The 115,343-nt window shown below is 71.5% G+C and carries 91 protein-coding genes and 1 riboswitch (2 of these 92 running past the window's edge); of the genes, 40 read left to right on the top strand and 51 right to left on the bottom strand.

The features are described 5' to 3' along the window. Nucleotides 1–7,191 carry the 5' portion of a DNRLRE domain-containing protein gene (locus tag ACIPJI_RS07785; protein WP_402245777.1) on the bottom strand. It extends 969 nt beyond the left edge of the window, so the window shows 7,191 of its 8,160 coding nt (coding positions 1–7,191); its start codon is at nt 7,189–7,191; its stop codon lies off the left edge, out of view. A 1,347-nt stretch (nt 7,192–8,538) separates the two neighbouring features. On the opposite strand from ACIPJI_RS07785, the gene ACIPJI_RS07780 reads away from it, so the two are divergent. Beyond that, nucleotides 8,539–9,132, top strand: coding sequence for a hypothetical protein (locus tag ACIPJI_RS07780; RefSeq protein WP_356620643.1), 594 nt, complete (start codon nt 8,539–8,541; stop codon nt 9,130–9,132). A 43-nt stretch (nt 9,133–9,175) separates the two neighbouring features. After that, complete coding sequence (locus ACIPJI_RS07775; protein ID WP_402245036.1) at nt 9,176–10,786, top strand: N-acetylmuramoyl-L-alanine amidase; 1,611 nt, start codon at nt 9,176–9,178, stop codon at nt 10,784–10,786. An 86-nt stretch (nt 10,787–10,872) separates the two neighbouring features. Here the strand turns inward: ACIPJI_RS07775 and ACIPJI_RS07770 are convergent, their stop codons facing one another. Further along, complete coding sequence (locus ACIPJI_RS07770) at nt 10,873–11,439, bottom strand: hypothetical protein (RefSeq protein ID WP_402245034.1); 567 nt, start codon at nt 11,437–11,439, stop codon at nt 10,873–10,875. Between the two features lie 351 nt (nt 11,440–11,790). Beyond that, complete coding sequence (locus ACIPJI_RS07765) at nt 11,791–13,398, bottom strand: glycoside hydrolase family 20 protein (protein ID WP_402245032.1); 1,608 nt, start codon at nt 13,396–13,398, stop codon at nt 11,791–11,793. 194 nt (nt 13,399–13,592) lie between these two features. Between ACIPJI_RS07765 and ACIPJI_RS07760 the strand changes: the two genes are divergently transcribed. The 6 genes from ACIPJI_RS07760 to ACIPJI_RS07735 all read left to right on the top strand — a co-directional run bounded on the left by ACIPJI_RS07760 (nt 13,593) and on the right by ACIPJI_RS07735 (nt 18,475). Continuing rightward, on the top strand, nt 13,593–14,198 hold the full coding sequence (locus ACIPJI_RS07760; protein WP_402245775.1) for a 2-oxo-4-hydroxy-4-carboxy-5-ureidoimidazoline decarboxylase: 606 nt from the start codon (nt 13,593–13,595) through the stop codon (nt 14,196–14,198). Between the two features lie 169 nt (nt 14,199–14,367). Continuing rightward, the gene (sdhC, locus tag ACIPJI_RS07755; protein WP_005313117.1) at nt 14,368–14,748 is read left to right on the top strand and encodes a succinate dehydrogenase, cytochrome b556 subunit; all 381 of its coding nucleotides are present in this window, start codon (nt 14,368–14,370) and stop codon (nt 14,746–14,748) included. A gap of 8 nt (nt 14,749–14,756) precedes the next feature. Further along, nucleotides 14,757–15,233, top strand: coding sequence for a succinate dehydrogenase hydrophobic membrane anchor subunit (locus ACIPJI_RS07750; protein ID WP_307707902.1), 477 nt, complete (start codon nt 14,757–14,759; stop codon nt 15,231–15,233). A gap of 24 nt (nt 15,234–15,257) precedes the next feature. Beyond that, nucleotides 15,258–17,012, top strand: a complete 1,755-nt coding sequence (gene sdhA / locus ACIPJI_RS07745) for a succinate dehydrogenase flavoprotein subunit (RefSeq protein WP_307707901.1) — start codon at nt 15,258–15,260, stop codon at nt 17,010–17,012. Next, nucleotides 17,012–17,770 carry a succinate dehydrogenase iron-sulfur subunit gene (locus ACIPJI_RS07740; protein WP_005313123.1) on the top strand — a complete coding sequence of 253 codons (759 nt, stop codon included), beginning with the start codon at nt 17,012–17,014 and terminating at the stop codon, nt 17,768–17,770. Before sdhA ends, ACIPJI_RS07740 begins: the two co-directional genes overlap by 1 nt. Nucleotides 17,771–17,926: 156 nt before the next feature. Beyond that, nucleotides 17,927–18,475 carry a hypothetical protein gene (locus ACIPJI_RS07735; RefSeq protein ID WP_356620639.1) on the top strand — a complete coding sequence of 183 codons (549 nt, stop codon included), beginning with the start codon at nt 17,927–17,929 and terminating at the stop codon, nt 18,473–18,475. 20 nt (nt 18,476–18,495) lie between these two features. Here ACIPJI_RS07735 and ACIPJI_RS07730 read toward each other — a convergent pair whose 3' ends face one another. The 4 genes from ACIPJI_RS07730 to ACIPJI_RS07715 form a co-directional block, all read right to left on the bottom strand. Beyond that, a complete protein-coding gene (locus ACIPJI_RS07730; RefSeq protein WP_402245029.1) occupies nt 18,496–20,985 on the bottom strand; it encodes a DUF4132 domain-containing protein in 2,490 nt (829 codons plus the stop codon). Continuing rightward, on the bottom strand, nt 20,985–21,278 hold the full coding sequence (locus ACIPJI_RS07725) for a hypothetical protein (RefSeq protein ID WP_402245028.1): 294 nt from the start codon (nt 21,276–21,278) through the stop codon (nt 20,985–20,987). Before ACIPJI_RS07725 ends, ACIPJI_RS07730 begins: the two co-directional genes overlap by 1 nt. A 29-nt stretch (nt 21,279–21,307) precedes the next feature. Beyond that, nucleotides 21,308–21,763, bottom strand: a complete 456-nt coding sequence (locus ACIPJI_RS07720) for an Lrp/AsnC family transcriptional regulator (protein WP_356620636.1) — start codon at nt 21,761–21,763, stop codon at nt 21,308–21,310. A 176-nt stretch (nt 21,764–21,939) separates the two neighbouring features. Continuing rightward, nucleotides 21,940–22,770, bottom strand: coding sequence for an alpha/beta fold hydrolase (locus ACIPJI_RS07715; protein ID WP_402245026.1), 831 nt, complete (start codon nt 22,768–22,770; stop codon nt 21,940–21,942). A gap of 125 nt (nt 22,771–22,895) precedes the next feature. Here ACIPJI_RS07715 and ACIPJI_RS07710 point away from each other — a divergent pair, with 125 nt between their 5' ends. Genes ACIPJI_RS07710 through ACIPJI_RS07700 form a run of 3 tightly spaced genes read left to right on the top strand, consistent with a single transcriptional unit; the run spans nt 22,896 to nt 24,483 of the window. Next, complete coding sequence (locus ACIPJI_RS07710) at nt 22,896–23,339, top strand: hypothetical protein (RefSeq protein WP_189466667.1); 444 nt, start codon at nt 22,896–22,898, stop codon at nt 23,337–23,339. A 5-nt stretch (nt 23,340–23,344) separates the two neighbouring features. Next, nucleotides 23,345–23,749, top strand: a complete 405-nt coding sequence (locus ACIPJI_RS07705; RefSeq protein ID WP_356620634.1) for a DCC1-like thiol-disulfide oxidoreductase family protein — start codon at nt 23,345–23,347, stop codon at nt 23,747–23,749. A gap of 11 nt (nt 23,750–23,760) precedes the next feature. Next, entirely contained in the window at nt 23,761–24,483 is a 723-nt protein-coding gene (locus tag ACIPJI_RS07700; RefSeq protein ID WP_159688290.1) for a TetR/AcrR family transcriptional regulator, read from the top strand. 24 nt (nt 24,484–24,507) lie between these two features. Here ACIPJI_RS07700 and ACIPJI_RS07695 read toward each other — a convergent pair whose 3' ends face one another. Both ACIPJI_RS07695 and ACIPJI_RS07690 read right to left on the bottom strand, forming a co-directional pair. Next, nucleotides 24,508–26,001, bottom strand: coding sequence for a metallophosphoesterase (locus tag ACIPJI_RS07695; RefSeq protein ID WP_402245023.1), 1,494 nt, complete (start codon nt 25,999–26,001; stop codon nt 24,508–24,510). A 2-nt stretch (nt 26,002–26,003) separates the two neighbouring features. Continuing rightward, entirely contained in the window at nt 26,004–26,264 is a 261-nt protein-coding gene (locus ACIPJI_RS07690) for an SCO4848 family membrane protein (protein ID WP_307707893.1), read from the bottom strand. A gap of 190 nt (nt 26,265–26,454) precedes the next feature. On the opposite strand from ACIPJI_RS07690, the gene ACIPJI_RS07685 reads away from it, so the two are divergent. After that, complete coding sequence (locus ACIPJI_RS07685) at nt 26,455–27,645, top strand: D-alanyl-D-alanine carboxypeptidase (protein WP_402245774.1); 1,191 nt, start codon at nt 26,455–26,457, stop codon at nt 27,643–27,645. On the opposite strand, the gene ACIPJI_RS07680 is transcribed toward ACIPJI_RS07685, so the two are convergent. From ACIPJI_RS07680 to trpS, 3 genes are all read right to left on the bottom strand, one after another. After that, nucleotides 27,593–28,513: a YihY/virulence factor BrkB family protein gene (locus ACIPJI_RS07680; protein ID WP_307707891.1), complete on the bottom strand. Its 921-nt coding sequence runs from the start codon at nt 28,511–28,513 to the stop codon at nt 27,593–27,595. The two genes, ACIPJI_RS07685 and ACIPJI_RS07680, sit on opposite strands and share 53 nt — an antisense overlap. An 88-nt stretch (nt 28,514–28,601) precedes the next feature. Continuing rightward, the gene (locus ACIPJI_RS07675; protein WP_402245020.1) at nt 28,602–29,183 is read right to left on the bottom strand and encodes a 2'-5' RNA ligase family protein; all 582 of its coding nucleotides are present in this window, start codon (nt 29,181–29,183) and stop codon (nt 28,602–28,604) included. Between the two features lie 117 nt (nt 29,184–29,300). Next, the gene (trpS, locus tag ACIPJI_RS07670; protein WP_005313162.1) at nt 29,301–30,314 is read right to left on the bottom strand and encodes a tryptophan--tRNA ligase; all 1,014 of its coding nucleotides are present in this window, start codon (nt 30,312–30,314) and stop codon (nt 29,301–29,303) included. On the opposite strand from trpS, the gene ACIPJI_RS07665 reads away from it, so the two are divergent. From ACIPJI_RS07665 to ACIPJI_RS07655, 3 genes are all read left to right on the top strand, one after another. Beyond that, nucleotides 30,313–30,987, top strand: a complete 675-nt coding sequence (locus ACIPJI_RS07665; RefSeq protein WP_356620632.1) for a sigma-70 family RNA polymerase sigma factor — start codon at nt 30,313–30,315, stop codon at nt 30,985–30,987. The two genes, trpS and ACIPJI_RS07665, sit on opposite strands and share 2 nt — an antisense overlap. Then, nucleotides 30,980–31,981, top strand: a complete 1,002-nt coding sequence (locus tag ACIPJI_RS07660; RefSeq protein ID WP_402245018.1) for a hypothetical protein — start codon at nt 30,980–30,982, stop codon at nt 31,979–31,981. The genes ACIPJI_RS07665 and ACIPJI_RS07660 overlap by 8 nt, the downstream gene beginning before the upstream one ends. A gap of 266 nt (nt 31,982–32,247) precedes the next feature. Next, a complete protein-coding gene (locus ACIPJI_RS07655) occupies nt 32,248–32,916 on the top strand; it encodes a hypothetical protein (protein ID WP_402245016.1) in 669 nt (222 codons plus the stop codon). A 79-nt stretch (nt 32,917–32,995) separates the two neighbouring features. Here the strand turns inward: ACIPJI_RS07655 and glyA are convergent, their stop codons facing one another. Then, the gene (gene glyA, locus ACIPJI_RS07650) at nt 32,996–34,264 is read right to left on the bottom strand and encodes a serine hydroxymethyltransferase (RefSeq protein ID WP_402245014.1); all 1,269 of its coding nucleotides are present in this window, start codon (nt 34,262–34,264) and stop codon (nt 32,996–32,998) included. A gap of 265 nt (nt 34,265–34,529) precedes the next feature. Here glyA and rocD point away from each other — a divergent pair, with 265 nt between their 5' ends. After that, complete coding sequence (gene rocD, locus ACIPJI_RS07645) at nt 34,530–35,765, top strand: ornithine--oxo-acid transaminase (RefSeq protein WP_356620628.1); 1,236 nt, start codon at nt 34,530–34,532, stop codon at nt 35,763–35,765. Between the two features lie 112 nt (nt 35,766–35,877). Here the strand turns inward: rocD and ACIPJI_RS07640 are convergent, their stop codons facing one another. Next, nucleotides 35,878–37,284: a PLP-dependent aminotransferase family protein gene (locus ACIPJI_RS07640; RefSeq protein WP_356620627.1), complete on the bottom strand. Its 1,407-nt coding sequence runs from the start codon at nt 37,282–37,284 to the stop codon at nt 35,878–35,880. Nucleotides 37,285–37,331: 47 nt separating this feature from the next. On the opposite strand from ACIPJI_RS07640, the gene ACIPJI_RS07635 reads away from it, so the two are divergent. The 3 genes from ACIPJI_RS07635 to ACIPJI_RS07625 are packed head-to-tail and all read left to right on the top strand — an operon-like array spanning nt 37,332 to nt 38,966. After that, nucleotides 37,332–37,829, top strand: coding sequence for a carboxymuconolactone decarboxylase family protein (locus ACIPJI_RS07635; RefSeq protein ID WP_402245010.1), 498 nt, complete (start codon nt 37,332–37,334; stop codon nt 37,827–37,829). Nucleotides 37,830–37,839: 10 nt separating this feature from the next. Continuing rightward, nucleotides 37,840–38,583, top strand: a complete 744-nt coding sequence (locus ACIPJI_RS07630) for an isocitrate lyase/phosphoenolpyruvate mutase family protein (protein WP_402245008.1) — start codon at nt 37,840–37,842, stop codon at nt 38,581–38,583. 50 nt (nt 38,584–38,633) lie between these two features. Further along, nucleotides 38,634–38,966, top strand: coding sequence for a hypothetical protein (locus ACIPJI_RS07625; RefSeq protein ID WP_402245006.1), 333 nt, complete (start codon nt 38,634–38,636; stop codon nt 38,964–38,966). A gap of 78 nt (nt 38,967–39,044) precedes the next feature. Here ACIPJI_RS07625 and ACIPJI_RS07620 read toward each other — a convergent pair whose 3' ends face one another. The 5 genes from ACIPJI_RS07620 to ACIPJI_RS07600 all read right to left on the bottom strand — a co-directional run bounded on the left by ACIPJI_RS07620 (nt 39,045) and on the right by ACIPJI_RS07600 (nt 46,248). Beyond that, complete coding sequence (locus tag ACIPJI_RS07620) at nt 39,045–40,007, bottom strand: ABC transporter substrate-binding protein (protein WP_307707880.1); 963 nt, start codon at nt 40,005–40,007, stop codon at nt 39,045–39,047. Nucleotides 40,008–40,080: 73 nt separating this feature from the next. Continuing rightward, the gene (locus ACIPJI_RS07615; protein ID WP_402245004.1) at nt 40,081–42,111 is read right to left on the bottom strand and encodes an ABC transporter permease; all 2,031 of its coding nucleotides are present in this window, start codon (nt 42,109–42,111) and stop codon (nt 40,081–40,083) included. 52 nt (nt 42,112–42,163) lie between these two features. Beyond that, entirely contained in the window at nt 42,164–43,219 is a 1,056-nt protein-coding gene (locus ACIPJI_RS07610; RefSeq protein WP_307707879.1) for a glycine betaine/L-proline ABC transporter ATP-binding protein, read from the bottom strand. Then, nucleotides 43,219–44,745 carry a GMC family oxidoreductase gene (locus ACIPJI_RS07605; protein WP_402245002.1) on the bottom strand — a complete coding sequence of 509 codons (1,527 nt, stop codon included), beginning with the start codon at nt 44,743–44,745 and terminating at the stop codon, nt 43,219–43,221. Before ACIPJI_RS07605 ends, ACIPJI_RS07610 begins: the two co-directional genes overlap by 1 nt. Before the next feature lie 15 nt (nt 44,746–44,760). Beyond that, nucleotides 44,761–46,248, bottom strand: a complete 1,488-nt coding sequence (locus ACIPJI_RS07600) for an aldehyde dehydrogenase family protein (protein WP_307707877.1) — start codon at nt 46,246–46,248, stop codon at nt 44,761–44,763. A 254-nt stretch (nt 46,249–46,502) separates the two neighbouring features. Between ACIPJI_RS07600 and ACIPJI_RS07595 the strand changes: the two genes are divergently transcribed. The 3 genes from ACIPJI_RS07595 (at nt 46,503) to ACIPJI_RS07585 (ending at nt 49,114) form a co-directional block, all read left to right on the top strand. Beyond that, entirely contained in the window at nt 46,503–47,204 is a 702-nt protein-coding gene (locus ACIPJI_RS07595) for a DUF6882 domain-containing protein (RefSeq protein ID WP_402245000.1), read from the top strand. 52 nt (nt 47,205–47,256) lie between these two features. Continuing rightward, complete coding sequence (locus ACIPJI_RS07590; RefSeq protein WP_402244998.1) at nt 47,257–48,288, top strand: hypothetical protein; 1,032 nt, start codon at nt 47,257–47,259, stop codon at nt 48,286–48,288. Between the two features lie 160 nt (nt 48,289–48,448). Further along, entirely contained in the window at nt 48,449–49,114 is a 666-nt protein-coding gene (locus ACIPJI_RS07585) for a GPP34 family phosphoprotein (protein ID WP_356620619.1), read from the top strand. Nucleotides 49,115–49,424: 310 nt separating this feature from the next. Here ACIPJI_RS07585 and ACIPJI_RS07580 read toward each other — a convergent pair whose 3' ends face one another. The 7 genes from ACIPJI_RS07580 to ACIPJI_RS07550 form a co-directional block, all read right to left on the bottom strand. Beyond that, nucleotides 49,425–50,612, bottom strand: a complete 1,188-nt coding sequence (locus ACIPJI_RS07580) for a B12-binding domain-containing radical SAM protein (RefSeq protein WP_402244996.1) — start codon at nt 50,610–50,612, stop codon at nt 49,425–49,427. Continuing rightward, on the bottom strand, nt 50,567–50,797 hold the full coding sequence (locus ACIPJI_RS07575; RefSeq protein ID WP_402244995.1) for a hypothetical protein: 231 nt from the start codon (nt 50,795–50,797) through the stop codon (nt 50,567–50,569). The genes ACIPJI_RS07580 and ACIPJI_RS07575 overlap by 46 nt, the downstream gene beginning before the upstream one ends. 128 nt (nt 50,798–50,925) lie before the next feature. After that, nucleotides 50,926–51,915 carry a malate dehydrogenase gene (locus tag ACIPJI_RS07570; RefSeq protein ID WP_402244993.1) on the bottom strand — a complete coding sequence of 330 codons (990 nt, stop codon included), beginning with the start codon at nt 51,913–51,915 and terminating at the stop codon, nt 50,926–50,928. 181 nt (nt 51,916–52,096) lie between these two features. Then, on the bottom strand, nt 52,097–53,212 hold the full coding sequence (locus ACIPJI_RS07565) for a helix-turn-helix domain-containing protein (RefSeq protein ID WP_402244991.1): 1,116 nt from the start codon (nt 53,210–53,212) through the stop codon (nt 52,097–52,099). A gap of 289 nt (nt 53,213–53,501) precedes the next feature. Beyond that, complete coding sequence (locus tag ACIPJI_RS07560; RefSeq protein ID WP_307707869.1) at nt 53,502–54,731, bottom strand: NADP-dependent isocitrate dehydrogenase; 1,230 nt, start codon at nt 54,729–54,731, stop codon at nt 53,502–53,504. Between the two features lie 111 nt (nt 54,732–54,842). After that, the gene (locus tag ACIPJI_RS07555) at nt 54,843–55,505 is read right to left on the bottom strand and encodes a DUF3017 domain-containing protein (protein ID WP_402244989.1); all 663 of its coding nucleotides are present in this window, start codon (nt 55,503–55,505) and stop codon (nt 54,843–54,845) included. Between the two features lie 17 nt (nt 55,506–55,522). Next, nucleotides 55,523–56,392: a bifunctional methylenetetrahydrofolate dehydrogenase/methenyltetrahydrofolate cyclohydrolase gene (locus tag ACIPJI_RS07550; RefSeq protein ID WP_189466720.1), complete on the bottom strand. Its 870-nt coding sequence runs from the start codon at nt 56,390–56,392 to the stop codon at nt 55,523–55,525. Between the two features lie 245 nt (nt 56,393–56,637). On the opposite strand from ACIPJI_RS07550, the gene ACIPJI_RS07545 reads away from it, so the two are divergent. The 5 genes from ACIPJI_RS07545 (at nt 56,638) to ACIPJI_RS07525 (ending at nt 61,070) form a co-directional block, all read left to right on the top strand. Further along, nucleotides 56,638–57,177, top strand: coding sequence for a hypothetical protein (locus tag ACIPJI_RS07545; RefSeq protein ID WP_356620613.1), 540 nt, complete (start codon nt 56,638–56,640; stop codon nt 57,175–57,177). A 162-nt stretch (nt 57,178–57,339) separates the two neighbouring features. After that, on the top strand, nt 57,340–58,095 hold the full coding sequence (locus ACIPJI_RS07540; protein WP_402244986.1) for an FHA domain-containing protein: 756 nt from the start codon (nt 57,340–57,342) through the stop codon (nt 58,093–58,095). Next, complete coding sequence (locus ACIPJI_RS07535) at nt 58,092–59,501, top strand: serine/threonine-protein kinase (RefSeq protein WP_402244985.1); 1,410 nt, start codon at nt 58,092–58,094, stop codon at nt 59,499–59,501. Before ACIPJI_RS07540 ends, ACIPJI_RS07535 begins: the two co-directional genes overlap by 4 nt. A 97-nt stretch (nt 59,502–59,598) precedes the next feature. Then, nucleotides 59,599–60,540 carry a hypothetical protein gene (locus tag ACIPJI_RS07530; RefSeq protein WP_402244983.1) on the top strand — a complete coding sequence of 314 codons (942 nt, stop codon included), beginning with the start codon at nt 59,599–59,601 and terminating at the stop codon, nt 60,538–60,540. 56 nt (nt 60,541–60,596) lie between these two features. Next, nucleotides 60,597–61,070, top strand: a complete 474-nt coding sequence (locus ACIPJI_RS07525) for a hypothetical protein (protein ID WP_402244982.1) — start codon at nt 60,597–60,599, stop codon at nt 61,068–61,070. A 71-nt stretch (nt 61,071–61,141) separates the two neighbouring features. Here ACIPJI_RS07525 and purH read toward each other — a convergent pair whose 3' ends face one another. Beyond that, on the bottom strand, nt 61,142–62,704 hold the full coding sequence (gene purH / locus ACIPJI_RS07520; protein WP_307707862.1) for a bifunctional phosphoribosylaminoimidazolecarboxamide formyltransferase/IMP cyclohydrolase: 1,563 nt from the start codon (nt 62,702–62,704) through the stop codon (nt 61,142–61,144). Next, on the bottom strand, nt 62,701–63,315 hold the full coding sequence (gene purN, locus ACIPJI_RS07515; RefSeq protein WP_356620609.1) for a phosphoribosylglycinamide formyltransferase: 615 nt from the start codon (nt 63,313–63,315) through the stop codon (nt 62,701–62,703). Before purN ends, purH begins: the two co-directional genes overlap by 4 nt. A gap of 234 nt (nt 63,316–63,549) precedes the next feature. Here purN and ACIPJI_RS07510 point away from each other — a divergent pair, with 234 nt between their 5' ends. Further along, nucleotides 63,550–64,344, top strand: coding sequence for a hypothetical protein (locus tag ACIPJI_RS07510; protein ID WP_356620608.1), 795 nt, complete (start codon nt 63,550–63,552; stop codon nt 64,342–64,344). A gap of 32 nt (nt 64,345–64,376) precedes the next feature. Here the strand turns inward: ACIPJI_RS07510 and ACIPJI_RS07505 are convergent, their stop codons facing one another. After that, on the bottom strand, nt 64,377–66,146 hold the full coding sequence (locus tag ACIPJI_RS07505; protein WP_402244979.1) for a DUF6350 family protein: 1,770 nt from the start codon (nt 66,144–66,146) through the stop codon (nt 64,377–64,379). Between the two features lie 116 nt (nt 66,147–66,262). Here ACIPJI_RS07505 and ACIPJI_RS07500 point away from each other — a divergent pair, with 116 nt between their 5' ends. Next, nucleotides 66,263–67,585, top strand: coding sequence for a sigma factor-like helix-turn-helix DNA-binding protein (locus tag ACIPJI_RS07500; protein ID WP_402244977.1), 1,323 nt, complete (start codon nt 66,263–66,265; stop codon nt 67,583–67,585). Nucleotides 67,586–67,657: 72 nt separating this feature from the next. Here the strand turns inward: ACIPJI_RS07500 and sucD are convergent, their stop codons facing one another. The 8 genes from sucD to ACIPJI_RS07460 form a co-directional block, all read right to left on the bottom strand. Then, on the bottom strand, nt 67,658–68,542 hold the full coding sequence (gene sucD / locus ACIPJI_RS07495; protein ID WP_053557004.1) for a succinate--CoA ligase subunit alpha: 885 nt from the start codon (nt 68,540–68,542) through the stop codon (nt 67,658–67,660). A gap of 20 nt (nt 68,543–68,562) precedes the next feature. Beyond that, nucleotides 68,563–69,744: an ADP-forming succinate--CoA ligase subunit beta gene (sucC, locus tag ACIPJI_RS07490; RefSeq protein WP_159688374.1), complete on the bottom strand. Its 1,182-nt coding sequence runs from the start codon at nt 69,742–69,744 to the stop codon at nt 68,563–68,565. A 340-nt stretch (nt 69,745–70,084) separates the two neighbouring features. Continuing rightward, entirely contained in the window at nt 70,085–71,071 is a 987-nt protein-coding gene (locus ACIPJI_RS07485; RefSeq protein ID WP_402244974.1) for a hypothetical protein, read from the bottom strand. A 111-nt stretch (nt 71,072–71,182) separates the two neighbouring features. Continuing rightward, the gene (locus ACIPJI_RS07480) at nt 71,183–72,175 is read right to left on the bottom strand and encodes a hypothetical protein (RefSeq protein ID WP_402244973.1); all 993 of its coding nucleotides are present in this window, start codon (nt 72,173–72,175) and stop codon (nt 71,183–71,185) included. Between the two features lie 113 nt (nt 72,176–72,288). Continuing rightward, nucleotides 72,289–73,464 carry a VWA domain-containing protein gene (locus tag ACIPJI_RS07475; protein WP_307707855.1) on the bottom strand — a complete coding sequence of 392 codons (1,176 nt, stop codon included), beginning with the start codon at nt 73,462–73,464 and terminating at the stop codon, nt 72,289–72,291. Further along, nucleotides 73,461–75,794: a DUF5682 family protein gene (locus tag ACIPJI_RS07470; protein WP_402244971.1), complete on the bottom strand. Its 2,334-nt coding sequence runs from the start codon at nt 75,792–75,794 to the stop codon at nt 73,461–73,463. Before ACIPJI_RS07470 ends, ACIPJI_RS07475 begins: the two co-directional genes overlap by 4 nt. Next, nucleotides 75,791–76,903: an AAA family ATPase gene (locus ACIPJI_RS07465; protein ID WP_402244970.1), complete on the bottom strand. Its 1,113-nt coding sequence runs from the start codon at nt 76,901–76,903 to the stop codon at nt 75,791–75,793. Before ACIPJI_RS07465 ends, ACIPJI_RS07470 begins: the two co-directional genes overlap by 4 nt. A gap of 121 nt (nt 76,904–77,024) precedes the next feature. After that, on the bottom strand, nt 77,025–77,447 hold the full coding sequence (locus ACIPJI_RS07460) for an MmpS family transport accessory protein (protein ID WP_356620601.1): 423 nt from the start codon (nt 77,445–77,447) through the stop codon (nt 77,025–77,027). Nucleotides 77,448–77,581: 134 nt separating this feature from the next. Here ACIPJI_RS07460 and ACIPJI_RS07455 point away from each other — a divergent pair, with 134 nt between their 5' ends. Together ACIPJI_RS07455 and ACIPJI_RS07450 are read left to right on the top strand one after the other, a co-directional pair. Then, nucleotides 77,582–78,961 (top strand): SWIM zinc finger family protein, encoded by a 1,380-nt coding sequence (locus ACIPJI_RS07455; RefSeq protein ID WP_402244969.1) that lies wholly within the window; start codon nt 77,582–77,584, stop codon nt 78,959–78,961. A 15-nt stretch (nt 78,962–78,976) separates the two neighbouring features. Beyond that, nucleotides 78,977–80,599, top strand: a complete 1,623-nt coding sequence (locus ACIPJI_RS07450; protein ID WP_402244968.1) for a DUF5691 domain-containing protein — start codon at nt 78,977–78,979, stop codon at nt 80,597–80,599. 516 nt (nt 80,600–81,115) lie between these two features. Here the strand turns inward: ACIPJI_RS07450 and ACIPJI_RS07445 are convergent. Beyond that, complete coding sequence (locus tag ACIPJI_RS07445; RefSeq protein ID WP_005313282.1) at nt 81,116–81,529, bottom strand: cobalamin B12-binding domain-containing protein; 414 nt, start codon at nt 81,527–81,529, stop codon at nt 81,116–81,118. Nucleotides 81,530–81,895: 366 nt separating this feature from the next. Between ACIPJI_RS07445 and ACIPJI_RS07440 the strand changes: the two genes are divergently transcribed. Both ACIPJI_RS07440 and ACIPJI_RS07435 read left to right on the top strand, forming a co-directional pair. After that, nucleotides 81,896–82,750 carry an alpha/beta fold hydrolase gene (locus tag ACIPJI_RS07440; protein WP_356620598.1) on the top strand — a complete coding sequence of 285 codons (855 nt, stop codon included), beginning with the start codon at nt 81,896–81,898 and terminating at the stop codon, nt 82,748–82,750. A 233-nt stretch (nt 82,751–82,983) separates the two neighbouring features. Continuing rightward, entirely contained in the window at nt 82,984–84,540 is a 1,557-nt protein-coding gene (locus ACIPJI_RS07435) for a M23 family metallopeptidase (RefSeq protein ID WP_402244967.1), read from the top strand. Nucleotides 84,541–84,704: 164 nt separating this feature from the next. Here ACIPJI_RS07435 and pcrA read toward each other — a convergent pair whose 3' ends face one another. Continuing rightward, a complete protein-coding gene (pcrA, locus tag ACIPJI_RS07430) occupies nt 84,705–87,140 on the bottom strand; it encodes a DNA helicase PcrA (RefSeq protein ID WP_307707848.1) in 2,436 nt (811 codons plus the stop codon). A gap of 240 nt (nt 87,141–87,380) precedes the next feature. Then, nucleotides 87,381–87,543, top strand: a riboswitch (cyclic di-AMP (ydaO/yuaA leader). A gap of 1 nt (nt 87,544) precedes the next feature. On the opposite strand from pcrA, the gene ACIPJI_RS07425 reads away from it, so the two are divergent. Beyond that, a complete protein-coding gene (locus tag ACIPJI_RS07425) occupies nt 87,545–88,699 on the top strand; it encodes an NlpC/P60 family protein (RefSeq protein WP_402244966.1) in 1,155 nt (384 codons plus the stop codon). An 86-nt stretch (nt 88,700–88,785) separates the two neighbouring features. Here ACIPJI_RS07425 and ACIPJI_RS07420 read toward each other — a convergent pair whose 3' ends face one another. Beyond that, nucleotides 88,786–89,139: a hypothetical protein gene (locus ACIPJI_RS07420; RefSeq protein WP_402244964.1), complete on the bottom strand. Its 354-nt coding sequence runs from the start codon at nt 89,137–89,139 to the stop codon at nt 88,786–88,788. 344 nt (nt 89,140–89,483) lie between these two features. Between ACIPJI_RS07420 and ACIPJI_RS07415 the strand changes: the two genes are divergently transcribed. After that, nucleotides 89,484–90,542 carry an NlpC/P60 family protein gene (locus tag ACIPJI_RS07415; protein ID WP_402244963.1) on the top strand — a complete coding sequence of 353 codons (1,059 nt, stop codon included), beginning with the start codon at nt 89,484–89,486 and terminating at the stop codon, nt 90,540–90,542. Nucleotides 90,543–90,644: 102 nt separating this feature from the next. Continuing rightward, a complete protein-coding gene (locus tag ACIPJI_RS07410) occupies nt 90,645–91,397 on the top strand; it encodes a GNAT family N-acetyltransferase (protein ID WP_356620593.1) in 753 nt (250 codons plus the stop codon). Nucleotides 91,398–91,413: 16 nt separating this feature from the next. Here the strand turns inward: ACIPJI_RS07410 and ACIPJI_RS07405 are convergent, their stop codons facing one another. Both ACIPJI_RS07405 and ACIPJI_RS07400 read right to left on the bottom strand, forming a co-directional pair. Then, nucleotides 91,414–92,103 (bottom strand): response regulator transcription factor, encoded by a 690-nt coding sequence (locus ACIPJI_RS07405; RefSeq protein WP_356620592.1) that lies wholly within the window; start codon nt 92,101–92,103, stop codon nt 91,414–91,416. Next, nucleotides 92,100–93,389 (bottom strand): PspC domain-containing protein, encoded by a 1,290-nt coding sequence (locus tag ACIPJI_RS07400; protein ID WP_402244962.1) that lies wholly within the window; start codon nt 93,387–93,389, stop codon nt 92,100–92,102. The genes ACIPJI_RS07405 and ACIPJI_RS07400 overlap by 4 nt, the downstream gene beginning before the upstream one ends. 221 nt (nt 93,390–93,610) lie before the next feature. On the opposite strand from ACIPJI_RS07400, the gene ACIPJI_RS07395 reads away from it, so the two are divergent. After that, entirely contained in the window at nt 93,611–94,888 is a 1,278-nt protein-coding gene (locus tag ACIPJI_RS07395; protein WP_402244961.1) for a PspC domain-containing protein, read from the top strand. A 216-nt stretch (nt 94,889–95,104) separates the two neighbouring features. Here the strand turns inward: ACIPJI_RS07395 and ACIPJI_RS07390 are convergent, their stop codons facing one another. From ACIPJI_RS07390 to guaA, 3 genes are all read right to left on the bottom strand, one after another. Further along, nucleotides 95,105–95,623 carry a DoxX family membrane protein gene (locus tag ACIPJI_RS07390; RefSeq protein WP_356620589.1) on the bottom strand — a complete coding sequence of 173 codons (519 nt, stop codon included), beginning with the start codon at nt 95,621–95,623 and terminating at the stop codon, nt 95,105–95,107. Nucleotides 95,624–95,754: 131 nt separating this feature from the next. Then, nucleotides 95,755–97,020, bottom strand: coding sequence for a hypothetical protein (locus tag ACIPJI_RS07385; RefSeq protein WP_402244960.1), 1,266 nt, complete (start codon nt 97,018–97,020; stop codon nt 95,755–95,757). 211 nt (nt 97,021–97,231) lie between these two features. Continuing rightward, nucleotides 97,232–98,827, bottom strand: coding sequence for a glutamine-hydrolyzing GMP synthase (guaA, locus tag ACIPJI_RS07380; RefSeq protein WP_307707838.1), 1,596 nt, complete (start codon nt 98,825–98,827; stop codon nt 97,232–97,234). 311 nt (nt 98,828–99,138) lie between these two features. On the opposite strand from guaA, the gene ACIPJI_RS07375 reads away from it, so the two are divergent. Both ACIPJI_RS07375 and ACIPJI_RS07370 read left to right on the top strand, forming a co-directional pair. Continuing rightward, nucleotides 99,139–99,426: a chorismate mutase gene (locus ACIPJI_RS07375; protein WP_208545425.1), complete on the top strand. Its 288-nt coding sequence runs from the start codon at nt 99,139–99,141 to the stop codon at nt 99,424–99,426. Between the two features lie 817 nt (nt 99,427–100,243). After that, nucleotides 100,244–101,281 (top strand): LAETG motif-containing sortase-dependent surface protein, encoded by a 1,038-nt coding sequence (locus ACIPJI_RS07370; RefSeq protein WP_356620587.1) that lies wholly within the window; start codon nt 100,244–100,246, stop codon nt 101,279–101,281. 91 nt (nt 101,282–101,372) lie between these two features. Here ACIPJI_RS07370 and ACIPJI_RS07365 read toward each other — a convergent pair whose 3' ends face one another. The 6 genes from ACIPJI_RS07365 to ACIPJI_RS07340 all read right to left on the bottom strand — a co-directional run bounded on the left by ACIPJI_RS07365 (nt 101,373) and on the right by ACIPJI_RS07340 (nt 114,680). Then, the gene (locus ACIPJI_RS07365; RefSeq protein ID WP_402244958.1) at nt 101,373–103,295 is read right to left on the bottom strand and encodes a GMC oxidoreductase; all 1,923 of its coding nucleotides are present in this window, start codon (nt 103,293–103,295) and stop codon (nt 101,373–101,375) included. A gap of 43 nt (nt 103,296–103,338) precedes the next feature. Further along, nucleotides 103,339–104,955, bottom strand: coding sequence for a succinic semialdehyde dehydrogenase (locus ACIPJI_RS07360; RefSeq protein ID WP_307707834.1), 1,617 nt, complete (start codon nt 104,953–104,955; stop codon nt 103,339–103,341). A gap of 178 nt (nt 104,956–105,133) precedes the next feature. Continuing rightward, nucleotides 105,134–106,720, bottom strand: coding sequence for a serine/threonine-protein kinase (locus ACIPJI_RS07355; protein ID WP_402244956.1), 1,587 nt, complete (start codon nt 106,718–106,720; stop codon nt 105,134–105,136). A gap of 113 nt (nt 106,721–106,833) precedes the next feature. Continuing rightward, nucleotides 106,834–110,031: a protein kinase gene (locus ACIPJI_RS07350; RefSeq protein WP_402244954.1), complete on the bottom strand. Its 3,198-nt coding sequence runs from the start codon at nt 110,029–110,031 to the stop codon at nt 106,834–106,836. A 126-nt stretch (nt 110,032–110,157) separates the two neighbouring features. After that, entirely contained in the window at nt 110,158–112,677 is a 2,520-nt protein-coding gene (locus ACIPJI_RS07345; RefSeq protein ID WP_402244952.1) for a protein kinase, read from the bottom strand. A gap of 296 nt (nt 112,678–112,973) precedes the next feature. Continuing rightward, nucleotides 112,974–114,680: a glycerol-3-phosphate dehydrogenase/oxidase gene (locus ACIPJI_RS07340; protein ID WP_307707830.1), complete on the bottom strand. Its 1,707-nt coding sequence runs from the start codon at nt 114,678–114,680 to the stop codon at nt 112,974–112,976. Between the two features lie 271 nt (nt 114,681–114,951). On the opposite strand from ACIPJI_RS07340, the gene ACIPJI_RS07335 reads away from it, so the two are divergent. Further along, nucleotides 114,952–115,343, top strand: the 5' end (the start) of a protein-coding gene (locus ACIPJI_RS07335; protein WP_307707829.1) for a nucleotide sugar dehydrogenase. It continues 832 nt past the right edge of the window; the window shows 392 of its 1,224 coding nt (coding positions 1–392); it begins with the start codon at nt 114,952–114,954; the stop codon falls past the right edge of the window.

Raw genomic sequence — 115,343 nt, 5'->3', positions numbered from 1 at the left:
AGGCTTGGGCTTCGGGGCGTTCTTGCCGCCCTTCACCGCGTCCGCGGCCTTCGCGCCCTTCTTCGCGTACTTGGCCGCCGTCGCCGCCGCGCCGATGCCCGGGATCGCTGCCGCCATCGACAGGGCCGCGTCCGCGTAGTTGCCCTCGGCCGCGTACCAGATGCCGTTGGCGACGTCCGCGACCTCGCCGATCACCGGCACCATGCCCGCCACGTCCAGGGCTGCGTGGCCCACGTCCGAGAGCGAGACGTCGAAGCCGAAGAGGTGACCGTCGAGCTCCACGAAGGAGATCGGGTTGCCGCCGGCGAACGCGTACCGGTTGCCGGTGTACGGGTCGGTCGCCAGGCCCATGTCGTCCAGCGCGCCGCCGTACATGTCACGCGTCAGGAACCGGTTCAGGCCCGGGTCGTAGTTCCGGAAGCCCATGTCATAGGTGCCGGAGCCGTCGTCGTGACGTGCCGCGTTGTAGCGGTAGTCGTTGTACTGCTCCTTGTCCGGATTCGCAGCGTCCGGCTTGTCCGCGCCGGTGAACTGCTTCTCGTCGTCGGAGCCGTACGCCGAATAACCGTACGTGGCCCGGGTGTTGCCGTCGGCCTTGGTGATCGCCTCCACATCACCCTTCGGGTGGTAGAGGAACTGCGAGTACTCCTTTGTCGCATCGGTGTTGTGCTTGATCTGGGTCAGCTTCTGGCCCCACGGCGAGTACTGGTAGGACTTGGTCGCCTTGCCGGCGACCTCCTCCCGCAGCACCTTCGACTCCATGCCCAAGTACGTGAAGAGCGTGGTCTTCCCGCCCGTCCCGGACGTGGTCTCCTGCGCCGTACGGTCGAACGCGTCGTACACGTACGACGTCGTCTTCGCCGCCGCACCCGTACCCGCCGTGTGCTTGGCGATCCGGTCGAAGCCGTCGTACGTGTACTTCTCCTGCACCGACCCGTTCGAGGACACAGTGTCCAGGCGGCCCAGCGGGTCGTAGTTGTACGTGGCGGCCACACCGCCCCCAGCCGTCTTCAGCAGACGGTTGCGGTCGTACGTCGACGTCGACGTGACAGTGCCCACCGTCTGCTCGACGATGTTGGAGTTGCCGTCGTACGTGTACTTCTCCGTACCCGCCGCGTCACCGGTCTTGGTGACCGTGTCGATCCGGTCCTGCGGGTCGTAGACGAACGTCGAGACGGTGTCCAGGTAGTCCGCCGCGTTGTCGGCGTTCATGACCTTGGACGTGTCCTTGGAGCGGTTCCCGTTCGGGTCGTACTCCAGGTCGTGCGAGGCGACGACGGTGCCGGTGCTCTTCTTCTCCACCTGCGACTTGACCGCGCCGTTGAGCCAGTAGGCGTAGTCGACGGTGTTCCCGTTCGGCTTCGTCTGCTTCAGCGGCTGACCGCGGTCGGTGTAGGTGAACGTGCTGATCTGCTGGTTACCCGCCGTCGGCGAGTCCGCGTTCGTGATCTTGTTGATCATGTCGCGGACGTCGTACTCGGCCTTCGACCACGTCACGTCGTGCGTGGTCTCGACCGGGTTGCCGTTGACGTCGTAGGCCAGCGCGGTCGTGTTCTTGACCGTCGTGCCGAGCTTCTCCTCGACCTTCGTGAGCTGGTTGAGATCGTCGTAGGTCATCGCATACGCGTCGGCCTTCGCGCCCGGCGAGAGGTCCTTGACCTCGGCCAGCAGACCGTTGACGTCGTACCGGTAGGTGAAGTCCTTCTTCTCGTTGTCGGTCTCGCCCGTGTTGGAGCGGACGAGCTTGAGACCGTCGGCGACGACCGTGCCGTCGGCGTTGTCGGTCAGCGTGACCTTCTGGGTGCCGGACTCCGTGAAGGAGTACGAGCCCAGCGAGACCCACTCACCGGAACGGGTGGTCTGGTTCACCGGCTTGGTGACCTCACCGCCCGCGTGGGTGATCTTGAACGGGGCGTTGGTCGCCGCGCCGGTCACGGCACCGTGCCGGACGAAGACCTCGTACGTGCCGTTCTGCGGGATGTTCAGCTGCCAGGTGAACGAGTCCGTGCCAGTGCCCTTGGGGTGGGTGCGGACGTCGTAGCCCCACTGGCCCATGGCCTGCGACGCGCCCCAGCTGCCCTGCGCCGCTGTGTTGTGGACGTCGCTGGAGTCGACGACCACGACCTGGTTGCCGACCGGGATGCCGTCGTCGGAGCGCGACTTCTGGTTGCCCGACGGGTAGAAGTCCCACGTCATCGTGCGCTGCGACGAGCCGCCGGCCGAGGTCAGCGTGTTCTTGGTCTGCTGGCCGAGCGCGTTGTAGTCGTACGACGTGGTGATCTCGAACGGGTCCTTCGCGGACTTCGTCCACCCGTTGTCGTAGTAGGTGTACTCGGTGTCGTTGCGGACCGTCTGCCCCTGCGACGGCGGCGCGGAGACACGCTCCAGCTGACCGACCGTGTCGTAGAAGAAGAAGGTCTTGTCCGGGGTGGCGTACTTCGCGTTGTCCTTGTCGAAGGGGCGCAGCTGCTCCTTGACCCGGTTCAGCTCGTCGTACACCGTCTCCGATGTGAAGTCGGTCGCGTCGTCGGTGGTCTCGACGCCGCGCGGGCTGATCTCCTTCGTCTGGTTTCCGACCTCGTCGTACTCGAAGCGGGTCGTCCGGTACGTGATGACACCGGAGCCGTCCTTCGAGTACGGGACCTTGATCTCCTTGACCAGGCCGCGCCGGTCGAAGACCGTCTCGCTCGTGTTGCCCTCGGCGTCCGTCGCCTTCGGCGAGCGGCCGTCGAGGTCGTACTCGACCGTCGTGAACTTGCCGGCCGCGTCCGTCGTCTTCGTGACCCGGTGGTTCAGGTCATAGGTGTACGTGGTGGTGAAGTCGGCGGTGTCCGCTGTCGCGTTCTTCTTCGGGTCGATGACCGTGACCACGTTGCCGACGTTGTCGTACTCGCTGGAGACCTTGTCGCCCTTGGCATTGACCACCGAGACGGGCTGGTAGATCTCGTCGTACGTGTAGGTCGTGGTGTAGTCGCCGACCGTGGCCGTCAGGTTGCCCTTGGGCTCGGTGACGGTCTTGACGTTGCCGACCTTGTCGTACGTCGTGGTCGTACGCCGCTCGGGATCCGTCGTGACGTCCTTCGGCGCGAGCGAGTCGGTGACCTGGTCGGCCGCGTCGTACACCGAGGACGACTCGGCGCCGCTCGGCGTGAAGACCTTCAGCAGGTTGTTGTTGGCGTCGTACTCGGGCGCCGGGGTGGTGATGTAGACGCCTGCTGCCTGGTCCTTCGGCTGCTTCTGCTCCAGCGGGCGGCCGAAGTAGTCGTAGGACTGGGTGACCTTGGCGCCCTTGGCGTTGATGACCTCCTTGGTGTTGCCGCGCTCGTCGTAGACGAAGTTCGTGGAGTTGTTCAGCGCGTCCGTGATCTTCGTCGGGTAGCCGTGCGGGCCGAAGCCGAAGTACGTGGTGGCGTGGCCGTTCGCGTCGGTCTGCTTGGTGGGCTGGCCGTACGCGTCGTACTCGGTGGTGGCGGTGTAGTCACCGGCCGTCGCCGAGGCGACGCCCTCCGGGTCCGTCACGGACGTCTGGTTGCCGAACTGGTCGTATCCGAACTCCCAGATGTTGCCGAGCGGCGAGGTCTTGCGCCACAGGTCGGCGGAGTAGCCGTCGATCCGCGTCGTGTACTCGAACTTCGTCGCATTGGCCGGGTAGGAAGCCGGGTTGCAGTAGTCCGTCGGGTTGAACTGCGACCAGGACTTGGTGACCTCCGCGTCCCACGTCCGCAGCGGGTAGCCCGTCTTCGGGTCGTAGCAGGACGCGGTCTTGGCGCCGTTGGCCTGCTCCATGTAGACGACGTTGTTGTCCGCGTCCCAGCTCAGCTTGGTGGTCTGCGACTTGGCGTTCGTCATCTGCACCGGGCGCGCGAAGTCGTCCAGGACGTGGTCCGTGGCGCGCGACTCGGCGTCGGTGACCTTGGTGTCGGTGAACTTCGTGTTCAGGACATTGGGCTTGTACGCGAAGTTCGTGGCGAAGTTCCGGCGATCGGTGATCGTCTTGGTCCACCAGTGGTACTTCGGGTCGTCGCCCACCTGCGGTGCGTAGTAAGCGAGGGAGGTCGCGTTGCCCCGCGGGTCGGTCGCCTTGACCAGCTTGACGTTCTTGTTGCCTTGCGTGGCGTCGTAGGTGAACTTGAACACCTTCGGCTGCGACCAGGACTCACCGTCGATGATCTGACCGAGCAGACCCTTCGTGGTGTAGTAGAACGTGATCTTCCGGCCCGAGATGTCCGTCATGGACTTCACGTGGTCGTAGATCTTCGAATTGGTCAGGTTGGTGCCGGAGACCTTCGCGCCCGTGTCGTCGATGTACTGGTAGGACGCGTCACCCTTCTTGTAGTACTCGAGGGTGAGGGTCTGACGGCCGGCCGGGTCCGTGATGTACGTCAGGAACTTGGTCGGCTTGTTGTTGGACTTGCGCTCCTCGTACGTGAACGTCTGCGTGTTGCCGTCGTTGTCGACCGCGGACGTCATATAGCCGTCGCAGCCGAACAGGAACCGCGTGCCGTCGGGGCGCGTGAGCGTCCAGGCGTCCGGGACCGGGTCCGCGGTCGGCTTGCAGTCCAGGCCCGACTTCTTCGTGAGCTTGAAGTGGACGCCCGCAGGCGCCTTCCACACGCTGTTGACGCTGTCCCAGCGGAAGACGTGCGTGGTGCCGTCACCGTCGGGAAGCCGGACCTCGGTGGGGTTCGGATTCGGGTGGAAGTCCAGCGGCGCGCCGAGGCGCGTCGGGCCGGAGACCTGCGCCGACCAGCCGTGTCCGAGGACGGTGTCCGAGGTGTCCAGGGTGTTGTAGGCCAGACGCGCGAAGGTGTTGAGGCCGCGACCCGGGTTGTTGATGGCGTTGTACTGCCACACGCCGTTGCCGGACGCCAGGTTGTTCATGAAGCTCGAACCGGCGCCGGTGTTCTTGCCCGTGTAGCTGTAGAACTTCTCCAGACCCAGCGTGTTCGACGTCGGGTCCTCCACCGCCACGTTCTGCTTCAGCGAGGGAATGCCGCCGGTGCCGGCGGACAGCCAGGTGCCGTCGGCGATCTTGCGGACGTCCCAGCCGAGCACGTACTCGTTGCGCTTGTTGCCCGAGTCGGAGTTGATCGGGGTGGCGACCTTGGCCTGGATGGTGGCCGACTTGCCCGGCAGCAGGGCCGGGATCGGGGTCTCCAGCTGGTTGCCGCCGGTGGTCACGTCCGTGCCGTCGGGGAGCTTCCAGGTGTAGGAGAGCTCGCGCTCACCCGCGGCCCACGCCGAGGACGTGGTGTTGGTGACCGTGAACTCCACCGTGTAGGTGGTGTTCGGGGTCATCCGGGCCGGGGTGGTGGGCGCGTAGTACGTGTCCTCCGTGGTGGAGTCGACGTAGATCACGCGCAGCAGCGGGCGCAGCTGGGGGTCGGGCGCGGCGGAGGACAGGAAGATGGAGCGTTCCTGCGGGCCGGCCGTGGACTCGTCCTTCAGCTTGATCAGGGTGCCCTTGTTGCTGGTGGGCGTCTTGACCCAGCTCTGGGTGAGGGACGTGGCGTCCCACCAGTGACGGCCGAGGTCGGTGTTGAAGGCCGGCACGTAGTCGGAAACGACCGAGGAGTGGTCACCGCCCGCCGTGGTCCACGCGGTGGTGGAGTTGGCGTTGTTCCAGGTGGCCTGGGTCTCGGTGAAGTCCCGAGTCAGTCCGTGCAGGTTGTACTGGGCCTTGGTCGTGGTGGTGCGCTCGGTGAGCGTGGACCACAGGAAGACCCGGCTCTCGAGCACCGTCGCGGTGGTCGGGATCGTGGTGGTGGGCCACTTGATCACCGAACGGGTCTTGCCGTAGGTGCCCGAGTTGTTGCCGACCGTCAGCCAGTCCTGGCCGACCGTGCCCTGCTCGATGGTGTTCAGGTTGGTCGTCGGCTTGGCCGAGGACAGCGTGGTGTCGGTGACACCGGCGCCGGCCTGGATGAGCCGCATGGTGCGGCCGGCCTTGGGGACGCCGACCACGCGGGTCGGGGAGCCCAGCACCTGGCCGTCAGCCGTCTTGACCGCGATCTGGTAGTAGTACGACTTGCCGATCTCCGCGCTGCTGGAGTCCGGGGTCGGGACCGCGGTGGTGTCGGTGTAGGTGGTCGCCGTCTTGGCGATCGGCGCGACCAGCGTCGCGGCGGAGGGGGTGAACACTTGCTGCGTGGAGCGGTGCAGCTGGTACTCGACGATGTCGAGGTTGGTGTCACCGGTGGTGTTCTTGTACGCAGCCCAGGACAGCTCCGGACCGGTGCCGTGCACGACGGTCGGCGAGTCCAGCGAGGTGCCGACCTTGCCGAAGGTGACCGTCAGGCGCGGGATGGTGGACGTCTCGCCGCCGTAGTCGTAGTCCCCGGCCTCGTACTGCGGACCGCCGAGCGGCGCGGTGGAGGACTCGTCGACGGCCTTGATCACGAAGCCGTAGTTGGGCGAGGTGCCCGAGACCCACTTCTGGACGGTGTCGCCGACCCGGAAGTTGTGCCACTCGTTGTACTCGCCGATGTCCTTGCGGATCTGCGCCGGGTTGACCAGCCGGACCCCGTCGGCGATGGTCCGCTTCGTGGAGTCACCGGTGTCGCCGAGGACGATCTTGCCGGTGTTGCCCTTGGCGAAGTTGATCTGCGCGGTGCCGAGCTGACGCCAACCGGTCGTCCCGGTGGCCTGGTTGACCGTGAAGTTCGCGGCCGGCTCGGCCGACGTCACCGTGTACGGGGCGGCCGTCGCGCCGTCCGCCTGCACCGGGGTGTGGACCTCGACCTTGTAGTCGGCGGCCTCGGGGACCATCGGCTGCCAGGTGTACGACTCACCGGTCGCGGTGTTCTTGTTGTACGCGTAGTCGCTCGCGTGGCCGGTGCCGGTCACCCGCGGCCACTCACCGACCGCGGCCGTACCCGTGTCACCGTCGTCCATCAGGACCGTGGTCGCCGACTGCTCGCCGACGAACGTGCTGGTCTTCTCCCACGTCGCCGTGGTCTCGTCCCACGCGCCGGTCGCCCGGCGGACCTCCACGTCGACGTTCGTCGAACCGGAGGTGTGGACCTGGTCGAAGTACATCGACAGCTGCGCGGTGTCGATCTTCGAACCGGCCGGGATCTCGTCCAGCGGGAACTTGATCAGCGACCGGGCGATGCCCGTGCTGCTGGTCTTGCCCGCCGACATGTCCCATGTGCTGTTGAAGTTCGTCGTCGGCGCGTCCGAGCGGACCATGACGTCCTGCGACTGGGTCGGCGACGGCGCGATCGTGATCGTCGGGTCGATCACCACCGGGTACTGCCGATCCGGCGCCGCCAGCCACGTGGCATCGGGAGTGACGGTCAGCCGCCACTGCTTGCCGTGCCGGGACAGTTCCTGCGACACCTTCGCGCTGTAGGACGTGCCGTACGGGGACGCCTTGTCCTTCTTCGCATCCGTCATGAACGCCGGCGGAATCACCAGCACCGGGTTCGCCGGGTCCTCGCCGAACAGGGCGATCGAACCGTCGGCCCGCTCCTTCGGCTCCAGCTCGCCGGCGTCCAGCGTGAAGACGAACTTCACCGGCGTCTTCGGCGCTTCGGCCAGGGTGATGTTCTCCTTCACCCGGCCCGCACCCACCTGGTACGACACATCCGCACCGGACGCCAGGCCCTTGTAGGTGACCGTGTCACCCTTCGCGGACGGCGCGACACCCTTGGCCGCACCTTCCAGACCGAGCACGACCGCCTGGCCGGAGGCCGTCTCGAAACGCACCAGCTTCGAGGCGTCCGAACCGAACCAGCTGCGGCCGGTGTTCGTCGTGTTCGCGAAGTCGAAGCCCTTCGTGTCCGACGCGCGCACCGTCGTGTCGATCGGCTTCCACGACGAACCCGACCGGTACGACACGGGCTTCGCCGACAGCTCGGCCTCCACCCGCCCGTCCGACATCCGCCAGAACCGCGCCTGCGGCGTGCGCCGTTCCGTCAGCTCCTTGACCCGCTGCGCCGGCGGCAGCTTCTGGCCCTTCGGGAGCTTCTCCCGGCTCGGTATCTCGAGCTTTCCACCGACCGGAGGCTTCGGGTCCTCCTTCTCGTCCTCGTCCGAGAACCAGCCCGCTATGGTGTCGACAACGCCCTTGTCGTCGTCCTTTTCGGGCCCTGACGACGGGGCCGCATATGCGACCTGCGGCAGCAGCGTTCCCGCCACCGCCGACACCACCAAACAGGAGATATATCTCCTGAATGGAACTTTCACGTCATTACCTTTCCGCACTGCGGGCCGAATTCCCGCACGCGGAAGGGGTCCGCACACGGAAAAGCGGCACGCCGAGTAAGCCCCATCGGGGATTTCCGATGCAGCCTGAATCCGTGCCGCTCATCTGCATGTGAGTGAGGATCTGCCCAGCTCACGAGCGCGGCAGGGGATTATTGATCATCGGAGTGACGCCACGTCAAGCGCACGGACATTCAGGGCAACGCGCAGGATCGCCAGTCGCTTCGCCCCTTTTGACCGGTCGCTCGCGCGGCGTGCCGCCCATGGTGTATAACCGCCCGGTTCGACGTCATCCGATGCAGCCGACTAACCGAAAGCCGAGCCCCGCTCATGTCATCCAAGGAATCCACGGAAAGCGCAGAGCCGGAGGCCAAGTCCGACGAGACGCCGGTCACGGAAACCGCTGAAGCGGAGACGACCGGCGCGGAGACGACCGGCGCGGAAAAGGCTCACGCGGAAGCGAACACGGAGCGAACGCCGGACACCGGGACGGTGGACGAGAGCCCGAAGCAGGGCGCCGGCGGCGGCCGGGCCGGAGTGGCGATCGCAGCCGTCCTGCTGCTCGCCTGCGGCGGCCTCGTCGGCTACGGCGTGCTCGACACCGAGGAGAAGCCGAAGCCCCCGCCTGTGCCGACCGCCGCGGTGACGTACGAGGTCACGGGCGAGGGCCCGGTCGAGATCTCGTACCTCGCCCGCAGCGAGGACGGCACGGCGACCGTCGTCCGGGATGCCGAGCTTCCGTGGAAGAAGACCGTCCAGGTGCCCCTGGGCAAGCCGCCGACCATCGCCATCGTCCTCGGCGAGAAGGGCGGCCAGGCGTCCTGCACGCTCGCGATCCGCGGCAATCACGTCCAACGGGCCACGGCCATGGGCGAGTTCGGCCGTGCCACCTGCGCGGGCGAATTGCCCGCCGCCGACAACTGACCATCGCGCACACGATGCGCGTACGAGGTTTACGAGGATGGGCATGAATCCGAGAGGGACCCGCGCGCGGCGGGCGAGAAGAGCACCGCGCACCGTCTGGCTGGCAGCCGGGGCAGTGGTCCTGGCGGGCACGGGCGTGACGGCCGTGGCCGTCACCGGCGGCTCCGGGAACACCGGCGGCGACGACAACTCCCGCCCCGTGAAGGCCCACACGCTGGCGCTGGACGGCAAGGACCCGAAGAAGCGCGAACTCGGCCGCACGGAGACGCAGTTGTTCTCCCTGGTGGGCGTTTCCTGGGAGGACAGCCTCGACGACTTCGAGGGCACGGCCCAGATACGCACACGCGCCGCGGACGGCGGAGCCTGGTCCGAGTGGCGTGATCTCGAATTCGATGTCCGGGCACCGGAGACCGGTGAAGGCAGCGCGTCCGGCGTACGCGGCGCCTCCGAACCGTTGTGGGTCGGCGCCTCGGACGCCGTCGAGGCGCGGGTCGTGGCCGGCGGCGAGGAGACCGCGGTCCCCGACGCACTGCGGCTCGACATGATCGACCCTGGCGTGGCGGGCAAGGACGCCACGCAGACCGTCAAGCCGGGGCGCGGCGTGGTGCAGCCGCAGCGGACCACCACCCGCAAGCCGGCGCCGACGCCGACGCCGACGCCGGCGCCCTCGACCACTCCCGCCACCACCGAGCCCGGCACGCCCGCGGCGACCCCGACCGGCGGTTCCGGCGACACAAGCTCCCCGCCGCCCTCACCGAGCCTCGAGCCGACCCCGAGCTCACCGCCGGAGTCCAGCGATCCGTCGCTGCCCGGGCCGAGCACGGCCCCGACCACCGCCGAGCCCGGCGACTCGTCGCCGCCGGCGCCGTCCTTTGAACCGTCGACCCCTCCTCCGTCCCCGAGCGAGGACCCGGCCGTGCCGACGGCGAGCACGGAACCGACGCCCCCGCCGGCCGGCTCTCCCGAACCGTCGCCCACACAGACCTCCGTGGAGCCGAGCAGCGACCCGGAGCCCGGCACCAGCCCGAGTACCACCGCCACGACACCATCCGTGCCACCGATCGTCAGCCGCGCGGCCTGGGGCGCCGACGAGTCGCTCGTCGCCGACCCTCCCTCGTACCTGAGCAAGGTCGACGCGGTCTTCGTCCACCACACCGCCGGCACGAACAGCTACGACTGCGCCGAGTCGCCCGCCATCATCCGCGCGATCCTCACGTACCACGTGAAGACGAACGGCTGGAACGACATCGGCTACAACTTCTTCGTCGACAAGTGCGGAACGGTCTTCGAGGGCCGCGCGGGTGGCGTGGACAAGCCGGTGCGCGGAGCCCACACATACGGCTTCAACGGCTACTCGTCCGGCGTCTCGCTCCTCGGCGACTACGAGAACGGCGGTACGCCGACCCCCGCGGCCAAGCAGGCCATCGCCGACATCGCCGCGTGGAAGCTCGGCCTGCACGGAGTCGACCCCGAGGCAAAGGTGACGCTCACCGCGGCCGGCGACACGGGCGTCTACAAGAACGGCGAACAGGCCACGCTCAACACCGTCTCCGGACATCGCGACGGCTTCGCCACGCTCTGCCCGGGTGCCACGCTCTACTCGGCGCTGCCGGAGATCCGCCGCACGGCGGGTTCGTCGGTGTACGCGCACTGACCGACCGCCTCGACGGCCGCTTCCCGCCCTCGTGGTGGGGGCGGCCGTTCCGCGTGCCCGGCGCCCCGGCCGGGCGGCCCGCCGCCTCAGCCCGTGACGCGCGCCCGGCGCGAGACCGCCGCGCGCAGGATGCGGCGTCCTTCCGTCGACACTTCGAGCGCGTGGCGCAGGCCGTTGCCGCCGGGCGGCTCCGCGAGGATCTCCAGCACCTGGGCCTGGCGCCGCAACTCCCCCTCGACCAGGGGACCGACGCCGTCCGGCTCGCCTTCGCCCTCGCGGCAGCGCTCGATGCTCTCGGCCGCGCAGTCGCCCATGTCGAAACGCCGGTGCACCTCGAGGGCGGTGACGGAGCAGCCGTCGGCCCACTCGCGCAGGGACGCCACGGCCCAGTCGGAGGGGGCCGCGCCGAGCATCCCCCGTACGAGGGCGGCGTCTTCGTCGCCCGGCGGCGTGGTCTCCATGGCCTGCCGCGCTGCCGCGAGCGCGCCGGCCCACTCCTCCTCACCTCCGGCGAGCCCCGCCCAGAGCGGACGCAGCGTGTCGTCCTCCACCGCGAGCAGCGGCAGACAGCGGTCGAGGCACGCGAGCCCGCTCGCGGCCAGGCCACGCTCATCCGCCTGTGCGATGAGTACCGTCAGGCTCTTGGAGGTCATGCGGGACGCCTTCCGTCGCGGACGCAGTACTAGCCCTTGTACTTGTCTCTACTGCGTCCGTTGGCGCGATTGCGTCACTCCGTGGCCAGAACGTTACCGTCGGCTCGATCCGTACGCACACATATACGCCACGCCTCTGTTACTTTCCCTCCACAGGAACAGGGCCCGCCCGCACGGCTGTTGGCCCGGCCTCGCGGACCGCGGTGTGAGGCCGCACGCCCCCGGGTGGCCTCACACCGCGACCGTCCGCGGCCCCAGGATGTGTCGCACAAGCCACGCGGCCGCCACGAACGGCGGCCGCCCGCGGAACATATGTCCGCGGGACGGCCGCCGTCCAGGAGTCCGCGCCGGTCAGCTCAGCTTCTGCGCCAGCGACTCGAAGGACTCCCAGCTCCGCGACGGCTGCCGCGGGTCCCACAGCTTCTGGGCCGTCGCCTGGAGCGGGCGGCGGATACCGGCCGCGACCTGGTCCTGGGTCTGGGAGTTGGCCAGGTCGCACCAGACCGCGAAGCGGCCGCCCAGGATCTGGTCCGAGTACTTCTCCGGTACGGGCTCCGTACCGCGCAGCACCAGCGGCGTCCACTGCTCGTAGATGCGGCGGCCCGTCGGGTAGGTGAACTGGTTGGGCTCGCCGAGCACGTAGTAGAGGAACTCGTCGTTGAGGTTCACCACGCGGCGGCCCTCTGCCAGATACTCCTGCGGCGGGCGGGCCCCGATCTCCTTGCCCGTCCAGTACTCGACCTCGATGCCCTTGTCGGCGGTGACCGCCCCGCCGCTGAAGAAGCCGTCGTTCCACGCCTTGGGGATCTTCTTCGCCTCGCGTACCACCGCGGCCCGGTCGTTCAGCCAGCCCTCCGCGAGATCCTGGATGGTTGCGCCGTCGCCGTACTTCTGGCGGGCGGCCTGCGCGAGCTGCGGGTAGGAGGCCTGCGGGTTGCTCACCGTGAGGGCCTGGTACTCGTCGGCGCCGACGTGGAACCACGCCCCGGGGAAGAGCGCCGTGTACTCACGCAGCAGGTCGTCGACGATGCGGGCCGATTCGGGCTTGGAGATGTCGATGGCGCCCTGCCGGGGCACACCCTGCGTGTTGCGCAGCTGGAGCTGGGGGTGCGCCCGCATCACGGCGCCCAGGTGTCCCGGGGAGTCGATCTCGCCGACGACGGTGATGTGGAGCCGCTCGGCGAGCGCCAGGATCCGGCGGACCTCGTCCTTGGTGAGGTGCTGCTCGGAGACCACCTCGGGGTGCGAGTCGGACTCGATGCGGAAGGCCTGGTCGTCGGAGAAGTGCAGCCCGAGCTGGTTGAGCTTGAGGTCGGCCATCTCCCGCAGCCGGTCCTCGATCCACCCGGCGGTGAAGTGCTTGCGCGCGATGTCGAGGTTCAGTCCGCGCTGGGGGCGGTCGGGCCGGTCGCGTACGACGCCCTCGGGCATCGATCCGCCGGAGCGCACGGACTGCTTCAGGGTCCGGGTGCCGTAGAAGACCCCGGCCTCGTCCGGCCCGGTGATGCGGACCTTCCCGCCGCTGGTGGTCAGCGTGTACGACTCCGCGGCGCCGTTCCCGGCGAGTGCCAGTTCCACGTCGCCCGGTCCGGCGGCGACGGTGCCCCGATAGGTGAGCTTCAGCTCCTGGGCGAGCAGCCGGCCCTCGTCGGAGAGCTCCTCGCTGCCCTTCGCGACGACGACCCCGCTGTCGGCGGTCCTGCTCCACCCGGGGCCGCGGGCGGCCTGGTGGCTCCGTACGGAGGGAATCGTGGCCGGCGCTTCGGAGAGCGCGTAGCTGCGGGTGGGGCTGGGCGTCGGGCTGGGGGCGGCGGCCCCGGATGTCGTTCCGACCCGGTCGGGCGGTGCGCTGCCGGATTCACCGGAGCCGTCGTCGGAACAGCCGGCGAGCGTCATCGAGAAGACGGCGGCCGAGGCTGCCGACACACCGGCGAGCCGGGTCCTGCGAGAGAGCCACATCGTTCTGATACCTCCCATAAGTGGCGAAACCCCGTAGAAGCACCCCCTCCTGCATCCATTACTTACGGTCAAACTCTCCCGTCCGGGTGAAGTTCGCGTATCCGTCGGACACCCTCGCGTCCAGGTCGATACCGTTACGACACACCCTTCTCTCCCTTCCCTGCCGCCCCGCTGTCCCGTTCGAGGAGTCCCCGCTGTCCAGCGATTCCCACGCCGGCTCCCCGAAGCGACCGCCGACACTCCACCACACCCGGGGCGCGGGCGCCCCTTCTGCCATACCGTCCCAGCGTCGCGCGGAGCCGGGGCTCGAGCACTTCAACACCGCCCCGGCCGACGAGGCGGAAGCGATCGTCCTCGCCTGCTGCGGCAGCCACCGATGGGCCTGGCGCGTGGCCGCACACCGCCCGTACCCCGATCTCGAGTCCCTCCTCGCCGCCTGCGACGAGGCCGGATACGACCTCACGCCCGCCGATGTGCACGAGGCCCTGGCCGGCGAGTCGTCCACCGGACTGCCGCCGAGCGCCCCGCAGGCCGCCCACACCGCGCTTGCCGCCGCGCTCGCCGCCTACGAGAGCAGATTCGGACATGCGTTCGTCACCTGCCTCGACGGATACCGGCCCGACGAGTATCTCGATCAGGTACTGGCCGGTATCCGGAGCAGACTGTCCCACGAACCGGACGAGGAGCGCGCCATCTCCGCGGAGGAATTGCGCGCCCTGGCCCGGTCACGGCTGGCACATGTAGTGGCCAACCATCCGGAAAGCGACGTCGCGGGCGCCTCCGAGGAGTCCGCGGCTTAGTCCGTACGAGGCTGATTGATTGCCTGTTTGATCACACCGGTGGCCCCCGGGCGAACGAACCGACAACACGTCGCTACGATGGCCGGGGCCGGTGGACCGTACCCGGCCGGGCCAGACCGACACCCACAAGCCGGCATGGCCCCAATCCCCGCTCCCGGAGGGTTCTTCCGTGCCGGCTGGAACGCTGTACCGCGGCCGGGAAGGAATGTGGTCCTGGGTGGCTCATCGAGTCACCGGCGTCCTCATCTTCTTCTTCCTGTTCGTACACGTGCTGGACACCGCTCTCGTCCGCGTCTCCCCCGAGGCGTACGACGAGGTTGTCGCCACCTACAAGACGCCGATCGTCGCGCTACTCGAATACGGCCTGGTCGCCGCGATTCTCTTCCACGCGCTCAACGGCCTGCGCGTCATCGCCGTGGACTTCTGGTCCAAGGGCCCGCGCTACCAGAAGCAGATGCTCTGGTCCGTCATGGCCATCTGGTTCGTGCTGATGGTGGGCGCCCTTTACCCCGTGCTCGGCCACGCCGTCCGCGAAGTCTTCGGGAGCTGAGGCCAGAAATGTCCGCTGACACCACTTCCGCCGTCGGTCCCGTCGAGGGAGCGCACGTCTACGACGTGGACAACCCGGCCCCGCTCATCGAGGCCCCCCGCAAGCGCACCAAGAAGACCCCGCGCTCGACCCGCGGCAACTTCGAGATGGCCGCATGGCTGTTCATGCGCCTGTCCGGTGTGGTCCTCGTCGTCCTGGTCATCGGCCACCTGCTGATCCAGCTGGTGCTCGACGGCGGCGTCTCCAAGATCGGCTTCGCCTTCGTGGCCGGCCGCTGGGCGTCCCCGTTCTGGCAGACCTGGGACCTGCTGATGCTGTGGCTTGCCATGCTGCACGGCGCCAACGGCCTCCGCACCGTCATCAACGACTACGCGGAGCGTCCGAACACGCGCCTGTGGCTCAAGGGCCTGCTGTACACCGCCACGGTGTTCACCATCCTTCTGGGCACGCTGGTGATCTTCACCTTCGACCCGAACATCCGCTAGGCACGGGGCTGAGGTAATCCACCCATGAAGATCCACAAGTACGACACCGTCATCGTCGGCGCCGGCGGCGCCGGTATGCGCGCCGCCATCGAGGCGACGAAGCGCAGCCGCACCGCCGTGCTGACGAAGCTCTACCCCACCCGCTCCCACACGGGCGCCGCGCAGGGCGGCATGGCCGCCGCGCTGGCCAACGTGGAAGAGGACAACTGGGAGTGGCACACCTTCGACACGGTCAAGGGCGGTGACTACCTGGTCGACCAGGACGCCGCTGAGATCCTGGCGAAGGAGGCCATCGACGCCGTCCTCGACCTGGAGAAGATGGGCCTGCCGTTCAACCGGACCCCGGACGGCACCATCGACCAGCGCCGCTTCGGCGGCCACTCCCGCAACCACGGCGAGGCCCCGGTCCGCCGGTCCTGCTACGCCGCGGACCGCACCGGCCACATGATCCTCCAGACGCTGTACCAGAACTGCGTCAAGGAGGGCGTGGAGTTCTTCAACGAGTTCTACGTCCTGGACCAGCTGATCACCGAGGTCGACGGCGTCAAGAAGTCCGCCGGTGTGGTCGCGTACGAGCTGGCCACCGGCGAGATCCACGTCTTCCAGGCGAAGGCCGTGATCTACGCGTCCGGCGGCACCGGCAAGTTCTTCAAGGTGACCTCCAACGCGCACACGCTGACCGGTGACGGCCAGGCCGCCTGCTACCGGCGCGGCCTGCCGCTGGAGGACATGGAGTTCTTCCAGTTCCACCCGACGGGCATCTGGCGCATGGGCATCCTGCTGACGGAGGGCGCCCGCGGTGAGGGCGGCATCCTCCGCAACAAGGACGGCGAGCGCTTCATGGAGAAGTACGCGCCGGTCATGAAGGACCTCGCGTCCCGTGACGTCGTCTCCCGCTCCATCTACACGGAGATCCGCGAGGGTCGCGGCTGCGGTCCCGAGGGTGACCACGTCTACCTGGACCTCACCCACCTGCCGCCGGAGCAGCTGGACGCCAAGCTCCCGGACATCACCGAGTTCGCGCGTACCTACCTCGGCATCGAGCCCTACACGGACCCGATCCCGATCCAGCCGACCGCGCACTACGCCATGGGCGGCATCCCGACCAACGTCGAGGGTGAGGTCCTGCGCGACAACACCACCGTCGTCCCGGGTCTGTACGCCGCCGGTGAGGTCGCCTGTGTGTCGGTGCACGGCGCCAACCGTCTGGGCACCAACTCGCTGCTGGACATCAACGTCTTCGGCAAGCGCGCCGGTATCGCCGCCGCCGAGTACTCCGCGAAGTCCGACTACGTCGACCTTCCGGAGAACCCCGCGTCGTTCGTCGCCGAGCAGGTCGAGCGGCTCCGCAACTCCACCGGCTCCGAGCGGGTCTCCGTGCTCCGCAAGGAGCTCCAGGAGACGATGGACGCCAACGTGATGGTGTTCCGCACCGAGCAGACGATCAAGACCGCGGTCGAGAAGATCGCCGAGCTGCGCGAGCGCTACCTCAACGTGTCCATCCAGGACAAGGGCAAGCGGTTCAACACGGACCTGCTGGAGGCCATCGAGCTGGGCAACCTGCTCGACCTGGCCGAGGTCATGGCCGTCTCCGCGCTGGCCCGCAAGGAGTCCCGCGGCGGTCACTACCGCGAGGACTTCCCGAACCGCGACGACGTCAACTTCATGCGCCACACCATGGCGTACCGCGAGGTGGGCGACGACGGCACCCAGTCGATCCGTCTCGACTACAAGCCGGTCGTCCAGACCCGCTACCAGCCGATGGAGCGTAAGTACTGATGGCTACCCCGACCCTGGAGAAGCGGGAAGCCGGCTTCGCCGACTCCCCGTACATCACCGCCACCTTCCGGATCCGCCGCTTCAACCCCGAGGTGTCGGAGCACGCGGTCTGGGAGGACTTCCAGATCGAGATCGACCCCAAGGAGCGCGTCCTCGACGCCCTCCACAAGATCAAGTGGGACGTCGACGGCTCGCTCACCTTCCGCCGCTCGTGCGCGCACGGCATCTGCGGCTCCGACGCGATGCGGATCAACGGCAAGAACAGGCTCGCCTGCAAGACGCTGATCAAGGACATCAACCCGGAGAAGCCCATCACGGTCGAGGCCATAAAGGGCCTGACGGTCCTCAAGGACCTGGTCGTGGACATGGAGCCGTTCTTCCAGGCGTACCGCGACGTGATGCCGTTCCTGATCACGAAGGGCAACGAGCCCACGCGTGAGCGTCTGCAGTCCGCGGAGGACCGCGAGCGTTTCGACGACACCACCAAGTGCATCCTCTGCGCCGCCTGCACGTCCTCGTGCCCGGTGTTCTGGAACGACGGCCAGTACTTCGGCCCGGCGGCGATCGTCAACGCGCACCGCTTCATCTTCGACTCGCGTGACGAGGCCGGCGAGCAGCGTCTGGAGATCCTCAACGACAAGGACGGCGTGTGGCGTTGCCGCACCACGTTCAACTGCACGGACGCCTGCCCGCGCGGTATCGAGGTCACCAAGGCGATCCAGGAAGTGAAGCGCGCCCTGATCACGCGCCGCTTCTGACACATCCTCAGCACGACAGGGCCCGCTTCCCTCGGGGACGCGGGCCCTGTCGTGTCCGTACGGGTACCGGCGCGGACTTCACCCCTGGGGTCCGCACCTGGCAGGATCAGGGGACGTCTGACCTGACGCAGTGGGACGGAAAGCGGGGACGAGAACATGAGCACGCCGAATCCGTACAGGGACGGGGAGCCCGAGTACCAGTGGGGGCCCAGCCAGCCGCCCGGCAGCACGCCGGCCTACGGCTACCCCAACGCCGCACCGGGGTACGGCTATCCGCAGGACCCGGCACCGGGCTACTCGCAGACCCAGCCCGCGGGCGTCCCCATGCCGTACACGGGCCCTCCCGCTCCCACGGGCGGCGCGCCGCTGGTGTCGATCGGGGACATCACGGTGATGGGTGACTCGATCGTCACCCCCGCCGGCACGATGCCGCTCAAGGGCTCGGTGTGGAACGCGACGGACATGTCGCGCACCGAGGAGAAGATCCCGACGCACGCGATCGTGCTCGCGATCGTCTTCTTCATCTTCTGTCTGCTGGGGCTGCTGTTCCTGCTGATGAAGGAGAAGACCACCACGGGCTTCATCCAGGTCACGGTGACCAGCGGCGGCAAGCACCACTCGACGATGATTCCGGCCCAGGGCCCGGAGACGTTCCAGATGGTGATGGGGCAGATCAACTACGCGCGCTCGCTGAGCACCATGTAGTCACGGCCGCGCGGGCGTCGTCACAGCTGGCTCAGGATCGTGGGGTCGGTGATCTCCGTGTCCCGGGCCAGGAGCATCGCCTTGCTGAGGATCACGGAGATCATCCGGTCGCCCTCGAACGGCAGACGCCCCGGGTCCGCCGTGGTGGCGCCCTCCTGGGGGACGATGCACAGATACCGCTCGTGCGGGTCGATGAGGACGTTGCCGGAGCCGAGGTGGACGCGGTACTCGTGGCGGTCGCCCCGGACGCGGAGGAAGCGGCCGTCGACCGTGCAGCGGTCGGCGATCGCCAGCCGGGGCACGAGGCGGGCCAGCAGGTCCCTGCGGGTCGCGGCCGTCTCCGAGAGCTCCCCGAAGCCGTACGACGTCCAGTAGTCGCGGTGGCGGCCGCCCGGGCCGCCGTCCTGCCAGGAGGGGTCGTTGCCGATGGAGGCCACGCCCACGAACAGGTCGACGTCCCGCAGGACTTCGGAGAGGACGAGGTCCGGTATCTCCGTGAGCGGGACCGGTTCGTGCGCTTCACCGCTGTGGGAGCGGCGGAGGTCGGGGCGGTAGTCGCCGCCACCGGCGTGCGCCCAGTTGGCCGGGGCGCCGAGCCGGTGGAAGCGCACCTGGTCGGTGGAGATCCGGCTGTACGCGCCGGCGCCCGTGAGGTCGCCGTCCTCCTGGCCGCCGATGCCTTCGACCCAGTACTCCGCGCGCAGGCCCCACTCGGGCAGCTCGCGGTAGGCGGGCGGGTAGCTGTCGTCGACGCTCAGCCGGAGCCGGGCGGTCCATCCGCGCACCGCCGCCAGGGCGTTGAACTGGTGCTGGCGCAGCACATGGCCCGCGAAGCGGTTCGAGTACGTCCCGGTGGCGCGCTCGGCGTCGGTGAGCGGGTAGACCTCTCGGTGGGCCTGCTTGAAGGGCTGCGTGACCTGCTGCGTGTCCAGCCGCTCCCGCCAGGCCGCGACTTCTGCGGCGGGCCTGCCGACCGGGTGCCACAGCTCCACGGGCGCGGTGGCCGCGGCACACACCGGGTCACCGTCGACGGTGCGCAGGTCCGTGCCGTCGAAGGCCGCGGGTGTGCCGCCGACCAGCCAGACGAGGCGGCGGGCGACCGTGCCCGCGAGCGGGTGGTCCAGCAGCCGCTCGCGCCACGCCTGGTACGCCCAGCTCCTGCGGGCCAGGAACTGCCGGTCGAGCCGCTCCGAGCAGGCCGTGAGCATCTTGTCGATGTCCTTGGCCGTGGCGCGCAGTTGCTTCACCTCGTCCGGGAAGTCGCGCCGTACTGCGGCCGGTGGTGACTTGAGTTCCTTGCCTGCGGCCGTGCGCCAGGTGAGCTCCGCCTTGCCGCCGTGCACGCCGAGGACGGCGGTGGTGTCGCCGAGCGGCTGTTCGCCGCGGCCGACTTCGGTCAGGCCGTAGGCGGGGACGGCCAGTTCCTCTATGTCCTCGCGCCGCAGACCCATCGCCTCCGCCCGGGCGTCGAGCGCCGCGCCGAGCTGCTTGAGCGTGCCCTTGTAGGTGACCTTGACCGACAGTCTGGCCAGCTCCGCGAGTGCCGCCTCGCCCGTGGTCGCCGACAGGGCGGTGACGCCCGCGCCTGCGATCTTCGGGGCCCGTGGGCCGACGCCGGGGACCTTGCGCAGGGCCGTCTCCACGAGGGCGCCGAGTGCACGGGTGATGTCCGGTGAGGCGGGCAGCAGCGCGGCGAGCCAGGCGGCGCCGCGGAGGGCGTCGGTGTTGCACGGGTCGAACAGGGCGTTGTGGTCGGGCCATCCGGGCCGCGTGTACAGGGTGAGGGTGCGGGGAGCGGCGGCCAGCCGGAGCCAGCCCAGCACTGCCTGCTGGAGCTCGCCGGGTCCGATCTCGCCTATCAGGGCGGCCGCGGCCTGCTGCCACTTCGCGGTGGGCCGGGCCGATGTCGCGGTACGCAGGTGCTTCAGCAGCCGCCTTCCGGCGTCCCCGAGACGCTCGGCGTCCGCGAGTGCCTGGTCGGCCCATGCCTCTCCTGGGTTGAGCAGGGGGTCCTCGATGCCCTTGAGCAGCACGGCCAGTTCGGGCGAGTGGGCGTAGGTGTCCGTCATCGTGCGCCGCAGCAGGGCCACGAACGGGCCGGGCAGGCTGCGTCCGGCGTCCAGTTCGCCCCGGGCCAGGGAGACCAGCTCGGCGTAGGTGTGCAGGGAGTAGACGGTGCCGAGTTCATCGATGCGCCGCAGCCGTTCGATGCTGAGCTCCCCCTCCGGCAGGCCGCGGCCGGCGATGCCGGCGAGGGTCATCACCACGCCGCGCACCTGCTCGGTGTCCGTGCCCTCCTGGTAGCGGCGGACCAGGGCATCGGCGAGACGCTTGCGCCGGTCGGTGGCCAGACCGCCGATCAGCTGTGGGATCCGTGCCCGCTCGCCGTCCCAGCGGTTGCCCGCGAGGGTGCCGATCCGCACCAGGTCGCGGGCCAGCCCGCCCATGTCGCCGTCCGCGATGCGCGTCTCGACCCGGCGGACCGCGTCATGCTCCCGCGTCGTCGCCATCAGCCACCCACCAGCGGGACGAGCCGGAGGAAGGTGACCTCGGTGGAGGCGGTGATGTCCACGCGCTCGTCGAGGTCGGTGAGCTGACGCTCCCCCACGAGCACCAGGAAGCCGTTGCTCCCGAAGGCGGCGAGGGCGCGCTCGTACGCCTCCTGGGCGCCCTCAGGCGTCTCCTGGAAGACCCGGCGGCGGATCAACTCGCGCAGGGCCAAGCGTTCTTCCGCGACGGGCAGCCCCAGGGCGTCCCGCCGGTCACCCGATGTCGTCTCGTCGACGAAGGTCACCATTGCCATGACCGAACAGTAGGGCGCCCTACTGACAGTCAGGTCCCGAGGGGCGTGTCCAGCGGGGAGACGGGACGTTCGAAGAACGTCTCCAGCGAGACCGTGGCCTGGGTGCCGCTGACGCCTTCGATCGCGTACAGCCGGCGCAGCACGTCCTGGAGTTGTTCGGTGGTGGCGGTGCGCACCTTCACCAGCACGGAGGCGTTGCCCGCGATGACGTGGGCCTCCTGGATCTCGGGGATCGCGGCGAACGCCTCCGCGGACTCGCCCATCCAGGCCGAGGACTCGACCATCACGAACGCCAGCACTCCGCGCCCCAGGGCCGCCGGGTCCACCTCGACCGTGGTGCGGCGGATGACGCCGCGTTCCCGCAGTTTCCGTACGCGTTCGTGCGCGGCGCCGGCGGACAGGCCGACCGCCTTGCCGAGGGCCGCGTAGGCGGAGGTGGCGTCCTCCTGGAGGAGGGCGATGAGTTCACGGTCCACGGCGTCCATGGTTCGCGACCATAGCGCCTCCCGACTCACCCATGGCGGGCCGAAGCTTGTTCGGCGCCCTCCTCCGACGGACTGATGACGTCCCGGGTGAACCGCCTGCCGACCGGCTGCTTCCTGGACGGACGCGGATCCGCCGCGGGCCCGACGGGTGCGCGGCGGGTCCGCGGGCCGCGGATCTACCGCGTGGCGTGTTCGGCGAGGAATCCGGTGATGAGGGGGGTGACTTCCGCAGGCCGTTCCAGGCTGGGCAGATGCTGGGCCCAGGACAGTTCCACGTGGCGGGCGCCGGGGATCAGGGCAGGCAGACCGGCCGCGATCTGCCGGAAGTCCTCGACGTCGTTGGCGCCGGAGACGGCGAGGCAGGGCGCGTCGATGCGGGAGAGGTCGGGCTCGGGCGGCTGCGCACCGGCCTCGGCCTCTCCGGCGCCGTCCGCCTCCTCTCCCTCGGCGCTGCCTTGTGCGGCCTCCGCGTCGGCGATCGCCTTCTCGGCGGCCAGTTGCACCTCGAAGGCGTGCCGCTGCATCCGCCGCACGGCTTCGCGTGTCTCGTCGTCGGCATCGGGTCCGAGCCAGGTGGACACGTTCAGTTCGACGGCCGCCTCGAGGTCACCGGCCTCGATCAGGTCGTCCTCCTGCCGACCGAAGGCCCTGAGCTGCGGGCCCGGTGGCCGGCCCGGCTGCCCGGCGCAGAGCAGTACCAGTGCGGCGGCCAGCTCCGGCCTGCGCGCGGCCAGCTCCAGGGCGACCTTGCCGCCGTAGGACGACCCGATCAGGGTGGCCCGGCCTGTGCCGAGGCTGTCGAGGAGTTCGAGGACGTCGTCGGCGTCGCTGTAGGGGCCCGTTCCCGCGGGCGTTTCGCCGAAGCCCCGGAAGTCGCAGCGCACCACCTCGTACCCGGCGTCCGCGAGCGACTGCCACTGGAGGTCCCACATCCGCCGGTCGCACACGCCCGAGTGCAGGAGTACGACGGTGGGGCCTTGGCCGGTCCGGTCGAAAGAGATCGTCATGGGACCTGACCTTAGGGGTCCTTGCCGCCGGGCACCCACATTTTCCCGCGGTGCTTGAACATGTTCAAAAGGAGGTCTACAGTCAGGACCGCCAGCTTTTGAACATGTTCAAGGGAGGGTGGGGCATGGACCTCACTGTTGTCACGTACGTCGCCTACCTGCTGATCAGCGTCGGGCTCACCGTCTGGGTCGCACGCACCCTCAGCAAGAACGGCCGGATATTCCTCGCCGACGTACTCAAGGGGAACGAGAAGCTGGCGGAGGCCGTCAACCACCTTCTGGTGGTGGGCTTCTACCTGGTGAACCTCGGCTTCGTCGCGCTCTACCTCAAGACGGCCGACGCGATCGAGGAGACCCGCGGTCTCCTGGAGGCACTGTCGGTCAAGATCGGTGTCGTCCTGCTCGTCCTCGGCGTCATGCACCTCGGCAACGTCTACGTCCTCAACAAGATCCGCCGTCGCGGAGTGATGGAGGACCGGCAGACCCCGCCGGTCGGCCCCCAGGGGTGGACCCAGCAGGCTCCCGCGGGTCCGTGGACCCCGCCGGCTCCCGGCCGGGCCGGAGCGTGACACCGATGAGCCTCGCGGTCCGGGCACTGACCGTCCTGTACGACGCCGACTGCTCGCTGTGCGTGCATCTGCGGAGCTGGCTGCTGCGGCAGCCCCAGCTCGTGCCGCTCCGGTTCGTGCCCGCCGGGTCGGACGCGGCGCGCCGCGACTATCCCGAGCTCGACCACGCCCGCACGATGCGCGAGATCACCGTCATCGGTGACCGCGGCCAGGTCTACTCGGGCCAGGCAGCCTGGATCGTGTGCCTGTGGGCACTGGCCGAGCACCGGCCCAAGGCCCACTGGCTCGCCACCCCGGCCGGTGCCCCGTTCGTGCGCGTCACGATGCTCGCGGCGGCCAAGTACCGGGAGATGACCGGGGCGGCGGCGGGCGCCGCTCCCTGCGACGACCGGTGCTCCGCACCCGACTAGGCTCGGACACCGTGACTGAAGCGAACGACCCGGCCGACACGAGGGCCCCCAAGAGCGAGCAGACCCGGACGCTCATCCTCGAGACCGCGCTCCGGCTCTTCCAGGAGCGCGGCTACGACAAGACGACCATGCGGGCCATCGCCAAGGAGGCCGGAGTCTCCGTAGGGAACGCCTACTACTACTTCGGCTCCAAGGAACACCTCGTCCAGGGCTTCTACGACCGGATCGCCGCAGAGCACCAGGCGGCGGTCCGGCCCGTGCTGGACAAGGAGACGGACCTCGAGTCGCGGATGGCGGGCGTGCTGACCGCGTGGCTGGACATCGCCGCGCCGTACCACGAGTTCGCGGCCCAGTTCTTCAAGAACGCGGCCGACCCGGAGAGCCCGCTCAGTCCCTTCTCCCCCGAGTCCGAGCACGCCCGCGAGGCCGCCATCGACGTCCATCGGGAGGTACTGGCCGGGTCGAAGTCGAAGGTGGCGGAGGAGCTGCGGGAGATCCTCCCCGAGTTGATGTGGCTCTCCCAGATGGGACTGGTCCTGTACTGGGTCTTCGACCGTTCGGAGGGAAGCGAGCGCAGCAGGCGGCTGGCCGAGCGCGGTGCCCGGCTGACCGCCCGGGGTGTGGCCCTGGCCCGTTTCCGGGTGCTGCGCCCGCTCGTACGCGAAGTGCACGAGCTGTTCACGGACTTCCTCCCCGGCATGGCGGAGACCGTGGCGGCGCGTAAGAAGAGCTGACCCCGCCCGCGGGGCGGGAGCACCCTACGCCCGACGCGACGCCAGCTCCACGACGGTGATGTCCGAGGACGCCCCGACCCGCACCGGCGGGCCCCAGGCGCCCGCGCCCCGGGTCACGTACAACTGGGTGTCGCCGTAGCGCTCCAGGCCGGCCACGGTGGGGTTGGCCAGTTCCGCCAGGTGGTTGCCGGGCCACAGCTGACCGCCGTGCGTGTGCCCGGACAGTTGGAGGTCCACGCCCTGCTCGACGGCGTCGTGGATGACGACGGGCTGGTGGGCGAGGAGCACGGCGGCGCGGGCGCGGTCCCGGTCGCCGAGGGCCTTCACGAAGTCGGGGCCCTGGCCCTCGTCCTCGCCGGCCACGTCGTCGACGCCGGCCAGGTCGAAGCCGCCGGCGATCTCGACGCGTTCGTTGCGCAGGGGGCGCAGGCCGAGCTCCCGGACGTGGTCGACCCACTCGTCCGCGCCGGAGAAGTACTCGTGGTTGCCGGTCACGAAGAACGAGCCGTGACGGGAACGCAGCCGGGCGAGCGGCTCGGCCGCGGACCCGAGGTCGGCCACCGACCCGTCGACGAGATCGCCGACGACGGCGACGAGGTCGGGCTGGGTGGCGTTGATGGAGTCGACGATGCGCTGCGTGTGGGCCCGGCCCAGGATCGGCCCGAGGTGGATGTCGCTGACGACGGCGATACGGAAGCCGTGCGCCGCCCGAGGGAGCTTCGCCAGCGGAACGGTCACCCGCTTGACGCGCGGGCCCCGGAGCACACCGTAGGTGCCGTACCCGACGGTGCCGAGCGCGGCGGTGGCGGCTGCGCCACCGACGATGCGGGACACGAACAGCCGCCGCGACACGCCGCCGGGGCCGGCGGCGTCGCCGGCCCCGGCGGTGACGCCCGTGTCCCCGCCGGGTGCCGCGGGGCCGCCGGCGCCGGTCTCCGCTCCGGTGTCCGTGTCGAGGGCTGCGTCCGTGGCGGACGGCTGTGCCGCGGGGGCGCTGTCGACGGCGACCGCGGCAGCCTGGCCGTGATCGGCCCCGGCCTCCGCCGTCCCTCCCAGGGCGGCACCGGCACCGGCCGGGCGCCGCCGGTCCCCCGCCGCCCCGGACGCCTGCGCCGCGCCTGCCGCGGCTGTGGCCGTGGCACCGGAAGGCTTCGAGGGCTCGCCGTTCTCGTCCCGGCCGCCCGGTACAGCGGGGTCACGGCGATCCAGCACCCTGCGCAGCACGGGGCGTACCGCCTCGCCGGCCAGCAGCGCCAGGACCAGGTAGAGCAGTACCGCCAGCCAGAGGTAGCCCGGCCAGGCCAGGACCCGCTCCAGCCAGAAGGGCGCCCCGACGCGCCCCGAGGTGAGGGCGGCGAAGGACAGCACGGGCAGCACCCAGATCGCCGCCGTACCGAGCCGGCGGGCGAGTCCGCCCGGAGCGGTCGTGTCGCGAACCAGCCGCCGCCACACGTACCAGTGCACCCCGGCGAGCAGGGAGACGACCAGAATGATCACGAGCACGACGACTGCCGCCACAATCAGTTCCCCGTTCTCTGACCGCGCTCACGGCGCGAAGCGCGTACGCCGCGCAACCCGATGACCCCGATGACCGTCCCCAGAACAAAGGACGTAACGGCGAGCAGCAGATGGACCCAGAAGTAGCCGGTGGGGTCGCCCGCGTCGTCGAAGGCGAGCCCGCTGCCGTCCTTCCACAGGTTTTTGACGAAAGTGATCCAGATGAACCAGCTCCACACCCCGAACGCGAGCAGGAACCAGGAGACGGAGCGGCTGAGCTTCATGAAGCAAGTATCGCGGCCGTCCGCCGACCGGGTTGTTCGGGGTGGGCTGTCCTGGCGTCAGTTCCGCACGACCAGCGGGCCGATCTCCATATTTTCAGATCGGCCCTGTACGTTCTCGTCCGTGTCTGCTCTGAAAACCACCGCGCGAAGGACCGCGTTGACGGTCCTGGCCGCCGCACTGCTGCCCGCGATGACCGCTGCTCCGGCCTTGGCGGCCACGCAGGACACCAATCCGGAGCGGAAGAAGCCGAAGCCGCCGGCGGTCATGTCCTCGGTCGGCGGGTCCCTGCTGGCGAAGCCGGGTACGCAGGTCCGCCTCGGCCCCGGCGCGCCGGTCCTTCCCAAGGACGTCAGCGGCCGGTCCTGGATCGTCGCGGACGCCGAGAGCGGAGAGGTGCTCGCCTCGCACAACGCGCACTGGCGGCTGCCCCCCGCCTCGACCATGAAGATGCTCTTCGCGGACACGCTGCTGCCGCGGCTGCCGAAGACCACCGTCCACAAGGTCGCCCCCGAGGAGCTCGCGGGCGTCGGCGCCGGCAGCAGCCTCGTCGGGATCAAGGAGAACCACACCTACTCGGTCCACGACATGTGGCTCGGCGTCTTCCTGCGTTCCGGCAACGACGCCGTCCATGTCCTGTCGGCGATGAACGGCGGTATCCCCCGCACCGTCGCGGACATGCAGGCACACGCGGAGGAGCTCCAGGCCCTCGACACCAAGGTCGTCTCCCCCGACGGCTACGACGCCCCCGGCCAGGTGTCCTCCGCCTACGACCTCACACTGATCGCCCGCAGCGGTATGCAGAAGAAGGACTTCCGCGAGTACTGCTCGACGGTGAGCGCCGACTTCCCCGGCGAGCAGAAGAAGGGCAAGAAGCGCGGCACCTTCAAGATCCAGAACACCAACCGGCTGCTCACCGGGGCGAGCGGCATCAGCCCGTACAAGGGCATCGCGGGCGTGAAGAACGGCACCACCACGCACGCCGGCTCGACCTTCACCGGTGTCGCGGAACGCAACGGCAAGGTGTTGCTCGTCACCGTCATGAACCCGGACTCGGGCGAGAGCCAGGCCGTCTACAAAGAGGCGGGCAGGCTCCTCGACTGGGGCTTCGCGGCGTCCGGCAAGGTGAAGCCGGTGGGCGAACTGGTCCCGCCGAAGTCCGCGGAGCCCGCGTCGTCCGGCGACCCGGAGCAGGTCAAGGACGGCCAGGTCGGCAAGGACGGCCAGGTGAAGCCGGTCGCCGCCTCGCAGGCAGGCTCGAGCGGCATGGGGATCGCGCTGGGCGTCGCCGGCGGGGTTCTGGTGCTGCTGGCGGCCGGGGCGTTCCTGATCAAGCGCCGGTGGCCGCTGCCGGACCGGGTGCGGCGCGCGCCGCGTCCGTAGCGGACCGGGCGGGCTCCTCCTTGCTCTGCGTCGCCGTCCAGGCGGCGCAGAACAGCAGCAGCTTGGCGGTGAAGTTGATCCACAGCAGCAGGGCGATCGGCACGCCGAACGCGCCGTACATGCTCCTCGAGGCGACCCCGCTGATGTAGCCGCCGAGCAGCAGCTTGAGCAGTTCGAAGCCGACCGCGCCGACCAGCGCGGCGACGAACAGACGACGGCGCGGCGGCTGGACCCCGGGCAGCAGGGTCAGCACGTAGAGCAGGATCAGGAAGTTCGCGAGCACACCGACCGCGACGGCGGCGATCTTCAGCAGCACCCCGCCGACGCCGCCCTCGTCGAGGCCGAGCAGTTCGGCGGTCCGGCCGACGGTCATGGAACCGAGCGCGGAGGCCGCGAACGAGGCGAGGCCGGTGCAGCCGAGACCGGCGAGCACCCCCACGTCCTTGATCTTCCGAACCACCGGGTTGCCCTCGTCCTCGTCGTCGAGCTCCCAGACGGCCCGCAGGCACTCCCGCATCGAGCCGACCCAGCCGACACCCGTCAGCAGCAGCAGCGCGCCGGCGACGACCCCCACGGTGCCCGCGTTGGCCACCAGCGCCTGGATGTCGAGCTGGTCGGAGATGCCCGGCACCTGTTCGGCGATCTTGTCGTCGAGCTTGTCCAGCGCCTGCTGGTCGAGCGCGGCGGCGACGATCGCCGCGGCGACGGTGATCAGCGGGAAGAGCGCCAGGAAACTGAGGAAGGTGATCGCGGCGGCCAGACGCGTCCAGTGGACCCGGTCGAGCGTCTCGTAGGACCGCCAGGCATGGGTGCGCATCAGCCGCTGCGCGATCGGGCCGATGACGGGGAGCTTGATCAGCCAGTCCATGGGCTACGCCTACCCGCCGTGACGCCTCGCAGGCACGTGGCACGCCGGAATGGCGTCGAACGCTACGCGCCGTGACCGGCGCGCGAGGTCAGAGGGTGGTGACGTGGTCGTCGACCGGTGCGCCCTGCGGGGGCACCCCGGAGATGCCGCCACCGAAGGCGAAGGTGCTGAGCTTGCGCCACACGGCGTCCGCGCCCTGCTCGTAGAGCGCGAAGGAGGCACAGGTCCACTCGGCGCCGTACTCGGACAGCTCCTTGTACGCCCGGTCCATCGCCTCCTCGGAGATGCCGTGCGCCACCGTGACGTGCGGGTGATAGGGGAACTGCAGTTCGCGTACCAGCGGCCCGGACGCGTCCCGCACCCGCTTCTGCAGCCAGGTACAGGCCGAGCCGCCCTCGACGACCTGGACGAAGACCACGGGCGACAGCGGACGGAACGTGCCGGTGCCGGACAGCCGCATCGTGAAGGGCCGCCCGGCGGCGGCGACGGACGCGAGGTGCGCCTCGACCGCGGGCAGCAGCGACGAGTCGACCTCGGTGGGCGGCAGCAGGGTGACGTGAGTCGGAATGCCGTGCGCGGCGGGATCACCGAAGCCCGCGCGCCGCTCCTGGAGCAGGCTGCCGTAGGGCTCCGGGACCGCGATCGAAACGCCGAGCGTTACGGTCCCCACGTCGTTCTCCTCAGTCCTCGGTACGGATCGGTGAGAGGGTGTGCAGCCGCCAGTGTGGCGGCTGCACCCTCGCTGTGGCCAGAGTCCTTGGACACAGGTCCTCCGACTCTTTCCGGCTCAGTGCTTGGCGGGGACGAATCCCAACTTGTCGTACGTGTCGGCCAGCGTCTCCGCCGCGACCGCACGGGCCTTCTCCGCGCCCTTGGCCAGGATCGAGTCCAGCGTCTCCGTGTCGTCCAGGTATTCCTGCGTACGGGTCCGGAACGGTGTGACGAAGTCGACCATCACCTCAGCCAGGTCCGTCTTGAGCGCACCGTAGCCCTTGCCCTCGTACTTCTGCTCCAGATCGGCGATCGCCGTACCCGTGAGGGTGGAGTAGATCGTGAGCAGGTTGCTGACGCCCGGCTTCTCCTCGGCGTCGAAGCGGATCACCGTGTCGGTGTCGGTGACGGCGCTCTTGACCTTCTTCGCCGTCGTCTTCGGCTCGTCGAGGAGGTTGATCAGGCCCTTGGGCGTGGAGGCCGACTTGCTCATCTTGATCGTCGGGTCCTGGAGGTCGTAGATCTTGGCGACCTCCTTGACGATGTAGGGCGCGGGGACGGTGAACGTCCGGCCGAAGCGGCCGTTGAAGCGCTCCGCGAGGTCGCGGGTGAGCTCGACGTGCTGGCGCTGGTCCTCGCCGACCGGCACCGCGTCCGCCTGGTACAGCAGGATGTCCGCGACCTGGAGGATCGGGTACGTGAAGAGACCGACCGTGGCACGGTCGGCGCCGTGCCGGGCCGACTTGTCCTTGAACTGGGTCATGCGCGAGGCCTCACCGAAGCCCGTGAGGCAGTTCATGACCCACCCGAGCTGGGCGTGCTCCGGAACATGGCTCTGCACGAACAGGGTGCACCGCTCGGGGTCGAGACCGGCCGCGAGCAGCTGGGCAGCGGCGAGCCGGGTGTTCGCACGCAGCTCTGCCGGGTCCTGCGGCACGGTGATCGCATGCAGGTCCACGACCATGTAGAACGCGTCATGGGTCTCTTGCAGCGCGACGTACTGGCGGATGGCGCCGAGGTAGTTCCCGAGGTGGAACGAACCGGCGGTGGGCTGGATACCGGAGAGCGCGCGGGGTCGGGATGAGGCCATGCACACCATTCTCTCAGGTGCGGAACCGATCTCCGGCCGCCGGTGTATCAATGGTGTGAGGACGCGGGAGGGGACCCTCGAGCGGGGTCCGGAGGGGGGCCGCCTCGTCGATGCCGAGGGCGCGGTGATCGCCCGCGTGCGCGCCGGAGAGCCGGAGGCGTACGCGGAGCTGGTCCGCGCGCACACGGCGGTCGCGCTGCGGGCGGCGGTGGCCTTCGGAGCGGGCGCGGACGCGGAGGACGTGGTGCAGAGCGCGTTCCTCAAGGCGTATCAGGCGCTGGGGCGCTTCCGGGAAGGGGCGGCGTTCCGGCCGTGGCTGCTCCGGATCGTCGCCAATGAGACGAGGAACACAGTGCGTTCGGTGGTGCGGTTACGTGCGGTCGCCGGCCGGGAGGCACTGCTGCTGGGACCCGAGCCGCTGATACCCGAGTCGGCAGATCCGGCGCTGGCCGCCGTCGCGCGGGAGCGGCGCGGGGTGCTGCTCACGGCGCTGGCCGAGCTGACCGAGGAGCAGCGACAGGTCGTCACCTACCGCTATCTGCTGGAGATGGACGAGGCGGAGACGGCGGAGGCGATCGGCTGCCCGCGGGGCACGGTCAAGTCCCGGCTGAACCGCGCGCTGACCCGGCTGGGGCAGCTGATGAGGGGTGAGGGAGGTGAGGGGCATGGCTGACGGGGCCGAAGGGCGCGAGGAGCGGGGCACGGGCGCCGGTGAGGCCCGTGAGGAGGCACCACGGGCGCCGGCGCAGCACGGGCAGGAGCGCCACGAGGGACGGCATGAGGCCCGCGAGGGGCACGACGGCCGCGAGCAGCGCGGGCCGGCGCACGGCGGGCACGAGGAGTTGGTGGAGGAGCTGCGCGGGCTGGGGCGGGGCATCCGCATCCCGGACGTGGACGGCGAGACCATGGCGGAACGGGTCCTGGCGCAGCTCCTCGCCGAGTCGGACGCGACGCCGGCCACGCCGGAGGCGGTGGCGCTGAGCGGCCCCCGGGCCCCGGCCGTTGCCCGGAGGAAGCGGGCGGTGCGGTGGCTGCGCCGGCGGTGGCGCGCCCTGTCGGTGGGCCTGTCGGGAGTGCTGGTGGTCCTGGTGCTGACCCCGCCCGTGCGGGCGGCTGTCGCCGACTGGTTCGGCTTCGGTGGGGTCGAGGTGCACCACGACCCCACCGCCCGGCCGTCGAAGGCCGCCGCCGTGCCCTGGTGCCAGGACCCGGTCGGACTCGCGGAGGCGGGCCGGCGGGCCGGGTTCACGCCCCGGGTGCCCGGCGCGCTGGGCGACCCGGAGGCGGTGTCGGTGGCGGTGGGGCCGGAGGGGCGCTCGGTGGTGAGCCTGTGCTGGCGCGAGGACGGCAGGACGGTCCGGCTGGACGAGTTCCCGGCGCGGCTGGACATCGGCTTCGCCAAGCAGGCCAGGCTGATGCCGCAGTGGCTGATGCTGGGCGACGACGGGACGGGGACAGGCACTTTGAAGTCGACCGGACTGTGGTTCTCCGAACCGCACCGGCTGCGCTTCATGATGACCGACGCCCACGGCGACGACTGGGTACAGGCCGAGCGGACGGCGGGCCCGACGCTGCTGTGGACGACGGCCGACGCCGTGACCACGCTGCGGCTGGAGGGTGTGGCGTCGGTGCGGCGTGCGGAGGAGATCGCCGAGTCGGCCCTGTGACGGCCGGCCCGCACGCCCCGCGAGCGCCGCGGAACCGGTGGACCGGTGGCTTCGTGGCCTCATTGCCGCCGGCTTCGTGACCGCAAGACCGGCGAGACCCGCGAGATCCGTCAAGGATTTTCGCTGCCGGGACGGAACCCGAGGCGCTCGGGCGGTGTACCAGAGGTGACGCGGGTGCGGACGGTCCGGGCCGTGCGTCGGCTGGGGGAAGTATGCGACTGCTACGACGAGTTGCCGCACTGACGGTCCTGGTCGCGCTCACGTGGGTGTTCGCGCCTGTGGCCGCGGCCGGCGGGCCGACGAGCGTGTTCCTCACCTCTCCGGAGAGCGGCGAGACGGCCTCGCTGTACCACTCCGACAAGGAGTACGCGACGCTGACGGAATTGCTGGGGCCGACCGGTTCCGACGGCACGAAGGAGCGGCCGCCGTCCCTCGACATGGCGACAGGGACACGGCAGATCACAGTGACGTGGATGGTCCACGACGTGGATCCGTGGCGGGTCGACCGTGTGTATCCGGGCGACGAGCGCGACACCGTGTGGATACACACCTCGAGGGAGAGCGGCGGGGAGCAGGGGACCTGGCACACGGCGCAGCGGCCCGGAGAGCTGGTCGAGCTGTTGGGCGAGCTGGGGCTGATGGGCGAGAAGTCGCCGTCCGGGGGCGGGGGCGCGGGATACCCGGCGCCGTGGGAGCAGGACGCCGGCGCGGCGGAGGAAACCTCGGCCGGCTCGGCCGACACCTCGGCGGCACAGGACCGGCTCCGGCCGACGGCGGCGGCGTCGACCCCCACGACCGGCTGGTGGTGGTCGATACCGGGCCTGGCGGCCGGCGCGGCCCTCGCTCTTCTCCTCCGTCGGCTGCTGCCGTCCTTCCCGTTCCGCCGTGGCACCGGCGACCCGGGCCCGCGCCAAGAACTGCTGGACGCTCCCTAGGAGCGCGGCGACGCGGCCGGGCGGGCGGCCGGACCGGGGCCTCGTCGGCCCGGCCCGGCGCGACCCGGATTTCGACGGCTCAGGCCGGGAGGCCAGGCGCCGGGTGCGCGGCCATCAGGTCGGTCACCTCGGCGCGGATCGCGGCGAGCTCGTCTTCGTCGCCCTTGCCGGCCGCGGTGACACCCCGGTCGATCCACGCGGCGACGGCGGCCATGTGCTCCGTGCCGAGGCCTCGGGAGGTCAGGGACGGCGTGCCGATGCGGATGCCGGACGGGTCGAACGGCTTCCTCGGGTCGTAAGGGACGGTGTTGTAGTTGACGACGATCCCGGCCCGGTCGAGCGCCTTGGCCGCCACCTTGCCGGGGACGTCCTTGGAGGTGAGGTCCATCAGGATCAGGTGGTTGTCGGTCCCGCCGGACACCAGGTCGAAACCACGGGCGAGCAGCGCCTCGGCGAGTGCCTTGGCGTTGGCGACGACCTGGGCGGCGTAGTCGCGGAAGGAGGGCTGCGCGGCCTCGTGGAGGGCGACGGCGATGGCCGCGGTGGTCTGGTTGTGCGGACCGCCCTGGAGCCCGGGGAACACGGCCTTGTCGATGGCCTTGGCGTGTTCCTCACGGGACATCAGCATCGCGCCGCGCGGCCCGCGGAGCGTCTTGTGGGTGGTGGTGGACACGACGTCGACATGCGGCACGGGCGAGGGGTGGGCGCCGCCCGCGATCAGGCCGGCGATGTGCGCGACGTCGGCGACGAGTACGGCGCCGGCCTCCCGGGCGATCTCCGCGAAGGCGGCGAAGTCGATGGTGCGCGGCAGCGCCGTGCCGCCGCAGAAGATGACCTTGGGCCGTTCCTTGAGGGCGAGCTCGCGCACCTCGTCGAAGTCGATGAGGCCGGTGTCCTGGCGTACGCCGTACTGGACGCCGCGGAACCACTTTCCGGTGGCGGAGACGCCCCAGCCGTGGGTGAGGTGGCCGCCCATGGGCAGGGCCATGCCCATCACGGTGTCACCGGGCTCGGCGAAGGCGAGATACACGGCGAGGTTGGCGGGCGAGCCGGAGTACGGCTGGACGTTGGCGTGCTCGACGCCGAAGAGCGACTTGGCGCGGGCGACGGCGAGCCGCTCGACCTGGTCGATGTTCTGCTGGCCCTCGTAGTACCGGCGGCCGGCGTAGCCCTCGCTGTACTTGTTCTGGAGCACCGTGCCGGAGGCCTCGAGCACGGCCTGGGAGACGTAGTTCTCGCTGGGGATGAGCCGCAGCGTCTCGGACTGGAGCTGCTCCTCCGCGCCCACGAGAGCGGCGAGCTCCGGGTCGGTCGCGGAGAGGGCGGGGTGGGAGAGGGGAAGGGTCATGGGAATGGTCCTCCGGGGCGATCCGTGGTCGTCGGTCGTGTTCCCGGGGTGCCCAGGCGGGGCGACACCTCGTGCGAAAGCCCGCGCACGGCTTCCTCGGGGTCGTTTCCCCGTACGCCAGTCACCGTGCGTGCCGCCCACACTAGCGGCCCGCCGGGCCGCCGCGCGGTTTCGTCCACACTGCGAGCCGTGGCCGGCGAGCGACGATGGAGGGGAGCGCCGGCCGCGCCGGCGCCGGAGGTCCGTCCCGACGATCGGAGGCCCCGTGCCGAGCTCGACATCCGCCCTCGCCGCCGCGGAGGCGCACAGCGCGCACAACTACCACCCGTTGCCGGTCGTCGTCGCCTCGGCGGACGGCGCCTGGATGACGGATGTCGAAGGACGCCGCTTCCTGGACCTGCTCGCGGGATACTCGGCCCTCAACTTCGGACATTCCAACCGCCGGCTCGTCGAGGCGGCGAAGGCGCAGCTGGAACGGGTCACGCTGACCTCGCGCGCCTTCCATCACGACCGGTTCGGGGATTTCTGCGCGCAGCTCGCGGAGCTGTGCGGGATGGAGACGGTCCTGCCGATGAACACCGGTGCGGAGGCGGTGGAGACGGCCGTCAAGACCGCCCGCAAGTGGGGGTACCGGGTGAAGCGGGTGCCGGACAACATGGCCAAGATCGTGGTGGCGGCGAACAACTTCCACGGCCGGACCACCACGCTGATCAGTTTCTCGACCGATCCGGTGGCTCGGGCCGACCACGGGCCCTACACGCCCGGGTTCGAGATCGTCCCGTACGGGGACCTGACCGCGATGGCCGCGGCGGTCACGGAGAACACGGTGGCCGTGCTGCTGGAGCCGATCCAGGGTGAGGCCGGGGTGCTGGTGCCACCGGCCGGGTACCTGCCGGGCGTCCGCGCGCTCACCCGCGAGCGGAACGTGCTGTTCGTCGCGGACGAGATCCAGTCCGGCCTCGGCCGCACGGGCAGGACGTTCGCCTGCGAGCACGAGGGCGTGGTGCCGGACATGTACGTGCTCGGCAAGGCGCTGGGCGGCGGAGTGGTTCCGGTCTCCGCGGTGGTGTCCTCGGCGGAGGTACTCGGCGTCCACCGGCCGGGGGAGCACGGTTCGACGTTCGGCGGGAACCCGCTGGCGTGCGCCGTCGCGCTGGAGGTGGTGGCGATGCTGCGCACCGGCGAGTTCCAGCGGCGGGCCACCGAGCTCGGTGAGCGTCTCCACCGGGAGCTGGGCCTGCTGGCCGCCGACGGCGCGGTGACGGCCGTGCGGGGACGCGGGCTGTGGGCCGGCGTGGACATCGCGCCGGACCGCGGCACCGGCCGGGAGGTCTCGGAGAAGCTGATGGACCGCGGGGTGCTGGTGAAGGAGACGCAGGGCGCCACGATCCGGATCGCTCCGCCGCTGGTGATCAGCGAGGAGGACCTGGACTGGGGGCTTGCCCAGCTCCGGGCGGTACTGACGGACCGAGCCGCACACGCGTCCGCGCCGACGACGTGACCGGCCGGGCCGGTGCCGGGCCGGAGGGAGCCGGGCCGGACGTCGCCGGGCCGGGCCGCCCCGGCCCGGCGACGCGTACGCGGGACCGTGAAGCGTGCGGTCGGAACGTTGCCTACGCCAGCGAACGGCACAGCGCGTCCAGCGCGCCCGACCACGCGCTGTCCGACGGGGTCGCGTAGCCGACGACGAGCGCGTCGCCGCGTGGTGGGGCGTCCGTGTGCCGGAAGCGGCCCATCGGCTCGACGGCCAGACCGTGCCAGGCCGCGGCCCGCACGGCGGACTGCTCGGTGCCGGGCGGCAGTTCGAGGACCGCGTGCAGCCCGGCGGCGATCCCGCTCACCCGGATTCCCGGAGCGTGCTCCCCCAGCTGCCGCACCAGATGGTCGCGGCGTCGCCGGTAACGCAGCCGCATGCCCCGTACATGCCGGTCGTAGGCGCCGGACGCGATGAACTCGGCCAGGGTGAGCTGGTCGAGTGAGCTCGACGTCCACTCGACGCCGCCCTTGGCCGCGAGCACCTCCCCCACCAGGCTCTGGGGCAGCACCATCCACGCCAGCCGCAGTCCGGGGGCCAGGGACTTGCTCGCCGTGCCCATGTGGACGACGCGCTCCGGGTCGAGGCCCTGGAGCGCGCCGACGGGCCGGCGGTCGTAGCGGAACTCCCCGTCGTAGTCGTCCTCGAGGATCAGGCCGCCCGTCCTGCGGGCCCAGTCGACGGCGGCGGTCCGCCGGTCCGGGTGCAGCGGCATCCCCACGGGGAACTGGTGGGCGGGTGTCATCAGCACCGCTCCGACTCCCCGCAGCGCGCCCTCGCCCAACCCGGCGGGGTCGGTGCCCAGTTCGTCGAAGGGGAGGGCCGGGATGCGCAGTCCCGCCTCGGTCAGCACGTTGCGGTGTTCGTCGAGTCCGTACGACTCGACCGCCACCTCTCTGACCCGGCGCTGCCGCAGCACCTTGCCCATCAGCATGAGCCCGTGCACGAAGCCGGAGCAGATCACGATGCGATCGGGGTCGGCGTGCACGCCACGGGCGCGCGCCAGGTAGTCGGCCAGCACGGTCCGCAACTCGACGCGTCCGCGCGCGTCTCCGTAACCGAAGGCCTCGTGGGGAGCGGCGACCAGCGCCCGGCGGGCCGCCTTGAGCCACTCCGCGCGGGGGAAGGAGGCCAGGTCGGGACTGCCGGGCAGCAGGTTGTAGGCGGGCCGGCCGCGGGCCGGGCGGGTCCTCGCCGTGCCGGGTGCGCTCTTGCGGGGCGCGGAGCGGCGGGCGACCCGGGTGCCGGATCCCTGCCGTGCGGTGAGCCAGCCTTCCGCGACCAGTTCCGCGTAGGCGTCGGCGACCGTGTTGCGGGCGATCCCCAGGTCGGCGGCGAGCGAGCGGGACGAGGGCAGCCGGGTCCCCGGTGCGAGCCTGCCCGTGCGGGCGGCCTCCCGCAGCGCGTCCGTCAGACCCTGCCGCAGCTTCGGCCCGCGTACCTCGAGGTGGAGGTCCGTACCGAAAGTGGACCAGGAATCCGTCATGGAAATGGACCATACCGGTGCGCCACCGGCCCTCTACGGTCGAACCCATGACGACCACGAACGAGATCAACGTCCCCGAACACACCCCCCGTCTGGCCATGATGGAGCTGGCTCCGGACGTCTACAAGGCCATGGTCAAACTCGACCAGGCGTCCCGCCGGCACCTCGACCCGGTGCTGCTGGAGCTGGTGAAGATCCGCGCCTCCCAGATCAACCACTGCGCGTTCTGCCTCGACATGCACAGCAAGGACGCGCTCGCGGCCGGCGAGTCGGTGGAGCGGATCGTGCAGCTCAGCGCCTGGGAGGAGTCGCGGCACTTCTACACGGAGAAGGAGATCGCGGCGATCGAGCTGACCGAGGCCGTCACCGTGCTCACCGACGGTTTCGTGCCCGACGAGGTCTTCGAGAAGGCCGCCAAGCACTTCGAGGAGACCGAACTGGCCCATCTCGTCGCGGCCATCACGGTCATCAACGCCTGGAACCGCTTCGGCGTGACGTCCCGCCTGGTTCCCGGCCACTACACGCCCGGTTCGCTGAAGCACTGACGGGGACACGATGACCGCGACAGCGAAGGCGTTCCGCGCCCTTCACCACGGCCGGAAGGCCGAAGACCCGCTCGTACTGCCGGGGCCGTGGGACGCGGCGAGCGCCCGCGCCTTCGCCGACGCGGGCTTCCCCGCGCTGGCGACGCCGAGCGCGGGGGTCTCCGCGTCCCTCGGCCACGAGGACGGCGAGACTCCCGCGGACGAGATGTTCGCGGCCGTCGCCCGTATCGCACGGGCCGTCGACGTCCCCGTGAGCGCCGATGTCGAGGACGGCTACGGCCTCCCGCCGAAGGAGTTGGTGGCACGGCTCCTGGACGCGGGCGTGGTCGGCTGCAACCTGGAGGACACGGACCGCTCGACGAAGCGGCTCAAAAACCCGCGGGCGCACGCCGACTGGCTGTCCGAGGTCCGTGCGGAGGCGGGTGACGAGTTGTTCGTGAACGCCCGCGTCGACACGTTCCTGCGCGGGGTGAGCGATCCCGAGCAGGCCGTGGCCCGCATCCGGCTGTATGTCGAGGCGGGCGCGGACTGCGTCTACCCGATCACCGTGCCGTCCGCGCGGCTGCCGCTGCTGCGTGCCGCCACCGACGCACCGATCAACGTCTCCGCGCCCGCGTCGGACCCGCCGCTGGCCGAACTCGGCCGGCTGGGCGCGACCCGGATCACCTTCGGCCCCGGTCTGCACCGGCGGACGCAGGCGGTGGTGGCGGACATGGCCCGCGAGTTGTACGAGCTGAGTCCGGCCAAGCTCTGAAGACGCTCAACTTGGGTTGCTCCGGGCCGGTCCCGGGAGACGATCACTTCATGCTCGGACTCACGAAGAAGGAACTGTCGGTGGTGGTGCTGCGCGACGCGGACGGTGTCGAGGCCGCCCTCCAGGCCGCGCTGGCGCAGGCCGCCCCGGAGGAACGGCCGGGGCTGGAGCGGGCCCTGGCCGTCGTCGCGGAGGCGTCCGCGGCGACGGACGAGGAGCTGCGGGCCCGCTGGGTCAGGCAGCGCATGGAGGCGGCTGGGGTGCGGGGCCCGGCGGACTCGGTCGAGGCGATCAAGGCGCTGCGCGAGGCCGCTCCGGGCCTCAGTCTCCTGTCGGCGGTGCAGTTGGCGAAGTCCGCGGAGTCCGTGCGCCGCGGCGCGTGAGGATGCGCGGCGCCCCGCCGTCCGTAGGGCCGGCGGGGCGCCGGACGCGGCCCGCCCGTGCGGGCGGGGCCGCGGGTGTCACTTCTTCGGCAGCCACTGCTTCCAGGTCGCCTCGTTGGCCTTGACCCACTTCTCGGCGGCCGCCTCGGGGCTCATCTTCTCCCCGGCGATCATCTGCGCGACCTCGTTCTGCTGCTCGGTCGTCCACTTGAAGTTCTTCAGGAACTCGGCCGCCTCGCCGCCGTTCTTGGCGAAGTCCGCGTTGAGGAACTTCTGCAGAGGTGTGTTCGGGTAGGCGCACGCGATCTTCTTCGGGTCGGCGTCGCAGCCCTCCTTGTACTCGGGCAGCTTCACCTCGACGAGGTCGACCTGCGCGTTCAGCCACTGCGGGGTCCACCAGTACGTGAGGAAGGGCTTCTTCGCCTTCACGTACTTCTGGATGGCCGTGATCTGCGCCGCCTCGGAACCCGCGTAGTTGGTCTTCAGGTTCAGCCCGAGGTTCTTGATGATCGCGTCGTCGTTGGTGACGTAGTCGGGCGAACCCTCGAGGAGCTCACCCTTGCCGCCGCTCTCCGCGGTGGCGAACTCCTTGGCGTACTTGTCGAGGTTCTTCCAGTCCGTCACGTCGGGGTGCTTGTCGGCGAAGTACTTCGGCACGAACCAGCCGATGTGGCCTTCGACACCGAGGTCACCGCCCTTCACGACGGTCTTGCGGTCCTCGACGTACTGCTTCTCCTCCTTGGGGTGACCCCAGTCCTCCATGATCGCGTCGATGTCGCCCTTGGAGAGGGCGTCCCAGGCGAGCACTTCACCCATCTGCTGGGTCTTGACCTTGTAGCCGAGCTCCTCCTCCAGGATGTAGGACGCGACGGCCGTGTTGGCCTGCGCGCCGACCCAGGAGGGGACGGTCAGCTTCACGGTCTTCTCACCGCCGGCCGCTTCCTGGCTCTTGCCGGTCTCCGCGGCGCTGCACGCGCTCAGGGAGAGGACGCCGAGGGCGGCGGCGACGGCGGCGGTGCGGAAGGTTCTGGTGCGGTTCATGGTGGTGCTCCTGCTGTGAGTGAGGGACGTGAGTGGTACGTGGGGCGGAGGCGCCGGGTGCGGCGCACGGCCGTCAGCCGCGTTTGCGGGCCGGTTGGGTGATCCGGTCCAGTACGAGACCGAGGCAGACGATCGCCACTCCGGCCGTCATTCCGAGACCCATCTCGCCGCGGGACAGGCCCTTGACGACGTCGTAGCCGAGGGCCCCGCCGCCGACGAGCGCGCCGACGACGACCACGGCCAGGACCAGTACGACCCCCTGGTTGACAGCGAGCTGGAGCGCGGGGCGGGCGAGCGGCAGCTGGACCCGGAGGAGTTGCTGCCGGGTGGACGCGCCGAGCGACCTGGACGCCTCGAGCGCCGCGGGGTCGACCTCGCGCAGGCCCTGGGCGGTGATGCGGACCACCGCGGGCAGCGCGTACACGACGGCCGCGACGATCGCGGAGACGCGGGCGACTCCGAACAGGGCGACCACCGGAATGAGGTAGACGAACTGCGGCATCGTCTGCATGGCGTCGAGCACCGGCCGCAGCCAGCGTTCCAGTCGTCCCGCACGGGCGCAGACGATGCCCGCGAGCACGCCGAGGACGAGGGTGACGACGAGCGCCGCGAGCACCTGGGAGAGCGTGTCGAGGGACTTCGTCCACACGCCGAGCACGCCGATCGCGGCCATGGCGAGCGTGGCGGTCAATGCCGTCGTCCAGGTGCCGACGAGCCAGGCCAGGGCGGCGACCAGCAGCAGCACCGCCCACCACGGCAGCGCGGTCAGGCCGTCCCTCATGGGGTTGAGGACCCACAGGGTGAAGTGCTCCGACCATGTCTCCGTGCCGCCGAGCACCGGGATGCCGGACGACAGGTTCTCGGTGATCCAGACCTGGGCCTTGTTGACGGGCGTGGAGATGGCGAACGTCCAGCCCTCCGGCCACGCCGTGCCGGCCACGAAGCGCAGCAGCACGGCCGCGACGATGCCGCCGCCTGCCAGCGCCCAGGCGGAGCGGCCGTGCAGCAGGCCGCCACCGGGTGTGCTCCGGCCGATCCGGTCGCCGGCGGCCGCGGTCGTACGGTCGAGCCAGACGGCGATCAGCACGATGGGGATGCCGGCTGCGAGCGCCTTGCCCACGTCCACGGTCGACAGTGCCGAGTAGACCTCCTCGCCGAGGCCGCCAGCGCCGACGAGCGCGGCGATGACGACCATCGACAGCGCCATCATGATCGTCTGGTTGAGGCCGAGGAGCATCTGCTTGCGGGCCAGCGGCAGCCGGGCCGTGCGCAGCCGCTGCCACGGGCTCGCCCCGAGCGACGTGGCCGCCTCGAGCACCGCGGGGTCGGCGCCGCGGAGACCGAGCGTGGTCAGGCGAGCCATCGGCGGGGCCGCGTAGATGACGGTGCAGAACAGGGCGGCGGGCGTGCCGGTGCCGAAGACCAGCACGAACGGCAGCAGGTAGGCGAAGGCGGGCAGCACCTGCATGGTGTCGAGCACCGGCCGCAGCAGGCGGTCGACCCTGTCGGAGAGCCCTGCGGCCAGTCCGATGAGCACGCCCAGCAGCGCGGCGCAGGTCACCGCCACCACCATCAGGGCGATGGTGAGCAGGGTGGCGTCCCACATGCCGAGCAGCCCGCACACGGCGAACGCGCCGAATGCCGTCGCCGCGACCTTGACGCCGGCGCGTCCGAGCCCGGCCGCGCGCCAGGCGAACAGCACGCCGGCGGCGAACACACCGGTCCAGCCCATCGCGTCGAGCACGGTGTAGACGGCGCTGACGGCATCGGTGGCGGTGTTGGACAGGTGCAGCAGGAAGTAGAGGAACAGCGGGTGGCTGTCCCGGTTGTCGATGACCCATTTGTTGGCGTCGTCGAGCGGACCGGAGATGTCGACGCTCAGCGCGCCGGGCCACGGGCCGCTGCCCCACACGACCGCCGAGAGCGGTACGAGTACGGCCGCGAGCGCGGCGAGCACCAGCAGCTTGCCCTTGACGGGATGACGCATCAGGTCCTGGAACGGCCGCCCGTCGGCGGGACGGCCGGCCTTTCCGGGCGCCTTCACCTTCTCGGGAGCCTGGTCGGGAGTCTTGTCGGAAGCGGGAGTGGTGACGGCGGTGGTCATCGCGGCCACCGCCCCTCCGCTGCCCGGTGGTGGCGCGTACGCGCTGTGCGTGTCATGCGGCCACCGCCTTGCCGCCGGGTACGCCGGCGACCACGCCGAGCAGCGCCGCGTGGTCCACCACCCCCAGGCACCTGCCGTCCTCGACGACGCGCGCGGTCTCGCCGGTGCGGGCGACGGCCTCGATGGCCTCGAAGACCGTCGCCCCGGGGGCGAGCGCCGGGCCGGTCTCCGCCTCCGACGCCCGGGCGGGGCGCATGGCCGTGCGCACGGTCATGACCTGTTCGCGCGGCACATCGCGGACGAAGTCGCGCACGTACTCGTCGGCCGGCTCGCCGACGATCTCCTCGGGGGTGCCGAGCTGCACGATCCGGCCGTCGCGCATCAGCGCGATCCGGTCGCCGATCTTGAGCGCCTCGCTCAGGTCGTGCGTGATGAAGACCATGGTGCGGCCCTCCTCGCGGTGCAGCCGCACGACCTCCTCCTGCATGTCGCGGCGGATCAGCGGGTCCAGCGCGCTGAACGGCTCGTCGAACAGCAGGACCTCAGGGTCGACCGCCAGCGCCCGCGCCAGGCCGACGCGCTGCTGCTGGCCGCCGGACAGCTGGCCGGGACGGCGGGACTCCATGCCCTCGAGGCCGACCTTGGTGACGAACTCCGCCGCCCGTGCCCGGCGTTCCGCGCGGCCGACGCCCTGGATCTCGAGACCGTAGGCGACGTTGTCGAGCACCGAGCGGTGCGGCAGCAGCCCGAAGTGCTGGAACACCATGGACGCGCGGTGGCGGCGCAGTTCGCGCAGCCGTCCGGCGTCCATCGACATGACGTCCTCGCCGTCGATGGAGATGGCGCCCGACGTCGGCTCGATCAGCCGGGTGAGGCAACGCACCAGCGTCGACTTGCCGGAGCCGGACAGGCCCATGACGACGAAGACCTCGCCCTTGCGGACGTCGAAGGAGACGTCACGCACGGCGGCGGTGCAACCGGTGCGCTCCCGCAGGCCGGCGGCGTCGAGGGCGCCCAGCTCGGGGTCGGCGGGCACCCGGCCCGCCTTCGGACCGAAGACCTTCCACAGGTCGCGTACGGAGAACACAGGTGTCGGCGGCGTACTCATCAGGCATTACCTCCCAGCAGGTCCGCGCATTTCTCCCCGACCATCAAGACGGTGATCATCGGGTTGACGGCCGTCATCGTCGGGAAGACGGACGCGTCGGCGATCCGGACGCCGGTGAGGCCGCGGATCTTCAAATCGGGGTCGACGACGGCGAGTTCGTCGTCGGGCGCACCCATCCGGCAGGTACCGGCGGGGTGGTAGACGGTGTGCGCGACCTTGCGCGCGTACTCGCTGATCTCCTCGTCGGAGGTGATCTCGGGCCCCGGGCAGACCTCCCGCTTCAGCCAGCCGGCCAGCGGCTCCTGCTTCGCGATCTCACGCGCGATCCGGATGCCGTCGACGAGGGTGCGGCCGTCGTAGTCGTCCTCGTCGGTGAAGTACCGGAAGTCGAGGGCCGGTTTGACCTCGGGGTCGGCGCTGGTCAGGTACAGGCGGCCGCGGCTGCGGGGCTTGGGGATGTTGGGGGTCATCGACACGCCGTGCGCGGGGCGTTCGTAGCCGAGGCGCTCGGGGTTGTCGGTGAAGGGGATCTGGTAGAAGTGGAACATCAGGTCGGGGCCCGCGGACGCGGGGTCCCGCCGTACGAACAGCCCGGCGTCGCTGTCCATCGCGGAGTTCTCCGGGATGGGCCCGTGGGTCTCCCAGACGATGACCGACTCGGGGTGGTCGAGCAGGTTCTCGCCGACGCCCGGCAGGTCGTGGACCACGGGTATGCCGAGCCTCTCCAGGTCGGCGCGCGGCCCGATGCCGGAGTGCATCAGCAGCCGGGGCGTGTCGACGGCTCCCGCGCAGACGAGCACTTCGCGGCGGGCCCGTACGGTCCGCTCCTCGCCGTCCTTGGCGCGTACGTGCACCCCGGTGGCGCGCGTGCCGTCCAGCTCCAGCCGGTACGCCCAGGTCTCCAGGGCGATGTGCAGGTTCGGCCGGTCGAGGAAGGGGTGCAGATAGGCGACGGACGCCGACGAACGCTTGTTGTTCTCGGGGTGGTAGGCGAGGTCGAAGAAGCCGACGCCCTCGTGGAAGGGCTTCTCGTTGAAGCTCTCGATCCGCGGCACTTCGAGGGCGGTCCGCGCGGCGTCGACGAAGTCGCGGGCGATGGCGTTCCGGTCCGCCTCGTCGACGGGGACGATGTTGTTGCGCAGCTTGTGGAAGTACGGGTCCATGGCCGCGGCGTCCCAGCCCTCCGCACCGGCTCCGGCCCACTCGTCCCAGTCGGACGGGAGTGGCTTGAAGGCGATGAGGGTGTTGTGGGACGAGCAGCCGCCGAGCACGCGGGCGCGGCTGTGGCGGATGTGCGAGTTGCCGCGCGGCTGTTCCGTGGTCGGGTAGTCGTAGTCGAGCTCACCGCCGAGCAGGCCCATCCAGCGCCGCAGGGTCAGCACGTCGTCGCGGCCGACGTCGCTCGGGCCGCCCTCGATGAGGGCGACGCTCACGCCCGGGTCCTCGGTGAGCCGGGAGGCGATCACCGAGCCGGCGGTGCCGCCGCCGACGACGACATAGTCGTACTCGTGAATGTGGTCGGTCATGGTGGGTTCCCTGCCTCAGCCCGCGAACCAGCGCACGGGGCGCGGGGCGAGGTTCTGGTAGATGTGCTTCGGCTCGCGGTACTCGGCGAGTCCGGCGGGGCCCAGCTCACGGCCGGTGCCCGACTTGCCGAAGCCGCCCCACTCCGCCTGCGGCAGGTAGGGGTGGAAGTCGTTGATCCACACGGTGCCGTGCCGCATCAGCCGCGCCATCCGGCGCGCGCGTCCGGCGTCGGACGTCCAGACGGCGCCGGCGAGGCCGTACTCGGTGTCGTTGGCGAGGGCGAGGGCCTCTTCCTCGGTGCGGAAGGTCTCGACCGTCAGGACGGGGCCGAAGATCTCCTCGCGGATGACGCGCATGGAGCGGTGGCAGTGGTCGAGGACGGTGGGCCGGTAGAAGAAGCCCGGTCCCTCCGGCCGCTCGCCGCCCGCCCTCAGCACCGCGCCCTCGGCCAGCGCGGAGGCCACGAACTCCTCGGTCCTGGCGAGCTGCTGGGCGGAGACGAGGGGGCCGCACTCGACACCGTCGTCGGTGCCGCGCCCGAGGCGGATCTTCTCGGCCCTGCGCGCGAGTTCGGCGACGAACCGCTCACGCAACGACTCCTCGACGATGAGCCGTGAGCCCGCGGAGCAGACCTGCCCGCTGTGGATGAACGCGGCGTTGAGCGCCTGGTCGACGGCCGTGTCGAACCCGTCGGGTGTGGCGCAGGCGTCGGCGAAGACCACGTTCGGGTTCTTGCCGCCGAGTTCGAGGGCGACCTTCTTGACGCTGTCGGCCGCGGCGCGGGCGACCTTCGTGCCGCTGACGAGCCCGCCGGTGAAGGACACGAGGTCCACGTCGGGATGCTCGGCCAGCCGGGCGCCGACGGGGTCGCCGGCGCCGGTGACGATGTTCGCGGCGCCGGGCGGCAGTCCCGCCTCGATCAGCAGCTCGATCAGGGCGACGGTGGTCAGCGGCGTGATCTCGCTGGGCTTGATCACCAGGGTGTTGCCCGCCGCCAGCGCGGGGGCGATCTTCCAGCTGGCCTGGAGCAGCGGGTAGTTCCAGGGGGTGATCAGCGCGCAGACGCCGACGGGCTCGTGCACGACCACGCTGTGGATGTCGTCCGACCCGGCGTCGACGACACGGCCGCCGCTCTCGTTCATGACGAGGTCGGCGAAGTAGACGAAGGCGTCGCGTACGCAGTCGACGTCGACGCGCCCCTCTTCGAGGGTCTTGCCCGCGTCCTGGCTCTCCAGCGCGCCGATCTTCTCCCGGTCCCGCTCGAGCAGGGTCGCGACGCGTCGGAGCAGCGCGGCCCGCTCCGCGACCGGGGTGCGCGGCCAGGTGCCGTCGTCGAACGCGGCCCGCGCGCAGGCGACAGCGTCATCGGTGTCGGCGACACCGCCCTCCGCCACGACGGCGAAGACGCTCCCGTCGACGGGGTCGATGATGTCGCGGGTGGCGCCGGACAGCGCGAAACGCCACTCCCCGCCCACATGGATGGTCTGTTGTACTGCCGACACGTCGCGTTTTGGCCTTTCATTCCCGTTTTGTTCCGACGCCGGTCACACCCCGGCGGTCTGGCCGCCTGCCCCCGGAACCAAGAACCATGCGGAACGGTTCACGGAACGTGACCTGACTCACGAAACGTCCGCTGCGCCCGGACCGCCCGGACCCCGGGCCCACGGCGGGGTCAACACAGGCATCACGGGGCGAATGTGACCGGGGTCACCGCCCACCTGAAGTTCTCACCACCCGGCCTCATAGGGTCAGGTACATGACCGCGAAGTTCAGTGATCCGTTCCTCAGCCTCACCGAGCAGCACGCCGCCTGGGGCGCCGAACAACTCGAGACGTTCAACGAGTTCATGCCGATCGGCGAGTGGAGTGCCGACCTCGGGCAGTGCCTGTACCGGCAGTCCGGACGGGAGCTGAGGATCTCGCTCCTCGGGACCTTCGATGTCAACGAGCACTCATGGCTGTGGGCCTGGGCCAACCCCGGCTTCGCCGGCTCACCGGTGGTCGCGGCCGCAGAACGGCTCCGCACGTACGGGCAGGCTCACGGCCTGAGCGAGTTCACCGAGGAACTCGTCCCCCTCGCCGCTCACGACGACCCCCGCCGCGCCGTCGAGACGCTCGCGTTCACGGCGATGGGCGTGCTCGGCGCCGCCGGGTACATCGGCGTACAGGCGAGCGCCGACGGCCGCGCCTACATGGTTCCGGACGATCCGCAGGTCCCCCGCGCCGAACCGGACGCCATCACCCTGCCGCGCGTCCTGCTCACCGGCGCGGGCCTCGTCGGCGGATCCGCACGCCGGGTCGTCTCCGGGTACTTCGGCCACCACGACCTTCCGCAACGCCGCACCGAGGACCGGATGAGCGCGGGGCTCCCCGACGGAGGCACGGTCGACGTCCTCTTCGACGATCTCGACCGGATAGCCTCCGTGCACGTCAACTCGGGTGCGCCCACGCCCGCTTGACGCAGACACCGCACGACGCACGCGCACGACGCACGACAACGGGGAGCAGGAAATGGGATCGATCAGCGAGCTGGCGGAACGGCTCGTCGCCGCGGACACGGGCGGCTGGAGCACGGAGGGGCTGCGCGCCATGGCCGCCTCGCTCGGCTGGACCTGGGCCGAGGGCGCCGCGGGGCCCGTCCTCGGCACCGGCCCGGCGACCGGCGAGGCCCGGCCGATCCGGGCCGGCACGTACGAGGAGCGCTACACCGACGGTGAGGAGTACGTCGGGCTGGTGATCCCGTTGGGACAGCCGGAGCCGGGCGACGCGGCCCAGGCGGCCGCCTTCGCGGCCGTGCGCGAGGAGCTGACGGCCGCCCTCGGCAAGGCGCCGGTCATGGGCTCGCACGGCGAGATGGGCCCGTTCTTCACGAGCGGCCCCTTGTGGGGCAACCCGTTCCTGCGCTGGCGCGGGGAGCCGAACACGCTGGAGCTGCGCGCCGGGAAGAGCGGCCCCGAGCTCCTGCTGCAGCCCACAGGGCCGGCCGAGAACTGGTTCTGGCGGCAGGGGATCGGGGAGGAGCACTCGATCAGCGGGTACTTCGGTCACCGCCGCGACCCGGCCAACGCCGGCCTGGGCTTCCCAGGCGGCTGGTCCGCCCGCAGTTGGGAGACGGTGACCTCGTCCCTGGCGGATTTCCTCGGCCCGCTGCCCGCCGAGACGGTCGCGCTCGGCATGAGCGTCGGCATGCCGGTCTACGGCCGCACGGACGACGGCGCACCGCTCCTCTTCGACATCGCCTGCGGCGAACGGCTCTCGATCGCCTGCTTCGCCGAGGACGACGCCGCTGCGGCGGCCCTCGGCTGGGGCACGGTCGCCGACCATCCGGCCACCGCCGAGAGGTGGGACGACGACGACCCGGTCCGGCGGGTCGACGCCGGCGGCCCCGGCGAGCCCAAGGGCCGGGCGCTCGCGGAGATGTTGGTGGCCACGGCGAAGGCGGTCGGCGTGCGGGAGCCGGCGGGCCTGATCGTCGGCGGTGAGGGCACGTACGTGGGCGACTACCGCGTCACGTACTACGGTCTGGGCCTGGCCACGGGCTGAAGGCCGGCGGTCGGCGGACCGGTGGGCCGCGGGCACGGCAACGCCCGGCACGCCCGCGCCGGTTGCTCCGCCCGGCGCCTGCCGCCGGGGGAACTGAGCGGCGGACCCGGCCGTCCCAATGATCGGACCACCAACAAAGAACAGAAAAAAGGGGGCCCGCATGGCGGTCACGCTGGGCGAGGAGATCATGCTGCTGTCGCTGGACGACGAGTCCGGTGCGGCGAAGGACCGGCAGTCCGCCGGATGGGCCGTGGCGGGTGGCATCCTGCTCGACCTGGTCATGGCCGGGCGGGTCTCGGTGGACGACGGCCGGGTGCGTGTCACGGACCGGTCACCCACCGGTGTCCCCCTCCTCGACGACCGCCTGGAGCAGCTCACGGCCTGGGCGGGCCGCAGGCGCAGGCCCCCGAAGGTCACGGAGTGGCTGACGAAGGACCACTCCAAGGCCGTGACCGCCACGATCAAGAGCCTGCGTGAGCGCGGTCTCGTGGCGGAGGAGCAGCACAAGCTGCTGGGCCTCTTCCCTGTCAAGCGCTACCCGGAGGCGGACGGGGCGGCCGAGCGCGAGCTCCGCGAGCGCCTCGCCGCCGTCGTCCTCGAGGGGAGCGACCCCGACGACCGGACGGCGGGTCTGGTCGCGCTGATCCACTCGGCCAAGCTGCACCGCATCGCCTTCCCCGGCGTGCCGCGCAAGGAGCTCACCGCGCGGATGTCCGAGATCTCCGAGGGGCAGTGGGCGGGCGACAGCCTCCGTAAGGCCATCCACGACATGCAGGCGGCGATGGTCGCGGTCACCGTGATGACGGCGGCCGCGGCGGCGGGCTGACGCCCCGGCAGGTTCGTCACCGGCCCGCAGCGAGGGCTCGGTCAGCTGACGACGAAGCGGCTCGTCCCCCCGGTACGTCGCCGCCCGCCTCGCCCCGGCGATCGCGGGGCTGCGCCTTGTCGTCGCGGGCGGGACTTTCGACGGGGACGGCACGGCGGACGGCGGACGGGCGCGGCGTCTGCTCGGTCGGAGCACCGACGGCCACTGGCTGCGGCCGGCCCCGTCACCGGGCGCGGGCCTCGAGCCGGACCGCCGCTGAGCCGCCGGGCCGGGCGGCCGTCACGGGCGCCCGGCCCGGTGGCGCGGCGGCTCACGCCGCCTTGCGGCCGCCGAACGCGGCGAGTGTGCGCTCCAGCGCGGGCATCGCGCGGACCGTCCGCCGGGAGCGGATCAGCATGTCCCACGCGGGCTCGAACTTCTTCCAGCCGCCCGCGTACGCGAGGTGCCGCATCCGCTCGTGCGGGCCGGGCTGGGCGGAGGCGCCGCGCCAGATGTTGGACCAGCGGTAGAAGTCGCGGTAGGCGCGCCAGTAGCCGTCCTCCAGCTGCCGGGGGGTCATGCCCTTGGGCCGGTAGACCACATGACGGGTGTCGTACAGGTCCCAGTCGCGGTGCACGATGCGGTCCTCGGCCTCCATCTGCTTCCACAGCCCCGTGGAGGGATACGGCGTCATGATGTGGAACGTCGCCGTCTCGATGCCCTGCTCGACGGCCCACTCCACCGTGCGGTCGAAGACGTCCGGGCCGTCCTGGTCGAGGCCGAAGACGAAGCTGGCGTTGACCATGACCCCCGCGTCATGGAGACGGCGGACCGCCGCGCCGTAGTCCTTGCCGATGTTCTGGTTCTTGCGGCGCTCCGCCAGGTTCGCGTCGTTGACGGTCTCGAAGCCGACGAACAGGCTGCGCAGGCCCGCGTCGACCGCGCGCTCCAGCAGACCCGGCTGAAGCACGGAGTTGACCGTGCCTGCCGCCTGCCACAGGCGGCCCATACCCGCCATGCCGTCGAACAGGGCTTCCGCGAAGCGCCGGTTGCCCAGCAGATGGTCGTCGAGGAAGTAGAGGTGGCGGCCCGGCAGCCGCTCGATCTCCGACAGGGCGTCGTCGACGGTCTGCGTGTAGAAGGACTTGCCGCCCTCGAAGAACGCGTCCTTGTAGCAGAAGTCGCAGTGGTGCGGGCAACCGCGCGAGACCACGATGGAGTTGGGCACGAGATACAGGTGACGCTTGATCAGGTCCCGGCGCACCGGCGGGAGACCGGCCAGGGTGCGCTGGGCCGTGGAGTCGTAGCGCCGGGCCGCCGCGCCGTCGCGGAAGTCCTTCAGGAACAGCGGCCACTGCTCCTCCCCCGGTCCGGTGAAGATGGTGTCCGCGTGCTGCGCGGCCTCGTCCGGCAGCGAGGTGACGTGCAGCCCGCCCATCGCCACATGCACGCCCCGCGCCCGGAAGTGGTCGGCTATCTCGTAACTGCGGCGCGCCGAAGTGATGTACGGCTGGAGCACCAGCAGGTCGGGGGGGGCAGGGCCTCGATGTCGATGCGCTCGACGTGCTCGTCGTACAGCGTCACCTCGTCCGACTCGTCGAGGTATCCCGCGAGGGTCGCGAGACCGAGCGGCGGGAACAGCGAGTACTTGATGGGACGGAAGAGCGGACTGGTCGCTTCGGTCAGGGCCGGGAGGATCATCATCACGCGCATGACAGCCGAGACTGCGGAAACCGGTCCCGTAGTTCCCGCACACACGTGCGCCCCGGCAGCGCGGGGCTGCCGGGGCGTGGTGCGAGCGCCGGACGCCGCGGACGTCCGCGGCGCGGGGCTCAGATGAGGCCGAGCTCGCGGACCGCGTCGCGCTCCTCCTCGAGCTCCCGCACGGACGCGTCGATGCGCGTACGCGAGAACTCGTTGACGTCCAGGCCCTGGACGATCTCGTACTCGCTGTCCTTGCAGACGACCGGGAAGGAGGAGATGAGGCCCTCCGGGACGCCGTAGGAGCCGTCCGACGGGATGCCCATGGAGGTCCAGTCACCCTCGGCGGTGCCGTTGACCCAGGTGTGGACGTGGTCGATGGCGGCGTTCGCGGCCGAGGCGGCGGACGACGCGCCCCGGGCCTCGATGATCGCGGCGCCTCGCTTGGCGACGGTCGGGATGAAGGTGTCGGCCAGCCACTGCTGGTCGTTGACGATCTCCGCGGCGTTCTTGCCGGCGATCTCCGCGTGGAAGATGTCCGGGTACTGGGTGGCGGAGTGGTTGCCCCAGATGGTGAGGCGCTTGATGTCGGAGACGGAGGCGCCGGTCTTGGCGGCCAGCTGCGAGATCGCGCGGTTGTGGTCCAGGCGGGTCATCGCGGTGAAGCGCTCGGCCGGTACGTCCGGGGCCGCGGCCTGGGCGATGAGGGCGTTGGTGTTGGCCGGGTTGCCGACGACGAGGACGCGGATGTCGTCCGCGGCGTTGTCGTTGATGGCCTTGCCCTGGGGCTTGAAGATGCCGCCGTTGGCGGACAGCAGGTCGCCGCGCTCCATGCCCTTGGTGCGGGGGCGGGCGCCGACGAGGAGGGCGACGTTGGCGCCGTCGAAGCCGACGTTCGGGTCGTCGGTGATCTCGATGCCCTTGAGCAGCGGGAAGGCGCAGTCGTCGAGCTCCATGGCGGTGCCCTCGGCGGCCTTGAGCCCCTGCGGGATCTCGAGAAGGCGCAGCTTGACCGGCACATCCGCGCCGAGCAGGTGGCCGGAGGCGATACGGAAGAGCAGCGCGTAGCCGATCTGGCCGGCCGCGCCGGTCACGGTGACGTTGACGGGAGTGCGGGTCATGGCGATCTCCGTAAGACAGCTGGCGGTGGGCAACACTGCCCCTCGTACGGGACCTCTCGTCCACGCCCGAGGTGAATCTTGACGTGAAGAGATTTCCAGCGGTCAGGCTATCCGACCCGGGCACGGACCGATCCCCGCCCCCTTGTGGCGCGTCTCACCCGGCCGCGCCACAAGGCGTGTGTCACGGCGCGGTGGTGCACCCCTTGGTGCCGGTCGTGAGCGTGGCGCACGCCTTGGCGTCGGCCGGGTCGGGCGCGGCCGCCATCGGTGTGTACGCGTCCTTGTCCGCGTTGACCAGGGCGCTCTGAGCGGTCTTGCCGCCGACGGCTATCTGCACCGAGTCCCCCACGGCCGCCTTGGTGATACGGGCCCATGCCGCGCCGCACACCCGGCTGTGCCGGACCTCTATCACCGCCGTGCCGACGGTGGCCGTCGAGACGGTCTTGGCGTACTCGCCGCCGCAGCCCATGATTTCCGGGTCCTGGCCCGCGCAGTCGGCGCCGTTGCACTTCACCCCGGCCGGCAGTTCCGGGGCGGTGGTGGTGGGCGCGGCCGACGGGCTTCGCGTCGCCCGGTCCTCACGCCCGTCACCGCCGTCGCCGTTGACGAGGAACCAGCCGCCCGCGCCCACGATGAGCACGCTCACCACGGCGGCTACGACGAACGGGCCTTTACGGGCACGCCTGGCCGGACGCCCGTCCCCGCCCCCGGGCGCGGCGGGGCCGCCGTACCCGCCGGGGCGGGCCGGATCGCCGTACGCGCCGGCGCCGCCGGGGCCGCCGTACGGGTCGGCGACGGCGGGGCCGCCGTACGGGTCGGCGGCGGGTCCTCCCGTGCGGCCGTGCGGTCCGGGGCCGTACCCGCCGGCGGGCACGCGTCCCGCCGCGTCCCTGGGCCCGGCGGCACGTCCCGCGCCGCCGGGCCGCGCGGCCGACGGCATGGTCGGGCCCTGGCCGCCGACACCGCCGAGCGCCTCACGCGCCTGCGAGATCCGTATCGCTTCCATCGTCATGTCGTGGCGCGCCTCCGCGCGGCTCCAGGCGCGTTCCGCCAGCTCCCACATGGTGGTCACATGGCCGGTGTCGGTGCCGGTCACCTCGGCGAGCGCGACGGCCGCGCCCTTGGGCGCGAGCAGCCGTCCGTTGAGATAACGCTCCCAGGACGTCTTGCTGTACCCGGTGCGGTCGGAGACCGCCGCGATGCTCAGGCCGCTGCGGTCGACGAGCCCGCGCAGCTGGCCGGTGAACTCGCGTACCTCCGGGTCCAGCCCCTCGGGCAATTCCTTCCAACGAGGCATTGGTACTTCCCCCTTGTCCCCCGAATGTGCTTTGTATGCTCCCCGTGCAGCCGACGGTCCTCGGATGCGGCCCCAGTGTCGCATCCGTAGCACGACGATCACACCGTGGCGGAATGGTCACTTCCGTGCCACAGGCCACAGTCGTCCCTTGAACGGATTTGGCGCGTCCATGACTCTTGAAACACGACGGCGCCCGTCCTCCCTCGGGGGAGAGGACGGGCGCCGTCGCCCGTTTCGCCGTGCCGCGTCCGCGCCGGCCGGCCCCGGCCGCGTCCCGGACCGGCGCGGGTCACGGCGCCAGGCGGTCGGCCATCTTCTTCTGCAGACCGGCGTCCAGCGTGTGAAGGAACTGTTCCGTGGTCTGCCACGGCTGGTTGGCCGAGATCAGCAGGGCGAGGTCCCGGGTCATCTGGCCGCCCTCGACGGTCTCCGCGCACACCTGCTCCAGCACCCGGGCGAACCAGGTCACCTCCGGCGTGCCGTCCAGCCTTCCCCGGTGGGCGAGTCCGCGTGTCCAGGCGTGGACGGAGGCGATGGGGTTGGTCGACGTCTCCCGGCCCTGCTGGTGCCGGCGGTAGTGGCGGGTGACCGTGCCGTGGGCGGCCTCGGCCAGGACTGTCCCGCCGTCGGCCGACATCAGGACCGAGGTCATCAGCCCCGGCGAACCGAATCCCTGCGAGACCAGCGCCGACTGGACCTCGCCGTCGTAGTTCTTGCACGCCCAGAGGTAGCCGCCCTCCCCGCGGAGCGCGGCGGCCACCATGTCGTCGATCAGCCGGTGCTCGTACGTCAGGCCCTCTCGCGCGAACTCCGCCTTGAACTCTGCGTCGAAGACCTCCTGGAAGATGTCCTTGAACCGGCCGTCGTACCGCTTGAGCACCGTGTTCTTCGTGGACAGCAGGACCGGGTAGCCACGGGCCAGCCCGTAGCGGAACGAGGCGCGCGCGAAGTCGCGGATCGAGTCGTCGTGGTTGTACATGCCGAGCGCCACGCCCGGGCCTGGGAAGTCGTGGACCTCCAGCTCGACCGGGTCGGAGCCGTCCCTGGGCGTGTACGTCATCGTCAGCGTGCCGGGGCCGGGAACCTTGAGATCGATGGCCCGGTACTGGTCGCCGAAGGCGTGCCGGCCGACGACGATCGGCTTCGTCCAGCCGGCGACGGGCCCGGGGACGTTCTCCATGAGCACCGGCTCGCGGAAGACGACGCCGCCGAGGATGTCGCGGAAGGTCCTGTTCGGCGAGCGGTACATCGCCTTGAGGTTGAACTCCTCGACCCTCGCCTCGTCCGGTGCGATCGTGGCGCACTTGATGCCGACGCCGTACTTCTTGACGGCGTCGGCGGCGTCGAGTGTCACCTGGTCACCGGTGGCATCGCGCTGCTGGATGCCCAGGTCGAAGTGGATCAGCTCGACATCGAGATACGGCAGGATCAGCTTGTTCCTGATGAACTGCCAGATGATGCGGGTCATCTCGTCGCCGTCGAGCTCGACGACGGGACCGGCTACCTTGATCTTGGCCATCGGGTGAACGTCCCTCTCGCGCGTCGACCGGCCCGATGTCACGTTGAGTGACACCGGGCCATCTCGACTTCAAGCTACTCGCGTGAGTGGCCGACCCCTTGGACCCGGGCGCTAACGCACCGTGAAATGAACCGCGCCTTCGAGGAACGGCACGTCCAGCCACGGTTTCGGCTGCGCCACCAGGGCGAGCATGACGATCAGCGTTCCGAGCAGCCCGTACGTGATCATGTCCGTGAAACGGGAGCGGACGGCGAGCATGCCGACGGACGGCGTGACGCGGCGCAGCACGGCTCCGAGGACGAGAGCGGCGCCGATCAGCATCGTGCCCACACGGAAGGCGTCGGCGAAGGCGTTGGTGCCGACGATCAGCAGGCCTGCTCCCGTCAGGGAGAGCACCGCCAGCAGCGGCCACTGCCGTGCCGGGGCGGGCGCGTCCCGGGGCGCTGCCCGCCCGCCGCCCTCGGGCCGGGCGGTGTCCAGCGTGACGGCGGGCGGCCTGCGCGAGCCGGTCCTGCGGTCGTTGTCCGCGTCGTCGACGCCGTTCCCGTCGGCCGCTGCTGGGTCGCCCGGTGCCGCTCCCGCGCCGTCCTCGGCAGTGTCGGGTGCGGCGTCCGCGGAGGCCGCACCGGGGCGCGACGCCGGCCCGGCCGCCGCCGAGGCGGCGGCCGGGCCGGAAGCGGTGCCGGCCGGGCCGGCCTCGTCCGGACCCGGCGCGCCGGCGCCGTCGCCGTCGCCCGGCCCGCGGGTGCCGCTGCTGTCCGCGCGTACCACCATGGGTCAGCCTCTTCCCGTCAGGCCGCGGACTCGGCCGACGCCGCTCGCTCGGCGGCCTCGACCACGTTCACCAGCAGCTGCGCGCGCGTCATCGGTCCCACGCCGCCGGGGTTCGGGGCGACCCAGCCGGCCACCTCAGCGACGCCGGGGTGGACGTCGCCGACGATCTTGCCGTTCTCGTCACGGCTGACGCCGACGTCGAGCACGGCCGCGCCGGGCTTGACGTCCTCGGGCAGGATCAGGTGCGGCACACCGGCCGCGGCGACGATGATGTCCGCCTGGCGCAGGTGGGCGGAGAGGTCACGCGTACCGGTGTGGCACTGCGTCACGGTCGCGTTCTCCGACTTACGGGTCAGCACCAGCGGCATCGGCCGCCCGATGGTGATGCCGCGCCCGACGACCACGACGTTCGCGCCCTTGATCTCCACGCCGTGGTGGCGCAGCAGCTGGACGATGCCGTACGGCGTGCAGGGCAGCGGTCCCTCGATGCCCAGCACCAGCCGGCCGAGGCTCACCGGGTGCAGCCCGTCCGCGTCCTTGGCCGGATCCATCAGCTCCAGGACGCGGTTCGCGTCGATGCCTTTGGGAAGCGGGAGTTGGACGATGTAACCGGTGCACTCGGGGTTCTCGTTGAGCTCCCGTACGACCGCCTCGATCTCTTCCTGCGTTGCGGTCCCGGGCAGTTCGCGCTGGATCGACGCGATGCCGACCTGCGCGCAGTCACGGTGCTTTCCGTTGACGTACCAGCGGCTGCCCGGGTCGTCCCCGACGAGCAGGGTTCCGAGACCGGGCGTGATCCCCCGCTCCTTGAGGGCCGCCACCCGGGCGGTCAGGTCGGACTTGATCGCGGCTGCGGTGGCCTTGCCATCGAGAATCTGGGCAGTCATACCCCCATCCTCCCGGATGGACCCGCCCCGGTTCCAATCCGCCCGGTCTCCGTCTCGACGGGCGGATGGCCGGGAGGTTGCACTTGCACAACACCTGTGGATACCGGCTGGACAAAAAGTCCACTCTCAGACGACGATGAGCCGCGCAGTGCCGCGGGCAGTGCCGGGGGGCAAAACAGTAAAAACAGCACAGTTCCTCCGCTCGGGCCGCGTCGTCCCCGCATTTCCACACGGAGGAACCCGCCATGAGCTTCGGCGACCCGAACAACCCCTACAGCCAGCAGCAGGGCCAGCAGCCCGGCTACGGCTACCCGCAGGCCCCGCCGGTCCAGCCCTACGGCGGCGGTCTCCCGACCGGCCCGCAGGAGATGCCGGGCGGCGTCAAGGCGGCCCGCGTGATGCTCTACATCATCGCCGGCTTCCAGCTGATCGGCACGATCCTGTTCGCGCTCAGCGCGGTGGCCATCGGCAAGGCGAAGGAAGACCCGGCGCTCAGGGACGACGTCCAGTTCCAGGACCTCGCCGAATACTCGTCCGGTGTCCTGTGGCTGCTCACGCTGCTGGTGCTGGCCTGGGGCGTCTTCGCCATAGTCCTCGCCGTCAAGTTCGGCAGCGGCGGCAACGGCATCCGCATCGCGGCGATGGTGTTCGGCATCATCACCGCCATCCTGGGCATCTACCCGTTCATCCTGGTGGGCCTCGTGCACACCGTCCTGGCGATCCTCGTGACCGTGTTCGTCGGCAAGTCCGACGGTGGCGCCTGGTTCAACCGCCAGCGCGTGTGAGTCACGCACCCCGCACAGGTCGAAGGCCGTGAAACCCCCGGGTTTCACGGCCTTCGGCCTTTCCCGGCCGGTCCACTCTCGTGCCACACCGGGCGAACGCCGTGCCCCTGCCCGTACCTGTCCCTACCCTGGCGCTGATTCCGTCGGGGGAAAGGGATTGGGATGTACAGCATCGTCGTCGTACCGGCATCCTGCGTCACCGCACAGGAACAGATCAGGCTCGCACCGGGGGACACGCTCCGCTTCGGCCGCACACCGGCGCCGGGCGGCGGCAGCCGGCAACTGACCATCCCGCACCCGTGCGTTTCGCGCACCGCGGGCGAGATCACCGCCGCGGGCACCTACTGGTCGCTCAGCAACCTCAGCGGCACGTCCACCTATGTCGTGGAGAACCCGGAGGGCGCCGGGGAACACATCAAGATCGCGCCGGGGCGTATCGGCGCACCCGTGCCGTTCGAGTTCTCCCGTGTCGTGCTGCCCGCCGCGGACGAACCGGTCAGCTTCGACGTCTGGGCCCCGCGCCACGACTACGCCGAGGCCGAAGGGCCCGACCCGGACGGCGAACCGACCGTGCTGGCCTTCGCGCTGGACCGCACCAAGCGCTACTTCCTGGTGCTCGCGGCCCTCTGCGAGCCCCGGCTGCGCGGCGCGCCCCATGCGCCACTGCCCACCGTCGAGCAGGTCGTGGAGCGGCTGCGGCCGGTGTGGCCCGCGGCGAACCGGGCGGCCGTGCAGTGGAACATCGACTACCTCGCGGTGAAGCTGCGCCTCAAGCCCGGTCCTGACACCGTCGACCAAGGGCCGCGGCTGAACGGCAAGAAGGAGTCCCTCGTCTCGCTGGCGCTCCGCTTCGACCTCGTGCGCGAGGACGACCTGCCGGCGCTCGCGGCCGCGGCAACGGGCGGGGCCGGGCGATGACCGCCCCAGGGCCGTACGGCATCGCCGCCGTGCCCGCGGGCTACCGCGTCGGGGCATGGATCGTCGACGAACCGCTGGGCGCCGGGGCGTTCGGCAATGTGTACGCGGCCCACCACACCGCTCCGGAGCCCGGCGGTCCCGCCCGCGCCGCACTCAAGTTCCTGCCGACCGGCACGCACACCCCGCGCCAGCTGCGGCATCTGCGGGAGCTCGCCGAGCGCGAGGTGGCGCTCCTGCAAAAGCTGCGCTCGCCACGCCTGATCCGGATGTACGAGGCGCTGACGGTCGACGACGCCGCGCACCCCGAGCTGGACGGGGCCACCGTGCTCGTGCTGGAGGCCGCACAGGGCTCGCTCGAGACACTGCTCGCGAGGGAGAACCGGCCACAGGCGGGACCCACGCTGCTGACGCAGGTCTGTGAGGGGCTGCACCAACTGCACGGCGCGGGCTGGGTGCACGGCGACCTCAAACCCGGCAACGTACTGCTGATGCCCGACGGCACCGCACGTCTCGGCGACTTCAACATGGCGGCGGAACTGGACGGCACCCACGCGTACGCGCCGGCCTTCGCGACCGCCGACTACACGCCGCCCGAGCTGCTGTGGTCGGAGATCGGCGAACGTGGCCGGAAGGTACGGCAGACAGCGGACATCTGGGCCTTCGGTGTCCTGGCGCACCTGGTCCTGACCGGGTCGTTCCCCATGCCGGGGGGCTCCCCCTCGGCGCGCCGCGACGCGGCGGTGCGCTACGCCCGCGGTGAGGAGGAACTGCGGCTCTCCCCGGAACTGCCCGCGCTCTGGCGGGAGATCGTCCAGGACTGCCTGGCACGCACGCATGAGGAACGGGCCAGGCACGACGCGACGTCCCTGTTGCGGCGGACGGCGGACGCGGCGGCCGGACTGGTACCGCGCCGAAGACGCGCGCGCCGTCCGCTGCTCGCCGTGGCGGCCGGCATACTCGCCCTGGCGACGGCGGGCTTCGGGGTGCGGATGCTCATGGCCGACGACCCGGCCACGAAGCCGCGCGCCGACGCGGCCGCCGGGCACACCCCGAGCCCGAGCGCGGGCAGCGGCACCGGGACGGCACAGGCGGCCACGGGCTACGACCGCTGCGAGCCGGGCGCCGTCTGCTTCTTCTCCGAGGCCGGCGGCGAAGGCAGGATGTGCGCCTGGTCGGGCGACGACCCTGACTGGTTCGACGGCGAGAACGACTGCTCCTGGGCAGCCACCGAACGCCCCCGCTCCCTCTTCAACAACGGCCTGCCCGACCCCGACAACTTCATCCACGTCGCGTACTTCGCGAAGCCGGGACTGGAACAGCGCCTCGGCTGCGTCGAGAAGGGACAGCGGCAGGATCTGGCCCTGGACTCGAGCGTGCTGTCGCACACGTGGGCCAAGTCCTGCTGACCGCCACCCTCTGACGTACGAGGTACCTCCCGCCCGGCTCCGGCGGGATGGTGTCGGTGCGCCGCCGAACGGGCGGCGCGCGACGGGGGGCAGGTACATGAAACGCAGGTTCATCGCCGCGTGTGCGGTCGCGGCGGCCTTGTCGGCCGCCGTGACCGGGTGCACACAGGACGGCGGCGGGCAGGGGGCGGCCGGCGCGGCCGCGCCGGGCCGGCACACGGACGTGAACGGCCCGGCCGCGGAGCTGGGCCACGCCGACGAGCTGCGGATCTCGGACGCCGAGCAGCGCCTGGTCAAGCAGTGCATGAACCGGCGCGGTTTCCCGTTCTCGGAGCACCGGCCGCTCACCCTGGAGGAGAGCCGCCCGGTCGGCTACGTCCAGGACGACGCCGACTGGGCCCGCGAGCACGGCTACGGCAGCCGTATCGAGGCCAAGAGCGACTGGGCCCGACGGCACAACCCGAACCTCGTCCACCGCAACGAACTCTCCGCCCAACGGCGCGCGCTCTACGACACCGCGCTGGACGGCGGCCGGGACGCCACGGTGCTCACGGTCGAGGTGCCGGGCGGCGGCGGAACCATCCGGGGGCGCACCGGCGGTTGCGTCGGCGAGGCCCGGAAGCAGTTGTACGGCGACCAGAAGACGTGGTTCCGCGCCGAGAAGGCGGCGCTCAATCTCCGTCCGCTGTATGTCGCGGATCTGCTGCGGGACCAGCAGTTCGGCCAGGCCGTCAAGGCATGGGCGGCGTGCATGGCACGAGCCGGCCACCCCTACCGCGACCCGGAGGCCGCCCGTGAGGGCACCCGGCGGACGGCCCGGGACCTGCCGCCGGACAGGGCGTTCGCCGTCGAGAAAAGGATCGCCACCGCCGACGCCCTGTGCGCCCGCGACGCCTCGCTCAGAGCTGTCGGCCGGCAGCGCCAGGCCCACTACATCGGCACGTTGCGCGCCGAGTACCGCGAAGCGCTCGACACCCATCGCCGTCTCCAGCGGAACGCCCTGGCGCGTGCCGAGGAGATCGTGGGCCCCCGCGCCTGACGGGCGGCCCACAGCACACCCGCACCACTTCACACGAAGACGAACGGGAGTTCATCATGCGCAAGTTCACCATGGCCCTCGCCGCGCTCGGCCTGGCGGCCGTCGGCCTCGCCGCACCCGCCACGGCGGCCCATGCCGCCCCGGCCGCCCCGGCAGGGGTCGGCTGCGACAACGCGTGGCCCGGCAGCGACGGCTACGTCCGCGCCTGGGACGGCTACGACTGCTCCGGCACCTATCTCGGCGGAACGCAGGGGGACGACTCCAACTGGGCCGACGGCTCCGGCCCGTTCACGGGGTCCGACAACGACCGCGCGTCGTCCGTCATGAACAGCGGCTACTACGGCGGCGAGGACGTCGTCGCGTTCTACCGTCACGCGGGCTACGCGGGCGGCTACAACTGCCTCAAGCGGGGCGAGCTGTACGTCGACAACCTGTCCCTCAACACGTACACCACCGGCTACAGCATGAACAACAGCATCTCGTCGCACCAGTGGGTGTTCACCAGCGGGTGCTCGCGCTTCATGAGCTGACCGCGGCTCCCGGCACGCGTGCGGCCCGCCGGTCGTCCGGACCGGCGGGCCGCACGCCGTGCTCGCACGGCTCAGTGGAAGAAGTGCCGCGTTCCCGTGAAGTACATCGTCACGCCCGCCTTCTTCGCCGCCTCGACGACCAGCTCGTCGCGGACCGAACCGCCCGGCTGGACCACGGCCTTGACGCCCGCCGCGGTGAGGATCTCCAGGCCGTCCGGGAACGGGAAGAACGCGTCGGACGCGGCGTACGCGCCCCGTGCCCGGTCCTCGCCTGCCCGCTCGACCGCGAGCTTCGCGGAGTCGACGCGGTTGACCTGGCCCATGCCGACGCCCACCGAGGCGCCGTCCTTGGCGAGCAGGATCGCGTTGGACTTGACCGCGCGGCACGCCTTCCAGGCGAAGGCCAGCTCGGCCAGCTCCTCGGCGGACAGGGCCTCGCCCGTCGCCAGGGTCCAGTTCTCCGGCTTGTCGCCGTCCGCCTGGAGGCGGTCGGTGACCTGGAGGAGCGCGCCGCCGTCGATGGGCTTGAGCTCGACCGGGTTCGCCGGGGCGCCCTCGGCGCGCAGGACGCGGATGTTCTTCTTGCGGGCCAGGACCTCGACCGCGCCGTCCTCGTACGCCGGGGCCACGATGACCTCGGTGAAGATCTCGGCGACCTGCTCGGCCATCGCCACGGAGACCGGGCGGTTGACCGCGATCACGCCGCCGAACGCGGAGAGCGGGTCACAGGCGTGCGCCTTGCGGTGCGCCTCCGCGACGTCCGCGCCGATCGCGATGCCGCAGGGGTTGGCGTGCTTGATGATCGCGACGCAGGGCTCGGAGTGGTCGTACGCGGCCCGGCGCGCGGCGTCGGTGTCCGTGTAGTTGTTGTACGACATCTCCTTGCCGTGCAGCTGCTCCGCCTGCGCGAGGCCACCGCTGCCCGAGGTGTAGAGCGCGGCGGGCTGGTGCGGGTTCTCGCCGTAGCGCAGGACGTTCTCGCGCTCCCAGGTGGCGCCGAGGAAGTCGGGGAAGTCGCTCTCGTCGGCGGGCGCGTAGGAGGAGGCGAACCAGGACGCGACGGCCACGTCGTACGCGGCGGTGTGCTGGAAGGCCTCGGCGGCCAGGCGCTTGCGGGCGGCCAGCTCGAAGCCGCCCTCGCGGGCCGCGGTCAGCACGTCCGCGTATCGCGCCGGGCTGGTGACGACCGCGACCGAGGGGTGGTTCTTGGCGGCGGCGCGGACCATCGACGGGCCGCCGATGTCGATCTGCTCGACGCACTCGTCCGGGGTGGCGCCGGAGGCGACGGTCTCCTTGAACGGGTACAGGTTCACGATCACCAGGTCGAAGGGCTCGACGCCCAGCTCGGCGAGCTGCCGCTGGTGGTCCTCCAGGCGCAGGTCGGCGAGGATGCCGGCGTGCACGCGCGGGTGGAGGGTCTTGACGCGGCCGTCCAGGCACTCGGGGAAGCCGGTGAGCTCCTCGACCTTGGTGACCGGGACGCCCGCCCCGGCGATCTTCGAGGCGGTGGAACCGGTGGAGACCAGGGAGACACCCGCCTCGTGCAGGCCGCGGGCCAGCTCCTCAAGGCCGGTCTTGTCGTAGACGCTGACGAGTGCGCGGCGGATGGGGCGCTTCGTACCTTCGGCGGTCACGGGATCATTACCTTTCGTCCCTCAATGCGGTAGCCGTGCCGGGCCAGACGCCCCACGACCTCGACGAGCAGGGAGCGCTCGACTTCCTTGATGCGCTCATGGAGAGCGGCTTCATCGTCCTCGTCCCGTACCTCGACCACGCCCTGGGCGATGATCGGGCCGGTGTCGACGCCGTCGTCGACGAAGTGGACGGTGCATCCGGTGACCTTCACGCCGTACGCGAGTGCGTCCCGCACTCCGTGGGCACCGGGAAAACTGGGCAGCAGCGCCGGGTGGGTGTTGACGACCCGGCCGCCGAAGCGGCCGAGGAACTCCTTGCCGACGATCTTCATGAAGCCGGCGGAGACGACGAGGTCGGGCTCGTACGCGGCGGTGGCGTCGGCCAGTGCGCGGTCCCACTCGTCGCGGGTGGCGTGGTCCTTCACCCGGCACACGAAGGTGGGCAGTCCGGCGCGCTCGGCCCGGTCGAGACCTGCGATGCCGTCACGGTCGGCCCCGACGGCGACGATCCGGGCGCCGTACCCCTCGGGGTCGGCGGCGATGGCGTCGAGCAGGGCCTGGAGGTTGGTACCGGACCCGGAGACCAGGACGACGATGCGGGCGGCGGCCACGGGGACTCTTTTCGCGTTACGGTGCGGCTTACGGTGCAGCTTTGTGCGGTCGTACAAATGGAGCGCATCCCCGGATACGGGGAACTCTACGAAGCGGTCGACCGTCAGCAACGATACCGGCACACAGCACGGCCCCCACGGGACGGGGGCGTGGCCGGAAGGTAGCGTCTGGGGGCAGGGCCCGCGCCCAGGCGGTCCCGATCAAGGGCATGACGAGGGGAAGACGTTCACCAGATGCCGGACCGACGCCGTCGTACGGACCTCCTGTTGCCGCGGGAGCGCCAGTCCACGGACGACAACAACCCCTTCGCGCCGCCGCCGGAGGGCAGGCCGGACCAGCCGTGGCAGCCGCGCCACCCGTCGTCCGACGACGACTCCTCCTCGTCCTCCGGCCGGTCCGGCGGTGACGGCCCGGACAGCGGCTCGGGCTCGGGCTCGGGCTCGAACTGGGGCAGCCAGTGGAGCAGCCGGCAGCCCGGCCGCTCTTCGGGTGGCGGCTTCGGCGGCCGTCCGCGCCCCGACGGCAACGGCGGCCAGGGCGGTCCGGGCACTCCCGGCGGCCTGCGCTGGGACCCGACGGACCCCGCGCAGCGGCGGGCGCGGTACGCGCTGCTGTCGGGCATGTGGGCGTTCTTCTTCGCCCTGTTCGACTTCCCCGAGATCGCCCTGCTGCTCGGCGCGCTGGCGCTGTACTGGAGCATCAGCTCCCTGCGCGCCAAGCCCCAGCGCCGGGTGGACACCACCTCCCTGACCACGGGGGGAACCCCGGCGAACGCCCCGGCCCCACCGCAGCACGCCCCCGCGTCCGCGCCGCCCGCCGGCCCCGGCAGGCCGCAGATCACGGCGGCGGTGAGCGGCCTGGTGATGGCGAGCATCGCGCTGGTGATCGTGGCGGCGTCCTTCACGGCGCAGCTGGTCTACCGCGACTACTACACCTGCGTGAACGACGCACTGACCAAGTCGGGGCAGCTGGCCTGCAACCAAGAGCTCCCGGAGCCCCTGCGGGGCGTGCTGGGCGTCAAGGAGTAACGCGCGAAAGCGCGCGGGAGCCGCGCCGCGGGTCAGCGGGCGGCTTCCTCAAAGGGCTCGGGCGGTTCCCCGCTCGGGCCCTTCGCCGCCTGCGACGCGGGCGGCGGGGCGGGCGGCGACATGGTCGGCGACGCGGACGGGGGCGCCGGGGCGGGCCCCGAACGGGTGGCGGGCTCGGGAACGGTGGCAGGCTCGGGAACGGTGGCGGGCTCGGGCCCGGTCGGCGGGGCAGGTACCGGAAGCGGGGGGAAGTCCGGCATCAGGCCGCCGGAGGACTCCTTCAGCGCGGCCCACCGGTCCTCACGGGGTCCGCGGGCGGTCCAGGTGTCCGCCGGGAGGAAGTCGTACAGCTCGGACTCGTCGTCGAGCGGGCCGGACCCGCCGTCGAGGTCCGTGTCCGACGGCTCCTGCCCCGCCGCCGGAGCCGAGGGCGCCGGGGACGTCGCCGGTGCCTTTGCGAAGAGCACCGATTCCCTTGGCCCTTCGGCCTCGGCGTCGCGACGGCGCAGCAGTCCCCGCCATCCTCGGCCGGGCGTCCTCAGCCGCCACGCCCGCAGGGCCAGCGCCAGCGGGATCCCCGGGCCGGCCGTCCAGAGCAGGGCCGCGCCGCCGGTGAGCCACCACACGGGGCCGAACTCCGAGAGGCGGCCGGTGCCGAGCGGGCCTCCGGACGCCGCGGCGAGCAGGCACATGAGCCCGGCGGAGCCGACCGCGCCGAGCAGCACCGCGAGGGCGGTCCCGCCGGGGCTCCAGGCGCTCGCGCGCTCCCCGTGTCGCGGGGCCGCCGCTCCCACCGTGAACCAGGCGACCACCACTCCCGCGGCGAGGGGCACCGCGACCGCCGCCCAGTGCAGCGGCGTGCCGGGCCCCTCACCCGGTACCGCCGCGAGCAGGGGGAAGTCGGGCAGCGCGGGCGTGCCGGTCGCCGCGAGCGGCGCCGCCGTCGCGCCCGTACCGAGGGCGAAGCCCGGCCCGAGCCCGTAGGCCGCACCCCATACCGCCGCGTTCGGCAGCAGCGCCAGCGCCAGCAGCGCGACGGCCGCCCGGCCCGACCACTCCCCCGACAGGCCCAGGAACGACTCCTGCGCGGCCCGTCCGTGCCAGACCGTGGAGGTCACGGCCAGCACCGCGCCGCCGACGAGCAGCGTGAGCGTGGCGGCAACGGCGGACCGCAGCGCGGCGGTCACCCTGGCTCGGGCGACGGCCGCCCGCAGCCGCTGCGGCACCCAGGCCGGCAACGGACCCAGCGGCCGGCCGCTCGCCGTCCAGGCCCCGGTGGCGGCGGCCAGGAAGGTCACGAGCGGCAGATGGACCAGGGCGCTGATCGGGTCGGCCGCGAAGGAACCACCGGCGACGTAGAGCACGACCGGCGCACCGACCATCACATAACCGCTGGCCACCATCGTCGGCGCGCTCCAGGCGGACGGCCTCGGCCTGCCCTCCGCCGGCTCCAAGGCGTCGCGTGCCGCCCGGTGGGCCAGCCAGGCGGGCACGGCGACGAGCAGCAGCGGCACGATCCCCATCGGCGCGGGCGCCCCGGAGAGCGTGTCCGTCCGTACGAGCTCCGTGCCGTGCGCGAGCAGCCACAGCGCAGCCGCGACGTGCAGCGCGTCGGCCGGGTCGCTGTCGGGGAAGGGCGAGCTGATCCACATCACCATCACGAGCACGGTGATCACGCCGAGCCCGAGTCCGGCCGCCGTCGCGCCGCGTACGAACGACGCGACCAGCGCGACCGACGCGCCGCCCTGCACGGCGACCGGGGCTTGGGGCACTGAGTGGCTCTGTTCGGTCACTTGGGTCACGCGGCCATGCTGCCAACGACACGCGCTTTATCCACGTAACGGGCGAATGACCGATGTGTCGCCCAAGATACGTTTATGTGCTTTTTTGTCGAGTGCAGTGCTGTGAGGGGCCCTTCATGACCGAGAGCATCACCCGCTCCGCGTCCGGCACCCCCCTGCCGCCCCCGAAGGAACGGCGCAGGCTTCGAGAGGGGAAGGCCCTCTCCGAGGACGAGGTCGCGACGACGATCGGAGTCACCCGGGCGACGATCCGGTCATGGGAGACCGGGCGCACCGACCCCAGGGGGCGCAAACGCGAGGCGTACGCCAGGCTGCTCGCCGTCCTCGACATGCGGACCGGGGAGTGGGCCCCGGGCGCCGGGCCCCTGAAGGACGACCGGGACCCTGACGGCAGGGACGAAAGGGACCGGGACGGAGAGGACCGGGACGGCCGGGTCCGCACCGCACCGCCGACCCGCACGGCGCAGCCCACGGCGAACACCCGTCCCCGCCCCGCCGCGAAGCGCGCAGCGAAGCCGCCCGCGGCCCTGTGTCCGAGGCCCGTCGGCAGGCCCGGACAGCCGTACGCGACGGCGCCCTCCGCCGACAGCCCCCGTGTCGTCGGCTCCCTCGGCCCGGCGGCCCTGACCGTGCCGCCGCCCAGCCCGGAGGAGGCGTTCGACGTGCTGTACGCGGGCGCCGCCCCGGACCTGGTGCGCCAGACGTATCTGCTCACCGGACGCCGGCGTCTTTCCCAGGAGTCGGTCGAGCGGGCCTTCCACCACGCCTGGCAGCGCTGGCCGGAGGTCGCCGTGGACCGCGACCCGGCCGGCTGGGTGCGGGCGGTCGCGTACGAGTACGCCGTGTCCCCGTGGAACCGACTGCGGCCCGCGCACCGGTACCCCGACGAACTGCCCGGCGAGGAGCCCCGGCGGGAGCTGCTCGAGGCGCTGCTGGAACTCCCCACGGCCTACCGCCGCACGCTGCTGCTCCACGACGGCCTCGGGCTCGGGCTGCCGGAGACCGCGGCGGAGACGGAGGCCAGCACCCCGGCCGCCGCGAACCGTCTCGTGCACGCGCGTGAGGCCATGGCCGAGCGGCTCCCCGAACTGGCGGACACCAGCGTGCTGCGGGACCGGATGAGGGGACTGGCCGGCGCCGGACCCGCACCCCTGATGACACCGGCGTGCGACGTGCGCAGCGGGTGCGAGCGCCGGGCGCAGATGTGGACACGGGCGGTCGTCGCGGCGACCGCGCTGATCGTCGCCGCGACCGCCTTCACGCTGGTCACGGCGCCACGCCAGTACGATCCGCCCGTCTCACCGGCCCAGCAGATCGAAGGCGTGCCCGCGCCCCAGCACGGGCCGCACCGGTTGACGGACAAGGACAAGGAACTCCGCGACAAGCTCCGTTCAAAACCGGCGAGCGGACCTGGGCGCCTCGTCCCGCTGCACGGCTGACAGGCTCCTTCCGAAACGCGTGTGGGCCCGCCCCGGTCACCCGGGGCGGGCCCACACATGTACTGCGGAAGGTCAGCCGGCGAGGATGGCGCGCGCCAGCTTGGCCGTCTCGGTCGGCGTCTTGCCGACCTTGACGCCCGCGGCCTCGAGGGCCTCCTTCTTCGCCGCGGCGGTGCCGGAGGAGCCGGAGACGATGGCGCCGGCGTGGCCCATGGTCTTGCCCTCGGGGGCGGTGAAGCCCGCGACGTAGCCGACGACCGGCTTGGTGACGTTGGCCTTGATGAAGTCGGCCGCACGCTCCTCGGCGTCGCCGCCGATCTCACCGATCATCACGATCAGGTCGGTGTCGGGGTCCGCCTCGAACGCCGCGAGGGCGTCGATGTGCGTCGTACCGATGACCGGGTCGCCACCGATGCCGACGGCGGAGGAGAAGCCGATGTCACGGAGCTCGTACATCATCTGGTAGGTCAGCGTGCCGGACTTGGACACGAGACCGATGCGGCCGGGCTTGGTGATGTCGCCCGGGATGATGCCGGCGTTGGACTGGCCCGGCGTGATGAGGCCGGGGCAGTTCGGGCCGATGATGCGGGTCTTGTTGCCCTTGGACTTCGCGTAGGCCCAGAAGGCGGCGGAGTCGTGGACGGCGATGCCCTCGGTGATGACGACCGCGAGGGGGATCTCGGCGTCGATCGCCTCGACGACGGCGGCCTTGGCGAAGGCCGGCGGCACGAAGAGGACGGAGACGTCGGCGCCCGTCTTCTCCATGGCCTCGGCGACGGAGCCGAAGACCGGTACCTCGGTGCCGTCGAAGTCGACGGACGTGCCGGCCTTGCGCGGGTTCACGCCGCCGACGATGTTGGTGCCGTCACCCAGCATGAGCTTGGTGTGCTTCATGCCCGTGGCACCGGTCATGCCCTGGACGATGACCTTGCTGTCCTTGTTCAGGAAGATAGCCATGGTTCTAGATCCCTCTTCCCTTACTTCGCAGCAGCGGCGAGCTCGGCGGCCTTGTCGGCCGCGCCGTCCATGGTGTCCACGCGCTGCACCAGCGGGTGGTTGGCGTCGGAGAGGATCTTGCGACCCAGCTCCGCGTTGTTGCCGTCGAGGCGCACGACCAGCGGCTTGGTGACTTCCTCGCCCTTGGACTTCAGCAGCTCCAGGGCCTGGACGATGCCGTTGGCGACCTCGTCACAGGCGGTGATGCCACCGAAGACGTTGACGAAGACGGACTTGACGTCCGGGTCGCCGAGGATGATCTCGAGGCCGTTCGCCATGACCTCGGCGGAGGCGCCGCCACCGATGTCGAGGAAGTTGGCGGGCTTCACGTTGTCGTGGGCCTCGCCGGCGTAGGCGACGACGTCGAGGGTCGACATGACCAGGCCCGCGCCGTTGCCGATGATGCCGACCTCGCCGTCGAGCTTGACGTAGTTGAGGTTCTTGGCCTTGGCGGCAGCCTCGAGCGGGTTGGCTGCGGCCTTGTCCTCGAGGGCCTCGTGCTCCGGCTGGCGGAAGTCGGCGTTCTCGTCGAGCGACACCTTGCCGTCGAGCGCGATGACGCGGCCGTCGGCGACCTTGGCCAGCGGGTTGACCTCGACGAGGAGCGCGTCCTCGGCGATGAAGGTCTTCCACAGGGTCACCAGGATGTCGGCGACCTGGTCGGCGACCTCGGCCGGGAACTTCGCCTGGGCGACGATCTCGGCGGCCTTCTCCTTGGTCACACCCTCGTTGGCGTCGACCGGGACCTTCGCGAGGGCCTCGGGCTTGGTGGCCGCGACCTCCTCGATGTCCATGCCGCCCTCGACCGAGGCCATGGCCAGGAAGGTGCGGTTGGTGCGGTCGAGGAGGTACGAGACGTAGTACTCCTCGGCGATCTCCGGAGCGGTCTCCGCGATCATCACCTTGTTGACCGTGTGGCCCTTGATGTCCATCCCGAGGATGTCCGTCGCACGGGCGACGGCCTCGTCCGGAGTGGCGGCCAGCTTGACGCCGCCGGCCTTGCCGCGGCCGCCGACCTTCACCTGCGCCTTGACGACCGACTTGCCGCCCAGTCGCTCGGTGGCCTCGCGCGCCGCCTCAGGCGTGTCGATGACTTCACCGGCCAGCACCGGTACACCGTGCTTGGCGAAGAGGTCCCTCGCCTGGTACTCGAACAGGTCCACGCGCGTCCGTCCCTTTTCTGATGATCGCGGTTCGTTGTCTGCGTGGGCGTGCCGCGAAGGGCAACGTGACTGCTCTTGTCACAAGGGAGGCACACACGGTGTCCGTGGGCGCGGCATGTCCGCCTGGCAGGTTATCCCCGCCGGAGGTGCGCCCCTAAATCGCAGATCACACCTGAGCGGTGATTACGGTCACAGAGCGCACCCCGATCATACGGCCGGACCGGGGCCGAAGGCCTCCCCCGCAGAGCCGGGCGGGACGCCACCCGGATCCCGGTGGCGTCCCGCCCCTGCTACTGGTTGCCTGGTCAGGCACCTGACGGGTGCCTCGGCGAGTGGCTGCTCAGATGCCGTACGGGAGGTAGCTCGGGGTCACGTCGGAGACGACGCCCTGCACCCCGCCGACCGCGTTGCCGGCGAGCGGCACCGCGTCGCCCGTGACGTTCGTCGCAATACCCTGCGCGAACGGCTGGACCTCCGACACCACGCCCGCCGCGAACGGGTCCACCTGGCCGGTCAGGCCGTAGGCCAGGTCACCGGCGCTGTGGCCGACGCCCTGCGCGAGCGGCTGGACATGGCCCGCCACGGTGTCGACCAGCGGCTGGACCTCCGCGACCACACCGGCCGCGAAGGGCTGCACCTCGCCCGCGACGCCGCCGGCGAACGGCTGCACCTCGGAGACGACGCCCGTCGCGAACGGCTGCACCTGGCCGGCGACAGAGCCGGCGAACGGCTGCACGTCGGAGACGACGCCCTGGGCGAGTACGCCCGCGTCACCGGCGGCCTGGGCGGCGACCGGCTGCGCGCCGGCCACGGCGGTCGCGACGACGGGCGGCAGCACGGCCGCGGAGGTCTCGTCGACGATGGGGCCGGACGCGTCGACCGCGCCCTGCACGCCGGCCTCGGCAGCGGCCGGGGCCTGCTCCAGCTCGTGCGCGAACGCGGAGAGGGGACCGAAGAGGTAGTCGATGTCGGCGTCGACGGCCGGGGCGGCGGGGACGTCCACCGACGGGGCCTCGGGGGACGGCAGGCGCACGTCGGGAACGGACGGCGCCTCGTACGAGGGGAGTTCGCCCTCGACGTACTCACGGGCCTGCTCGGCGGAGCCGGTCGCCACGTCCTGGACGTCGGCCGCGGGCAGCCGCTCCGCCAGGCCGGCGGCGGCGTCCACGTCTGTCACCACGTCGACGGTGGCGTCGACGGCCTGGTCCGGGGTGGACAGCGGCACGGAGACGGGCGCCTCGTCGGCGCTGGCCACGGCGGTCCCGATGGCCCACATACCGGTGGCGGTGGCCGCGACCGCGATGGAGCGGCGGATGTTCTTGTGCATGCTCGGTGGTTCCTTCGAATTCGTTCGGCGGTCCGGAGAACAGGGCTCCGGAGTGGCGGGCAGACCTGCCCACCCCCGCGTGGCAGGTCAGGAGGCGGGGGAAGGCCTGCCCTAGCCGGGGAATTCGAGTACGTCTCGGGGCCTGTCGCGGGTCGGCGGCTCGGCCGCCGGGCAGCGGGGACCGCAGGCGAACGCGTCCGGGGAGTTGCCGGCCGACGTGGCCGCCGGCTGGTCGCCCGCGCGGGGCGTGTGCGTCTCGCCGGAGTGGTGCACGGCGCCCGGCTGATCCCTGCACGGGTCCACAGGGGCCGGTGCGGGCGCGGGAGACTGCGCGGACGTGGCACGCGTCGCGCCGAAGTGACCGCCGTGCGCGTCGCCGCAGTCACGGCCCGGAGCGCCGGCGGCCACGCTGGGACCTGCGACGGAAGGGCTCGTGTCGCCGGCCGCCGGGTCCGTACCGGCGGGCGCGACGGTGAACGCCTCGCCACCCGGCGCGTACTGCCGTGCCGGAAGGTCGTCGGGGACCACGACGCCACCGTCGCCCGGCAGCGCGCCGCCGGGTCCCGGCAACTGGCCGCCGGGCAGCGGCCCGGTGATGAGACCGAGCAGCGGACCGGCGAGCCGGCGCACGCCGTCGGTGACCGGACGGGCCGCCTCGCGGACCGTTTCCACGGCCTGCCCGGCGCCCGCGGCGCCGGCGGCGCTCAGGGATCCGGCGGCCACGCGCCGCAGTTCCTGTGCTGCCCGCTGCTCGGCGCGCTCCACCGCAGCCGGAGTCCCGGCGGAGGTGGACGGTCCGGCGGAGCCGGGTGCGGCCGCTCCCGCCGACGGGCCCGAAGGGATCGGCGCGGCAACGGTGTCTCCCGCACCGGTCGGCCGGGGCACGGCGACGGTGTCGGTGCCGCTTCCGTGCCGAGCGCCGGCCTGGACCTCGGCGGTGACGTCACCCGCCGGGGGCTCGGCAGCCTGGGCCGGCCCGCAGAAGAGCAGGCCGAGCGTCAGAACTCCCCCGAGGAGCAGCAGAAGGCGCAGCATCCGCGAACCGGCCGCCGCCCGGCGCAGCGCGCGCGGGACGGCAGCGGTGCGAAGCGCTGCGGCAGTCACGGTGGAGGGGCTCTCTCTCGGTCGGCATCAGCCGGGATCGCGACGATGCTCGCACGAAGCTCCCTGGGCGACGCAAGTCCCCTGTTACCGATGGGTCACCATGTCACGTCCTGTTACTGATGGGCGGCCATGTCCGGTATGGGCAGGGGGCGTTTCTCGATGGCCGCCGCCATGACGTCGGGAAAAAGGTCCGGCGTACAGGCGAACGCCGGTGCCCCGAGGGCCGCGAGGGCTGCCGCGTGCTCACGGTCGTAGGCGGGGGCGCCCTCGTCGGAGAGCGCCAGCAGAGTGACGAACTGCACTCCGGACGCCTTCATCGCCGCGACCCGCTTCAGCATCTCGTCGCGGATGCCGCCCTCGTAGAGGTCGCTGATCAGGACGACGACGGTGTCGGCGGGGCGGGTGATCTGCGACTGGCAGTACGCCAGCGCCCTGTTGATGTCCGTGCCGCCGCCGAGCTGGGTGCCGAACAGGACGTCCACCGGGTCGTCGAGCTGGTCGGTCAGATCGACGACGGCCGTGTCGAAGACGACAAGGCGGGTGGCGATGGAGCGCATCGAGGCCAGCACCGCGCCGAAGACCGACGCGTAGACGACAGACGCGGCCATCGAGCCCGACTGGTCGATGCAGAGCACGACCTCCTTCTTCACCGCCTGGGACGCCCGGCCGTAGCCGATGAGCCGCTCGGGCACGACCGTGTTGAACTCCGGCAGATAGTTCTTGAGGTTCGCCCGGATGGTGCGGTCCCAGTCGATGTCCCGGTGACGCGGCCGGTTGATCCGCGCCGAGCGGTCGAGCGCACCGGTCAGGGTGGACCTGGTGCGGGTGGCGAGCTTCTTCTCCAGTTCCTCGACGACCTTGCGCACGACCGCCCTGGCCGTCTCCTTCGTCGTCTCCGGCATCGCCTTGTTGAGCGAGAGCAGGGTGCCGACGAGATGCACGTCGGCCTCGACCGCCTCCAGCATCTCCGGCTCGAGCAGCAGCGCCGAGAGGCCGAGCCGGTCTATCGCGTCACGCTGCATGACCTGCACCACGGAGCTCGGGAAGTACGTACGGATGTCGCCCAGCCAGCGGGCGACGGACGGCGCGGACGCACCCAGACCGGCCGAACGGCTGCTGTTGCGACTGCCGTCGGAGCTGCCGGCGGATCGGCCGTAGAGGGAGGTGAGCGCGCCGTCCATCGCGGCGTCGGTACCGGTGAGGGTGCGGCCCGTGCCGTCGGCACCCGACTCTCCGCCGAGCACCAGCCGCCAGCGCCGCAGCCGCTCGTCGTTCACGCTCGCAGTCATCCGGCCACTCCCGCCAGGTCGTTCAGTTCGTTGTCGTCGATGCCGAGGAGGAGCCCCAGCACGGGAAGCACCGCGTCCGCGCGGGCGGTGTCCAGGCCGGGTCCGAAGCCGGGGATCCCGGCGTCGCTCCGTGTCTGCGCGGCCGCCGTTCCCTGCCCGCGCCGGACGAGTTCACCCAGCGTGCGGCGGACGCCCGGTTCGTAGGCCGAGAAGGTGCGGCGCAGCAGCGGCAGCACATCGGTGAACGCGGCCGCGGACACGCCGGTCAGCCACGAGTCGACGAGCCCCAGCAGGCGTTCGTCGTGGACGAGCAGCAGCCCTCCGCCGGACGCACCGCCGACGAAGCCCTCGATCCAGGCGGCCGCCGCGGCCGGCTCCGTTCCCGGGGAGAGCGCGAGGGCCATCAGGCGTGCGGCCTCGTCCTCCTCGAGGTGCCCCTCGTCCAGCAGCAGACGGGCCGCCCGGCCGCGTATCACCCCGGGGACGGAGTCCCGGCCGGACAGCTTGCGCAGCACGGAACGCCAGCGCTCCCCGATGCCTTCGGCGTCCGGCAGCAGGCCGACGGCCGCGTGCACACCGTCGAGATGGCCGCGCATCTCGTCCGCGCCGTCCGCGTCGAGCCCGGCGCAGGCGGGCGGCAGACCTACGCAGATCCGCTCGGCGAGTCCGGCGGCGACCTCGCTGAGTGCCGCCGTGTCCGTGGCACGCACGTCGCCGTACCGCAGGGAACGGGCCAGCGCGGGCAGCGCCTGCGCGAGATGGCTCACGTCGGTGTCGAGGGCGGCCCGGTCGGCCAGGGCCTTCATCACCACGGGGAGCGCGTCGGGCAGTTCGGCCAGGAGGCACTGCTCGGCGAGGGCGGTCACCTCGGCGAGCGCCGTCGCGGAGCCGGCCTGCGCCTCGGCCTTGGCCGTGGCGGCGGAGAGCACGGTGGTGCCCCAGACGCCGGCCTCCGCGACCTTCACGGACAGCTCGGGCTCCCAGCGCAGCCGCCAGCTCTCCCGGAACGTGCCGGTGCTTCCCCGGCCTGCGGCCGGCTCGCCCCAGCCGACCGCGAGCAGCCGCAGCCGGTGCAGCAGCCGGCTCTTGGCCGCGTCGGTGTCCTTGCGCAGGTCCAGGTCCAGTTCGCGCTCGAGGGCCTCCGGCTTGAGCCGCAGACTGCGTTGCTGCCGGGCCAGGTCACGCTGGAGCGGCACGGCGGGCGCCGTGTCGGGCACCTCGCCCAGGACGTCCCCCACGATGAGCCGGTCCCTGACCAGGTCGAGCGGCACGTCCGAGCCGTCGCACATCACCGCCCGGACGGCGTCGACGGTCTCGGTCAGTCCGGCGAGCGGTCGGCCCCGCATCACGGCCAGGGTCTCGGCGAGCCGGACGGCCTCGATGACATGGGCGGACGACACCATCCGGTCCTCGTCCCGGAACAGCCGGGCCACCTTCGTCATCCACCGCTCCACGGGCCGGTCGGGGGCACCGAAGAGGTGGCCGTACCAGCCGGGCGAGTCGATGCCCGCCCCGTAGCCGGAGCGGCGCGCCAGCCTGCGGTGCGTCCAGGGCACCCACGTCATTTCCGTCCTGACCTTGGGCAGCCCCTTGAGGACGGCCTTGTCCGCGGCGACCGTCGTCGCGGTCATGAGCGCCGGCACGTGCCAGGCGCCGCAGACGACGGCGACGCCGTCGTCCCCGAACTCCTTCTTCGCGGCGCGGAGCTGGAGCCTCATGAACGCCTCACGCACCAGGTCACGGTCGTGACCGCCGTGGCCGTACGTCTCCCGCAGGGCCGCCATGGCCTCCGCCAGGGCGGCGAACGGCGCGAACGGGTCGGGCTCGCCGGCGGCGTCGTCCGCCGGTCCTCGGTTCGGTGCCGGGCGGGTGCCCCGGAGCTCGACGACGTCCTCCCACCAGCGCTCCGGGTCGTCGTACCCGGCGGCTCCGGCGAGAACCGCGATCGGGTCGACCCGCACGTCCGGCGTGTCCTGCGAGGCGTCCTCCGGCCCCGGCCCGGCCTCCCCGGTCAGCGCGAGCGAATGCGCCGCGGGCAGGTCGATGAAGCGCACGGCCGCGCCGTTGGCCAGCGCCCACCGGATCGCCACCCACTCGGGGGAGAACTCGGCCAGCGGCCAGAACGCGGCCCTGCCCGGATCGTCAGCGGCGTGCGCGAGCAGGGCGACGGGCGGACGCATCTGCGCGTCGGCAGCCAGCGGGAGCAGGGCGTCGCCCTCCGGCGGGCCTTCGATCAGTACGGCCGCGGGGGTGGCCGCCTCCAGCGCGGCCCGCACCGCCCGGGCCGAGCCGGGCCCGTGGTGGCGGACCCCGAGCAGGAGGGAGGTCATGCGCTCACCTCGCGGCAGGCGCGGTAGAAGTCCTTCCAGCCGTCCCGCTCGCGCACCACCGTCTCCAGATACTCCTGCCAGACGACCCGGTCGGCGGCCGGGTCCCGCACGACCGCGCCGAGGATGCCCGCCGCCACGTCCCCCGGCCGGAGCACGCCGTCACCGAAGTGCGCCGCCAGGGCGAGGCCGCCGGTGACCACGGAGATCGCCTCGGCCGTCGACAGCGTCCCGGACGGGGACTTGATCTTCGTGCGGCCGTCGGTGGACACCCCGTCGCGCAGCTCACGGAAGACCGTGACCACCCGGCGGATCTCCTCCAGCCCCTCGGGCGCGGCCGGCAGGTCGAGCGAACGCCCTATCTGGTCGACGCGCCGCGACACGATGTCGACCTCCGCCTCCGGCGTCAGGGGCAGCGGCAGGACGACGGTGTTGAAGCGCCGGCGCAGGGCGCTGGACAGGTCGTTGACCCCGCGGTCACGGTCGTTGGCGGTGGCGATGAGGTTGAAGCCGCGGACGGCCTGCACCTCCTGGCCCAGCTCCGGTACGGGCAGCGTCTTCTCGGAAAGAATCGTGATCAACGTGTCCTGCACATCGGCCGGGATGCGGGTGAGCTCCTCGACGCGGGCGGTCATGCCCTCGGACATGGCGCGCATGACGGGGCTGGGCACCAGCGCGTCCCGGCTGGGGCCGTGCGCCAGCAGCTGGGCGTAGTTCCAGCCGTAGCGGATGGCTTCCTCCGGCGTGCCGGCGGTGCCCTGCACAAGGAGGGTGGAGTCGCCGCTGACGGCCGCGGCCAGATGCTCCGACACCCAGGTCTTCGCGGTGCCCGGCACGCCGAGAAGCAGCAGAGCACGGTCGGTGGCGAGCGTGGTGACGGCCACCTCGACGATCCGGCGGGGCCCCACGTACTTCGGTGTGATCACCGTGCCGTCGAGGAGCGTGCCGCCGAGCAGATAGGTGGCGACGGCCCAGGGCGACAGCCGCCAGTTCACCGGCCGCGGCCGGTCGTCGGCCGCGGCCAGCGCCTTCAGCTCGTCGGCGAAAGCGTCCTCCGCGTGCGGCCGCAGGGCTTCGTTGCCCGCCTTGGCGACGGTTTCTGACACGGTCATGGATCCCCCTCCAGATCGTTCGACCCGATGTGGGATCCACCGTGCACCATGCCACTGACAATCGGCCCGGCCTCGGCATGACCGCAGGTCAGAGGCCGAAAGCCGGTGTGGAGAAAGGGAGTCAGCCGCCGACCGGGGACTCCGCGATGCAGCCGCCCGCGGAGGTGAGACCCTCGCCCGTCTCCTGGGTGAGCACCTTGCCCTTGTGCGTGATCCTGCACGTGACCTCGGTGCCGGTGAGGTCGGCGGCGACCGGCATCACCGCGGCGGGCATGATGCCGCGCAGCGTGACCGTCTTCGTCCACGGCAGGGTGGGCTTGTCCACCGTCTCGATCTTCGGGTTCATCGCCTCGCCGCCACCGCCGTGGTATTGGATCGAGTCGACGTTCTTGCCCGTGACCTCGTACGTCACCTCGTACTTCTCGTCGACCACCTTGTCGACCTGGTCGACCGCCTCGGAACAGGCGGTGAGACCGAAGGCCAGGCCGGCCGCGATGCCGGTGGCCGTGACGGCGCGGACCGCCGCACGGATGGAGCGCTTCATACTGGATCCCCCCGGATCTACCGAATTCGACACTGCGTCAAAAGTAGCAGGACAACGGTGGGCCAACACCCGCTCGGCATGGGCGGATTCGCAGGTCAGAGCGATTGTCAGTGGTCCCCCTTAGCGTCGTTCCCATGCTGCTTTCAAACGGGGGAACGGCCCCTGCCTCCATGGATCAAGGGGTGGCGCGCTGGGCCGCGGAGCAGGTGCTGTCGCTGGCTCCTGACAACGCATCACGCAAGGCGGGAAGCAAGCTCGGCGCGGCCGGCCCCTGGTCGGGCGCGGGCTGCGACTCGTCCGGGGCCGTGTGGGGCCTGTGCAAGGGCAGCGGCAGCAAGCCGTACCAGACGGTCGTGGACACCACCGGCCCCGCGTACAAGTGCAGTTGCCCGAGCCGGAAGTTCCCGTGCAAGCACGCGCTGGGCCTGCTGCTGCTCTGGGCGTGCGACGAGCAGACCGTGCCGCACTCCGAGGTGCCGGAGTGGGCGGACGAATGGCTGTCGGGACGCAGGAGCCGCGCCGCGGTCAAGGAACAGCCGGGCACCGGCTCAGGCGCCGCCAAGAGCGCCGACCCGGAAGCGGCCCGGCGGCGCGCGGAACGCAGGGCGGAGCGGATCACCGCGGGCGCCACGGAACTGGAACAGCGGCTCGCCGATCTGCTGCGCGGCGGTCTCGCGGCCACCGAACGGTCCGGATACGGACTGTGGGAGGAGACCGCCGCACGGATGGTCGACGCCCAGGCACCGGGGCTCGCCGCGCGCGTCAGGGAACTCGGCGCGATCCCGGGCTCCGGGCCCGGCTGGCCGGTGCGGCTGCTGGAGGAGTGCTCCCTGATCCACCTGCTGGGCTCCGCCTGGCTGGGCCGCGAGCGGCTGCCCGAGCCGCTGGCCGCCACTGTCCGGGGCAAGGTCGGCCTGCCGTCGGCCGCGGAAGGCCCCGCGGTCCGGGACCATTGGCTGGTCCTCGCCCAGTACGACTCGGCCGACGGCAAGCTCACCACTCGCCGCGTCTGGCTGCACGGGCGTGGGTCGGGGCAAACCGCGCTGCTGCTCTCCTTCGGCGCGGCGGGCCGGCCTCCGCAACTCGCCCTGCCGGTCGGGCTGATGATCGACGCCGAGGTCACCCCGTACGGCGCCGGCCGGCCGAGGGCGGAGCTGGGCACGCAGTTCGGTCCGCCCGTCGCCATCGACGCGCCGCCCCCGGGCGGGCCGTGCGCCTCGGCGGCCGACGCGTACGGGCAGGCCCTGCGCGACGACCCGTGGCTGGATTCCTGGCCGGTCACCCTCACCGGCGTCATACCCGTCCCGGACGGGACGGGATGGCAGCTCGTCGACGCCGACGGCGGCGCGGCGCTGCCCGTCGCCGCCGCGGCGCTCACCCGCCCGGGCCTGTGGAAGCTCGTGGCCCTCGCCGGCGGCCGGCCGGTCACCGTGTTCGGCGAGTTCGGCCACCGGGGCTTCGTGCCGCTCACGGCCTGGCCGGAGGACATGTCCGAGACGGTCCCGCTGATCTGAACGTAGGGAGACCTCATGACCACCACCGCCAGTGCGTCACCGTGGGAAGAGCTCGTCACCTCGGCCCTGCTCGGCACCGACCGCCGGACGCCGCCGACCGGTACGACACCCGCCGGGAAGGACGCGCCCGTCGCCCTGCTCGACGCGGCCGCCCTGCACACCGTGCGGCGCCGGGCCGGACTGAGTCCCGCGCCGCCGGCGGCGGGCGGCACGCTGCCGGAGCCGGCGCCGCACGACGGGCGCCGTGCCCTGCCGCTGCCCGCGCGGCGACGGCTCGTCCAGCTGCTGGCCGACCGATCCGGGTCCTCGGGATCAGGGGGCAGGCGCGGCACCGCACCGGACCTCACCGAGCTGCTCCCCCAGTGGCTCGCGGCCGCCAACGAACGCGGCTACCAGGCACCGGCGTCCGTGCTGCCCGCGTTGCTCGACGCGGCCCGTGCCCGCACGGACCTGCGCCCCCATGCGCTGACATTCGCCGGACCGCGCGGACTGTGGCTCGCCCGGCTGAACCCCGAGTGGAAGTTCGCGCTGCGCGGCGGCTCCGCGGGCTCCACGCTGCCGGACATGGACGACACGGAGGCCGTGCGCAGGCTGTGGGAGGAAGGCCTGTTCGCCGAACGCGTCGCGCTGCTCGCGGGTCTGCGCGCCCACGACGCCGGCGCCGCGCGGGAGCTGCTCGCCTCGACATGGGCCACCGAGCGGGCGGAGGACCGGCTGATGTTCCTCGACTCCCTGCGTGCGGGACTGTCCGACGCCGACGAGCCTTTCCTGGAACAGGCGTTGTCCGACCGCAGCCGCAACGTCCGCTCCACGGCCGCCGAACTCCTCTCCGCCCTGCCGCATTCCGCGCTCGCCGGCCGCATGGCCGCTCGCGCCGCGTCCTGCGTCGCCATGGATCGCAGCGGCGGCGCCGAAGCGACGATCGTCGTGGAGGCGCCCCATGAATGCGACGCGGACATGCAGCGTGACGGCATCGTCCCGGCCCCGCCGTCAGGACGCGGCGAACGGTCCTGGTGGCTCGGCCAGCTGGTGGAGGCCGCCCCGCTGTCGGTCTGGCGGGACCGGCTGGGCGGGCGCTCGGTGCGCGAGATCGTCGCGCTGCCGGTGTCGGACGGCTGGGCGGACGAACTGCACGCGGCATGGTGCCGGGCAGCGGTACGGCAGCACGACGCCGAATGGTCGCGCGCCCTGCTCGGCACACCCGCCGCACCGCCGTCGACGGGTCCGGGGACGACGTCGCCGGCCGAGCGGTCGAAGCTGCTCGCGGCCCTGCCCGACGGCGAACGGGCCGCGTGGGTGGCCGAGTTCATAGCGGCGCACGGTCTGTCGGAAGCGTTCCAGCTGCTCGGTGTGTGCACGGTGCCGTGGGCGGCACCGCTCGGCCGGGCGGTCGTCGACGCGCTCGAGATCGCACGGGACGCGGGCAGCTATCCGTGGAGCTTCAGCGGCGTGATGGGCCTCGCGGAACGCTGCCTGTCGCCGGAAGAGGCGGACCGGCTGGAGATCCTCACAGCCACACCGGACGAACAGGAGGACGCGTCGCCGGGCGCGGGCGGCTACTGGTCGGAGGCGTTCCAGCGCCTGGTCTCGACGCTGCGCCTGCGGGCGGCGATGCACGAGGAACTCGCCGCCGCCTGACCGCCCCGTCCGCCTGCACCGACCGCCCGCACCACCGGGCGGCCCGCCAGCACCGGACCGCCCCCGCTGGCGTCCGCGCCGGCCGTCCGCCCGAAGGCGGTGCGCAGAGAGGGGGCCCGGGCGAGTGCGGAGGCACGGGCGTCGCCGGTCCGGCCGAGGGTGGTGCGGGATTGTGGGTGCGGACGTACACGAGGTGCCCATGCCCCGAAGCACACGGGGCCGAGGCGCACGGACCGGCAGCCGCGCGCTGCACCTGCCCTGGCGTCGCGCGCCCACCAGCCGCCCGGTCCCGCCGGAAGGCGGTGCGGGCGGGGGCACGGGGCGCGGTACGCAGGTGTGGTGCGCGGTGCGGGCGTCCCGGCGCGTGGAGTGGTGCGGGCGGGTGCGGGCGTGCCGGCGCGCCCCGAGAGGCGAACACCCCGCGGTCCGTGCCGCGCCGGCCACGTCACGACCACGCCAGGCAGTGGTGCGCGGCCCGCGAGCGCAAGAACCGACCGCCGCCGCGCACGCGGCCGACTACGCCTCCGCGGTCGCCCGGACGTTCGCGTTGACCCAGTCGACGATCGACGCCGTCGTCGCGCCCGGCGTGAAGATCTCCGCGACGCCCTGCTCCTTCAGCGGTGCGATGTCCGCCTCCGGGATGATTCCGCCGCCGAAGACCTTGATGTCTTCCGCCTCGCGCTCCTTGAGGAGCTCGATGACCTTCGCGAAGAGCGTGTTGTGCGCTCCGGAGAGGATCGACAGACCGATCGCGTCGGCGTCCTCCTGGATAGCCGTGTCGACGATCTGCTCCGGTGTCTGGTGGAGCCCGGTGTAGATGACCTCCATACCGGCGTCGCGCAGCGCCCGCGCGATCACTTTGGCCCCGCGGTCGTGGCCGTCGAGACCCGGCTTGGCCACCACCACACGGATCGGACCAGTCACACCCATCACTGCCTCCTGGGTCCCCGCGGCCCGTGAGGGCGCGCGAAGAGTGAACGAACGTTATCTCCAGCATCCCGCAAGCGGCCGTTTCGCGGTGCGCGGGGAGGGGGAAATCACACGTAGGACATTTTCACCGAGCGTCGTACCGGCTTCAGGCATCGCGCGCCACCCACGCGCAGCCCCGCGGGCACGGTCGCACGGGGAGCCGCCGCAGGTCCACAACGGGTCGTCGCATCACCGTGCCGACAGCCGCACGGCACGGTGATGCGACACCGACGGCGCGGGCAGACGACCGCACCGGTCCCGAGGCGCTTCCCATGAGGGCACGCGGGGCAGAGCCGCCCCCGTCGTGCCGTACGGGAGGAGGTCGTCATGAGGGTCCTGCCTCCCTTTCCCATGACGCTGCCGGTGAAGTGGCCCGCCGCGCTGCTGCGCGCAACCGTTCTGGAGCTGGCGATCCTGGCCGGGCATCTGCTCCTGTATCCGACCGGCCTCACTCCGGAGCGCCGCCCCCGCCCCCGCCCCGCGGCAGCCGATGACGGCGCCCGTGCAGACACCGGGGCCGCGCGCCGCCTCCCGGGCGCACCGGACGCCGTCCCCACCGTCCTGCTCCACGGATTCGTCGACAACCGTTCGGTGTTCGTACTGCTCCGCCGCGCCCTCGCCCGGCAGGGCTCGCACCATGTCGAGTGCCTCAACTACTCGCCGCTCACCTGCGACGTCCGTGCCGCCGCCGATCTGCTCGGCCGCCATGTCGAGGAGATCTGCGCCCGCACCGGCCACCCCGAGATCGACATCGTCGGGCACAGCCTCGGCGGCCTGATCGCCCGCTACTACGTCCAGCGTCTGGGCGGCGACCGCCACGTCCGCACCCTCGTCACGCTCGGCACCCCGCACTCGGGCACGACTGTCGCCCCGCTCGCGAGCGCCCACCCGATCGTGCGGCAGATGCGGCCGGGTTCGCCGGTGATCGAGGAGCTGCGCATGCCCGCGCCCGGCTGCCGCACCCGGTTCGTCAGCTTCTGGAGCGATCTGGACCGGATCATGTCCCCGGTCGAGACTGCCCGCATCGACCATCCGGACCTTCTCGTACAGAACGTGCAGGTGAGCGGAATCGGCCATCTCGCACTGCCTGTTCACCCCGCCGTCGCCGACGGCATCCGCGCGGCTCTCGAGTCGGGCGTGTCGGAAGCGGGCTCTTCTTCGGGGGCCGCGTCCGTCGCTTGAGGTGACCCTTCGAGACCGATTCATCGAACACTTCTCGAACGTAGGGCCAAAGCTCTGCCCTTGGACCGCCGAAACGCAACCGAATGCCCGTTTCCTGATTGCGTAGATGACGCCGAAGATTGTCGCCGTCGCGTACCGCCGGGTACAGTCGCGCCACTGCTTCCCCCTGGGACCCCCTGTGCAAACAGGTGGCACCGGAAACAGGTCCTGCTGTCGAGGCGAGAGAGAAGTTGGTGAACGACCAGCACACCAACGCCGGGTACGGCGGGTACGCCACCGGCAGCTTCGACTCCGACCCGCTCTTCGGCGCCATGCCGGGCAGTTACGAAGCGGGCCACAGCGGCCAGTACGACTCGTCCCAGTGGAACGCCGGCGGCGACGGAAGCACCGGGCACGACGCCTATGCGACGGCCCAGCAGACCCAACAGCCCCAGTACGACGCGCAGTACGAGCAGCAGCAGTACGCGCAGTACGACACCACCGGCCAGTGGGACGCGAGCGCCTGGAACGAGGCGGGCGGCACCGGCCAGTACGAGACTGCCGCCGCGGCCTTCGCGTACGACACGACCGGCCAGTGGGCGCCCGGCACCTTCGACAGCGGCGCCTACGACGCCACGGCCTGGAACTCCGCGACGGCCACGCCCGAAGGGCTCGTCCCGCAACAGTTCGTTCCGGACCAGGAGTTCACCCCGCAGGCCGAGCACGAGACGTACGAGACCTACGCCGTGTACGGGACGGGCGACGCCTACGAGTCGGTCCCGGCGTACGAGACCGGCGAAGCGTACGAGACCGGCCCTGGGTACGAAGCAGGCGAAGCGTACGGCTACACCTTCGAGGCCCCGCAGGACGCCGGGCCCGAGGCCGCGGAGGCGGACGCGGAAACCGGCTACGAGGCGGAGTACGGCGCTGAAGCCGACGCCGGCCCGGACGCTCCGCAGAGCGACGACGTTCCGGATCACGACGCGCTGACCCGGACCATGACCGCCGTGCCAGTGGTGCCCGCGACACCCGTCTCTCCCCGCCCGGTCCGCCGCTCCGGCGGCAGCCGCGGCCGCCGCCGCACCCCCGCCAAGCGCTCGGCGCTCCTGACCGTCGCCGTTCCCTCCGCCTGTGTCATGGGCGTCGCCGGCATCGCCGCCGCGTCCGTCAGCGGCCTCGGCAGCGACAGCGGGACCAAGGACGACACGAGCACCGTGGCGGCAACCGACCCCACCTCCGTGCAGCCGGTCGCCGCCAACAACGCCATGGACACGCAGCTCGCCGCGCTCAGCGCCGACGCCCGTGACTTCGGGGACCGGGCCTCCCGCACCCAGGAACGCATCGACCTCAAGGCGCGCCAGGCGGCGGAGAAGAAGAAGCGCGAGGAAGAGGCAGCCCGCCGCGAGGCGCTCCGCCCCAAGTTCGTGCTGCCGGTGAAGCAGGACGGACTCAGCGCGTACTACGGCCAGTCCGGTGTCAACTGGATGTCCCTGCACAGCGGTATCGACTTCCCCGTCCAGTACGGCACCGAGGTCATGGCCGCGACGGACGGCACCGTCCGCACCCAGTGGAACAGCGCCTACGGCAACATGGCCATCGTGACCGCGGCCGACGGCACGGAGACCTGGTACTGCCACCTGAGCAGCACCAAGATCCGTAGCGGCTCCGTCAAGGCCGGCGACGTCATCGCCTACTCGGGCAACTCGGGCAACTCGACCGGACCGCACCTCCACTTCGAGGTCCGGCCCGGCGGCGGCGCGGCGATAGACCCGCTGCCGTGGCTGCGCAGCCACGGCCTCGACCCCGCGTAGCCCCGTCCGTCTGCCGAAAGCCGCGTCAAGCCTGCCCGCACGGGCGGCTGTCGGCGCGCGCGTGCACGCGCGGTCCTCGGGACAGGCTTCCGCACACGCCTGACGTACGCACGTACGCGTCCTGGGATCTCCGGCGTGCCGGCCCCCGCGGGGGCCGGGCGCCTTCAGAGCTTCTCGACCGGGGCGTACCTGAGCAGCAGCCGCTTCGGCTTCTCGTCCCCGAAGTCGATCGTCGCCTGTGCCTCGGACCCCGAGCCCTTCACCTCGACCACGGTCCCCAGGCCGAACTGATCGTGCGTGACCCGGTCGCCCACCGCCAGCGAGATCACCGGCTTGTCGCTCGTACGCCGCGTGGCGAAGCCGGAGGCGCCGCCACGCGAACGCGAGGAGGACAGTGACGAGGCGATGCCGGACGTCGGTCCGGCGGGGGCCGCCATCGGGCCCGTCCGCTTCCAGGTCAGGTGCTGACCGGGGATCTCCTCGAGGAACCGCGACGGCGGGTTGTACGACGGCTGTCCCCAGGCGCTGCGCATCGAGGACCGGGTCAGATAGAGCCGTTCGCGGGCGCGGGTGATGCCCACGTAGGCCAGGCGCCGCTCCTCCTCGAGCTCCTTCGTCTGCCCGAGGGCCCGCATGTGCGGGAAGACGCCGTCCTCCATGCCGGTGAGGAACACGACCGGGAACTCGAGGCCCTTCGCGGTGTGCAGGGTCATCAGCGTGATGACGCCGGTGCCCTCTTCGTCCTCGTCGGGGATCTGGTCGGAGTCGGCGACGAGCGCCACCTGCTCGAGGAACTCGGCGAGTGTGCCGGTGCCCTCCTCCTCACCGCGGGCCTGCTCGAACTCGAGCGCCACGGCGGCCAGTTCCTGGAGGTTCTCGATGCGCGTCTCGTCCTGGGGGTCCGTGGACGCCTGGAGCTCCGCGAGATAGCCGGTCCGCTCCAGCACGGCCTCGAGCACGACGGCCGGACCCGCGCCCGAGTCGACGATCGTGCGCAGCTCCTCCATCAGCACGTTGAACCGCTTGACCGCGTTGGCCGAGCGGGCCGCCATGCCGTACGCCTCGTCGACGCGGCGCAGCGCCTGCGGGAAAGTGATCTTCTCGCGCAGCGCGAGGGCGTCGATCATCGCCTCCGCACGCTCGCCGATGCCGCGCTTGGGCACGTTCAGGATGCGGCGCAGCGGGACGTTGTCCTCGGGGTTGGCGAGGACCCGCAGGTAGGCCAGCACGTCGCGGACCTCCTTGCGCTCGTAGAAGCGGACACCGCCGACGACCTTGTAGGGCAGGCCGACGCGGATGAAGATCTCCTCGAAGACACGCGACTGGGCGTTCGTGCGGTAGAAGACGGCGACGTCGCCGGCCTTCGCCTCGCCCGCGTCCGTGAGCCGGTCGATCTCGTCCGCGACGAACTGGGCCTCGTCGTGCTCCGTGTCCGCGACATAGCCGGTGATCTGGGCGCCGGCGCCTGCGTTCGTCCACAGGTTCTTGGGGCGACGGGACTCGTTGCGCTCGATGACGGCGTTGGCGGCGGAGAGGATCGTCTGGGTGGAGCGGTAGTTCTGCTCCAGCAGGATCGTCGTCGCGTCCGGATAGTCCTCCTCGAACTGGAGGATGTTGCGGATGGTCGCGCCGCGGAAGGCGTAGATCGACTGGTCGGCGTCACCGACGACGCACAGCTCCGCGGGCTCCAGGTCCTCGTACCCCTTGCCCACCAGTTCGCGCACGAGCGTGTACTGAGCGTGGTTGGTGTCCTGGTACTCGTCGACGAGGACGTGCCGGAACCGCCGCTGGTAGTGCTCGGCGACGTCCGGGAACGCCTGGAGCAGGTGGACGGTGGTCATGATGATGTCGTCGAAGTCCAGGGCGTTGGCCTCGCGCAGCCGCGCCTGGTACATCCGGTACGCCTCGGCGAGCGTCTTCTCGAATCCGTCGACCGCCTGGTCGGCGAAGGTCTCCTCGTCGATCAGCTCGTTCTTCAGGTTCGAGATCTTGGCGCTGAAGGACTTCGGCGGGAACTTCTTCGGGTCGAGGTCGAGATCGCGGCAGACCAGCGACATCAGGCGCTTCGAGTCCGCCGCGTCGTAGATCGAGAACGACGAGGTGAAGCCCAGCTTCTTGGACTCGCGGCGCAGGATGCGGACGCAGGCGCTGTGGAAGGTCATGACCCACATCGCGTTGGCGCGCGGGCCCACCAGCTGCTCGACGCGTTCCTTCATCTCGCCGGCGGCCTTGTTGGTGAAGGTGATCGCCAGTATCTGGCCGGGGTGGACCCGGCGCGTGCCCAGCAGGTGGGCGATGCGATGGGTGAGCACCCGGGTCTTGCCGGAGCCGGCGCCGGCCACGATGAGCAGCGGTGACCCTGTGTGCACGACGGCGGCGCGCTGCTGCTCGTTCAGCCCGTCGAGCAGGGCGGCGGGGTCCACGACGGGGCGCGGGGCGCCGTCGCGGTAGTACCCGTCGCGGGCCGGAGGCACGTCGAAGGCGCCCTGGAAGAGGTCGTCCGGAAGCTGCTCCGGAGCCGGGTCCTCGGGCGGCGGCGGGGGCCCGTCCGCGTCGGGCCGGAGGTCCGCCAGGAAGCTGTCGTCAAAGAGGCTGCTCATCGCTTAACGAGTCTAGGCGGCCGGACCGACAACCGTGGCCGCACCGGCACACCGGCGGACGCCACGGTAGGTGACAGGGCGGATCCGCCGGGCGACCGGCGGACGGGCAGGCGACCCGCCACCGAAAAGGTCACGAAAATGTATCGGACATATCGAACATCAACCTTCACAGCAGGCGCACGAGTTGGCTAGCGTGCTCGACCAGGCGGCCCGCACCCCTCCCGGCGAACCACGCCGAACGGGCGGCCTGCGCCGAATCCGGGCTCCTCCCGAGGGAGTTCGGAACCGGGGACCCACCAAGCACCACCGGGGTGAATCGGACCGTGCCCCGCTCGGTCCGTAGGGCGTCTTCCGTTCGCCCGAACCCGACAGCTAACCCGGTAGGCGGTCCACGGAAGAAGGAGATGCCGGCGTTGGCGTCGCATCGCAAGACCCGCAGCCGTACCGCAAAACCGTCCACCGCCGTCGGATTCACCACGGCCGCCCTCGCCGGTGTGACACTGCTCTCCACCCAGAGTGCCACCGCCGCGCCGTCCGACCCGAAGCCCAGCATCGAAGAGGTGCAGAAGAAGGTCGACGACCTGTACCGGCAGGCGGGCAGCGCGACGCAGGAGTTCAACAAGGCGAAGGAAGCCACGGCGGAGAAGCGCCAAGAGGTCGACCAGCTGCTCGACGAGGCCGCCAAGCGCACGGAGAAGCTGAACGAGTCCCGCCGCGCCCTCGGCAACTACGCGGCGGCGCAGTACCGCACCGGTTCCGTCACCCCCACCGCCGCGCTGATGTTCGCGGACAGCCCCCAGGCGTACTTCGACCAGACCCAGCTGATGGACCGGATGACGGACCAGCAGCGCAGGGCCGTCAGTGAGTACGAGACCGAGCGGGCCGCGGCCGCGAAGCAGCGCGCGGAGGCCACCAAGCGCCTCGAGTCCCTCACGGACTCCCAGGAGGCCCTGCGCACCAGCAAGCAGACGGTGCAGACCAAGCTCGCGGAGGCACGCGCCCTGCTCTCGAAGCTGACGGCGGAGGAGAAGGCACGCCTCGCCGCGATCGAGCGGGAGAAGGAAGAGGAGGCGCGCCGCAAGGCCGAGGCCAAGGCGAAGGCGGAGGCAGCCGCCCGGGCGGAGGCCGAGCGGCAGCAGCAGGAGCGCGAGACCACCCCGGACACGGGCACCACCGATCCGGGCACCGGCACCGACGACGGCACGTACGCGGCCAAGGCGGACAAGGTCCTCGCGTTCGCCCGTGCCCAGATCGGCAAGCCGTACGTCTGGGGCGCGACGGGCCCGAGCTCCTACGACTGCTCCGGCCTCACCGCGGCCGCGTGGAAGGCGGCGGGGGTGGACCTGCCGCGCACCACCTGGGACCAGGTGAAGGTCGGCACCCGTGTCGAGACGGCCGACCTGCTCCCCGGCGACCTGGTCTTCTTCTACGACGACATCAGCCACGTCGGCATCTACATCGGCGACGGCAAGATGATCCACGCGCCCAAGCCGGGCACGAACGTCCGCGAGGAGTCCATCTACTACATGCCGATCTACGGCAGCGTCCGCCCCGCCTGAAGCCCTGCGGGGCCGACGCGGGGTGCCCCGGCGCACCGGTGCCCGGGCGGCCGAGCCGCCCGGGCACCGTCATGTCCGCGCTCGGGTCAGGTCCAGAGCGTGGCGATGAAGATGTTGGCCAAGGTCAGGCCGCCCACCGCGCCGAAGAGCGCCTTGTCGACCTTCTCCTCGTCCCTCTTGACGTACACGAGGCCGAGGATCACGACCAGCACCGCCAGCTTGATGCCGATCTTGAGGTTGTTGACCGTCTGGTCGTCCGCCTGGTTCAGACCCACCAGGGCCACACCCGTGACCAGCATGGTCAGCGCACCGTGCAGCATCGCGGGGCTGAAGCGGGCGGTGCCCTCGCCCATCGCCTTCATCTGGGTCAGGAACCCGCCCAGCAGCGAGGCGATGCCGATGATGTGCAGTGCGACGAAGACATTGATGAGTACGTCCATGGGCCGGAGCCTAGCTGGGCCCATACCACCGTCAGCCGGGCAGGTGGCCCTGTCCGCGGCATCGGTCCAGGGACCGACGCGATGCGCGTCCGCGACGACGGACGGCCGTTCATCAACGGTTGCCGGACGCCCATTTCCGGAGATTTACGGTCGTTGTGTCCCGCCCCCGTCGACGCGGTCGTAGCGTCCTGCGCCAGGTGGCCGACTCCCCGCGAGCCGTCGCACAGCCGGACGGCACTCGGCCACCACCGCCGGAAGGTCCTGCGGCGGACCGCTCCCCCTGTGCGGCCCGCCGCCGGACGCAAGTGCGGCGGCAGGGACGACGGAAGGACGTGGAAGCCCTCGTGGCAGCACACCGGGAACACCGAAAACCCCGTGAACGCCGGCTCGACGGACCGGCCGCCCGTACCGCGCTCACGCTCGCCCTGGCGGGCGCGGCGGCCACGACAGCGTTCGACGGCACGGGGCACGCGGAGCCGGGCCTCACCCCGGCGCAGATCCAGGCCAGGGTCGACAAGCTGTACCAGGAGGCGGAGGTCGCCACCGAGAAGCTCAACGGAGCCAAGGAACGGGCGGAGAGCGCCCGCAGATCGCTGGACTCGCTGCGCGACGAGGCGGCGCGCCGGACCGACAGCCTCAACACCTCCCGTAACGCCCTCGGTTCCCTCGCCACCGCCCAGTACCGCGACGGCGGCATGGATCCCGGTCTGCGGCTCGCCCTGACCTCCGCCCCGGAGGAGTACCTCCGGCGCGCCGCTCTCGCGGAACGGGCCGGAGCGCTGCAGGCCGCCGCGGTCTCCGACGTGCGGCGGCAGTTGAGGGAACTCGCACAGCTCAGGGCCCAGGCCGGTGACCGGATCGCCGAACTCGAGGCGCGCCGCAAGGAACTGGCCGGCCACAAGGCCGCCGTGCGGAGCAAACTCGCCGCCGCGGAACGCCTGCTGGCCAGGCTGACCGCCGAGCAGCGGGCCCGGTACGAAAGCGGCGCCGAGTCAAACGGACCTGCGCGGGCGGACCGCGCCGGCACTCCGCGCGGCACCCTGAAGGCCCCGAACAGCCGCGCGGCGCAGGCCGTCGCCTACGCGTACGGAGCGATCGGCAGGCCCTACGTGTGGGGGGCGACGGGCCCCGGGTCCTACGACTGCTCCGGGCTGACGCAGGCCGCCTGGCGTTCCGCCGGGGTCTCCCTGCCGCGCACCACCTACACCCAGATCAACGCCGGAGCGCGGGTGCCCCGTTCCCGGATGGCGCCGGGCGACCTGGTCTTCTTCTACTCCGGCGTCTCGCACGTCGGCCTCTACATCGGCGGCGGGCAGATGATCCACGCCCCGCGCCCCGGTGCCCCGGTGCGGGTCGCGCCGATCGACCGGATGCCGTTCGCGGGAGCGACCCGCCCCGCGTGACCCGGCCGGGCACGGCGGCCCGGCACCAAACCGGTTGCCCGTTCCCCGGGCCGGTGCCACGATCCCGGGGTCCGTTCCAGCCCCGACCAGCAGGAGCCGTACGTGGACCTCGACGTCCAGAACTATGTGCGCACGCTCGCACTCCGCTCACGAGGCCACGTACGTGTGGGCCCCTTCACGGTGCGCTACAACGCCGACTGGCCCATCCCGCCCGTCAATTACGCCGTCCCCGACCACGCCGCCAGCCCGACGGCGGACGACATCAGGGCACTGGTCGAGGTGTTCCGCGAGAAGGACCGGCTGCCGCGTCTGGAGTTCCTGCCGTCCTGCGCACCGGACGTCGAACCCGCCCTGCTGGCGGCCGGTTTCACGGTCGAGCGCCGCGCACCGCTGCTCGCCTGCTCCCCCGACGCGCTCGTCACACCGCCGGTACCGGGCATCACCTTCACCGTCGTGTCGGACGAGGCCGGTTACCGGGCCGCGGCCGGGGTGCAGCATGCCGGATACGGCTTCGAGGGCGAGGCGACGGACGGCGAGGTCGGCGCGCTGCGCAGCGTGGTGGAGGGCGGCGGGGTCGCGGCCCTCGCCACGGACGACACCGACGGCACCCCGGTCGCGGCCGGCAGCTGCTCGGTCCCTGTCGACGGTCTCTGCGAGCTGACAGGCCTCGCGGTCGCCGCGACCCACCGCCGCCGGGGCATCGGCGCGGCGTTCTCCGCGTTCCTGACCGCGAAGGCCTTCGACGCCGGCTGCCGGACCGTGTGGCTGGAGCCCGGCGACGCGGACGTCGAACGGGTCTACGCCGCCGTCGGCTACGTCCGGGTCGGCAACAAGACCGACATGTCCCTGATTTGACGCAGCGGCCGGCGCGTCACACCAGGCGGCGTGCCGTCGCCCACCGGGTGAGTTCGTGCCGGTTGGACAGCTGAAGCTTGCGCAGCACCGCGGACACGTGCGACTCGACGGTCTTCACCGAGATGAAGAGCTGCTTGGCGATCTCCTTGTACGCGTATCCGCGCGCGATGAGCCGCAGCACCTCCCGCTCCCGCTGCGTCAGCCGGTCCATGTCCTCGTCGACCGGCGGCGCGTCCGTCGAGGCGAAGGCGTCCAGCACGAAGCCGGCCAGCCGCGGCGAGAACACCGCGTCGCCGTCCTGCACCCGGAAGATCGAGTCGACCAGGTCGCTGCCGGTGATCGTCTTGGTGACGTAGCCGCGGGCGCCGCCGCGGATGACGCCGATCACGTCCTCCGCCGCGTCGGACACCGACAGCGCCAGGAACCGCACCGGGTTCTCCGCCGCCGCCATCAGCGAGGCGCAGCGGCGCAGCACCTCGACCCCGCCGCCGCCGGGCAGGTGCACGTCGAGGAGGACGACCTCGGGGCGGGTCGCCGTGATCACGGTGACCGCCTGGTCGACGTCGGCGGCCTCCCCGACGACCTCGACGCCGGTGCGCTCGGTCTGTCCGATCTCGGCCTGCACCCCCGTGCGGAACATCCGGTGGTCGTCGACGAGTACGACCCGCACTCGACGCTCTGTGGTCTCTCCGGCCGCCTCGGTCATCCGTCCGCCCTCTCCATCTCGAGCTCCACTTCCGTGCCCCCTCCGGGCACGGAGCGCAGTCGTGCCGTCCCGCCGTTGCGCTGCATACGCCCGATGATCGACTCCCTGACGCCCATCCGGTCCTCCGGTACGGCGTCCAGGTCGAATCCCGGCCCCCGGTCCCGTACGGACACGAAGACCGTACGGCCCTCGACCTCCGCGTACACCTGCACCGCCCCTCCCGCGCCACCGTACTTGGCGGCGTTGACCATCGCTTCGCGGGCGGCCTGCATCTGTGCGCCCAGTTGGTCGTCGAGCGGGCAGTCACCGACGACGACGACCTCGAGCGGGACCCCGTGCTTGTCCTCGACCTCGGCGGCCACCTTCTTCACCGCCTCCGCGAGGGTGTCGGGCTCCTCGTCCTCGTCCCTGCCGGTGCCCTCCGGCTTGTAGAGCCAGTTTCGCAGCTCACGCTCCTGGGCGCGGGCGAGCCGGCGCACCTCGCCGGCGTCGTCGGCGTTCCGCTGGATCAGGGTCAAGGTGTGCAGGACGGAGTCGTGGACGTGGGCGGCCACCTCCGCCCGCTCCTGGGCCCGGATGCGCATGGTCCGCTCCTCGGAGAGGTCCTGCGTCATCCGCACCAGCCAGGGACCCGCGAGGAGGGCGACACCGGCGATGACGGCGACCGCGGCGGTCAGCACATTGCCCAGCTGGGCGGCGGAGCCGCGGACCACCATGAAGACGGTCAGTCCCATGCCGACGAGGGCGACGCCGGCCAGCGCCCTGGCCAGCTGGAGCAGCCGCCGCCGGCGGCCCACGTCGGTCCAGCGGGCACGGCGGGCGTTGTCCGCCTGCCGCCAGACCAGGACCACACCCGCGCCGATGAGCAGGGTGGGCCAGACGTAGCGGTTGCTGCCGCGCATGTCGACGTTGCCGACGAAGATCGCGGCCCCGAAGAGCAGGGCGACCATCGCGAACAGCTGGCCCTTGTCCGGCTTGCGCAGCCGGCGGCGCCCGTCCGGCGTGGTCTCGAACACCGAGCGCGGTTCCGCCGCCCTGCCGCCGACCCCGAGGGGGACGACGATCCAGAACACCGCGTAGAGCACCGCGCCCAGGCCGTCGGCGAGGAACAGCCCGAGGAAGACCAGGCGCACCCAGATGACCGGCAGTCCCAGATGCCCGGCCAGACCGCGGGCCACACCGCCGAGCATCCGCCCGTCGGCACTGCGGTACAGCTTGCGCAGAGCCGGCTCCTCCGGCAGCGGGGCGCGCGAAGGGCCGGTGGTTCCGGGCGTGGCGACTGGCATGCACCGATCGTCACACGGCGGAACGGGACGCGGTATCAGGGTCGTCCCCCAACCGTCCCTGATCCCCCGTTTCCCCGGGCACATCCTTCGGTCCCGAGGACCCGCGGAGGGTTCCCGAGGGCGCTCGGACGCCGTCCCGAGGAGGCTCAGGGACGGAAATCAGGGAACGGCCAGGGTCGCCACGGCTCCCGCCCCACCCCCCGGCCCGTCACCATGGACCCATGACAGCGCAGCCGACCGTCCCGCCCCCGGAGGCACCCCAGCTGCGCCGCTCCCCGCACCACAAGGTGGTGGCCGGTGTGTGCGGCGGACTGGGCCGCTACTGCGACGTGGACCCGGTGATCTTCCGGATCGCGGTCGGCGTGCTCTCGGTGACCGGCGGAATCGGGCTGATCTTCTACGGCTTCGCCTGGCTGCTGGTCCCCTCAGAGGACGACGAGGAGAACGAGTTCCGCCGGCTGCTGTCGGGCCGGGTCGACGGCGCGTCGCTGACCGCCGTGCTCCTCGCCCTGATCGGCTGCGGGATCTTCCTCTCCATGCTGGGCAACGACAGCGCGCTCTCCTTCGCCGCGCTGCTGTCGCTGGCGGTCACCGGAGCGGCCGTGTGGTCCCAGCGCCGCCGGCTCGCCACGACCGAGGGCGCACCGATGGACACCGCGACGGCGCACACGGTCGCGGAGGCGCCGCCGGAGACCAAGGCCCCGCCGGTGCCGGAGAGCCCGTCCTGGTGGCGCGACCCGATCGTCAAGGACGGCACGACCGGCCCGGTGCCGACCGGCTATCTGTGGGGCCCCGACTCGGCGGTGGCGGAGGCCTCGGCGCCGCACGGCCGGGGCGGACGGGGGCAGGTGCCGCCGCAGAACCGCGGTCCGCGGGGAATCGGCGGCGCGGTGTTCCTCCTGGCACTCGTCGCGGGCGGGCTGGGGACGGGACTGAGCTGGGAGGGGCAACCCCTGGGCACCGCGCTGCAGATCGGGCTGGTGGCCGCGCTGTCGGTGTTCGGGCTCGGCCTGCTGGTCAGCGCCCTGCTGGGCCGTACGGGCTTCGGCACGATCCTGTTGACTCTGGTGACGGCCGGGCTGCTCGCCGGCGCCTCGGCGCTGCCGAAGGACATCGGCACGAGCTGGGGCGAGCAGCACTGGCGGCCGGCGTCGGTCACCGCCGTCGAGCCGCTCTACGAACTGGGCACCGGGGTCGGCACCCTCGACCTGTCCACGCTCTCCGTCCCCGCGGGTGAGGCGGTGTCGACACGGGCCGAGATCGGGGCGGGGCAGCTCAAGGTCGTGCTGCCGAAGGACGCGACGGTGAAGCTGGACGCCGAGGTGGGCGTCGGCGACGTCCGGCTCCCCGGGGACACCCCGAACGACATCGACGTCGGCCCGAGCCAGGACCGCCGGCGCACGCTGCCGCCGCCCGCCGGGGCGGAGCCGGCGGGCACGCTGGAACTGAAGCTGGAAGTGGGCATCGGACAGGTGGAGGTGACCCGTGCAGCGTCATGAGTCCGGTCATGGAGCCGTGCGTCACGGGGAGGGCGGGTCCCGTCGCGAGTGGTGGCACGGCTTTCGCCCCGCGAGATTCGTCGCGGGGCTGTGCGTACTTTCAACGGCGCTGCTCTACGGCGGCGACGCGGGCGGCGCCTGGCACACACCCTGGTGGGTGGCGTTCCCCGTGGTCCTCGGCGGCTTCTTCGTGGCGGGCGTCGTGGCCGCCGTGCACTACGGGGTGCGGCGCCGGGCCGCGATCAGCGCGTCGAGGGAGAACAGGGAGGCGCCCGCGAGCACCAGCGGCAGCCAGGCCATCAGGTAGGCGAGGTCGTTGCCGTAGTAGTACGGGTCCGTCTGCCAGCTGACCGTCAGCCAGAGGCTCAGCGAGATCAGCGCCCCGCCGAGGGCGGCGAGCCGCGCCAGCAGCCCGATCAGGGTGCCGATACCGACGGCCACTTCACCGAGGGCGATGGCGTAGCCGAAGCCCTCCGGGTTCTTCAGCGCCAGATCGACGAGCGCCGGCACGGCGGACGAGTCGCGCACGGCGTTCATCATCTCGCCGATCGAGCCGGTGCCGGTCGCCGACATGAACGCGCTGTCGGTGAGTTTGTCGATGCCCGCGTAGATGAACGTCACGCCGAGGAAGACACGCAGCGGCAGCAGGGCGTACCGGCCGGCCCGCTCCCTGAATCCGCGCCGTCCGTCGTCGAGCTCCCCATGGTCCGCCGTCGCCCGATGAGTGTGTGTCATCGCTGGTCCCCGCCTTCAGTCGACCCGTCGCCCGACCATACGTACGGCGCGGCCGCGCCGCTCACCAGACTAGTCACGGACCTTGTGACGCACGGGTCCTGTGACACACGGGAGAGGAGCGAGGGCCGGGGTCAGTAGGTGACTTCGATCAGGCAGCGGTTGCTCTCCACGCCGGCGGCCGTCACCACCTGCACATCGACCTGCCCGGGCTCGACCTCCGCCGGCACCGGCACGGTGAGCACCGTGTCCGTCGGGTTGGCGAACCCGCCGGGCACGGGGATCAGCGGGACGTGCACATGCACGGCCCCGATGCGGACGACCAGGCGGGCCAGCCGGTCGGGTGCGCCCGCTCCCGGCGGCACGAAGCCGGAACCGCGGAGCTCGATGTCGTCGCCGGTACGGATGGGTCCGTCCAGGTCACCGGCCTCCCGTGCTCGCACCACCGACATCACCACGGGCCTGCCGCCCTCCGCGTACTTGGCCGCCAGGTACGTCGCCGCGGAGACGGCCATCAGCAGGACGGCGCCCCACGGCAGCTCCGGCAACTGCCCCGGGCCACGCCCGAGCTGCACCAGCGTGTACGTCAGGGAGGCGGCACTCACCAGCACGTACTGCACATCGGCGAAGGCGGCGCGGCCGTCGTCGTCGCAGACGAGGTCGCGGGGGTGGGGCCGGTCGGCCGGAACCTTCTGCAGCCGCTGGCCGTGGACGCGCACGGCGACGACCCGGCGCACCAGCACGGCGACCGCGCAGACCAGGGCGAGGACGGTCAGCAGGGCGGCGCCCCGGCCGAGGGCGAGGCCGCCGGCGAGGCGGTCGTGGTCGGCGGGTGCGGAGGACCATGCCTGCTGCAGCGCGAGGACCAGCACCGCGTAGCAGACGGCCAGCACCCAGGCGGTGGCGACGGAACGTGAGGTGGAGAGCCGGTTGTCCTCCCCGGCCAGCGGCGCGAGGAGCCCACCGCGCGCCCGGTGGGCGTGGGCCCCGGCGGTGAGAGCACCGGCGACGGCCAGCGCGGCGAGCAGTCCCGCCGTACGGGCGCCGGTCCAGCCGGCGCCCATGGCGGTCACCAGCTGGACGGTGGCGAGGAGACCGAAGCAGGCCCACACGGCGACCAGCGAGCGCAGCCTGAGCCGGCGCAGCCGGGAGCCGTCCGCCTCCCGGCCCCGGTCACAGACCGTACGGGCGGCCTGGGTCAGCTCGTCCGACACCCACTGGCGCGAGGCGCCGGGCGAGTGGGCCACGCCCGCGGGCAGTCCCTGGCCGGCTGCGAACCCCTCGCGCAGGCCGACGAATTCGGCCACCGCACGCCGGTGGCTCTCACGCGCGCCGTGCACGCACTCGTCGCACCGTCCCGCTTCCTGCACCGCCACGACCGAACGCCACCTCTCACGCATCAGTAAGAACAACCGCCTTGTGATGCATGGGGATTGTGCCGCACGCAAGCCGCCGCCACCCCGATGGCCGAGGCCAGGCCGGGTGAATCACGGCATCACCGTGTTGACGCCCCCTCTTCGGTCGACGCCCCCTCTTCGGTCGACGGCCGGAACGACGACGCCGCCGCTCGGACGAATGAGCGACGGCGTCGGCGGTGAGTCCGGGGAGAGGTCACTCCCACTCGATGGTGCCCGGCGGCTTGCTCGTCACGTCCAGGACCACGCGGTTCACGTCCGCGACCTCGTTGGTGATCCGCGTCGAGATCTTCGCCAGCACCTCGTACGGCATCCGCGTCCAGTCCGCCGTCATGGCGTCCTCGGACGAGACCGGGCGCAGCACGATCGGGTGGCCGTAGGTGCGGCCGTCGCCCTGGACGCCGACGCTGCGGACATCGGCGAGCAGCACCACGGGGCACTGCCAGATGTCGCGGTCGAGACCGGCCGCCGTGAGCTCCTCGCGGGCGATCGCGTCGGCCTCGCGGAGCAGGTCGAGCCGCTCACGCGTGACCTCGCCGACGATACGGATGCCCAGACCCGGTCCCGGGAACGGCTGACGCTGGACGATCTCGTCCGGCAGGCCGAGCTCCTGGCCGACCATGCGGACCTCGTCCTTGAACAGCTTGCGCAGCGGCTCGACGAGCTCGAACTCGAGGTCCTCCGGCAGACCGCCCACATTGTGGTGCGACTTGATGTTGGCGGTGCCGGTGCCGCCGCCGGACTCGACGACGTCCGGGTAGAGCGTGCCCTGGACGAGGAAGGCGACGTCCTCGCCGCCGGCGGCCTCGGCCACGATCTCGGCCTGTGCCTGCTCGAAGACCCGGATGAACTCGCGCCCGATGATCTTGCGCTTCTCCTCGGGGTCGGAGACCCCGGCCAGCGCCTTGAGGAAACGGTCCGCCGCGTCGACGACCTTCAGCTGGACGCCGGTTGCGGCGACGAAGTCCTTCTCGACCTGCTCCGTCTCGCCCTTGCGCATCAGACCGTGGTCGACGTACACGCAGGTGAGCTGCGAGCCGATCGCCTTCTGCACGAGCGCCGCGGCGACCGCGGAGTCCACACCGCCGGACAGACCGCAGATCGCGCGCTTGGTGCCGACCTGCGCGCGGATGGCCTCGACCTGCTCCTCGATGACGTTGCCCGTGGTCCAGTTCGGCTCGATGCCGGCGCCCCGGTAGAGGAAGTGCTCGAGGACCTGCTGGCCGTAGGTGGAGTGCATCACCTCGGGGTGGTGCTGCACGCCGTACAGCTTCTTCTCGTCGTTCTCGAAGGCGGCGACCGGCACCACGTCGGTGGACGCGGTGACCGTGAAGCCCTCGGGAGCGGCGGAGCAGGCGTCACCGTGCGACATCCACACCGACTGCTCGTCCGGCGTGCCCTCGAAGAGCGTCGAGCCGCTCTTGGAGACATGCAGGGGCGTGCGGCCGTACTCCCGCGCGCCGGTGTTGTCGACGGTGCCGCCGAGCGTCGTCGCCATCAGCTGGAAGCCGTAGCACATGCCGAAGACGGGGACCCCGGCCTCGAAGATCGCGCGGTCCAGGCGCGGGGCGCCCTCCGCGTAGACCGAGGAGGGGCCGCCGGAGAGGATGATCGCCCTCGGGTTCTTGGCCAGCATCTCTGCCACCGGCATGGTGGACGGGACGATCTCGCTGTAGACCCGGGCCTCACGGACGCGGCGGGCGATGAGCTGGGCGTACTGGGCACCGAAGTCGACAACGAGGACTACGTCCGGGTTGGAGTGGTCGGCGGCGGCGGAGGGTGCTGCTGGCACTGGTGGCGGCCTTCCGGCGGGGAGAGAGGGTCTGCTATGTCGATTCTACCGGCGCGCCGGAGATCCCATTTCGTCTCACCATCCGAACCCGGTTTGCCCGGCGCGGCCGGGCCGGGTCCATACTGGCCGCATGCAGAAGCAGCTGACCTTCGTCTTTACCTATGGCACCGGCCCGTCCGGCTGCCATGGTCGTGCTGCCTAGCTTCAGACAGCGACTTCCCAGGCGCCCCGGGCCGACAAGGCCCGGGGCGCTTGTGCATTTCCGGGCCGTGCCGATCCGGGGCCCCACCGATACCCGAGGAGCCCATGAGATGTCCGTCACCGAGACCGAGAAGACCGGCGCCCGCACCGAGACGGCCGCCACGGTGATCACCGGAGCGCGTGAGCGCATCGACGCGCTCGACGACCGGATCATCGGCCTGATCCAGGAACGGATGGCCGTCTCCGCCGTCATCCAGGACGCCCGGATCGCCTCCGGTGGCCGCCGGGTGAACCTGGCTCGCGAGATGGAGGTGCTGGGGCACTACAGGGACGCGCTGGGCAAGCCGGGCACGTCGATCGCGATGACGATGCTGGAGCTGTGCCGGGGCCGGATCTGACCGCCCCGGGTACTCCTGCGTATCTGCGTTCGGGCGCATCCTCACCCGTACGGCGCGTGACGCGCCCTGCCGGTCTTCGTTGGTCCCGTTGTCCGTGCCAGCCAGGGGCGGCCTCGAAAGAAAACCACGCGTGGCTCCGCTGGTGCGTGTGACGTACTGCAGGTACGTCGTGGGACCTCGCACCAGCGCGCGTGACCGGTCGGCAGGGGACAGCAGCCCGGTCACCCCAAGCGGTCGGCTCCGGGGACGCCCGGCGCCGGCCGCATCCGGTTCCGACGGTCGCACAGGCCCGTCGTCCCGTCCCGCACGACGCGACACGAGCACGTCCCTCTCCGCGCGACCACGTGACCGAGGCCGACCCACCCGGCGCGCCCTCTCGCGCCCCTCTCCCCTCGACGCGGGGCGCCCCCGGCCCCGCGACCAGGCACCGGTGCTTCCCTGTCGCCGGTGCCGACCGGAAGGGCCCCGCGGACATGACGTCCACGGGGCCCTTTCTCAGTGTGTCGGCGCTACGCAGCGGCGCCGACGGGCCGCCACGAACGAGCACGCCACCCGCGGAGGGCAACCACGGCGACCAGGCCGGCGAGTGCCGTCCGTGGCACCGCGGGGCATCACAAATCCCTCTCGTTCCGGCCATGGTCACGCCTGTGGCGCAGGTCACATAAAGATTCCGTGAGTCGGCGTGCAACCAATCACCCTGGTCACAGGTCATGCATGCGTAACAAGGACCTCAGTTGTTCGCACCCATCGCGGTGCCGGGGGTCACAACCAGCCTTCGTACCGCGTCCGGCGGTACCCGGACTTCACTGAGGACTCAATGAAGCTTCGCCGTGCCATGGCCGTCGCCGCCGCGACCGCTGTCATCGCCCCTGCCACTTTCCTGGCGGCGCCGGCCGCGTTCGCGACCCCGACCCCCTCGGCCTCCGAGAGCACGTCCCCGTCTCCCAGCGAGTCGGAGACCACGTCCCCGGCGCCGTCGGAGTCGGAGACCACGTCCCCGGCTCCGAGCGAGTCGGAGACGACGTCGCCCGCGCCGTCGGAGTCCGAGACCACCTCCCCGGCTCCCAGTGAGTCGCAGACCACCTCCCCCGCGCCGTCGCCCTCCGACTCCGCTCCGACCGAGGACCCGGAGGTCCCGGTTCCGCCGTACTGCGAGGAGCTCGACGAGGACTTCGAGGAGAAGGCGCTCGGCCTCAAGATCAGCGGCCTGCCCGGCCAGATCGTGGCCGGCAGCGGCTGGGAGGAGTTCAACCTCACGGTCACGAACAACTCCAAGGCCGACCTCAAGGAGGTCGCCTTCTACGCCGAGGTCGAGAACGACCAGCTCGACGAGGACAAGTGGCTCAGCAAGCACGTCGAGCTGCAGTTCCGTCTCCCGGGCACCGACCAGTGGGAGCGGATCGGCGACTCGGAGTGGGCCGGTGACTACTTCTGGGGCGTCGAGACCATGAAGTCCAAGGACTTCGTGAAGATCGACCTCCGCATCAACGTGGCCAAGACCGCTCCGGCCGCCGAAAGCTACTCGTTCGGCTCCGGCGGATACCTGGGCGACGTCGACGGCCAGGAGTGCATCGCGGAGAACGCCGGCGTGTACGCCGACTTCACCGTCCTGAAGCCGGGCTCCCCGAACCCGAACCCCGGTGAGGCCAAGCCGGGTGACGGTGAGGGCAAGGACAAGGGCCCCGACACCAAGCCCCAGGGTGACGTGAAGGAGCTCCCGGTCACCGGCAACCTCGCCGAGACCGGCTCCGACTCGACCCTGCCGGTCATCGGCGCGGTCGGCGGTGTCGCGATCCTCGCCGGCGCCGGTGTCGTCTTCGCGATGAAGCGCCGCCGTGGTGACGCCACCGCGTAACGCCTGAAGCTCAGGCGCACAGAGCCACCAAGGCCGCTGCACTCGGAGGGGGGTGCAGCGGCCTTCGTGCGTGCGGAGCGCCGAGGGGCGGTCAGGCCTCCTGGGGCTTGGGCAGAGCCGTCTTCTCGGCGCTCGCAGCCTTCTCGGCCATGACCTCGGCCGCCTTCTCGGTAGCCGCAGCCTGCTCGGCCACCGCCTTTGCCGTCTTCTTCGGCGGGAGGGCCGGCATGCCGAGGAACGGCAGCTTCAGCGCGCCGAAGGCGTCCGCCGGTACGGCCGGGGCCTTGGGCGCGACCGGGGCCAGGCGCTCGTACGCGCGGCCCTGGGCCGGGCGCGGGTCCTCCTCGCCCTTGTTCGGCCAGAACGACATCGCCCGCTCCGCCTGGGCCGTGATGGTCAGCGACGGGTTGACGCCCAGGTTCGCCGACACCGCGGAGCCGTCCACGACGGAGATGCCCGGGTGGCCGTACAGCCGGTGGTACGGGTCGATGACGCCGTCCGCCGCCGTGGCGCCGATCGGGCAGCCGCCGAGGAAGTGCGCGGTGAGCGGGGTGCCCATCACTTCGCCGATGTTGGAGCCCGCGAAGCCGTTGATCTCCTCCGCGAGCAGGGACGCCGCGCGGGTCGCCTCAGGAATCTGGTTCGGGTTGGGTGCGCCGTGGCCCTGGCGGGCGGTGAGCAGCCCCTTGCCGATCCCCTTCGGCTTGCGGTACGTCGTCAGCGAGTTGTCGAGCGACTGCATGACCAGGCCGATGATGGTCCGCTCCGACCAGCGCCGGTTGGACAGGGCGCGGACCGCGAGCAACGGGTGCCTGACCATGTTGCCGAGCCAGCCGGCGACCCGGCCCTTCACCCGGTACGGCACCTGAAGGACGGTCATGCCGCCCATCGCGTTCGACCCTCTGCCGTAGCGCACGGGCTCGATGTGGGTGTTCTCGTCCGGATGGATCGAGGACGTGATGGCGACGCCACGGGTGAAGTCGACCCGCTCCGCGCCGTGCCGCTTGCGGTAGCGCCGGTTGTCGGTCTGGGCGCCGACGAGCGCCTCCGAGTTGGTGCGGGTCAGCTCGCCGAGCCGTGCGGACAGACGCGGCAGCAGTCCGCCGTCCTTCATCCGGTGCAGCAGGGTCTGCGTCCCGTACGTCCCGGCGGCGATGACGACGCGGCGGGCCGTGAACGTACGGCCCTTCCCCTTGCGCCTGTTGTCGCTGGGCAGGGTCTTGATCGCGAAACCGCCCAGGGAGTCCTCCGTGACGGCCACCACGGACGTCATCGGGTGCACGGTGGCGCCCGCCTTCTCCGCGAGGTACAGGTAGTTCTCGTTGAGCGTGTTCTTCGCTCCGTGCCGGCAGCCCGTCATGCACTCGCCGCACTCGCTGCACGCCCTGCGGGAGGGACCGGCGCCGCCGAAGTAGGGGTCGGCCACCTCTTGGCCGGGCCTGGCCCGCACGGTGCCGTCGGCGTCGTCGCCGTCCCCGAAGAACACTCCGACGGGGGCCATGTGGAAGCTGTCGCCGACGCCCATCGCCTCCGCGGTCGCCTTCAGATGGACGTCGGAAGGGGTCATCGTCGGGTTGAGCCGCACGCCGAGCATGCGCCGGGCCTGGTCGTAGTAGGGCTTCAGCTCCTCCTGCCAGTCCGTGATGTCCTTCCACTGCGGGTCGTTGAAGAACGGCGCGGGCGGCACGTAGAGCGTGTTCGCGTAGTTGAGGGAGCCGCCGCCCACGCCTGCCCCCGCGAGCACCATCACGTTGCCGAGCAGGTGGATGCGCTGGATACCGAAGAGGCCCAGGGCCGGCGCCCAGAGGTAGTTGCGCAGGTCCCAGGAGTTCTTGGGCAGGGACTCGCGGGTGAAGCGACGGCCCGCCTCCAGGACGCCGACCCGGTAGCCCTTCTCGGTCAGTCGGAGCGCGGACACGGAGCCGCCGAAGCCGGAGCCGACGACGATCACGTCGTAGTCGTACTGCGTGTCGTCGTCCGCGGCCCGGTTTCGGGCAGGGGATACCTCGGACATGGCTCTCCTCATGAAGGTGCGGGCGTGCGGGTGCGGGTCGCGGTCAGCGCAGACGGAGGGCTTTCATCGCCTTGAGGCTGACGCTCATGAAGGCCGCGTACTTCTCGTCGTCCATGCCGAACGACGGTGCGAGCGGCAGCAGACGCTGCTGGGAAACGGTCTGCGCCTCCGTGTACTTGAGGATGCCCTCGGAGCCGTGGCGGCGGCTGAGTCCGGAGTCCTTCATGCCGCCCATCGGGGACTGGACACTGCCGTACGCCGGCGCGTAGCCCTCGTTGATGTTGACGGTGCCGGTGCGCAGCTTGGCGGCGACGGCGTGTCCGCGCCGGGCGTCCTTGGTCCAGACGCTCGAGTTGAGGCCGTACGGGGTGGCATTGGCCTGGGCGATGACGTCGTCCTCGTCGGTGAAGCGGTACACGGAGACCACCGGGCCGAAGGTCTCCTCCGTGCACACGGCCATCGGTGCCTCGACGCCGTCGAGGATGGTGGGCTCGTAGAAGAGCGGGCCGATGTCGGGGCGGGCGACACCGCCGGCGAGGAGCCTGGCGCCCTTGGCGACGGCCTCCTCGACATGGCGGGTGACGGTCTCGAGCTGGCGCTCGCCGACGAGGGAGCCCATGTCGGCCCCGTAGGCGAGGGAGTTGCCGAGCCGCATGGCCTTGGTCCGCGCGGCGAACCGCTCGAGGAAGTCGTCGGCGACGGACTCGTGCACGTACAGCCGCTCGATGGATATGCACAACTGGCCGGCGGAGGAGAAGCAGGCGCGCACCGCTCCGGCCGCGGCCTTCTCCACGTCGGCGTCGTGCAGGACCAGCATGGCGTTCTTGCCGCCGAGTTCGAGGGAGACGCCGATGAGGCGGGCGGCGGCGCCCTGTGCCACCTCGCGGCCGGTGCGGGTGGAGCCGGTGAACGACACGTAGTCGGCGTGCTTGACGACCTCCGGGCCGACGACGGGACCGTCGCCGATGACGACCTGGAAGACCTCGGCCGGCAGCCCCGCCTCGATGAGCAGGTCGCGCGCCCACAGGGCGGTGAGCGCCGTCTCGGTGTCGGGCTTCATCACGACGGCGTTGCCGGTGACGAAGGCGGGCAGCGCGTCACCGACGGACAGCTCCAGCGGGTAGTTCCACGGCGCGATCTGCCCCACGACACCGCGTGGATGGCGCAGTTCGGTCGTCTTCGTCAGGACGGGGACGACACCGGTGTGCCGCTTGGCCTTCAGGTACGAGGGCGCCTTGCGTCCGTAGTGGCGGGCGGCGACGGCGACGGCCTGCACCTCCTCGTGGGCGTGCAGGCGGGCCTTGCCGGTCTCCAGCTGGATCAGGTCCAGGACCTCCGCCTGGCGCTGAAGGACCAGGTCGTGGAAGCGCAGCAGGACGGCCGCGCGGGCACGGACCGGGGTAGCGGCCCATGCGGGCTGGGCGGCGCGTGCCCGCTCGAAGGCCGTGGCCACGTCCTCGGGGGTGGACTCGGGGAGTTCGGCCAGCTGCTCACCGGTGAACGGCGCGTGGTTGGCCGTGCGGCCGGAGCCGGCCACCGACTTGGTCAGTCGGGCGACCAGGTCGGGGGTCACCACGTCCGCGGCGGTGCGCGCGCCGGCCGGAGCGGCGGCTGTCGGGTTGGTGCCGAGGGCGGCCGTGGTGGCCTGCGAGTCCGTCATGGGGGCGAGAGTAGGCGCAGAGCAGCACTTTGGGTACCCGTCGGTAACACCTTTTCACCATGCACACACGACCGCGCCAGCGATCACTGGCACATAACCCCTGATCAGGCCCTATTCATCGGCCCGCAGGCACGTCCGGCAACTTTCCCGGCCGCCTCGGGGAGTCCCGCGGCCCGGTTCACGGCGCCGGGGGCCGCCATCCCCGCAGCATGGTGTCGAACTGCTCGCGGGTCGTCACCCAGTCGTGTGCGGGGCCGGACATGTAGAGGGCGTATTCGGTGCCGTCGTCCTCGTAGTACATCTGGTCGATCGCCCGCCGGGGTCCGGGATGTTCCTTGCTCTCCGTCCAGGTGAACTCCCAGATCGCGGACTGCGTCCGGTCCCGGAAGGTGTTCGGGTGAAGTTGCACCCTGCGGTACTCGGGCAGGCGCTTCTTCAGGCTCTTCTGCATGTCGAGCATGTGCATGTACGGGTTCTCGTGGTCGGGCGCCGGGTCGATGCTGATGCGGATGCGGTGGCGGCCGTTGTCCGGGGTGTAGTCGATCTGGTTGCCGTCCGCCTGACGCCGCCAGCCGTCGGGCACCCAGAGGCTGAAGCCTTCCACGTCGTCGACCCGTCGCCAGCCCTCGGGAAGCCCGGAGGCGTCTCCCGGTGCGGCGCTCTCGGCGCCGCCCGTGCCGGGGCCTCCGGCCGCGGACTCTCCCGTACGGCCGCCCGCGCCCTCGTTCGCGTACTGCATCGCGAGGCCCGCGGCGCCGCCCAGCACGGCCGCCAGTACGACGGCGATCACCGCCGTGCGTACCCGCCCGCCGCGACGGGCGGGCGCCTGTGAGGGCCCGGGCGCCGGGACGGTGCGGGAGCGGTCCACCGCGGGGCCCGGCTGCGGCAGCCGCTGCGTGGGCACCCGCGTACGCCCCGTCTCCACGGGGCCACGGCCCTCCATGGCGTCCGTCAGCATCCGCTCCGCCTCGGCCGCGGACGGCCGATGCGACGGATCCTTGCGCAGCAGCGCCAGGATCACCGGCGTGAGCCTTCCCGCCCGCACCGGGGCAGGCGGCTCCTCGTCGACCACGGCCTGCATGGTCGACAGCGGCGAGGACCGCCGGAACGGCGACCGTCCCTCCACCGCCGTGTACAGCGTCGCGCCCAGCGACCACAGGTCGGAGGCGGGTCCGGGATCGTGGCCGCGGACCCGTTCCGGCGCGAGGTAGTCGATCGAACCGACGATCTCGCCCGTCCTGGTGATCGTCGAGTCGCCCTCGATGGCCGCGATCCCGAAGTCGGTGATCAGCGCCCGGCCGTCCTTGGCCAGCAGGACGTTGGCCGGCTTGATGTCCCGGTGGAGCACCCCGGCGGCGTGCGCGGCGCCCAGCGCCCGCAGGATGTGCAGCCCGATCCGGGCCGCCTCCGTCTCGTCGATCCGCCCCGGCTCCTTCACCGCGTCCGCGAGGGAGGGGCCGTCGACGTACTGCATGACGATCCAGGGCCGTGCGTCGTGCTCCAGCACGTCGTGCACGGTGACGACGCCGGGATGGCTGATGCGCGCGGCCGCACGGGCCTCCTTCTGGGTGCGGGCGTGCAGGACGGCCCGGTCGGCCTCCGACACGTAGAGCCCCGCCGTCAACTCCTTGACCGCCACCACCCGGTGGAGCACCTCGTCATGGGCGCGCCATACCTTGCCCATACCGCCACGGCCGATGGTCTCGCCCAGCCGGTAACGCCCGGCGAGCAGCAGACCGGTGCCTGTGCTGTGAGTGTGTTCCACGTACCCCGCCCCGTTCCTTGGAATGACAGGTTACGGAGGGGATGTACGACCACGGAACATCGGACGCCTCAAGTGACCGCACTGTGATGCGCGTTCCGTACGCGCCCGCGCACTCAGCGGGCGGAACGGTAACTCGCCGTGGCCTGCTCGAAGACCTCGGTCACTTTGTCACGCTGTGCTTCCGGTCCGATCACCTGGACGACGTGGTAGGTGCCGTCGACGGCGAGCGCGAGGTTACGCACGTACACCTCGCGGCCGTTGCTGTCCTGCCAGGTGAACTGGCCCTCGGCCATGGCCTGTCGGCCGACGTCGATACGGCGCAGCCCGGTGGCGCTCGCCCATGAGGAGTCGCGGAAGGGCTGGAGCTCCGGCTCCTTGTCCCGCTGATAGACCAGCGGGTCGTCGCCGTTCGCCTGGACGGTGTCCCGGCCGGGCACGACGATGAGCGTGAAATCGCCGCCGGTGTAGCGGACTTGTCCGGCATCGTTGATCGGCCGGCGCTGCCACGTCCGGTCGACGGCGATCCGGAAGCCCTCCGGGTCGTCTTGGAGCACATATCCCTCGGGAAGTTCACCGGCCGGGGCGGAGGTCTGCGGCTGCTGGGACCCGGGCGTGCCGGTGGGCGCCGGCTCCGGGTCGGTGCCCGCGCCCGTACGGCCGGGGCTCGGATCCTGCTGCGACGGCTGTACGCCCGTCTCCCTGCCCTGCGGCGACCGCTGCGCGTCGTCCGCCTTCGGCATGAACAGCACCGCGTACGTGATCGCGGCCACCAGGGCGAGCAGGATCAGCAGCACAAGCGTGCGGCCGAGCGCGCGCGGCTTACGACCCGCGGCCTGGTAGGACCGCGGGTACGACGTGTCGTAGGAACTCTCGTACGGCTCCTCGTAGGCACGCCTGGGCGGCTGGATCCGGGCGACGGGCCGCTCCCCGCGCCCTTCGTCGCCCCCGGCCCTTCCTCCCGCTCTGTCCCGGCCCTTGGTCTTCTTGTGGCGGTGGCGGCCGTGCGCGTCCGGGCCGCCTCCGCGGCGCCTGCGGACGAGCTCGCCCCGGCGGCGGACGATCGGCAGCCGCGACCCGTCGACCGCGCCGGCCGGCAGCGGAACGACGTCCGTCCCGGCCTCGGGCTCCGGCGCCGAACGGACGAGGGAACGCAGCCAGCCCCGCAGCTCCTCGAAGTCGGGGCGCTCCGTGGGGTCCTGACGCAGCAGCGACTCGACGACCGGCCGCAGCGCGCCGCACTCCTCCGCGAAGGCGGGCGGCTCCGAGCACACGAGCTGGACGAGTTCGGCGGCGCTCTCCTCCGGGTAGGGGGCGTGCCCTTGGACGGCCCGGTACAGCAGCGCCCCCAGCGCCCACAGGTCGGTCGCCGGGCCCACGGGCGCGGCCAGCTGCCAGTTCTCGTGGACCGGGCCCGCCTGCTCGGGCGCCCACCGTTCCGTCACGGCACCGACCACGGTGATCCGTGCCTGGCGTGCCCGCTCCGCGGCCAGCGGTGTCGCGGGACCTCGGTACGGGGCGGAGCCGCCACCGGCGACGACCTCGTCCCAGCGGCCGGGGGCCGCCGCGCCGTCCGTGGCCGCGGGGTGGCGCTGTGCGTCGGCGCGCAGCGCGTCACCGCCGCGGTGCCAACTGCCGCCTGCCGTGCTGTCCGTCCGCGCCGCGGGGAGGGCGGGGCGCTGTCCGCCGGCCGGCCGGCCACCACCGCCCGGGCCGCTGTCCGCCCGTGCGACGGGCAGCGCGGGACGGGCGGGCTGAACGCCACGGCCGGGTTCCGCGCCCGCCCTGCGCACGCCGTAGGGGTCGTCGCGGTACGGGTCGTCCGGGCGCGGGCCCGGCAGCGCGGGGCGCCCGACGATGCCCCGAGGGCCGCCGCCTCCGGCGGGCAGCGAACCGGTGCCCTCCCGGCCGGCGAACGGCGCGTCGTGCCAGGTGCCGGTCAGCCGGACCCGACCGGGGCCCTCGTGCGACGGCCCCTCTCCGTCCCGGCCCCGGTCGTAGGTGCCTTCGCCGTGACGCTCCTCGTGCCGGCCACTGCCGAACCGGCCCCGGTCACCGCCGTCCCGGGACGGGCCCTCGTCACGTTCCGCGCCGTACGGGTCTTCGTACCGGCGTTCGCCGTACGGGTCCTCGTACCGGCCCGCGCCGTAGCGGTCCTCATGACGATCCGCGCCGTAGCGGTCCTCGTCCCGGCGTTCGCCGTACGGGTCTTCGTACCGGTCCGCGTCGTAGCGGTCCTCCTGCCACTCCTCACGGCCGTGGGCCTCCGCGTCGCGCGGCGGCACGCCGAGCAGGCCGAGTCCCAGGTCCTCGAAGTCGTCGTCGTCCTCGTCCCGGACGCCGCCGAGCCCGAGCAGACCACGGCGTCCCTCGTCGGGGCGGCGGGCCCACCAGTCGGGGTCGAGGCCGTCCTGCTCCAGGCGGTCACGGGCGTCGGTCTCCTCGTCCTGGCGCCGGCTCTCGCCCGACCGCGCCCCGGCTCGGGCCCCGGCGCGGTAGGCAGCGATCGCCCCGGCACGGGCGGCGCGCACGTCCGGGACACCGGTGGACGGGCCGCTCTGCTGCGGCAGGACGGGACGGCCGGGCGCGGCCTCGACCTCGTGTCCCAGGGCGGGGGCGTCACCGGCGCCGAGTCGCGGCCCGGGCCCTGGCCCCGGCAACTCGTCCGGCTCTGCCACGTCGTCGGTGTCCGGGTCCGGGTCCGGCTCCGGTACCGGCGCGTAACCGCACAGCGCCTCCTCCGCGGCGCCGGACGCCAGTCCGGTGAGGACCACACGTCCGTCCTCGCAGACGAGCACCGTGCGCACCGTGATGTTCCGGTGCGTCCAGCCGTGGGCGTGCAGGACGCGCAGGGCGGTCAGGACGTCGGAGGCGATCTCCGCCGCCCGGTACGGGGTGAGCGGCTTCTCCGCGAGCAGCGCCGCCAGCGGCCGGGCCGCGACCCGTTCGCTCACTATCCACAACGAGCCGTCCTCGGCGAAGACGTCGAAGACCTGGTCCAGTCGTGGGTGGTCGGGGATCTGCGCGGCGGCCTGTGCCGCCTCGACCGCCCGCCGGACCGCCGGGTCCGTGGGGCGCCGTGTCGTGCCGCCGCCCCTGCCGCCGTGGGTTTGCCGCGGCACCGCCGCGCCGGCGAGGTCGTCGGCGTCGAGCACCTCGGCGTCGACGATCTCCGGCAACGGAATCTGCCGCACCAGGACTTCATGGCCGCTGTAGGTGTCGAACGCGCGGGTCTCCGCGAATTCGTACTCGTCGGACGGCGGCAACGGCAGGCGGTAGCGGTCGGCGAGCACCCTTCCCGCATAGTCGTCCACGACGCCTCCCCGAGCGCGCTGTCCCCGGCCGGTACAGAAACAACGCAAGAAGCCGTCACATCCGGTCGCTCACCGGCCTCTTGTCGCTGCGTACCGTCCGCGGGTTCTCACGATACGTGTCCTGGGTCAGTCCTTGGGGCTGAACGTGGCGAACGCCGTCTTGCGCAGCGTCTCGCACTCCTCGCTGCGCCACTCGCTCGCCTTGCACGTGATCATGATCGAGTAGCCGCGCCTGGCGTCGACCTTGAAGCCCCTGTTCAGGATACGTACCCGCTGGCCGTTCTCGTTGCGCTCGAACTGCCAGTCCGCGACGGTCGGATAGCCGTTGTACTCGACCGTCCCTATCCCGAGGTGCTTGTAGCCGTTGCTCGTAGCGCTGACACCGGCGACCGCCGCAGCCCATGCGGCCGCCGCGTCGTCCTTGGGGCTGTTGTTGAAGTCGACCTGGACACGCGGGACTCCACCGTCGACGCTGAACTTGCCGCCCGAGTTCTGGCCGGCCACACCGGTGAGCTTGAAGTTCGCGGGCATGGCCATGGTGAAGTGCCAGCGGTCGTTGGAGACCATCACGTACCCGGCGGGCAGCGTGTCGCCGCCCGCGGAGTCGTCGCCCTTGGGGTCGCCCGACGGCGGGCCGTCCGGGCTGCCGGTGCTGCCGCCCTGCCCGCCGTCCTCTTCCTTGCCGTCGTCCTTGCCGGTGTCGTCGCCGTTGTCGGGACTCGCGTCGGCGCCCTCGGTCGCCTTGTCCTCTCCGCCACCGGCGGTGGAGCCGGCCGAAGCCGCGGTCTCGTCCTTGCCCTTGCTCCGGTTCCCGGGGTCGTCGTCACCGAGGGCGAAGACCAGCACGGTGGACAGCACGGCGAGCAGGGCCACGACCGCGATGATCACCAGGGTGCGGCGGGGCACCACGTCGGTGAGCGGGGCGCGCACCGGTGCGGCCCGCCGGGCGGGTCCGCCAGGCGCGGGCTGCGGCTTCGACTCCGCCTTCACGGCGGCGGCCGCGTTGCGCACGGAACGCAGCGCGCCACGAACCCGGTCGGCGGCAGGGTCCTTCGGCACGGCCGGGGGGACGGGAGGCACGGACGGCAGCCGGATGGCGCGGGTCGCCTCGGGCGACGGCTCGGGCTCCGCGGGGAGTACCGGCGCCTCGGGCGCGTTCACCACCTGGGTGAGCAGGGCGCGGGCGCCGGCGTCGTCCAGCCGCTGGGCGGGGTCCTTGGCGAGCAGGCCGTAGATGACCTCCTCCAGCGGGCCCGCGTTCTTCGGCGGGTCGAGCGGCTCGGTCATCACGGCGGTCAGCGTCGCGATCGCCGAGCCCTTGTCGTAGGGCGGGCAGCCCTCGACGCTCGCGTAGAGCAGGCCGCCGAGCGACCAGAGGTCGGCCGCCGGACCGGGCTTGTGGCCGCGGGCGCGTTCGGGCGAGATGTACGACGGCGCGCCGACGAGCATGCCGGTCGAGGTGATCGACGGGTCGCCCTCGACCTGCGCGATACCGAAGTCGGTGAGCACGACGCGGCCGTCACGGCCGATGAGCACGTTGGACGGCTTCACGTCACGGTGCAGGATGCCCTCGCGGTGCGCGGAGCGCAGCACGTCGAGGATCGCCAGACCGACCTCGGCCGCCCGGCGGGGCGTGAGGACGCCGTCCTCCCTTACGACCTCGGCCAGGGACTTGCCCTCGACGAGCTCCATGACGATCCACGGGCGGTCGTCCTCGTCGACGACGTCGTAGACGGTCACGGCGCTGTTGTTGCGGATGCGGGCGATCGCCTTGGCCTCGCGCAGGGTGCGTGTGATGAGCCGGCGCTTCTCGTCGTCGTCGACGCTGCCCGGGAAGCGGAGTTCCTTGACGGCGACGGTACGGCCGAGGGTCTCGTCGACCGCGCGCCACACCGTGCCCATGCCGCCGCGCCCAAGGACGCCGCCGAGACGGTAACGCCCGGCGAGCAGGCGGCCCTCGGAACCGGTGGCGCCGCGCCCCTTGGGAACCGGCGCACCCGCGCCCTGGGCACGGTCGGCCCGGTCCGCCGGGGCGGACTTCGCCGCGGCGGCCTGCGAGCCCGCGCTCCTGTCGCCGTCGGCGGGCGACGCGGCGGACCTGCCGGCGCTCACACCGGTGGCAGCCTTCACGGCCGGCGTGTTCGCCGGCTCCGCGGGGCGCGTCCCGGCCTTCGTGATGGACAGGGGCTTCGCGTCCTCGGCGGCGGCAGGCTTCGTGTCCGCGGGGGCATCACCCCGGGCATCGCCCTGCGCGTCCTTCTGCGCGTCGTCCTGAGCAGCCGTCACGGCCGGGCTCCCCGCGCCGCGACCGGGCTTGTGGGCGTCTTCCGCCTCGGCAGAGGCACCGCCCGCTGCCACGTCGCCCTCATCGGCCTCGCCCGCGCCGGAAACATCCGTGTCCGCGGCGCCCGCTGTGACGTCGCCGTCCTCGGCCTTGTCCTCAGGGACGGCGTCCTTGACCTCCGGGACGGCGTCCTGGAGGTCAGGGGCCGCGTCCGCTTCGGCCGTCTTCGGGTCCGCCGCGCCGGCGGCAGAACCTTCGCCCCCACCGGCGGAACCGGCCCCCGCGCCCGCGGCAGAGTCCGCATCCTCGCCGGCGAAGCCGGCCCCCCGCTGGGGCTTCCGCGACTGCTCAGCCTCCGACATGCGTCCCCTCTGCGATCCCTGATCTTCGCCCCGCGCCTGCCGCTTTCCGCGCGATGCGGTAACCCGCCCTGGCAGAGCGCCCATTGTCCCTCACCCCAGGACCGGTACGTCGTCCGGGTCCACCCAGTGGCGTACCAGGCACACCCGAATACGCCACCCACCATGCCACCACATGGAGTGAAGCCCACCCCCGCGCTGGTCGGGGGCGTGTACGGATTCCGTAACCACCCCCGCAGCGGGCCGGATTTCCCCGGCCGACGGGCAATCAGGGACGGCCTGACCGGATCAGGACCGGATCAGAGCGGCACGATCTCCGGCGCGCCCAGCCGCGCCGCGTCCGCCGTCTGGTCGTCAGGCTGCCGCTGCGACTCCCGTTCCGCCTCCACCCTCTTCTCGTAGTGCTCGATCTCCTTCTCGATCTGCGCCTTCTCCCAGCCCAGTACCGGGGCCATCAACTCGGCGCACTCGCGTGCGCTGCGGGTCCCCCGGTCGAAGGTCTCGATCGAGATACGGGTGCGCCGGGTCAGCACGTCGTCGAGATGGCGAGCGCCCTCGTGCGACGCGGCGTAGACGATCTCGGCCCGCAGATAGTCGTCCGCGCCGCCCAGGGGATCGCCGAGCGTCTGGTCCTCGGCGATGAGGGCGAGCAGTTCCTCCGCCATGGCGCCGTAGCGGTTCAACAGGTGCTCGATGCGCACCACATGAAGACCTGTCCGCTCGGCGATCCTCGCCCTGGCGTTCCAGAGGGCGCGGTACCCCTCGGCGCCGAGCAGCGGCGTGTCCTCCGTGACGCAGGCGGCCACCCGCTGGTCGAGGCCGTGCACCGCCGCGTCCACGGCGTCCTTGGCCATCACCCGGTACGTCGTGTACTTGCCGCCGGCCACGACGACGAGCCCGGGTACGGGATGCGCCACCGTGTGCTCGCGCGACAGCTTGCTGGTGGCGTCCGACTCGCCGGCGAGCAGGGGCCGCAGCCCGGCGTAGACCCCCTCCACGTCGTCCCGGGTGAGCGGCACGGCGAGCACCGAATTGACGTGCTCCAGCAGATAGTCGATGTCGGCGCTGGAGGCGGCGGGGTGCGCCTTGTCGAGGTCCCAGCCGGTGTCTGTGGTGCCCACGATCCAGTGCCGTCCCCAGGGGATGACGAACAGCACGGACTTCTCCGTGCGCAGGATCAGCCCGGTCGTGGAGTGGATGCGGTCCTTCGGCACCACGAGGTGGATGCCCTTGGAGGCGCGCACATGGAACTGCCCGCGCTCCCCGATCAGCGCCTGCGTGTCGTCCGTCCACACCCCGGTGGCATTGACGATCTGGCGTGCCCGGATCTCGTACTCACCGCCCCCCTCGACGTCGAGCACCCGTGCTCCGACGACCCGCTCGCCCTCCCGCAGGAAGCCGACCACCCGCGCCCGGCTGGCGACTTGGGCGCCGTAGCTCGCGGCGGTCCGCACCAGAGTCGTCACGAAGCGGGCGTCGTCCATCTGGGCGTCGTAGTACTGCAGGGCGCCGACGAGGGCGTCCTTCTTCAGCGCGGGGGCGACCCGCAGGGCGCGCCGGCGGGAGAGGTGCCGGTGGACGGGCAGCCCCCGCCCGTGCCCCGAGGACACCGACATCGCGTCGTACAGCGCGACACCGGAGCCCGCGTACAGCCGCTCCCATCCTTTGTGCTGGAGCGGATAGAGGAACGGCACCGGCTTGACCAGGTGCGGGGCGAGCCGCTCGAGCAGCAGACCGCGTTCCTTGAGGGCCTCCCTCACCAGGGCGAAGTCGAGCATTTCCAGATAGCGCAGTCCGCCGTGGATCAGCTTGCTCGACCGGCTCGAGGTGCCGGAAGCCCAGTCGCGCGCCTCCACCAGCCCGGTCGACAGTCCTCGTGTCGCGGCGTCGAGCGCGGTGCCCGCTCCGACCACGCCGGCACCCACCACCAGCACGTCCAGTTCGCGCTCGGCCATCCCGGCGAGCGCTTCGGCGCGCTCCGCGGGTCCCAGTGTCGCTGTCCTCACTGTTGCCTCCCGTCGCCCCCGTGTATTTCCTGCGGTCGGTCTCACAACGTCGAACCCGCAATGCCGGACTCACAAAGTCGGACTCACACCGTCGATTCTGTCCGTACTCGCCGACTTCAGCCACCGCCTGTGGATAACACTCGCTCGACCAGGAGCCCACAATCCGGCAGAACGGTCATATTTACGCCTAGTCTGACATTGCGCCTGCCCGTTCCGCCCACAGGGTTTGCGCTCACTGTCCCCTTCGGCTACGGGAAGGACGGCCACAGCCATGCCCGCAGATCTCGCCGTCATCGGACTCGGACACCTCGGTCTGCCGCTCGCCCAGGCCGCCGTGGCGTCAGGCATCGAAACCATCGGCTACGACCCCGACCCCCGCCAGCTCGCGGAGCCCGCCGCCGGAGTGACGCCCGCCGACATCCGGCGCATGCTCTCCGGCGGCTTCCGCACCGTCACCGACGCGGCCGAACTCGGCCGCGTACGCACCGCCGTCATCTGTGCGCCCACGCCCATGGGCGCGGACGGCACACTGGACCTGACCCCGCTCGCCGACGCCGCGCGGGCGCTCGCGTCCCGGCTGCGGCCGCACACCACCGTCCTGCTGGAATCGGCGGTCGAGCCCGGCACCACGGAGGGCTTCCTCCGTCCGCTCCTCGAAGAGGG

Origin of the sequence: Streptomyces sp. NPDC086835 (genome assembly GCF_044745705.1) — a bacterium.
Classification (GTDB): domain Bacteria; phylum Actinomycetota; class Actinomycetes; order Streptomycetales; family Streptomycetaceae; genus Streptomyces.
This window is presented reverse-complemented; position numbering and strand designations above follow the sequence as displayed.

Bases quoted from the DNA above. Each gene is read 5' to 3' on its own strand.
- ACIPJI_RS07770 (WP_402245034.1), bottom strand. From the start codon at position 11,439: ATGACCTCCAAGAGCCTGACGGTACTCATCGCACAGGCGGATGAGCGT.
- ACIPJI_RS07625 (WP_402245006.1), top strand. From the start codon at position 38,634: ATGCTCGGACTCACGAAGAAGGAACTGTCGGTGGTGGTGCTGCGCGAC.
- ACIPJI_RS07425 (WP_402244966.1), top strand. From the start codon at position 87,545: ATGCCGGCGTTGGCGTCGCATCGCAAGACCCGCAGCCGTACCGCAAAA.
- ACIPJI_RS07560 (WP_307707869.1), bottom strand. From the start codon at position 54,731: ATGGCCAAGATCAAGGTAGCCGGTCCCGTCGTCGAGCTCGACGGCGAC.
- ACIPJI_RS07765 (WP_402245032.1), bottom strand. From the start codon at position 13,398: ATGTGGCTCTCTCGCAGGACCCGGCTCGCCGGTGTGTCGGCAGCCTCG.
- ACIPJI_RS07690 (WP_307707893.1), bottom strand. From the start codon at position 26,264: ATGAAGCTCAGCCGCTCCGTCTCCTGGTTCCTGCTCGCGTTCGGGGTG.
- ACIPJI_RS07440 (WP_356620598.1), top strand. From the start codon at position 81,896: ATGAGGGTCCTGCCTCCCTTTCCCATGACGCTGCCGGTGAAGTGGCCC.
- trpS (WP_005313162.1), bottom strand. From the start codon at position 30,314: ATGGCCTCATCCCGACCCCGCGCGCTCTCCGGTATCCAGCCCACCGCC.
- ACIPJI_RS07535 (WP_402244985.1), top strand. From the start codon at position 58,092: ATGACCGCCCCAGGGCCGTACGGCATCGCCGCCGTGCCCGCGGGCTAC.
- ACIPJI_RS07605 (WP_402245002.1), bottom strand. From the start codon at position 44,745: ATGACCGACCACATTCACGAGTACGACTATGTCGTCGTCGGCGGCGGC.
- ACIPJI_RS07445 (WP_005313282.1), bottom strand. From the start codon at position 81,529: ATGGGTGTGACTGGTCCGATCCGTGTGGTGGTGGCCAAGCCGGGTCTC.
- ACIPJI_RS07375 (WP_208545425.1), top strand. From the start codon at position 99,139: ATGTCCGTCACCGAGACCGAGAAGACCGGCGCCCGCACCGAGACGGCC.
- ACIPJI_RS07595 (WP_402245000.1), top strand. From the start codon at position 46,503: ATGACCGCGAAGTTCAGTGATCCGTTCCTCAGCCTCACCGAGCAGCAC.
- ACIPJI_RS07360 (WP_307707834.1), bottom strand. From the start codon at position 104,955: ATGACGGACTCGCAGGCCACCACGGCCGCCCTCGGCACCAACCCGACA.
- ACIPJI_RS07705 (WP_356620634.1), top strand. From the start codon at position 23,345: ATGAGCCTCGCGGTCCGGGCACTGACCGTCCTGTACGACGCCGACTGC.
- ACIPJI_RS07720 (WP_356620636.1), bottom strand. From the start codon at position 21,763: ATGGACGCCGTGGACCGTGAACTCATCGCCCTCCTCCAGGAGGACGCC.
- ACIPJI_RS07630 (WP_402245008.1), top strand. From the start codon at position 37,840: ATGACCGCGACAGCGAAGGCGTTCCGCGCCCTTCACCACGGCCGGAAG.
- ACIPJI_RS07465 (WP_402244970.1), bottom strand. From the start codon at position 76,903: ATGACCGTGTCAGAAACCGTCGCCAAGGCGGGCAACGAAGCCCTGCGG.
- ACIPJI_RS07550 (WP_189466720.1), bottom strand. From the start codon at position 56,392: ATGACTGCCCAGATTCTCGATGGCAAGGCCACCGCAGCCGCGATCAAG.
- ACIPJI_RS07610 (WP_307707879.1), bottom strand. From the start codon at position 43,219: ATGAGTACGCCGCCGACACCTGTGTTCTCCGTACGCGACCTGTGGAAG.
- ACIPJI_RS07750 (WP_307707902.1), top strand. From the start codon at position 14,757: ATGTCCGCTGACACCACTTCCGCCGTCGGTCCCGTCGAGGGAGCGCAC.
- ACIPJI_RS07715 (WP_402245026.1), bottom strand. From the start codon at position 22,770: ATGACGATCTCTTTCGACCGGACCGGCCAAGGCCCCACCGTCGTACTC.
- ACIPJI_RS07475 (WP_307707855.1), bottom strand. From the start codon at position 73,464: ATGACTGCGAGCGTGAACGACGAGCGGCTGCGGCGCTGGCGGCTGGTG.
- ACIPJI_RS07510 (WP_356620608.1), top strand. From the start codon at position 63,550: ATGCCGGACCGACGCCGTCGTACGGACCTCCTGTTGCCGCGGGAGCGC.
- ACIPJI_RS07500 (WP_402244977.1), top strand. From the start codon at position 66,263: ATGACCGAGAGCATCACCCGCTCCGCGTCCGGCACCCCCCTGCCGCCC.
- ACIPJI_RS07370 (WP_356620587.1), top strand. From the start codon at position 100,244: ATGAAGCTTCGCCGTGCCATGGCCGTCGCCGCCGCGACCGCTGTCATC.
- ACIPJI_RS07545 (WP_356620613.1), top strand. From the start codon at position 56,638: ATGAGCTTCGGCGACCCGAACAACCCCTACAGCCAGCAGCAGGGCCAG.
- ACIPJI_RS07575 (WP_402244995.1), bottom strand. From the start codon at position 50,797: ATGATGATCCTCCCGGCCCTGACCGAAGCGACCAGTCCGCTCTTCCGT.
- ACIPJI_RS07740 (WP_005313123.1), top strand. From the start codon at position 17,012: ATGGCTACCCCGACCCTGGAGAAGCGGGAAGCCGGCTTCGCCGACTCC.
- ACIPJI_RS07775 (WP_402245036.1), top strand. From the start codon at position 9,176: ATGAATCCGAGAGGGACCCGCGCGCGGCGGGCGAGAAGAGCACCGCGC.
- ACIPJI_RS07680 (WP_307707891.1), bottom strand. From the start codon at position 28,513: ATGGACTGGCTGATCAAGCTCCCCGTCATCGGCCCGATCGCGCAGCGG.
- sdhA (WP_307707901.1), top strand. From the start codon at position 15,258: ATGAAGATCCACAAGTACGACACCGTCATCGTCGGCGCCGGCGGCGCC.
- ACIPJI_RS07665 (WP_356620632.1), top strand. From the start codon at position 30,313: ATGCACACCATTCTCTCAGGTGCGGAACCGATCTCCGGCCGCCGGTGT.
- ACIPJI_RS07730 (WP_402245029.1), bottom strand. From the start codon at position 20,985: ATGGCGACGACGCGGGAGCATGACGCGGTCCGCCGGGTCGAGACGCGC.
- ACIPJI_RS07735 (WP_356620639.1), top strand. From the start codon at position 17,927: ATGAGCACGCCGAATCCGTACAGGGACGGGGAGCCCGAGTACCAGTGG.
- ACIPJI_RS07635 (WP_402245010.1), top strand. From the start codon at position 37,332: ATGACGACCACGAACGAGATCAACGTCCCCGAACACACCCCCCGTCTG.
- ACIPJI_RS07405 (WP_356620592.1), bottom strand. From the start codon at position 92,103: ATGACCGAGGCGGCCGGAGAGACCACAGAGCGTCGAGTGCGGGTCGTA.
- ACIPJI_RS07395 (WP_402244961.1), top strand. From the start codon at position 93,611: ATGACAGCGCAGCCGACCGTCCCGCCCCCGGAGGCACCCCAGCTGCGC.
- ACIPJI_RS07660 (WP_402245018.1), top strand. From the start codon at position 30,980: ATGGCTGACGGGGCCGAAGGGCGCGAGGAGCGGGGCACGGGCGCCGGT.
- ACIPJI_RS07385 (WP_402244960.1), bottom strand. From the start codon at position 97,020: ATGCGTGAGAGGTGGCGTTCGGTCGTGGCGGTGCAGGAAGCGGGACGG.
- ACIPJI_RS07460 (WP_356620601.1), bottom strand. From the start codon at position 77,447: ATGAAGCGCTCCATCCGTGCGGCGGTCCGCGCCGTCACGGCCACCGGC.
- ACIPJI_RS07450 (WP_402244968.1), top strand. From the start codon at position 78,977: ATGACCACCACCGCCAGTGCGTCACCGTGGGAAGAGCTCGTCACCTCG.
- ACIPJI_RS07710 (WP_189466667.1), top strand. From the start codon at position 22,896: ATGGACCTCACTGTTGTCACGTACGTCGCCTACCTGCTGATCAGCGTC.
- ACIPJI_RS07400 (WP_402244962.1), bottom strand. From the start codon at position 93,389: ATGCCAGTCGCCACGCCCGGAACCACCGGCCCTTCGCGCGCCCCGCTG.
- ACIPJI_RS07620 (WP_307707880.1), bottom strand. From the start codon at position 40,007: ATGAACCGCACCAGAACCTTCCGCACCGCCGCCGTCGCCGCCGCCCTC.
- ACIPJI_RS07780 (WP_356620643.1), top strand. From the start codon at position 8,539: ATGTCATCCAAGGAATCCACGGAAAGCGCAGAGCCGGAGGCCAAGTCC.
- ACIPJI_RS07365 (WP_402244958.1), bottom strand. From the start codon at position 103,295: ATGTCCGAGGTATCCCCTGCCCGAAACCGGGCCGCGGACGACGACACG.
- ACIPJI_RS07725 (WP_402245028.1), bottom strand. From the start codon at position 21,278: ATGGCAATGGTGACCTTCGTCGACGAGACGACATCGGGTGACCGGCGG.
- ACIPJI_RS07420 (WP_402244964.1), bottom strand. From the start codon at position 89,139: ATGGACGTACTCATCAATGTCTTCGTCGCACTGCACATCATCGGCATC.
- ACIPJI_RS07555 (WP_402244989.1), bottom strand. From the start codon at position 55,505: ATGGTGGTACGCGCGGACAGCAGCGGCACCCGCGGGCCGGGCGACGGC.
- ACIPJI_RS07590 (WP_402244998.1), top strand. From the start codon at position 47,257: ATGGGATCGATCAGCGAGCTGGCGGAACGGCTCGTCGCCGCGGACACG.
- ACIPJI_RS07485 (WP_402244974.1), bottom strand. From the start codon at position 71,071: ATGCACAAGAACATCCGCCGCTCCATCGCGGTCGCGGCCACCGCCACC.
- ACIPJI_RS07640 (WP_356620627.1), bottom strand. From the start codon at position 37,284: ATGACGGATTCCTGGTCCACTTTCGGTACGGACCTCCACCTCGAGGTA.
- ACIPJI_RS07565 (WP_402244991.1), bottom strand. From the start codon at position 53,212: ATGCCTCGTTGGAAGGAATTGCCCGAGGGGCTGGACCCGGAGGTACGC.
- ACIPJI_RS07540 (WP_402244986.1), top strand. From the start codon at position 57,340: ATGTACAGCATCGTCGTCGTACCGGCATCCTGCGTCACCGCACAGGAA.
- ACIPJI_RS07685 (WP_402245774.1), top strand. From the start codon at position 26,455: ATGACCGCTGCTCCGGCCTTGGCGGCCACGCAGGACACCAATCCGGAG.
- ACIPJI_RS07570 (WP_402244993.1), bottom strand. From the start codon at position 51,915: ATGACCCGCACTCCCGTCAACGTCACCGTGACCGGCGCGGCCGGCCAG.
- ACIPJI_RS07615 (WP_402245004.1), bottom strand. From the start codon at position 42,111: ATGACCACCGCCGTCACCACTCCCGCTTCCGACAAGACTCCCGACCAG.
- ACIPJI_RS07585 (WP_356620619.1), top strand. From the start codon at position 48,449: ATGGCGGTCACGCTGGGCGAGGAGATCATGCTGCTGTCGCTGGACGAC.
- ACIPJI_RS07345 (WP_402244952.1), bottom strand. From the start codon at position 112,677: ATGTCGGAGGCTGAGCAGTCGCGGAAGCCCCAGCGGGGGGCCGGCTTC.
- ACIPJI_RS07525 (WP_402244982.1), top strand. From the start codon at position 60,597: ATGCGCAAGTTCACCATGGCCCTCGCCGCGCTCGGCCTGGCGGCCGTC.
- ACIPJI_RS07470 (WP_402244971.1), bottom strand. From the start codon at position 75,794: ATGACCTCCCTCCTGCTCGGGGTCCGCCACCACGGGCCCGGCTCGGCC.
- glyA (WP_402245014.1), bottom strand. From the start codon at position 34,264: ATGACCCTTCCCCTCTCCCACCCCGCCCTCTCCGCGACCGACCCGGAG.
- sucD (WP_053557004.1), bottom strand. From the start codon at position 68,542: ATGGCTATCTTCCTGAACAAGGACAGCAAGGTCATCGTCCAGGGCATG.
- ACIPJI_RS07390 (WP_356620589.1), bottom strand. From the start codon at position 95,623: ATGACACACACTCATCGGGCGACGGCGGACCATGGGGAGCTCGACGAC.
- ACIPJI_RS07530 (WP_402244983.1), top strand. From the start codon at position 59,599: ATGAAACGCAGGTTCATCGCCGCGTGTGCGGTCGCGGCGGCCTTGTCG.
- pcrA (WP_307707848.1), bottom strand. From the start codon at position 87,140: ATGAGCAGCCTCTTTGACGACAGCTTCCTGGCGGACCTCCGGCCCGAC.
- ACIPJI_RS07455 (WP_402244969.1), top strand. From the start codon at position 77,582: ATGCTGCTTTCAAACGGGGGAACGGCCCCTGCCTCCATGGATCAAGGG.